Source organism: Actinosynnema sp. NPDC059797, from assembly GCF_042732085.1.
Lineage (GTDB): Bacteria > Actinomycetota > Actinomycetes > Mycobacteriales > Pseudonocardiaceae > Actinosynnema.
Genome location: NZ_JBHWIE010000008.1, coordinates 1 through 98,005, shown reverse-complemented (window position 1 = coordinate 98,005; position 98,005 = coordinate 1). Strand labels below are relative to the sequence as shown.

General features: G+C 72.3%; 93 protein-coding genes, 2 tRNA genes, 3 pseudogenes and 1 riboswitch. Of the genes and pseudogenes, 64 read left to right on the top strand and 34 right to left on the bottom strand.

Annotated elements, in window-relative coordinates; all coding sequences use genetic code 11:
- The 4 genes from ACFV4N_RS04925 to ACFV4N_RS04910 form a co-directional block, all read left to right on the top strand.
- The coding region (locus ACFV4N_RS04925) for a substrate-binding domain-containing protein (RefSeq protein WP_499671169.1) at positions 1-314 on the top strand (314 nt) is incomplete at its 5' end.
- The gene (locus ACFV4N_RS04920) at positions 311-1,228 is read left to right on the top strand and encodes a DNA glycosylase AlkZ-like family protein (RefSeq protein WP_499671168.1); all 918 of its coding nucleotides are present in this window, start codon (positions 311-313) and stop codon (positions 1,226-1,228) included. The genes ACFV4N_RS04925 and ACFV4N_RS04920, both read left to right, overlap by 4 nt.
- Positions 1,229-1,279: 51 nt before the next feature.
- On the top strand, positions 1,280-1,711 hold the full coding sequence (locus ACFV4N_RS04915; protein ID WP_499671167.1) for an acyl-CoA thioesterase: 432 nt from the start codon (positions 1,280-1,282) through the stop codon (positions 1,709-1,711).
- On the top strand, positions 1,704-2,330 hold the full coding sequence (locus ACFV4N_RS04910) for a DUF8010 domain-containing protein (protein WP_499671166.1): 627 nt from the start codon (positions 1,704-1,706) through the stop codon (positions 2,328-2,330). Before ACFV4N_RS04915 ends, ACFV4N_RS04910 begins: the two co-directional genes overlap by 8 nt.
- Positions 2,331-2,372: 42 nt before the next feature.
- Here the strand turns inward: ACFV4N_RS04910 and ACFV4N_RS04905 are convergent, their stop codons facing one another.
- From ACFV4N_RS04905 to ACFV4N_RS04890, 4 genes are all read right to left on the bottom strand, one after another.
- The gene (locus ACFV4N_RS04905) at positions 2,373-3,968 is read right to left on the bottom strand and encodes a glycoside hydrolase family 13 protein (protein WP_499671165.1); all 1,596 of its coding nucleotides are present in this window, start codon (positions 3,966-3,968) and stop codon (positions 2,373-2,375) included.
- Between the two features lie 85 nt (positions 3,969-4,053).
- Positions 4,054-4,440 (bottom strand): globin, encoded by a 387-nt coding sequence (locus ACFV4N_RS04900; RefSeq protein WP_499671164.1) that lies wholly within the window; start codon positions 4,438-4,440, stop codon positions 4,054-4,056.
- Positions 4,441-4,824: 384 nt separating this feature from the next.
- Entirely contained in the window at positions 4,825-5,709 is an 885-nt protein-coding gene (locus tag ACFV4N_RS04895) for a mechanosensitive ion channel family protein (protein WP_499671174.1), read from the bottom strand.
- 34 nt (positions 5,710-5,743) lie between these two features.
- Positions 5,744-7,888, bottom strand: coding sequence for a prolyl oligopeptidase family serine peptidase (locus tag ACFV4N_RS04890; RefSeq protein ID WP_499671163.1), 2,145 nt, complete (start codon positions 7,886-7,888; stop codon positions 5,744-5,746).
- Between the two features lie 152 nt (positions 7,889-8,040).
- Between ACFV4N_RS04890 and ACFV4N_RS04885 the strand changes: the two genes are divergently transcribed.
- Positions 8,041-8,697, top strand: coding sequence for an HNH endonuclease (locus ACFV4N_RS04885; RefSeq protein ID WP_499671162.1), 657 nt, complete (start codon positions 8,041-8,043; stop codon positions 8,695-8,697).
- A 9-nt stretch (positions 8,698-8,706) separates the two neighbouring features.
- On the opposite strand, the gene ACFV4N_RS04880 is transcribed toward ACFV4N_RS04885, so the two are convergent.
- A complete protein-coding gene (locus tag ACFV4N_RS04880; protein ID WP_499671161.1) occupies positions 8,707-8,991 on the bottom strand; it encodes a hypothetical protein in 285 nt (94 codons plus the stop codon).
- Positions 8,992-9,585: 594 nt separating this feature from the next.
- Between ACFV4N_RS04880 and ctaJ the strand changes: the two genes are divergently transcribed.
- Positions 9,586-9,831, top strand: coding sequence for an aa3-type cytochrome oxidase subunit CtaJ (ctaJ, locus tag ACFV4N_RS04875; protein WP_499671160.1), 246 nt, complete (start codon positions 9,586-9,588; stop codon positions 9,829-9,831).
- Complete coding sequence (locus ACFV4N_RS04870) at positions 9,818-10,303, top strand: DUF5130 family protein (RefSeq protein ID WP_499671159.1); 486 nt, start codon at positions 9,818-9,820, stop codon at positions 10,301-10,303. Before ctaJ ends, ACFV4N_RS04870 begins: the two co-directional genes overlap by 14 nt.
- A gap of 124 nt (positions 10,304-10,427) precedes the next feature.
- Here ACFV4N_RS04870 and pepN read toward each other — a convergent pair whose 3' ends face one another.
- Positions 10,428-12,986 carry an aminopeptidase N gene (gene pepN / locus ACFV4N_RS04865; RefSeq protein WP_499671158.1) on the bottom strand — a complete coding sequence of 853 codons (2,559 nt, stop codon included), beginning with the start codon at positions 12,984-12,986 and terminating at the stop codon, positions 10,428-10,430.
- 205 nt (positions 12,987-13,191) lie between these two features.
- Between pepN and ACFV4N_RS04860 the strand changes: the two genes are divergently transcribed.
- Together ACFV4N_RS04860 and ACFV4N_RS04855 are read left to right on the top strand one after the other, a co-directional pair.
- Complete coding sequence (locus ACFV4N_RS04860) at positions 13,192-13,806, top strand: mycothiol-dependent nitroreductase Rv2466c family protein (protein ID WP_499671157.1); 615 nt, start codon at positions 13,192-13,194, stop codon at positions 13,804-13,806.
- A 68-nt stretch (positions 13,807-13,874) separates the two neighbouring features.
- Positions 13,875-15,230 (top strand): aldehyde dehydrogenase family protein, encoded by a 1,356-nt coding sequence (locus ACFV4N_RS04855; protein ID WP_499671156.1) that lies wholly within the window; start codon positions 13,875-13,877, stop codon positions 15,228-15,230.
- Positions 15,231-15,400: 170 nt separating this feature from the next.
- Here ACFV4N_RS04855 and ACFV4N_RS04850 read toward each other — a convergent pair whose 3' ends face one another.
- The gene (locus ACFV4N_RS04850; RefSeq protein WP_499671155.1) at positions 15,401-16,126 is read right to left on the bottom strand and encodes a 2-phosphosulfolactate phosphatase; all 726 of its coding nucleotides are present in this window, start codon (positions 16,124-16,126) and stop codon (positions 15,401-15,403) included.
- A gap of 27 nt (positions 16,127-16,153) precedes the next feature.
- Between ACFV4N_RS04850 and ACFV4N_RS04845 the strand changes: the two genes are divergently transcribed.
- Both ACFV4N_RS04845 and ACFV4N_RS04840 read left to right on the top strand, forming a co-directional pair.
- On the top strand, positions 16,154-16,621 hold the full coding sequence (locus tag ACFV4N_RS04845) for a ribose-5-phosphate isomerase (protein ID WP_499671154.1): 468 nt from the start codon (positions 16,154-16,156) through the stop codon (positions 16,619-16,621).
- A gap of 41 nt (positions 16,622-16,662) precedes the next feature.
- Positions 16,663-17,466, top strand: a complete 804-nt coding sequence (locus tag ACFV4N_RS04840; RefSeq protein WP_499671153.1) for an Fpg/Nei family DNA glycosylase — start codon at positions 16,663-16,665, stop codon at positions 17,464-17,466.
- Here ACFV4N_RS04840 and ACFV4N_RS04835 read toward each other — a convergent pair.
- A complete protein-coding gene (locus ACFV4N_RS04835; protein WP_499671152.1) occupies positions 17,463-18,224 on the bottom strand; it encodes a hypothetical protein in 762 nt (253 codons plus the stop codon). The genes ACFV4N_RS04840 and ACFV4N_RS04835 overlap by 4 nt on opposite strands.
- Positions 18,225-18,267: 43 nt before the next feature.
- Entirely contained in the window at positions 18,268-19,476 is a 1,209-nt protein-coding gene (locus tag ACFV4N_RS04830) for a GNAT family N-acetyltransferase (RefSeq protein ID WP_499671151.1), read from the bottom strand.
- Positions 19,477-19,561: 85 nt separating this feature from the next.
- On the opposite strand from ACFV4N_RS04830, the gene ACFV4N_RS04825 reads away from it, so the two are divergent.
- From ACFV4N_RS04825 to ACFV4N_RS04815, 3 genes are all read left to right on the top strand, one after another.
- Complete coding sequence (locus ACFV4N_RS04825; RefSeq protein ID WP_499671150.1) at positions 19,562-20,281, top strand: maleylpyruvate isomerase family mycothiol-dependent enzyme; 720 nt, start codon at positions 19,562-19,564, stop codon at positions 20,279-20,281.
- Positions 20,282-20,331: 50 nt separating this feature from the next.
- Positions 20,332-20,454, top strand: a complete 123-nt coding sequence (locus ACFV4N_RS04820) for a hypothetical protein (protein WP_499671149.1) — start codon at positions 20,332-20,334, stop codon at positions 20,452-20,454.
- A 94-nt stretch (positions 20,455-20,548) separates the two neighbouring features.
- Complete coding sequence (locus tag ACFV4N_RS04815) at positions 20,549-21,172, top strand: hypothetical protein (protein ID WP_499671148.1); 624 nt, start codon at positions 20,549-20,551, stop codon at positions 21,170-21,172.
- Positions 21,173-21,983: 811 nt separating this feature from the next.
- Here the strand turns inward: ACFV4N_RS04815 and ACFV4N_RS04810 are convergent.
- Entirely contained in the window at positions 21,984-22,964 is a 981-nt protein-coding gene (locus ACFV4N_RS04810; RefSeq protein ID WP_499671147.1) for a hypothetical protein, read from the bottom strand.
- A gap of 489 nt (positions 22,965-23,453) precedes the next feature.
- Between ACFV4N_RS04810 and ACFV4N_RS04805 the strand changes: the two genes are divergently transcribed.
- The gene (locus tag ACFV4N_RS04805; protein ID WP_499671146.1) at positions 23,454-24,014 is read left to right on the top strand and encodes an HD domain-containing protein; all 561 of its coding nucleotides are present in this window, start codon (positions 23,454-23,456) and stop codon (positions 24,012-24,014) included.
- Here ACFV4N_RS04805 and ACFV4N_RS04800 read toward each other — a convergent pair.
- Together ACFV4N_RS04800 and ACFV4N_RS04795 are read right to left on the bottom strand one after the other, a co-directional pair.
- Positions 24,007-24,477 (bottom strand): NUDIX hydrolase, encoded by a 471-nt coding sequence (locus ACFV4N_RS04800; protein ID WP_499671145.1) that lies wholly within the window; start codon positions 24,475-24,477, stop codon positions 24,007-24,009. The genes ACFV4N_RS04805 and ACFV4N_RS04800 overlap by 8 nt on opposite strands.
- A 12-nt stretch (positions 24,478-24,489) precedes the next feature.
- Positions 24,490-25,233 carry a DUF5919 domain-containing protein gene (locus tag ACFV4N_RS04795; protein WP_499671144.1) on the bottom strand — a complete coding sequence of 248 codons (744 nt, stop codon included), beginning with the start codon at positions 25,231-25,233 and terminating at the stop codon, positions 24,490-24,492.
- A 160-nt stretch (positions 25,234-25,393) separates the two neighbouring features.
- Here ACFV4N_RS04795 and ACFV4N_RS04790 point away from each other — a divergent pair, with 160 nt between their 5' ends.
- The 8 genes from ACFV4N_RS04790 to ACFV4N_RS04755 all read left to right on the top strand — a co-directional run bounded on the left by ACFV4N_RS04790 (position 25,394) and on the right by ACFV4N_RS04755 (position 32,395).
- Positions 25,394-25,846 (top strand): hypothetical protein, encoded by a 453-nt coding sequence (locus ACFV4N_RS04790; RefSeq protein ID WP_499671143.1) that lies wholly within the window; start codon positions 25,394-25,396, stop codon positions 25,844-25,846.
- 3 nt (positions 25,847-25,849) lie between these two features.
- Complete coding sequence (locus tag ACFV4N_RS04785) at positions 25,850-26,053, top strand: hypothetical protein (protein ID WP_499671142.1); 204 nt, start codon at positions 25,850-25,852, stop codon at positions 26,051-26,053.
- Positions 26,053-26,337 (top strand): AMED_5909 family protein, encoded by a 285-nt coding sequence (locus tag ACFV4N_RS04780; protein ID WP_499671141.1) that lies wholly within the window; start codon positions 26,053-26,055, stop codon positions 26,335-26,337. Before ACFV4N_RS04785 ends, ACFV4N_RS04780 begins: the two co-directional genes overlap by 1 nt.
- A gap of 350 nt (positions 26,338-26,687) precedes the next feature.
- The gene (locus ACFV4N_RS04775) at positions 26,688-27,566 is read left to right on the top strand and encodes a helix-turn-helix domain-containing protein (protein ID WP_499671140.1); all 879 of its coding nucleotides are present in this window, start codon (positions 26,688-26,690) and stop codon (positions 27,564-27,566) included.
- A gap of 308 nt (positions 27,567-27,874) precedes the next feature.
- Positions 27,875-29,344, top strand: a complete 1,470-nt coding sequence (locus ACFV4N_RS04770; RefSeq protein WP_499671139.1) for an FtsK/SpoIIIE domain-containing protein — start codon at positions 27,875-27,877, stop codon at positions 29,342-29,344.
- Between the two features lie 26 nt (positions 29,345-29,370).
- Positions 29,371-30,933: a replication initiator gene (locus tag ACFV4N_RS04765; RefSeq protein WP_499671173.1), complete on the top strand. Its 1,563-nt coding sequence runs from the start codon at positions 29,371-29,373 to the stop codon at positions 30,931-30,933.
- Between the two features lie 14 nt (positions 30,934-30,947).
- Positions 30,948-31,169 carry a helix-turn-helix domain-containing protein gene (locus ACFV4N_RS04760; RefSeq protein WP_499671138.1) on the top strand — a complete coding sequence of 74 codons (222 nt, stop codon included), beginning with the start codon at positions 30,948-30,950 and terminating at the stop codon, positions 31,167-31,169.
- Complete coding sequence (locus ACFV4N_RS04755; RefSeq protein WP_499671137.1) at positions 31,166-32,395, top strand: tyrosine-type recombinase/integrase; 1,230 nt, start codon at positions 31,166-31,168, stop codon at positions 32,393-32,395. The genes ACFV4N_RS04760 and ACFV4N_RS04755 overlap by 4 nt, the downstream gene beginning before the upstream one ends.
- Here the strand turns inward: ACFV4N_RS04755 and ACFV4N_RS04750 are convergent.
- Positions 32,367-32,437 (bottom strand) — tRNA-Gly (locus ACFV4N_RS04750). The two genes, ACFV4N_RS04755 and ACFV4N_RS04750, sit on opposite strands and share 29 nt — an antisense overlap.
- A gap of 60 nt (positions 32,438-32,497) precedes the next feature.
- Between ACFV4N_RS04750 and ACFV4N_RS04745 the strand changes: the two genes are divergently transcribed.
- Positions 32,498-32,571: transfer RNA gene (locus ACFV4N_RS04745), tRNA-Pro, on the top strand.
- A gap of 58 nt (positions 32,572-32,629) precedes the next feature.
- Entirely contained in the window at positions 32,630-32,785 is a 156-nt protein-coding gene (locus tag ACFV4N_RS04740) for a hypothetical protein (protein ID WP_499671136.1), read from the top strand.
- Here the strand turns inward: ACFV4N_RS04740 and ACFV4N_RS04735 are convergent.
- The 3 genes and pseudogenes from ACFV4N_RS04735 to ACFV4N_RS04725 all read right to left on the bottom strand — a co-directional run.
- Complete coding sequence (locus tag ACFV4N_RS04735) at positions 32,782-33,033, bottom strand: hypothetical protein (RefSeq protein WP_499671135.1); 252 nt, start codon at positions 33,031-33,033, stop codon at positions 32,782-32,784. The two genes, ACFV4N_RS04740 and ACFV4N_RS04735, sit on opposite strands and share 4 nt — an antisense overlap.
- A 99-nt stretch (positions 33,034-33,132) precedes the next feature.
- Positions 33,133-33,789: a substrate-binding domain-containing protein gene (locus tag ACFV4N_RS04730; protein WP_499671172.1), complete on the bottom strand. Its 657-nt coding sequence runs from the start codon at positions 33,787-33,789 to the stop codon at positions 33,133-33,135.
- A 78-nt stretch (positions 33,790-33,867) separates the two neighbouring features.
- Positions 33,868-34,038, bottom strand: a pseudogene (locus ACFV4N_RS04725) (LysR family transcriptional regulator); the annotation flags it as partial.
- Between the two features lie 1,140 nt (positions 34,039-35,178).
- Between ACFV4N_RS04725 and tig the strand changes: the two are divergent.
- From tig to ACFV4N_RS04700, 5 genes are all read left to right on the top strand, one after another.
- Entirely contained in the window at positions 35,179-36,555 is a 1,377-nt protein-coding gene (tig, locus tag ACFV4N_RS04720; protein ID WP_499671134.1) for a trigger factor, read from the top strand.
- Positions 36,556-36,668: 113 nt separating this feature from the next.
- On the top strand, positions 36,669-37,277 hold the full coding sequence (locus ACFV4N_RS04715; RefSeq protein WP_499671133.1) for an ATP-dependent Clp protease proteolytic subunit: 609 nt from the start codon (positions 36,669-36,671) through the stop codon (positions 37,275-37,277).
- Positions 37,278-37,301: 24 nt separating this feature from the next.
- A complete protein-coding gene (locus ACFV4N_RS04710) occupies positions 37,302-37,931 on the top strand; it encodes an ATP-dependent Clp protease proteolytic subunit (RefSeq protein WP_033427645.1) in 630 nt (209 codons plus the stop codon).
- Between the two features lie 201 nt (positions 37,932-38,132).
- On the top strand, positions 38,133-39,413 hold the full coding sequence (gene clpX / locus ACFV4N_RS04705) for an ATP-dependent Clp protease ATP-binding subunit ClpX (protein WP_499671132.1): 1,281 nt from the start codon (positions 38,133-38,135) through the stop codon (positions 39,411-39,413).
- Between the two features lies 1 nt (position 39,414).
- On the top strand, positions 39,415-40,008 hold the full coding sequence (locus ACFV4N_RS04700; RefSeq protein WP_499671131.1) for an RBBP9/YdeN family alpha/beta hydrolase: 594 nt from the start codon (positions 39,415-39,417) through the stop codon (positions 40,006-40,008).
- Here the strand turns inward: ACFV4N_RS04700 and ACFV4N_RS04695 are convergent.
- The 4 genes from ACFV4N_RS04695 to fdhD all read right to left on the bottom strand — a co-directional run bounded on the left by ACFV4N_RS04695 (position 39,995) and on the right by fdhD (position 43,726).
- Positions 39,995-40,735, bottom strand: a complete 741-nt coding sequence (locus tag ACFV4N_RS04695) for a methyltransferase domain-containing protein (RefSeq protein ID WP_499671130.1) — start codon at positions 40,733-40,735, stop codon at positions 39,995-39,997. The two genes, ACFV4N_RS04700 and ACFV4N_RS04695, sit on opposite strands and share 14 nt — an antisense overlap.
- A gap of 82 nt (positions 40,736-40,817) precedes the next feature.
- Positions 40,818-41,684 (bottom strand): alpha/beta hydrolase, encoded by an 867-nt coding sequence (locus ACFV4N_RS04690; protein WP_499671129.1) that lies wholly within the window; start codon positions 41,682-41,684, stop codon positions 40,818-40,820.
- A gap of 54 nt (positions 41,685-41,738) precedes the next feature.
- Entirely contained in the window at positions 41,739-42,905 is a 1,167-nt protein-coding gene (locus ACFV4N_RS04685; protein WP_499671128.1) for a CaiB/BaiF CoA transferase family protein, read from the bottom strand.
- Positions 42,902-43,726, bottom strand: a complete 825-nt coding sequence (gene fdhD / locus ACFV4N_RS04680; protein WP_499671127.1) for a formate dehydrogenase accessory sulfurtransferase FdhD — start codon at positions 43,724-43,726, stop codon at positions 42,902-42,904. Before fdhD ends, ACFV4N_RS04685 begins: the two co-directional genes overlap by 4 nt.
- A gap of 164 nt (positions 43,727-43,890) precedes the next feature.
- Here fdhD and ACFV4N_RS04675 point away from each other — a divergent pair, with 164 nt between their 5' ends.
- Positions 43,891-45,408 (top strand): phytoene desaturase family protein, encoded by a 1,518-nt coding sequence (locus tag ACFV4N_RS04675; protein ID WP_499671126.1) that lies wholly within the window; start codon positions 43,891-43,893, stop codon positions 45,406-45,408.
- On the opposite strand, the gene ACFV4N_RS04670 is transcribed toward ACFV4N_RS04675, so the two are convergent.
- A complete protein-coding gene (locus tag ACFV4N_RS04670; protein ID WP_499671125.1) occupies positions 45,405-45,890 on the bottom strand; it encodes a hypothetical protein in 486 nt (161 codons plus the stop codon). The genes ACFV4N_RS04675 and ACFV4N_RS04670 overlap by 4 nt on opposite strands.
- A gap of 91 nt (positions 45,891-45,981) precedes the next feature.
- On the opposite strand from ACFV4N_RS04670, the gene ACFV4N_RS04665 reads away from it, so the two are divergent.
- A complete protein-coding gene (locus ACFV4N_RS04665; RefSeq protein WP_499671124.1) occupies positions 45,982-46,560 on the top strand; it encodes an ArsR/SmtB family transcription factor in 579 nt (192 codons plus the stop codon).
- A 10-nt stretch (positions 46,561-46,570) separates the two neighbouring features.
- Positions 46,571-46,771, top strand: a complete 201-nt coding sequence (locus tag ACFV4N_RS04660) for a hypothetical protein (RefSeq protein ID WP_499671123.1) — start codon at positions 46,571-46,573, stop codon at positions 46,769-46,771.
- Here the strand turns inward: ACFV4N_RS04660 and ACFV4N_RS04655 are convergent.
- Both ACFV4N_RS04655 and ACFV4N_RS04650 read right to left on the bottom strand, forming a co-directional pair.
- Positions 46,768-49,059, bottom strand: coding sequence for an FdhF/YdeP family oxidoreductase (locus ACFV4N_RS04655; protein WP_499671122.1), 2,292 nt, complete (start codon positions 49,057-49,059; stop codon positions 46,768-46,770). The genes ACFV4N_RS04660 and ACFV4N_RS04655 overlap by 4 nt on opposite strands.
- A 283-nt stretch (positions 49,060-49,342) precedes the next feature.
- Positions 49,343-50,257, bottom strand: a complete 915-nt coding sequence (locus ACFV4N_RS04650; protein ID WP_499671121.1) for a hypothetical protein — start codon at positions 50,255-50,257, stop codon at positions 49,343-49,345.
- A gap of 130 nt (positions 50,258-50,387) precedes the next feature.
- Between ACFV4N_RS04650 and ACFV4N_RS04645 the strand changes: the two genes are divergently transcribed.
- Genes ACFV4N_RS04645 through ACFV4N_RS04635 form a run of 3 tightly spaced genes read left to right on the top strand, consistent with a single transcriptional unit; the run spans position 50,388 to position 54,774 of the window.
- Positions 50,388-53,036 carry a valine--tRNA ligase gene (locus ACFV4N_RS04645; RefSeq protein WP_499671120.1) on the top strand — a complete coding sequence of 883 codons (2,649 nt, stop codon included), beginning with the start codon at positions 50,388-50,390 and terminating at the stop codon, positions 53,034-53,036.
- Complete coding sequence (gene folC / locus ACFV4N_RS04640; protein ID WP_499671119.1) at positions 53,033-54,397, top strand: bifunctional tetrahydrofolate synthase/dihydrofolate synthase; 1,365 nt, start codon at positions 53,033-53,035, stop codon at positions 54,395-54,397. The genes ACFV4N_RS04645 and folC overlap by 4 nt, the downstream gene beginning before the upstream one ends.
- The gene (locus ACFV4N_RS04635; RefSeq protein WP_499671118.1) at positions 54,394-54,774 is read left to right on the top strand and encodes a DUF4233 domain-containing protein; all 381 of its coding nucleotides are present in this window, start codon (positions 54,394-54,396) and stop codon (positions 54,772-54,774) included. Before folC ends, ACFV4N_RS04635 begins: the two co-directional genes overlap by 4 nt.
- A 72-nt stretch (positions 54,775-54,846) precedes the next feature.
- Here ACFV4N_RS04635 and ACFV4N_RS04630 read toward each other — a convergent pair whose 3' ends face one another.
- Positions 54,847-55,677, bottom strand: a complete 831-nt coding sequence (locus ACFV4N_RS04630; protein WP_499671117.1) for a S1 family peptidase — start codon at positions 55,675-55,677, stop codon at positions 54,847-54,849.
- A 173-nt stretch (positions 55,678-55,850) separates the two neighbouring features.
- Between ACFV4N_RS04630 and ACFV4N_RS04625 the strand changes: the two are divergent.
- A pseudogene (locus tag ACFV4N_RS04625) lies at positions 55,851-56,272 on the top strand (PhoD-like phosphatase N-terminal domain-containing protein); the annotation flags it as partial.
- Positions 56,273-56,300: 28 nt separating this feature from the next.
- Here the strand turns inward: ACFV4N_RS04625 and ACFV4N_RS04620 are convergent.
- From ACFV4N_RS04620 to ACFV4N_RS04605, 4 genes are read right to left on the bottom strand one after another with little or no spacing between them, the layout of a single operon-like run.
- Positions 56,301-56,531, bottom strand: a complete 231-nt coding sequence (locus ACFV4N_RS04620; protein WP_499671116.1) for a hypothetical protein — start codon at positions 56,529-56,531, stop codon at positions 56,301-56,303.
- A 5-nt stretch (positions 56,532-56,536) separates the two neighbouring features.
- Positions 56,537-57,814 (bottom strand): WXG100 family type VII secretion target, encoded by a 1,278-nt coding sequence (locus tag ACFV4N_RS04615; RefSeq protein WP_499671115.1) that lies wholly within the window; start codon positions 57,812-57,814, stop codon positions 56,537-56,539.
- Positions 57,811-58,113, bottom strand: a complete 303-nt coding sequence (locus ACFV4N_RS04610) for a type VII secretion target (protein WP_499671114.1) — start codon at positions 58,111-58,113, stop codon at positions 57,811-57,813. Before ACFV4N_RS04610 ends, ACFV4N_RS04615 begins: the two co-directional genes overlap by 4 nt.
- 11 nt (positions 58,114-58,124) lie before the next feature.
- Positions 58,125-58,622: a YbaB/EbfC family nucleoid-associated protein gene (locus ACFV4N_RS04605; protein ID WP_499671113.1), complete on the bottom strand. Its 498-nt coding sequence runs from the start codon at positions 58,620-58,622 to the stop codon at positions 58,125-58,127.
- 71 nt (positions 58,623-58,693) lie between these two features.
- Here ACFV4N_RS04605 and ACFV4N_RS04600 point away from each other — a divergent pair.
- Positions 58,694-59,142, top strand: a pseudogene (locus tag ACFV4N_RS04600) (alkaline phosphatase D family protein); the annotation flags it as partial.
- Positions 59,143-59,267: 125 nt separating this feature from the next.
- Positions 59,268-64,793, top strand: coding sequence for a pullulanase-type alpha-1,6-glucosidase (gene pulA, locus ACFV4N_RS04595; protein ID WP_499671112.1), 5,526 nt, complete (start codon positions 59,268-59,270; stop codon positions 64,791-64,793).
- Here pulA and ACFV4N_RS04590 read toward each other — a convergent pair.
- Complete coding sequence (locus ACFV4N_RS04590) at positions 64,790-65,410, bottom strand: hypothetical protein (RefSeq protein WP_499671111.1); 621 nt, start codon at positions 65,408-65,410, stop codon at positions 64,790-64,792. The genes pulA and ACFV4N_RS04590 overlap by 4 nt on opposite strands.
- Positions 65,411-65,483: 73 nt before the next feature.
- Here ACFV4N_RS04590 and ndk point away from each other — a divergent pair, with 73 nt between their 5' ends.
- The 5 genes from ndk (at position 65,484) to ACFV4N_RS04565 (ending at position 70,568) form a co-directional block, all read left to right on the top strand.
- On the top strand, positions 65,484-65,894 hold the full coding sequence (gene ndk / locus ACFV4N_RS04585) for a nucleoside-diphosphate kinase (RefSeq protein ID WP_499671110.1): 411 nt from the start codon (positions 65,484-65,486) through the stop codon (positions 65,892-65,894).
- Between the two features lie 118 nt (positions 65,895-66,012).
- Positions 66,013-66,933: an ABC transporter ATP-binding protein gene (locus ACFV4N_RS04580; protein WP_499671109.1), complete on the top strand. Its 921-nt coding sequence runs from the start codon at positions 66,013-66,015 to the stop codon at positions 66,931-66,933.
- A gap of 3 nt (positions 66,934-66,936) precedes the next feature.
- Entirely contained in the window at positions 66,937-67,725 is a 789-nt protein-coding gene (locus ACFV4N_RS04575) for an ABC transporter permease (protein WP_499671108.1), read from the top strand.
- A complete protein-coding gene (locus ACFV4N_RS04570) occupies positions 67,722-68,558 on the top strand; it encodes an ABC transporter permease (protein ID WP_499671107.1) in 837 nt (278 codons plus the stop codon). The genes ACFV4N_RS04575 and ACFV4N_RS04570 overlap by 4 nt, the downstream gene beginning before the upstream one ends.
- A gap of 45 nt (positions 68,559-68,603) precedes the next feature.
- Positions 68,604-70,568 carry a TIGR03960 family B12-binding radical SAM protein gene (locus ACFV4N_RS04565; protein ID WP_499671106.1) on the top strand — a complete coding sequence of 655 codons (1,965 nt, stop codon included), beginning with the start codon at positions 68,604-68,606 and terminating at the stop codon, positions 70,566-70,568.
- A gap of 42 nt (positions 70,569-70,610) precedes the next feature.
- Here ACFV4N_RS04565 and ACFV4N_RS04560 read toward each other — a convergent pair whose 3' ends face one another.
- The gene (locus tag ACFV4N_RS04560) at positions 70,611-72,089 is read right to left on the bottom strand and encodes a S8 family peptidase (RefSeq protein WP_499671105.1); all 1,479 of its coding nucleotides are present in this window, start codon (positions 72,087-72,089) and stop codon (positions 70,611-70,613) included.
- Positions 72,090-72,331: 242 nt separating this feature from the next.
- On the opposite strand from ACFV4N_RS04560, the gene ACFV4N_RS04555 reads away from it, so the two are divergent.
- From ACFV4N_RS04555 to proB, 6 genes are all read left to right on the top strand, one after another.
- Positions 72,332-73,063 carry a TIGR03936 family radical SAM-associated protein gene (locus ACFV4N_RS04555; protein WP_499671171.1) on the top strand — a complete coding sequence of 244 codons (732 nt, stop codon included), beginning with the start codon at positions 72,332-72,334 and terminating at the stop codon, positions 73,061-73,063.
- 190 nt (positions 73,064-73,253) lie between these two features.
- Positions 73,254-76,205, top strand: a complete 2,952-nt coding sequence (locus ACFV4N_RS04550; protein WP_499671104.1) for a translation initiation factor IF-2 N-terminal domain-containing protein — start codon at positions 73,254-73,256, stop codon at positions 76,203-76,205.
- A 548-nt stretch (positions 76,206-76,753) separates the two neighbouring features.
- Positions 76,754-77,068 carry a 50S ribosomal protein L21 gene (gene rplU, locus ACFV4N_RS04545; RefSeq protein WP_344036671.1) on the top strand — a complete coding sequence of 105 codons (315 nt, stop codon included), beginning with the start codon at positions 76,754-76,756 and terminating at the stop codon, positions 77,066-77,068.
- A gap of 14 nt (positions 77,069-77,082) precedes the next feature.
- On the top strand, positions 77,083-77,343 hold the full coding sequence (gene rpmA, locus ACFV4N_RS04540; protein WP_499671103.1) for a 50S ribosomal protein L27: 261 nt from the start codon (positions 77,083-77,085) through the stop codon (positions 77,341-77,343).
- Positions 77,344-77,436: 93 nt separating this feature from the next.
- Entirely contained in the window at positions 77,437-78,897 is a 1,461-nt protein-coding gene (gene obgE, locus ACFV4N_RS04535; RefSeq protein WP_499671102.1) for a GTPase ObgE, read from the top strand.
- Between the two features lie 14 nt (positions 78,898-78,911).
- Positions 78,912-80,024: a glutamate 5-kinase gene (gene proB / locus ACFV4N_RS04530; protein ID WP_499671170.1), complete on the top strand. Its 1,113-nt coding sequence runs from the start codon at positions 78,912-78,914 to the stop codon at positions 80,022-80,024.
- Between the two features lie 6 nt (positions 80,025-80,030).
- Here proB and ACFV4N_RS04525 read toward each other — a convergent pair whose 3' ends face one another.
- The 3 genes from ACFV4N_RS04525 to ACFV4N_RS04515 form a co-directional block, all read right to left on the bottom strand.
- On the bottom strand, positions 80,031-81,293 hold the full coding sequence (locus tag ACFV4N_RS04525) for an MFS transporter (protein ID WP_499671101.1): 1,263 nt from the start codon (positions 81,291-81,293) through the stop codon (positions 80,031-80,033).
- Between the two features lie 81 nt (positions 81,294-81,374).
- Positions 81,375-81,902: a GNAT family N-acetyltransferase gene (locus tag ACFV4N_RS04520; RefSeq protein WP_499671100.1), complete on the bottom strand. Its 528-nt coding sequence runs from the start codon at positions 81,900-81,902 to the stop codon at positions 81,375-81,377.
- A 194-nt stretch (positions 81,903-82,096) separates the two neighbouring features.
- The gene (locus tag ACFV4N_RS04515; protein ID WP_499671099.1) at positions 82,097-84,175 is read right to left on the bottom strand and encodes a RecQ family ATP-dependent DNA helicase; all 2,079 of its coding nucleotides are present in this window, start codon (positions 84,173-84,175) and stop codon (positions 82,097-82,099) included.
- 88 nt (positions 84,176-84,263) lie between these two features.
- On the opposite strand from ACFV4N_RS04515, the gene ACFV4N_RS04510 reads away from it, so the two are divergent.
- The 13 genes from ACFV4N_RS04510 (at position 84,264) to ACFV4N_RS04450 (ending at position 95,397) form a co-directional block, all read left to right on the top strand.
- The gene (locus tag ACFV4N_RS04510; protein WP_499671098.1) at positions 84,264-85,529 is read left to right on the top strand and encodes a glutamate-5-semialdehyde dehydrogenase; all 1,266 of its coding nucleotides are present in this window, start codon (positions 84,264-84,266) and stop codon (positions 85,527-85,529) included.
- The gene (locus ACFV4N_RS04505; protein ID WP_499671097.1) at positions 85,526-86,086 is read left to right on the top strand and encodes a TetR/AcrR family transcriptional regulator; all 561 of its coding nucleotides are present in this window, start codon (positions 85,526-85,528) and stop codon (positions 86,084-86,086) included. The genes ACFV4N_RS04510 and ACFV4N_RS04505 overlap by 4 nt, the downstream gene beginning before the upstream one ends.
- 58 nt (positions 86,087-86,144) lie before the next feature.
- Positions 86,145-87,329: a cytochrome P450 gene (locus ACFV4N_RS04500; RefSeq protein WP_499671096.1), complete on the top strand. Its 1,185-nt coding sequence runs from the start codon at positions 86,145-86,147 to the stop codon at positions 87,327-87,329.
- A 4-nt stretch (positions 87,330-87,333) separates the two neighbouring features.
- Positions 87,334-87,555: a ferredoxin gene (locus ACFV4N_RS04495; RefSeq protein ID WP_499671095.1), complete on the top strand. Its 222-nt coding sequence runs from the start codon at positions 87,334-87,336 to the stop codon at positions 87,553-87,555.
- A 200-nt stretch (positions 87,556-87,755) separates the two neighbouring features.
- Positions 87,756-88,349, top strand: coding sequence for a nicotinate-nucleotide adenylyltransferase (gene nadD / locus ACFV4N_RS04490; protein WP_499671094.1), 594 nt, complete (start codon positions 87,756-87,758; stop codon positions 88,347-88,349).
- Positions 88,350-88,418: 69 nt separating this feature from the next.
- Entirely contained in the window at positions 88,419-88,805 is a 387-nt protein-coding gene (rsfS, locus tag ACFV4N_RS04485; RefSeq protein WP_344036655.1) for a ribosome silencing factor, read from the top strand.
- Positions 88,802-89,416, top strand: coding sequence for a histidine phosphatase family protein (locus tag ACFV4N_RS04480; protein ID WP_499671093.1), 615 nt, complete (start codon positions 88,802-88,804; stop codon positions 89,414-89,416). Before rsfS ends, ACFV4N_RS04480 begins: the two co-directional genes overlap by 4 nt.
- Positions 89,413-90,144 (top strand): diglucosylglycerate octanoyltransferase, encoded by a 732-nt coding sequence (gene octT / locus ACFV4N_RS04475; RefSeq protein ID WP_499671092.1) that lies wholly within the window; start codon positions 89,413-89,415, stop codon positions 90,142-90,144. The genes ACFV4N_RS04480 and octT overlap by 4 nt, the downstream gene beginning before the upstream one ends.
- Positions 90,145-90,155: 11 nt before the next feature.
- The gene (locus tag ACFV4N_RS04470; protein WP_499671091.1) at positions 90,156-91,007 is read left to right on the top strand and encodes a DegV family protein; all 852 of its coding nucleotides are present in this window, start codon (positions 90,156-90,158) and stop codon (positions 91,005-91,007) included.
- 85 nt (positions 91,008-91,092) lie between these two features.
- Positions 91,093-91,824: a ComEA family DNA-binding protein gene (locus ACFV4N_RS04465; protein ID WP_499671090.1), complete on the top strand. Its 732-nt coding sequence runs from the start codon at positions 91,093-91,095 to the stop codon at positions 91,822-91,824.
- A gap of 98 nt (positions 91,825-91,922) precedes the next feature.
- Positions 91,923-92,636, top strand: coding sequence for a hypothetical protein (locus tag ACFV4N_RS04460; RefSeq protein WP_499671089.1), 714 nt, complete (start codon positions 91,923-91,925; stop codon positions 92,634-92,636).
- The gene (locus tag ACFV4N_RS04455) at positions 92,633-94,939 is read left to right on the top strand and encodes a DNA internalization-related competence protein ComEC/Rec2 (RefSeq protein WP_499671088.1); all 2,307 of its coding nucleotides are present in this window, start codon (positions 92,633-92,635) and stop codon (positions 94,937-94,939) included. The genes ACFV4N_RS04460 and ACFV4N_RS04455 overlap by 4 nt, the downstream gene beginning before the upstream one ends.
- A complete protein-coding gene (locus ACFV4N_RS04450) occupies positions 94,936-95,397 on the top strand; it encodes a hypothetical protein (RefSeq protein ID WP_499671087.1) in 462 nt (153 codons plus the stop codon). Before ACFV4N_RS04455 ends, ACFV4N_RS04450 begins: the two co-directional genes overlap by 4 nt.
- Positions 95,398-95,604: 207 nt before the next feature.
- Here ACFV4N_RS04450 and thrC read toward each other — a convergent pair whose 3' ends face one another.
- Positions 95,605-96,870 (bottom strand): threonine synthase, encoded by a 1,266-nt coding sequence (gene thrC / locus ACFV4N_RS04445; RefSeq protein ID WP_499671086.1) that lies wholly within the window; start codon positions 96,868-96,870, stop codon positions 95,605-95,607.
- Between the two features lie 11 nt (positions 96,871-96,881).
- Positions 96,882-96,996, bottom strand: a riboswitch (SAM riboswitch).
- A gap of 98 nt (positions 96,997-97,094) precedes the next feature.
- Between thrC and holA the strand changes: the two genes are divergently transcribed.
- Positions 97,095-98,005 (top strand): DNA polymerase III subunit delta (holA, locus tag ACFV4N_RS04440; RefSeq protein ID WP_499671085.1); only part of this gene is annotated, 911 nt, incomplete at its 3' end.

The window sequence follows — 98,005 nt, the reverse complement described above, 5'->3', positions numbered from 1 at the left end:
ACGCCCTGCTCGACCGCGGCTGCACCGCCGTGGTCTGCGGCAGCGACCTCATGGCCTTCGGCGCGATCCGCGCGGCCCGGCAGCGCGGCCTGGACGTGCCGCGCGACGTCTCCGTGGTCGGCTTCGACGACTCCCCGCTGATCGTGTTCGCCGACCCGCCCCTGACCACCATCCGCCAGCCCGTGGAGGCCATGGGGCAGGCGGCCGTGCACGCCCTGCTGGAGGAGGTCGGCGGCACGCCCGCGCCCCACGCCGAGTTCGTGTTCCAGCCCGAGCTGGTGGTGCGCGGCTCGACCGGCGCCCGGCCCCGGTGACCGTCCCGGCCCGGCGGATGCGGGCCCAGCGGCTGTCCGCGCCCGCCTCGGGCGTGGACGACCTGCTCGACTCCGTCTTCGCGCTCCAGGCCCAGGACGTGCCCGCCGCCCGCCTGGCCGCCCGCGCCCGGGGCGTGCGGTCGCTGGACGGGCCGGTCGTGCGCACCTGGGCCATGCGCGGCACCCTGCACCTGCTGCACGAGCGCGACCTGTGGGTCGTGGGGCTGCTGGGACCGGTGTTCATCGCCGCGGGCGGGCGGCGGCGGGCGCAGCTGGGGCTGACCGACGAGCTGTGCGCGCGGGCGCTGCCGGCGCTGCGCGAGGTGCTGACCGAACCGCTCGCCCGCGACGCCCTGGTCGGGCGGCTGGCGGAGGTCGGCGTCGCCCTGGACCCGAGGTCGCAGGCGCCGGCGCACCTGCTGGCGTTCGCCGCCCACTCGGGGGTGCTGCGGCGCGGCCTGGACGACAGGTACGGGTTGTTGCGCGTCGAGTGCGAGCCGCGCGGCGTGGACGAGCTGTGGCGCCGCTACCGCCGCGCCTACGGCCCCGCCACGCCGGACGACTTCGCCGCGTGGAGCGGCCTGCCCAAGCGGGCCGTCCGGGACCTGCCCGAAGTCGCGGACGAGCCGGGCGAGCCCACCGGCGCGGTGCGGCTGCTCGGCCACTTCGACCCCTACCTGCTGGGCTACCGCGACCGGTCCGCGCTGCTGGACCCGGCGCACGCCCGGCTCGTCCAGACCGGCGGCGGGTTCCTCACCCCGCACGTCGTGGTCGACGGGCGCGTGGTCGCCACCTGGCGGCGGGTCGGCGCGCGGTTCGAGGTCCACCCGTTCGCCGAACGGCCGGACCTCGCCGAGGACCTCGCCGACCTGGGGCGATTCCTCGACGTGGATGCCGCCTTAACCTGGGTGTAGCACGTGGATAAGGTCACTGCCACCTATGTCGACCGCGGGAGGCGCGTCAAGTTGGGTGTGTTCGTCACGGGGGTTCGTCCGCGCTGGTCGGACATGGACGCGTTCGGCCACGTCAACCACGCCAACACGGTGACCCTGCTGGAGGAGGCGCGGATCGACCTGCTGTTCACCGAGGCCGCCCGGCACGGCGTGCCGGAGATGGCGGAGGGCATGGTCGTGGCGCGGCTCGTGGTGGACTACCTGGCGCCGCTGACGTTCACCGGTGACGAAATCCGGGTGGAGCTGTCGGTGCGGGAGCTGAAGTCGGCGTCGTTCACGCTCGACTACGCGGTCCGCGGCGACCGCCGGGAGGACGGCGCCGTGGTGACCAGGGCTGAGACACTGATGGTGCCCTACAACCTGACGGCCGGGCGTCCGCGCCGTCTCCTCGAAGCCGAGCGCGACTTCCTCGCCGGCTGGCGTGCCGGAGGTAATGGTGCCTGAGCTGGTCCTCGTCGATCGCGCCGAGCGGGACGACCTCGGCGCTTTCGTCGCCCGCGCGGTGCGGCTCGACGCCCAGGCGGTGGTGCGGCTGCGCAACCGCCCGTCCGGCGACCTGGTCGACGCGTGGGTGGCGACCCCGTTCGACGCCCTGGCCACCCGGACCGTGGCCGGGCAGGTGACGCCCGGCGACGTGACCGTGTCGGCGACCGACCTGCTCACCGGCCTGGCGGTGGTGCGCAGCGAGGTCGTGGACCCCGGTCCGGCGCGGGACATGATGTGGCGCTCGGCGCTGCCGCCGACGGCGGGCTGGCTGCCGGTGGACCGGCTGCCCGGCAGCGTGGTGTCCGAGCTGGCGGAGAAGGGCGTCGCCGTGGCGCGGGAGAACGCGGGCCCGCGCGGCACCCCGCCCGCGTCGCTGCTGGACCAGACCGTGCTCACGGTCAGCGGCTCGGGGCTGGACGTGAAGGTGCCGATGCGGTGCCTGTTCGCGCTGTCCGGGATGGGCTTCCTGGGCGGCGACGACGTGCGCGTGACGGCCACCGACTCGTGGCTGCGCATCGACGCCCGGTTCGGCGCGGTCGTCCGCCGCCGCCACTCGATGCTGCCGCTGCTGGTGTGAGCGGAACCGGGCGGCGCGCCTCCCGCGCGCCGCCCGGACCCCTCAGACCAGCCAGACGGCCGTGTCGGGCGGCAGCTGGTTGCCGTCCATCGGGCCGCTGGAGAGCAGCACCTCGCCGGGCGGCAGCGGGACCGGGCCGCCCGAGGTGTTGAGCGCGCAGATCAGCCCGCCGCCCTTGCGGCGGAACGCGAAGCAGCCCGCCGGCGCGCCGTACCACTCCAGCTCCTCGCCGGAGAACGCCGGGTTCGACTTCCGCAGCTCGATCGCGTGCCGGTAGAAGGACAGCATCGAGTCCGGGTCCTCGAGCTGGGACTCGGCGGTCAGGCCCGCCCACTCGTTCGGCTGCGGCAGCCAGGTGCCCACGCCCTGCGTGAACCCGAACGGCGGGGTGTCGCCCTCCCAGGGCAGCGGGACGCGGCAGCCGTCGCGGCCGCGCCGGGTGTGCCGGGACCGGGTCCAGATCGGGTCCTGGAGGGCCCAGTCGGGCAGCTCCACGTTCGGCAGGCCCAGCTCCTCGCCGTTGTAGAGGTAGACCACGCCGGGCAGGGCCAGCTCGACCAGGGTCATGGCGCGGGCGCGCTGGAGGCCGATCGCGCCGTCGCCGTAGCGGGTCACGTGCCGCACCACGTCGTGGTTCGACAGGGTCCAGGTGGGCGGGGCGTCGGTGCCGTGCACGGCCGCCAGGGAGTGCTCGATGGCCGACCGCACGCCGTCCGCGTCGAAGGGGGACTCGACCAGGCGGAAGTTGAAGCCGAGGTGCAGCTCGTCGGGGCGGACGTAGCGGGCCCACCGCTCGTCGTCCTTGACCCAGATCTCACCGACGGTCATGCGGCCCGGGTACTCGTCGACGACCTTGCGGATCATCCGGTGCACGTCGTGCACCCCGTCGTTGTCGAAGCGGGGGTCCAGGGCGTTGTCGTGCCGCACGCCGGAACCCAGCTCGGCGCGCGGGTCGATGTTGCGCAGGTCCTCCGGCTTGGCCATGCCGTGCGCCACGTCGATGCGGAACCCGTCGACGCCCCGGTCCAGCCAGAAGCGCAGGGTCCGGGCCAGGTCGGCGGCCACCTCCGGGTTGGCCCAGTTCAGGTCCGGCTGCTCGGGCGCGAACAGGTGCAGGTACCACTGGCCGTCCGGCAGGCGCGTCCACGCGGGCCCGCCGAACTGGCTCGGCCAGTTGTTGGGCGGCACGGAACCGTCGAAGCCGCCGCCGTCGCGGAAGACGTAGCGGGCGCGCTCCGGCGAGCCGGGGGCGGCGCGCAGGGCGGCCTGGAACCACGGGTGCCGGTCGCTGGTGTGGTTGGGCACGAGGTCGACCGTGACGCGGATGTTGTGCGCGTGCGCCTCGGTGACCAGCCGGTCGAACGCGTCCAGGTCGCCGAAGAGGGGGTCGACGTTCCGGGGGTCGGCCACGTCGTAGCCGTGGTCCGCCATGGGCGAGGTGAAGAACGGCGTCAGCCACAGCGCGTCCACCCCGAGCAGCTCGAGGTACCCGAGCCGGGAGCGGATGCCGTCCAGGTCGCCGACGCCGTCGCCGTTTGCGTCGGCGAACGACCGGACGTAGACCTGGTAGAAGACGGCGTCACGCCACCAGGCGGACTCGTCGGCGATCTCTGGTTGAAGGTCGGAGGATCGTCGCACGAGGTGTCATCCTGCCATTCGCGGCCTGGGGCACGAGCCCGTTCGGTGGGGCAACGCACGGTGACCGAGCGTGTTCCGGGCGATGTCAGGCCCAGGCGTTCATCAAGCTGTTGGCGGCCATGTCCAGGTAAGCCCACAGCTGCTTGCGGTGCTCGGGGTCCAGCTCGACCGAGTCGACGGCGACCTCCATGCAGCGCAACCAGGCGTCCCGCTCCACGGGCCCGATGACGAACGGGGCGTGCCGCATCCGCAACCGGGGGTGCCCCCGGGTGTCGGAGTAGGTGTGCGGGCCGCCCCAGTACTGCATCAGGAACAACCGGAAGCGCTCCTCGGCGGGGCCGAGGTCTTCTTCCGGGTAGAGGGGCCGGAGGATCGGGTCGGTCGCCACCTCTTCGTAGAAGCGCTTGACGATCCGGTGGAACGTGTCGTACCCGCCCACCGCTTCGTAGAAGTTCTCCGGAGGAGTGGTCACCTCTCCATCCTGCCTCAGCCGACCGGGAGAAGCGCACAACCACCTCCCAGCCCACGAGGTGGGGACCCCGTCCTGTGGCAGAGGTCTCACCGATCAAGAGCAACCCTCACCACAACACCCGAACCACGACGGACAAAAGGGACAAACAGAACCCCAACAAACCGGGCGCCCTCGTGTTCCCCCGTATGGCCTGGGCGCAGCCCGACCGCGCTTGTCAAGGGGTGTCGCACGCCCTTCGCGACACCCCTTGACGAGTGTGGTTGCCTCAGTCAGGCCATGCGGGGGAACACGAGCCCACGCCCTTCCCCCGGAGGCCTGCCCAGCGGCGAGCGCCCGCTCTTGATCTTTGATCTTTGATCTTTGAATCTCTACGGCCCGTGAACCTCACGAAGCCTTGAGCGAAATCCCCGCGTCCTCCAGCGCAGGCATCAGCGTCGCCCGCAGCGCGCGCTGGACGGCCCACTGCCGCCCCGGCCGCACCTTGACCGTCACGCGCATGGTGATGCCCTCCGGCGTCACCTTCTCCACGCCCAGGACCTGCGGCTTGTCCGTCACGTCCTTGGACAGCGGCTCCGCCTCCGTGGCCTTCTCGGCCGCCGCCGTCAGCACCTCCGTGGCCGAGGCCAGGTTGGCGCCGTAGGCCAGCGGGAGGTCCACCACCGCCACGGCGAACCCCTGCGACGAGTTGCCCACGCGCAGGATCTCGCCGTTGCGGACGTACCAGACCGTGCCGTTGGTGTCGCGGATCGTGGTGGTGCGCAACGCCACCGACTCGACCGTGCCGGTGGCGGGCCCGAGGTCGACCACGTCACCCACGCCGTACTGGTCCTCCAGCATCATGAACATGCCGGCCAGGAAGTCCTTGACCAGGTTCTGCGCGCCGAAGCCGATGGCCACGCCGAGGATGCCCGCCGAGGTCAGGATCGGGGCGACGTTCATGCCCAGCTCGGTCAGGACCTGGATGAACGCCACGCCGAACACGATGATCGTGACGAACGACTTCAGCACCGAGCCGATGGTCTTGGCCCGCTGCTCCCGCCGCTCCGAGGCGAACGCGCCCAGCGCCTGGGGCGCGCGCTCCCGCAGCGGCTTGAGCAGCTTGGGCTTGCGGCCCCCGTTGCCCCGCGTCATGCCGTCGATCAGCCGCCGCAGGACCGCCCGGATGACCACCGCCACGATCACGATCAGCACGATCCGCAGTGCGCCGCCCGCCATCTTCGGGCCGTTGACGACCCACCAGTCGACAGCGAGCGTCGGCTCCACGTTCAGCACGTAGCAGTCCTCCAGATCTCCACCAGCCGGTCTACAACACGGCGCCGGTCCCGGACCCGGTCCCGGCGCCCGCCTCACTGCCCGTCGCCAACTCGAGCCCGGTGGCCCAGGCCAAGAAGGTCAACTGGTCCACGGCCAGCCCGACCGTCCGGCTCACCGACCGCCCCGCGTGCCCGACCTCGGTCTCCCGGCGGATCAGCACCGGGTGCTTGGTCGGATCGCTCGCCGTCGCGTGCTGCAGCGCGGCGCACATCTTGCGGGCGTGGTTCGGGTCCACGCGGCTGTCCGACTCGAAGACCGTGAACAGCACCGAAGGGTACTCAACCCCGTCGCGCACCCGGTGGTACGGGGAGTAGGCCAGCAGCCACCCCAGCTCCTCGGGCACGGAGGCGGAACCGTACTCCTCCGCCCACAGCCGCCCGAGCAGGAAGTTCTCGTACCGCACCATGTCCAGCAGTGGCGCCGAGCACACCACGGCCGCGTAGAGCTCCGGGCGCTGCGTCAGCGCCGCCCCGACCAGCAGGCCGCCGTTGGAGCCGCCCATGATCGACAGCTGCTCCGGCGTGGTCCACCCGTCGGCGATCAGCCGCTCCGCCGCCGCGTGGAAGTCGTCGAACACGTTCTGCTTCCGCGACCGCATCCCGGCCTTGTGCCATTCCTCTCCCTCCTCGTCGCCGCCCCGCAGCGACGCGTGCGCCCACACACCGCCCGCCTCGACCCACGCCAACGTCGTCGCGCTGTACCCCGGGCCGCGCCCGACCGCGAACCCGCCGTACCCGGTCAGCAGCGTCGGCCTGGGCAGGTCCGGGTGCCGCGCCCCGGACACCACGAACATTCGCACGGTCGTGCCGTCCGCCGACAGGTAGGAAACCTGACTTGTGGACAACTCCGGCAGGACCACCGCCCCGGGCGGCGCGGTGTCGAGCGTGACGGCGCCCGTGGAGAGGGAGAAGCGGTAGACGGACGTGGGGGTCACGAAGTCCGACCAGCCGAACCACAGCACGTCGCGATCGGCAAGGGTCAACTCGTCCGCTGTGGACAACCCGTGCAGCGACCCGGTGCCGGGCAGGTCGATCCGGCGCACGTGGGCCCCGTCGGGGCCGTGCAGGTGCAGCTCGGACACCGCGTGCCGGGTGCGCATGACGACCAGCGACCCGTCGAGGGGCACCACCGCGTCCAGGACGGAGTCGGGCTCCTCGGCGATCAGCTCGGTCCACTCCTCCGGGGCGGCCGGGTCGGCGACGCACAGGCGGAAGCGGGGCGCGCCCAGGCTGGTCAGCAGGTAGAGGCGGCCGTCGGCCTCGACCCACGCGGAGCACTGGGCGCCGTCCTCGGCGGAGAGCACCCGTCGCAGCCCGGCGGACCCGTGCAGGTCCGCGATCCACACGGAGTCGCGGCGGACGGTGCCCGGCGCGCCGCTGACCACCAGCCAACGGCCGTCCTCGGACACCGACAGGCCGTAGTAGTAGGTGTGGTCGAGGCCGTCGCCGTGCACGTTCACGTCCTCGTCGGCGGGCGTGCCGACCCGGTGCCGCCAGACCCGGCGGTGGAACTGGCGCTCGTCCTCGGGCACCAGGGCCGGGTCGAGCCGCCGCACGTAGAAGAACTCCTCGCCGCCGGGCAGCCAGCCCACGGGCGAGTAGCGGCAGCGGTCGATCGGGCCGTCGAGCAGCTCGCCGGAGTCGACGTCGATGACGTGCAGCAACGAGTGCTCGTCGCCGCCCACGGACACCTGGTAGGCCAGGCGCGTGCCCTCCCGGGAGGGCGACCAGCGGTCGAGGGTCGTGCGGCCGGTCGGGTCGAGGGCGGTGGGGTCGAGCAGCACGCGCTCCACGCCGTCCACGCGCACGTAGAGCACGGGGAGGTCCTGGTCGGGGTCGCGCCGGGTGTAGAACGCGCGGCCCGCCCGCCACACGGGGACGCCGACGGAACCGGTCCGCATCAGCTCGGAGACGCGGGCGCCGAGGGCGTCGCGGCCGGGCATCGCGTCCAACCACGAACGGGTGAGTTCGTCCTGGGCGGCCGACCAGGCGGCGGTGCGGGGGTCGGCCGGGTCCTCCAGCCAGCGGTAGGGGTCGGCCACGGCGTGCCCGTGCAGGTCCTCGACGAGGTCGAGCCGTTCGGCGGCCGGGTAGGTGGTCGTCGCAGGCAGCGCTGCGCGGGGAGGCTCGGTCACCTCGCCGAGCGTAGCGCGCGAGTTGAAAACGATCGTCAACAGGGCTGGGTTCACCGAAGTTTCAGGCACGACTCCGTGACACGTCACATATCACAGGTGATTTTTGTCGGTGATCTGTGGTCTCCTAGGGCTGAACCGGTGGAGGTGGTCGCGTGCCAGACCGACAACCCACCCCGATCGGCGCCCTGGTGAACGCCGGGATCGCGTCGTCGGTCCCGTCCGGCCAAAAACAGCTCGGCGTGCACGCCGTGGTCGGCGGGGAGGGAGCCGGTCCGGCCCCCTTGGTGCTGCCCTGGGGGAGGCGCAAGGTCCTCCTGCTCAACGCCACGTTCGAGCCCCTGACCGCCCTGCCGCTGCGGCGCGCCGTGGTGCTGGTGGTGTGCGGGAAGGCGGAGGTGGTGCACGGCGACCCGCAGGGGGCCGTGGTCCACTCCTCGACGGCCGAGGTGGTCGTGCCGTCGGTGATCAGGCTGGCGAACTACGTGCGGGTGCCCTACCGCGGCCGGGTCCCGCTGACCCGCGCCGGGCTGATGCACCGCGACCGGTACCGCTGCGCCTACTGCGGCGGGCGGGCCGAGACGATCGACCACGTCGTGCCGCGCAGCCGGGGCGGCGCGCACTCGTGGACCAACTGCGTCGCCTGCTGCGCCAAGTGCAACCACCGCAAGGCCGACAAGCTGCTGTCGGAGCTGGGGTGGAGGTTGCGCGTGGTGCCCGCGGCGCCTCGCGGGCCCCATTGGCGGCTGCTGGCCGGCGTCACCGAGGCCGACCCGCTGTGGCTGCCCTACCTGGGCGAACCCGCCGCCTGACGCCCCTGGTCACGCCGCCGGGGCGAGGTCCTCGCGGCGCGCCGTGATGCGCACGGAGTCGGACGCGGTGATCCGCACGGACTCCCGCGAGGTGATGCGCACCGAGTCCCGCGCGGTGATCCGGACCGAGTCCCGGCCCGTGATCCGGACCGAGTCGGAGGCCGTGATGCGCACGGAGTCGGAGGCCGTGATGCGCACCGAGTCCCGCGAGGTGATCCGCACCGAGTCGGAGGCCGTGATCCGGACGGAGTCGGACGCGGTGATCCGAACGGAGTCCGAAGCGGTGATGCGCACCGAGTCGGAGAACGCCGGCGGAGCCTGAACAGTCGTAACGCTCTGCTCCGATCGGGTGTACGGCGAAAGGGTGAGGGCGGCGACCTGAGCGTGGTTCACGGTGTACATGTCGTGGCCTCCGAGACGTATGGGACGGGATTTTTGATCCCTGAAGGGGTGCGCAAGAGCCGTACAGGTGAAAAGTTAGAAGCCGAGTGGGCTCGGGACAAGACGCCAAACCGGCCGCCATTCACCTCCTTCCGGGCGAAGTCCTTCCGGGTGCACGCGCTGCGACGATCGAGCGGTCGGACTGCTGCATCCGGCGTCCACGACCACCGCGGGTGACATCTCTCCTGGTAGGGGTGGCCCCGATCGGGCCTCCCCATGCCACGTGCCCTCGCACACCGGGTGTGATGGGGCGCGGGTCGGGGGCCGTCACCGGCGTCCCAAGGGCTGGGCGGCGCGCGGAGCGTGACGGGGCCTCACATCACCGGCGCGGCGTTCACAGATAGCGCGCCCGCCGGCGGGCCGGCGCGGACCGGGCCCGACCCGCCCAGTGCGGATACGGGTGACCTCGCCCTGAGCGGACCGGGGCGATCGGTTACCGTAACCGCCGTGACCATCGTGGAGACCGTGCTCGTCTTCGCGCTGATCCCGCTGGCCATCTACGGCGTGATCACGCTACTGACGCTGAGGCCGAAGGCCACCCGCATCCAGCGGTACCGGCCGGGCCAGGAATGGGATTACGCGCCCGTGTGGTGGACCGCCAACCCCGCCGGCCTGCCCGGTGGCGCCCACCAGGTCGCCACCGCGCCGGTCGAGGGCCGCACCGCCAAGGGAGGCGCTCGTGGCAACTGGTGAGCTGACCCGTGCCGAGGTCGACCCGTCGACCCTGCCGCTCGGTGCGGCCGTGACCAACAGCGGTCGCGTGTCCGCGGCGAAGATGTACGAGCCGCACGCGCCGAGCCTGCCGTTCACCGCCGTGCAGCTGTCGACGCTGGACGAGGCGCTGACGCTGGCGAGCCGCACCACCGGCCTGGACTTCAGCGTCTACCTCGGCGCGCTGGGCGCGGAGACCCGCGCGCGGGCCGAGGAGCTGCACGCCTCCACCGGGCGCCCCGCGCACGCCGTGCTGATCGCGGTGTCGCCGGGCGAGCGCGTGGTCGAGGTGGTGACCGGCGAGGAGTCCCACCGGCGGCTGCCGGACCGCGCCGCGAAGCTCGCCGTCATGAGCATGATCGCCTCCTTCAAGGAGGGCGACCTGGCCGGCGGCCTGATCAGCGGCCTGCGGATGCTGACCGACCAGGCTGGTCACGCCCCCAAGCAGCACTGACGCACCCGCACGCCCGAGAAGGCCCCGGCCCCGCGGTCGGGGCCTTTGCGCGTCCTGGACCTCGCGTCCCCTGACGACGACGGGGGTGGCACCCGCGAGTGCCACCCCCGTCGTCGTCAGGTCCTCAGGACCGGTCGAACTCCTGGGCCGCCAGGGCGCGGACGATGCCCGCCCGGCCCTCCGACACCAGCCGCCGCAGGGCGGGTGGGCGCTCCTCGGCCAGCCAGGCGTCCGCCGCCGCCACCGTCTCCTGGTGGATCGACCACGACGGGAACAGCCCGACCACCACCGACTGGGCGCGCTCGCTCGACCGGCGGTCCCACACGTCGGCCACGTCCGCGAAGTACCGCTCCACGAACGGCTGGAGCAGGGTCTTCTGCCCGGCGTGCTGGATGCCTGCCACGATGGCCTCGGACACCGCGTTCGGCAGCTCGTCGTCGTGCACGGCCCGGTCCCACGCCTCGGTCTTGGCCTCGATCGTGGGCCGCAGGGCGCGGGCCGACTCGGCGCGGCGCCGGCCGGTCGCGGTCGGGTCGCGCTCCTCCTCGGCGCGGATCTCGTCCAGGCCCGCCGCGCCGTGGGCGACCAGCGCGTGCAGCAGCCGCCACCGCAGGTCGGTGTCCACGTCCAGGCCCTCCAGCACGTCCGTGCCGTCGTACCAGCCGCGCAGCACGGCCAGCGAGGGCTCGTCCAGCACGGAGCCGGCCAGCGAGTTCACGAACGCCAGCTGGTGGTCCGAACCGGGCTCCGCGGCCCGCGCCAGCTCCAGCACCCGCGTGGTGAACCGCCGCCAGCCCTCGTCGCGCCACGAGGCGTCGGCGTAGGAGGACAGCGCGGTCTGCGCCTGGAGCAGCAGCCGCTGCACCACGCCGACCTCGGTCTCCGCCGCCAGCCCGCCCAGCACCAGGTTGACGAAGTCGCGGGCCTTCAGCTCGGCCTCGCGGGTCATCTCCCACGCCGCCGACCAGCACAGGGTGCGCGGCAGCGGCTCGGCGATGTCGGAGATGTGGTCGATCAGCGACGCCAGCGAGTCCGGGTCCAGCCGCATCGTGCAGTAGGTCAGGTCGTCGTCGTTGACCAGCACCAGCTTGCCCCGGTGCACGCCGACCAGCTCCGGCACCTCGGTCCGCTCGCCCGACACGTCCAGCTCGACGCGGTGCTTGCGCACCAGCTTGCCGTTCTCGTCGTCGTAGACGCCGATGGCCAGCCGGTGCGTGCGCAGCTCGCCCGCGCCCGGCCGGGCCCCGCCCTGGAGGACGGCGAACTCGGTGAAGCGGCCCTCCGCGTCGACGGTGAACTTCGGGCGCAGCAGGTTCAGGCCGGTGGTCTCCAGCCACTGGGCGCTCCACCACGACAGGTCGCGGCCGGACGCCTCCTCCAGCGCGCCGAGCAGGTCGGCCAGCGTGGCGTTGCCCCACTCGTGCTTGGCGAAGTACACCCGCAGGCCGGCCAGGAAGTTCTCCAGCCCCACGTACGCCACGAGCTGCTTGAGGACGCTGGCGCCCTTGGCGTAGGTGATGCCGTCGAAGTTGACCTCGACCGCCTGGAGGTCCGGGATGTCCGAGGCCACGGGGTGCGTGGACGGCAGCTGGTCCTGCCGGTACGCCCAGGACTTCTCGATCTTGGCGAACGTGGTCCACGCCTGCCGGTACTCGGTCGCCTCGGCCTGCGCCAGCACCGACGCCCAGGTGGCGAACGACTCGTTCAGCCACAGGTCGTCCCACCAGCGCATGGTGACCAGGTCGCCGAACCACATGTGCGCCATCTCGTGCAGCACGGTCTCGGCGCGCCGCTCGTACAGGTAGCGGGTCACCCGGCTGCGGAAGACGTAGTCCTCCAGGAAGGTGACGCAGCCCGCGTTCTCCATCGCGCCCGCGTTGAACTCCGGCACGAAGCACTGGTCGTACTTGCCGAACGGGTACTCGACGCCGAACGCGCCGTGGAAGAAGCCGAAACCCTGCTTGGTCTCGGTGAACAGGCGCTCGTGGTCCATGTGCGGGGCCAGCGAGGCGCGGCAGTAGATGCCCAGCGGGATGGTGGTCCCACCGTCGGTGAACTCGTCGCGCCACTCCGCGTACGGGCCCGCGACCAGCGCCACCAGGTAGGTGGAGATGGGCTTCGTGGTCCCGAAGCGGTGCACGTCCGCGCCGCCCGGCCCGTCCTCAGTGGACTCGATCGCGGCGTTGGAGATGACCTTCCAGTGGTGCGGCGCGGTCACCGTCAGGGTGTAGACGGCCTTCAGGTCGGGCTGGTCGAAGCAGGCGAACATGCGCTTGGCGTCCGCCGTCTCGAACTGCGAGTACAGGTAGACCTCGCCGTCGACCGGGTCGACGAACCGGTGCAGGCCCTCGCCGGTGTTCATGTACCGGCAGTCGGCCTCGACGACCAGCTCGTTGACGTCGGCCAGGTCGGGCAGGTGGAGGCCGTCCTCCTCCCGGTAGGAGGACACGTCGACCTCGCGGCCGTTGAGCACGGCGCGGTGGACGTTGGCGGCGACGATGTCGATCCACGAGGACTCGCCCGGCGTGCGGCTGCGGAACGTGACCACCGTGGTGGAGCGGAACGTGTCCGAGCCGGGCTTGCCGCCGCCGTCGGTCAGGTCCAGCTCGATCCGGTAGGAGTCGACCTCCAGCAGCGCAGCCCGTTGCTGCGCCTGGTCGCGGGTGAGGTTGGGTGCCGCCACTGGTCACCTCGTCTGCCGGCGCACTTGGCGCTGACCTCGTCGGAACGGGATAGGTGTCGCATGGGTGAACACGACAGTCGCATCCAATCACGACGCGTGCCGAGAAGTGGACAGGCGTCCGAGGGAAGACTGCGTCACATCGCTTCGTTGTGAAGGGGTGAACGCCGCACCCGCGGCACGCACCGGCACGGATGGAGAGCACCGCATGTCGACCGAGGGACGCACGGCCGTCGACTTCTACTTCGACCCGATCTGCCCGTTCGCGTGGATCTCGTCCCGGTGGATCCTGGAGGTCGAGAAGCAGCGGGACATCGACCTGAACTTCCGGGTCATGAGCCTGTCCGTGCTGAACGAGGGCCGTGACGTGTCGGCCGAGTACCGGGAGATGCTCGACCGCGGGTGGGGCCCGGTGCGGGTGGCCATCGCGGCGGCGAAGCTGAAGGGCGACGGCGTGCTGCGCGACCTCTACACCGCGTTCGGCACCCGCATCCACAACCAGGGCAACAAGGACTGGGACCAGGTCATCACGGAGGCGCTGGACGAGCTGGGCCTGCCCGCGGAGCTGGCCGAGGCGGCGCACACCGACGAGCACGACGAGGACCTGCGGGCCAGCCACCACCGGGGCATGGACCCGGTGGGCACGGACGTGGGCACGCCGACCATCCACATCGACGGGGTGGCGTTCTTCGGGCCGGTGCTCAGCAAGATCCCGCGCGGCGAGGACGCGGTGAAGGTGTTCGACGGCGCGCGGCTGCTGGCGGGCTTCCCGCAGTTCTTCGAGCTGAAGCGCACCCGGACCGGTGGCCTGGACTTCTCCTGACGCGCGCGGTGTGACACCCTTGGGCGCGATCCGTCCAAGAGTGTCACATCACGTTCGGGGAGCCTGTCGTGATCGAGGTCGTCAACCCGACCACCGAGGAGGTCCTCGGCACCGTCCGCGCCGGCACCGCCGGTGACGTGGACGCCGCCGTGACCAGGGCCGCCGCCGCGTTCCCGGGGTGGTCGGCGACCCCGGTGGAGGAGCGGCTGGCCGTCGTGCGGGCCGTGGCGGACGGGCTCTCGGCGCGGGCGGGCGAGTTCGCCTCGACCATGACCGCCGAGATGGGCACGCCCATCACGTTCGCGTCGAGGGTGCAGGTGCCCAACCCGATCGGCATCGCCCGCGGTATCGAGACCACACTTTCGGGTGGATATTTCGACGGCGAGGAGATCGGCAACTCGCTGGTGCTGCGGGAGCCGGTCGGCGTGGTCGCGGCCATCACGCCGTGGAACTTCCCGCTCCAGCAGATGGTCGCCAAGGTGGTGCCCGCGCTGGCCGCCGGGTGCACCGTGGTGCTGAAGCCGAGCGAGCTGGCGCCGTTCACCGCCGACCTGCTGGCGTCGGTGCTGTCGGGCGCGGGGGTGCCCGAAGGGGTGTTCTCGCTGGTCCACGGCACGGGACCGGTGGTCGGCGAGGCCCTGGCGGCTCACCCGATGGTGGACATGGTGTCGTTCACCGGCTCGACGCGCGCCGGGCGGCGGGTGTCCGCGCTGGCCGCCGGGACGGTCAAGCGGGTGGCGCTGGAGCTGGGCGGCAAGTCCGCGAACGTCGTGCTGGACGACGCCGACCTCGCGCGGGCGGTGAAGATCGGCGTGGCCAACGCGTTCATGAACAACGGGCAGGCGTGCAGCGCGTGGACCCGGCTGCTGGTGCCGTCCTCCCGGCACGACGAGGCGCTGGAGGTCGCCGTCGCGGCGGCGGCGAAGTATGTGCCGGGCGACCCGACCGCGCCCACCACCCGGCTGGGCCCCGCCGTGTCGGCCGCCCAGCGCGACCGCGTCGTCGGCTACATCCGGCAGGGCGTGGCCGAGGGCGCGAAGCAGGCCCTGGGCGGGCCGGACGCGCCCACGTCCCGCGGCTTCCACGTCGCGCCCACGGTGTTCGGGCAGGTCACAGCCGACATGACCATCGCGCAGGAGGAGATCTTCGGCCCGGTCCTGTCGGTCATGCCCTACACCGACGAGGACGACGCCGTCCGCATCGCCAACTCGACCATCTACGGCCTGGGCGGCGCGGTCTTCTCGGCCGACCCCGCCCGCGCCCTGGCCGTGGCCAAGCGCCTGCGCACGGGCCAGGTGGACATCAACGGCGCGGCGTTCAACACGAGCGCCCCGTTCGGCGGCTACCGCCAGTCGGGCAACGGCCGCGAGTTCGGCCGCCACGGCCTCGACGAGTTCACCGAACTGAAGTCGATCCAACGCTGACCCCGCGTGTCCTCCACTCAGACATCGCGTGTCCTCCACTCCGGCACCGCGAGTCGCACGGTCAGGCTTCCACCTGACACCTCCGGGCCTCGGCCTCACGTGCCGCGAACGCGCGACTCGCGGTGTCCGACCGGAGGACACGCGATACCGGAGTGGAGGACACGCGCGGTTCAGGTGGGGCGCAGGGTGCCGTTGGTCAGGCGGGGGACGGCGGTGCTCACGTTGACCCGGGAGGCCAGGGCCACGTCGGGGGCGTGGCCGGCGGCGATCAGCTCCCGGCCCGAGACGCAGGCGGTCAGGGCCTCGGCGACCGGGGTCCGGTCGTAGGTCTCGGCCGCGATCTTGGCCTCGACGGAGGCGGGGCCCAGGCCCTGGGCCAGGAGGGCGGAGAGCACGGCGCCCGCGCCCAGGAGGTCTTCCACGGCCGGGCGCAGCGGGCCGAACGTCGCGGTGTCGCGGGGCGTGGTGACGTCGACGCCCCAGCGCTCGCCGGCCGGGATCACGCCGATCGGGCCCCCGCCCGCCAGGTCGGCCGCCGCCGCGGCCACCGCACCCGCGTTGCGCAGGCACCCCGCCAGCACGATCGCCCCGGTCCCCGCCGCCGCGTCGCACAGCGTGGCCCCGTTCGGCGACGGCAGCTCCAGCTCCACCCCGGCGGGCACCCCCACCAGCGACGACGGCCGCAGCGACCACGACGGGTCCGCCGGCGCCGCCGCGCTCGCGCGGTCCGCCCACCGGACCGGCCGCACCGAGCCGCCCCGCGCCACCACGACGTCCACCGCCGTCGAGAACGACAGCACGTCCACGACCACGAGCACCGCGCACGAACCCCCGAGCGCGGACACCCCCTCGCCGCCCCACTCCAGCCTCAGCCGGCAGCCCTCTTGTCCGAACACCGGGCCAAGGATGGCAGACTGCCTGACGTGCGCGTTTATCTGGGATCGGACCACGCGGGCTTCGAGCTGAAGAACGCCCTCGCCAAGCACCTGTCCGACGCGGGCCACGACGTGGTCGACGTCGGCCCCGCCGTGTACGACGCGGAGGACGACTACCCGCCGTTCTGCATCGAGGCGGCCCGCCGGGTCGTCGGGGAACCCGGCAGCCTGGGGGTGGTGATCGGCGGCTCCGGCAACGGGGAGCAGATCGCGGCCAACAAGGTGCCCGGCGCCCGCGCCGCGCTCGCCTACAGCGTGGAGACCGCGAAGCTGGCGCGCGAGCACAACGACGCCCAGCTGATCGGCCTCGGCGCGCGGATGCACACCACCGAGGAGGCGTTCGCGATCGTGGAGGCCTTCCTCGCCACCCCGTTCTCCGGGCAGGAGCGGCACGCCCGCCGCATCGACATCCTCCGCGAGTACGAGCGCACCGGCGAGGCACCGCCCCTCCCGTGAGCCGGACCCGACCGTGAGCCGGACCTACCGGGGGACCGCCAGTGCCTGAGGGCCACACGCTGCACCGCCTGGCGCGGCTGCACCAGCGCCGCTACGCGGGCTCGACCGTGCGCGTGTCGAGCCCGCAGGGCAAGTTCCCCGCCGGGCTCGTGGACGGCCGCCTGTTCGAGCGGGCCGAGGCCCACGGCAAGCACCTGTTCCACGTCTACGGGCCGGACGCGACCGTGCACGTCCACCTGGGCCTCTACGGCTCGTTCACCGAGTCGCCGCACCCGGTGACCGAGCCGGTGGGGCAGGTCCGGATGCGCCTGGTCGGCGCCACGCACTGGACCGACCTGCGCGGCCCGACCCGGTGCGAGGTGCTGACCGACGCCGAGGTCGCCGCCCTGCACGCTCGCCTGGGCCCGGACCCGCTGCGCCGCGACGGCAGGCCCGAACCGGTGTACGCGCGGGTGTCGAGGTCGCGGCAGTCCATCGCGGTGCTGCTGATGGACCAGAGCGTGCTGGCGGGCGTCGGCAACGTCTACCGCGCCGAGATCCTGTTCCGGCACGGGGTCCACCCGTACACGCCGGGCAACCGGATCGACCGGGCCCTGTGGGACGACATGTGGTTCGACCTCGTCGTGCTCATGCGGGCGGGCGTGAAGGTCGGGCGCATCGACACCGTGCGGCCGGAGCACCTGCCCGAGGTCACCGGCCGCGCGCCGCGCCAGGACCGGCACGGCGGCGAGGTGTACGTGTACCGCCGCACCGGGCTGCCGTGCCTGGTCTGCGGCACGCCCGTGGCCGCCGCCGAGCTGGCCGGGCGCAACCTCTACTGGTGCCCGACCTGCCAGGCGCCCTAGAAGTCGAACCCGCCGCCGAAGTCCCCGCCGAAGTCGCCCCCGAAATCACCGCCGAAGTCGCCGCCGGCGTCACCCGCGTCCCCAGGATCGCCGGCGTCACCCGCGTCGTCGCCCGCGTCCACGCCGTCGGCGAACCCGTCGGCGTAGGCGACGCCCGCCATGCCCGAGAACATGGCGCTGAACAGCAGCATCGAACCCAGGCCCCAGGCGCCCGCCACCAGCGCGGGCTTCCACCACGGCTCGGAGTACCAGCCCTGCGGCACGGGCCGCCCGGCCACCACGCCGCCCGGGTAGTAGTGCGGCGTGCGCGAACCCGGCCGCGGCGAGGCCGCGTAGCGGTGGCCCTCCACCGTGACGTCGCGGTCCTCCGACACCGCGCCCGCGCGGCCCTGACCGGCGAGGCCCGGCAGCTCGGGACCCGGGTCGAGGCCCATCGCGGTGCGCGCGGCCCGCACGTAGTACAGGCCCTCCATGGCGGTCTGGGTGACCAGCCGGCACTGCTCGGTCGTGCGCGCCTGCTCCATCTGCGACCCGGCCGCGGTGAACCGCTCGGACGCGTCCGCCAGCGCCTGCTGGGAGGCGGTGTCGGTGCCGGTCAGGTTCATCACCTGGCCGCCGAGCCGCTCCACCCAGCGCCGGGCCTCGGCCTGGGCGTCCTCCAGCTCGCGCCGGCGCTTCCCGGCGGCGTTCCGCGCGAGCAGCCAGCCCGCGCCCACGACGAGGACCAGCAGGACGACCAGCACGATCCCGGTGCTCATGACCGGTCAACGTCCCCGTGCCGGTGCGGGTTCCCGCAGTGGGTCAGAACACCTCGGGGCAGTGCGGCTCGTGCTCGCCCAGGAACGCGTGCGACAGGGCGGCCACCGCGCCGGGCGCCACCTCGCGCACCCGCTGCGCCCGCGCCAGCGTGGCCAGCCGCGTGCCGCCCAGGTAGGCCGCGCCCAGCGCCTGCACGTCCAGCTCGACGTCCGGGGCGTCGTCCACCCGCTGCGCGGTCGCCTCGCCGCCCTTCACGGTCAGCCGCACGCGGCCCGCGTTCCACGGGCAGAAGTCGTCGGCGACCTCCAGCACGAGGTCCACGTCCGAGCCGTAGCGGCGCTGGGCGAGCGCGCGGTCCACGTCCACCAGGCGCACCCACAGCGAGTCGGACCTGCCGCGCAGCGCCAGCCGCGGGTCGTCCAGCAGGTGCGTGATCGGGTCGTCGGAGGCGGTGAAGAACTTCAGCTCGCCGATCAGGTCCACGTCCAGCAGGTAGCGGTAGAGCGCCGCGTACGCCTCGGGGGTGCGCGCCGCGATCTCCCGCACGTGCAGCTCGTTGCGCGGGCCGCGGTCCTGCCAGTCCTGCTTCACCCGGTACACCGCGTACCCGTCGGGGTGCTTCACCCAGCGGTAGGAGCTCAGGCCGCCGCGGTCGCGCTCCTCGTCGGCGAACTGGTGCGCCCAGAACGGCTCCGTGCGGCTCAACCAGCCCGTGCGGGTCGGGCGCAGCTCCTCGTAGAGGGCCTTCAGGTGCGGCATCGCCTCGTCGCGGGTCACTTCGAGGACCCGGGCGTCGCCGGTCGCCGTGCCGCGCCGGAACGCGGCGTTCTTCGGCACGGACAGGCGGGTGAACTCGGCCGCGAGCCCGTAGCCGAAGCGGCCGTAGATCCCCGCTTCCGACGCCCACAGCGCGGCCACCGCCTCGCGACCGCCGTCGTGCAGGCCCTCCAGCTGGGCGCGCATGAGCCGGGTGAGCACGCCCCGCCTGCGGTGACCGGGTTTCACGCCGACCGACGAGACGGCGGCGACCGGCCGCGGGCCGCTGCCGGGCAGGGTCATCTCGCGGGTCTGGACGACGCCGCCGCCGATCAGCTCGTCACCGTCGAACACGCCCAGCGAGCGCTCCGGCTCGAACAGCTCGCGGTAGCGCTCGGCGTCCTCGTCACGGGTCTCGCCGAGGAACGCCGCATCGACCACGCGCTGGAACTCGGGCAGGTCGTCGTGGGTCAGGGTGCGGTGGGTGAGGGCCATGGGCTGTTCTATACGCCGATCGCGGGTTCGGCGCGATCCAATTCAGGGGTCGCCCGATCTTGTGACGTTCCGGGATGCTGCGCTGGTGGACCCCCATGCGCTCGCGAGCGCGCTCCGCACCGACGCGACGGCGTTGGCGATCGCGGCCGACCTGGCCCCGCGCGACCGGCCCGTGCCGGGGTGCCCGGGGATGACGGTCGAGGACCTGGTCGTGCACGTCGGCACCGTCCACCGGCGGGTGACGCGGTGGATCACGCGCGGCGCGCGGCCGGACGGGTGGTCGTGCGCGCCGGGGGACGCCGACCCGGTCGACTGGTACCGCGTCGGCGCGGCGTCGCTGATCGGCGCGCTGGACCCGGCGCGTGCCGCCGCACCCGCGCCGACGTGGTGCCCGTGGGACGGCACGCTGGGGTTCTGGCTGCGGCGGATGGCGCATGAGACGGCCGTGCACCGGGTGGACGCGCAGGCGGCGGTGGGCGTGGCGGCGCCGCTGGACCCCGTGCTGGCGGTGGACGGCATCGACGAGGTGCTGCGGCTGTGGCTGGGCTGCCACCAGCCGCCGGCCGCGCACACCTCCGGGCGGGCGTTGGCGTTGCGGGTGCCGGGGAGGGAGTGGACCGTGGCGCTGCGCGAGGGGGTCGTCGACTACTGCCCGGGCGCGCCGGCGGACGCGGTGGTCAGCGGGTCGCCGTCCGCGGTCGACCTGTGGCTGTGGGGGCGGGTGGGCGAGTCGCAGCTGTCGGTCGAGGGTGATCCCGGGGTGGTCAGGGCCTTCCGGGCGGCGGTCGCCGGTGCGACGGGGTAGTTCACCGCGAAGTGCGGTGAACGGGTTCGCCCGGGGAGCACACTGTGCCGATGGACAAGCTGCGCGTGATCCTGAGGTGCCTGGTGTCGTTCACCATCGGCTTCCTCATGGTGCTGCTGGCGATCCGCTTCGGCGAGGCGCTGTGGCGCGCGGTCACGTCGTACGGGAGGTAGGCCGTTCGGAGCCGTCCCCTCGGGCCCGTCGGACTTCGCGCGGCAGCCCCCGAAAACGGCCCGGCCGGAACCGGGTGCGTGGTTGCATGGGGGTGTGACCTGGGACCCGTTCGGCACTTTGGCGCAGACGCTCTGGATCACCGGCGGTCAGTGGGCGGGCAAGAGCACCGTCGCGAGGATCCTCGCGGTCCGATGTGGACTGACCGCGTACCACTACGACTACCACGACGCGCGCGGGCACCTGGACCGGCGCGTCGCCGCGGGCATCGAGCTGATCGACGCGGAGCAGGCGTACGTCCGCAACACGCCGCGGCAGACGGCGGAGCACGTGCTCGCCGGTTTCCCCCGGCGCTTCGAGTGGGCGCTGGACGACCTGCGCGGCCTGGTGTCGGGTCGGCCGATCATCGCGGAGGGGTGGGGCCTGAGGCCGGAGCTGGTGGCGCCCCTGGTGCGCTCGCCGAGGCAGGTGATCGTGATGGTGCCGACCGACGAGTTCCGCCTGCACCAGGCGGCGACCCTGGAGCGGGCCCGGGCGCTGTCGCAGCCGGTGAGCGACCCGGAACTGGGGCAGCGCAACCGCCTCGAACGGGACCGGCTGGTGGCCGCGGACGCGGTGGCGAAGGCGAGGGGGCTGGGCATCCGGGTGCTGGAGGTGGACGGTTCGCTGGACGCCGAAGCCGTGGCCGACGTGGTGGCCGAGCACTTCGGGTTGAGCTGATCTCGGTGGGGGAGTCGGGGGAGTCGCGGGGAGCGGCCGGGGAGTCCTGGCGGGCTTGAACCGTTCCCCGCGACCCGGTTGACCGGTTCTTCGTGGGTATTGTGGGTACTCCGGCGGGAACTGGTCGGGGCCGAGCGTAGGGGTTCGCGGGGGCCGCGCGTCAAGCCGAGGAATTGCCACGTTCGTGTGGATCTTTTTGTCGGCCGCCCCGGCGGCACCGGTTTCCGATTGCGATAGCAAGCCTGTGAGCTGGGGTTTTGCCGAGGCGCAGTTGTTTCCCCGCAACCCATTCCCGTGCCGGTGGGGTATGGCCGGACGGTTTGTCGGACCAGGCTGCACTGGGGCCTTCGTCGTTTTCGCCCGATACCCGGTTAACGGCACTCCGGTCAATCCGCCGACGGCGGTGCCGTACCGATCGGGGTGAGGTGCGACGTCGTCCCTGAGGATCAGAGGATCCGAGTGGGTCCCGTTGTCGGCCCGAGGGCGGCGGGGTGGAGGGCCGGCCGACCGCGAGACCGTCCACAAGGGACGGTCCGCGAGGCTGTCACCAGCGAGGAAAGGGGAGAGCGGGTGACGGGAATCGAACCCGCATGACCAGCTTGGAAGGTCTGGCAGCGATCAAGCCCCTGACCAGGTAACCCTCTGACCAGTGCCTTTGTTCGCCATCTGACCGCCCGCGCCCCTAACTGGCCGCTGTTGACCCTGGGATGGGGCATGCGAGGGGCACGGGCGGGAGGCTTGTTGGTGGCAGCATCTGGTGGCAGGTAGCCAGTCGAAGTTCCGCCTATAAGGCTTAGTCAAATAATAAGCCTTAACTTTTCGTACTGTCTTCCTCTTCGTCTGCATCCTCATATGGCGGATACGCTGCAAGGAATTCGGCGTCATCCCACCACTGTTCGGCGTGATCCCGGAATGCGTCAGCGGCTACCTGAGGAAGTGGTGTCAAAACGGTTGGGTGCTGCATTCCGATGGTATTTATAGAAGTTCCAATCGTTAGAACGGCATCTCGTCCCGCTACGATCCTGTCATGCAGCACTCCGTTGGCGGCTACTCGTATTTCGATCTCGTGGTCAGAGCCGCTGTTGATAAGTACTGCCATTGCTGCGCGCTCCTCCTGTTTTACTCTTGCGGATATGAGGATTCGAGAAACTGTGGTATAGGCTTTGATTGTCAACAATTGTTCAAGGCGTAGATATGGGTCAATGACTAGCGCATCGCCCATTTCTGCCAACCTTCTGACGAACGTCGGATATGCCAACTCATTGTGCGAGTCCAGAACTACGACTTCAAGGGCCTCATCTTCATTTTCGTTACTATATTCCGCGCTGCGAAGCAAGGCGCGTCCAAGTGGTGTAACGCCGATCCCGCCGCGTTCGTCTTTGTCGATCCATTCGAGTCGGAGGAGGTGTTCAATGAAAGTTTCAGGCGGTGTTGGAGGTCCGTATTCGGCTGGAACTTCTGGTTCGATCAGTTCCGAAGTAAAGACACCCGATTTAATGAATGGAATCAATGTGTTTCTTAGTAGACTGCTATTAACTCCGCTTAGTGCGCTAATCATTTCACTATTGCCTAGCGGTCCGAATGAAGCCCCCCTCATGGCTTCTACAATGGGGGACGTATGGCGATAGCGAGCTGGTCTTCCCGCTTTAATTAGGGTCCCTGGTTTCCCTGGCTTCGGTTTTGGTGCAGACATCCATTGGTTGATATGGTTTTCATGAGGCCGGCTACCTCCTCTATTTGCGGCGGATATGAATGACAGGGCCTTGTATTGATCATCGTCTAGGATTTGCATCGCGCTCCTTGTTCCACGACTGGCCTAGTAGTGTGACAGAGTGGGGGTGCGCTTCCAAGGAGTCGAGTTGGCGAGTCGCACCATGGTTAGGCTTTCCTTCGTTGACGCATGTCTTGATGCCCGGTCAGTGTGTATAGCTTCGTCGGCAAGGCGGCGAAGCCGTCGCGGCAGTCGATCGCCGTGACCAGCGCTGACAACTGTGTGATCGCGCGATCGTCCCGACCTGGTGGTTGGAATGGCTTGGTGGCGGCTCAGGTCTGCGTGGCGCGCCGCCTACTGCCACGTGCACTGACTCCGCGGGCGGCCGACGGGCAGAGCGGAGCGGGAGCCCGGCGTGCCGCGATGCGGAGTCGGTGCAAACGTGAGTTGGGACTGGCCGCGCGTAGCCGCAGGTGGCGCGACTTGATCCCGTAGAGCGGAATTCGGCAACGCAGCAGGTTGGCTGTGGTGGTGTGGTCATGGCGCGAGGTGGCTGCTTAGGTTGAACATGTGGACTTGATCGCGCGGGCCTGCGCGGTGGCGGAGAGGTGGCTTGCCGACTCGTTGCCTCGGCGGTGGGCGCATGTGCAAGGCGTGGCCAAGCGGACTGGGCTGGTGAGTGCGGGCTTCAGTGCGGAGGACCGGGAGCTGCTGACGGCGGCGGCTGTTCTTCACGATGTGGGGTACGCGCCGGAGTTGGCTAGGACTGGGTTTCATCCGCTTGATGGAGCCCGGTATCTCGAAGAGCAGAACTTTCCTGGCCGATTGTGTGCGCTTGTCGCGCACCACTCCTGCGCCTGGTTGGAGGCGGAGTTGAGAGGGTGCTCGGCTGAGCTGGCTTACTGGGTGGATGAGCGGACGCCGTTGCGGGATGCGCTGTGGTGGGCGGACATGACCACTGGGCCGGACGGGGATGTCGTCGACGTCCATGAGCGGATAGCGGAGATCCGGGAGCGATATGGGCCGGAAGACCTGGTGTCTCTCTTCATCCGCCAGGCGGAGCCTGAGTTGGTGGCTGCGGTGGAGCGCACGGAAGCTCGGTTGCGGGCGGCGGGAATCGAGGTCACGTGAAGTAGGGCTCGGCGCGATCGCTGAGGCCGTGCTGGATGCGTAGTTGGATGGATGGGTGGATGTCCAGGTTGCTTAGGTGGCTCGGCTCTACCCAGTGGACCTCCTTGGACTCACTGCTTGTGCGCAGCTCGCCTCCGATCGGCTGAGCGCGGAAGCAGATGGAGAACTCCTGGCGAACCTCGCCATCGTCGTAGGCCATCACGTGGTTGGGGTTCGAGTAGAGGCCGACCAGGCTGGTGACGTGCACCGTGATGCCGGTTTCCTCTTCGACCTCGCGGACGACGGCTTGGGCGAGGGTTTCGCCTACGTCTTGGCCTCCGCCGGGGATGGCGTACTTGTCGTTGTCGGTGCGGCGGATCATCAGGAGGCGGCCGGTGGGGTCTTGGACGATGGCGCTGACGGCTACGCGGATGCTGTTCGCCTTGGGGGCGTTCGGGTCGTTGAGGTAGTCGGTGCGCGTCATGGGTCGACCTTGTCAGAAGGTGGTGCGCTTCGCGCTGGCCCAGACGGTCTCCAGGCTCTCCGAGTAGGTCTCGAAGAGGTCGCCTGCGGAGAGGCGGCGTAGGTGGAGGGCTGGGGCGTGGGCTCCGGGGAAGCCGTAGACGTGGGTGTTGACGATCATCTCGTCGTCGAAGCGGAAGACTGAGTTGTAGAGGGTCGTCTTGTGGAGGCGGACCTCGATGCCCGGGACGTCTGCCAGGGGGCGGACGAACGCCAGGGCGTTGCGGATGCGGGCGGCGACCGTGCCCTTGCCCAGGTGCTCCTCCTCGCTGCGGCGGGCTGCTTCGCGGCCTGCCGGGTCACCGAAGAGGAGTCGGATTTTGGCGCCCTCCTCGGCCTTGCGGCGCAGCTCCTTGGCGAAGGTGGGACGTTCGACCAGGAAGAGGGCTGCCAGGGACAAGACCTCGATGTGGCTGGTGGCGTCGTTGAGGAGGCGGTCCCACAGGTCCGCGGGGATGTTGTTGCGGTGGGGGTAGACCTTGACGACCTCTGACTCCGCGATCTCGGCCTTGCGGTCTGCGGCTACCGCGTCGGGCCAGAGGTAGTTCTCCGTCTCGCGGACCATCGAGGCGATGGCGTGGCGGTGGCGTGGGTAGGGGAGTCGTCCCTTGGTGATCCAGCGCTCCACTGTCTTGGGGTCTACGCCGGTGGCTCGGGCTACGTGATCGAGGTCCAGGCCGTTGCGGAGCAAGGCTTCTCGTAGCCGTTCGTTGGCCATCGGTACCCCCGTGCTGACGTCTTGGGACGTCTTCAATGTAGCAAGGACGTCCTGAGAAGTCCCGCTATGCGGTGCTTGCGTCCCGCCGATCAGCGGAAAGTGGTTGGTGTCGAGGTGCTGGACAGGCGGTCCAGCCGACAGCGGCGACAGGAGAACGGCTGTGGCGATCACGGGTGGGAGCAGGCTCCCCACGACGCACGATTTCGTCTTTCCGCGTGGGGCGTTGGTGATGGGTGTGGAGCCGGTGTTGCGGTTCCAGTCGGCGGAGGAGCGGGCGAAGGGGTTGCCGCCGCAGCAGGAGACGGACAAGGAGTCCGGGTTGTTGGTGTGGTCGGTCTTGGTGATCGATCAGGCGGCGGAGCGGAAGTCCGATGCGGTGGTGACGGTGAAGATCGCCGCTCCGCACCAGCCGGTGCCGCCGGAGGCGATTCCGGGGACGGATGTGCGGCCGGTGGTGTTCGAAGGGCTGACGGTGACGCCGTGGATCGATGACAAGGCGTGCCGGGGCGCTCATGGGGGTGAGCGGCACCGGTGCCGGGCCAAGCTCGGGTACAGCCTGCGGGCCTCGGGCATGTCACCGGTTGTGGTGAAGTCCGCGTCCAAGGCCGCGTGAGTCGTGGGCGGGGAGCTGGTCCGGGTGCACGTGACGGCGGAGTTGCCCGTGCGGGGTTCGGCGTTGCCGTTCGCGGATCGGGTGGAGATCCGCTTCGGCAAGGCGTTCCCGGTGGTCCTGGTGATCGACCGCGCCGCACTCGACGGAGTGCGCGCGGCGCTGGAGGCGGGTGCTGCTGCGCTTGGTGCCTCGGGTGGTGAGCGGTGATGACGCAGCCGAAGCGGTCTGACCTGTGGTTGGTGGCCCAGGCCGTGACGACCTTGAAGGACGCGCACGAGGCGTTGGGGGCGTTGATGCCCGCGCCGGATGCGGCGCTGTCGCGCTGGCAGGTGTTCTACCTGCGGTCGGCTCAGGTGTACGAGCGGGTGGCGGAGGTCGACCGGGGGCATCACCACGAGGCGTTGTACTGGGCGAAGCGTGAGCGGGAGAAGGGTGAGGAGATCGCTCGTGCTCTTGCGCTGGAGTCGTCGGGGGATGGTGAGGGCGGGTGAGCGGGCGGGGGTCGAAGGCGTCTGTTCGGCGCTCCGCTGTCCGTCGCGATCCGTCCCGGTACTCGGTTCGCCTTCGTGATGAGCCGTTCGACAAGGCTGTGAGGTTGGCGGGGTTCCGGTCTGACTTCGCGTTGGCGCAGTCGATGGGTGTCAACCGGTCGACGGTGATGCGAGTGCGGGCCGGTTCTCTTCAGCCCGGTCCGGCGTTCATCGGTGGTGCGTTGACGGTGTTGGCTCCGATGACGTTCGCGGATCTGTTCGAGGTCGTTGATTCCTGCGCATAGGGCGCGGTCGTTCTTTTCGCTTTCCGGGCGCGGGAGAGGTGTGCCCGGATGAGGTGGGGATTCGTTGTGGCTGATGGTGATTATGTGCGCTTGGGTTCGACTGTTCGCAGTCGGGCGTTGGGTGCGGAGTTGCGGGCGGCTCGGCGTGAGTCGCCGCTGAAGTTCGGTGCCCTGGTGGAGAGGTTGGGTGTTTCGCCCGGTTGGTTGTCGAAGCTGGAGTTGGGGACCAGGCGGACCGACGCGCGCAACATCGCCCGATTGTTGGGCTTCTACCAGGTGGACCTGAAGACCTTTGACCGGGTGATGGGTCTATACCGGGATACCGATGACGGGATTCTGGTGTGGGAGCACGGCCCGGGTGGCGTGGACGAGGTGCCGGTGCTGCTCGATCACGAGGCAGCGGCGCACGAGTTGTTCTGCTACGAGCTGGCGTCGATCCCGGACTTGGTGCAGTCCGAGGACCACATGCGGCAGGTCTTCGGCTACGACGTACAGGCGACGGGAGAGGTCGAGCGGTACGTGGCCGCTCGCAGCAAGCGCCAGGGTGTTTTGGGTGCCCGGCTGCCGGTCAAGTGCACCTTCGTGGTGCGGGAGCTGGTGTTGCGGCACCTGGGGCCGGACCCGGAGGTTGCTTGGGGTCAGTTGATGAACCTGGTCTGGTTGTGCGACACGGGAAAGGTCGACGTGCGCGTGATCGCCTGTGATGCCCAGGCCGGGTTCTGGGAGGACTATCCGTTCACGCTGATGCGGTCGCCGGAATTCCGTTCGGTCGTCCACATCGGTGTCATGACGTGCAGCGTGTTCCTCGATAATCCTCGGGAGACCGGGGAGTACGAGAAGGTGGCGAAGCTGCTGTTGGACAACGCGTTGAACGCGGAGCAGTCGCGGGAGCTGATCGTTCGCCTTGCCGACGAGGCGGGCCGGCGGAACGGCTCCGAGAACTGAAGCATTCCTTGTCGCTGGTGGCGTGAGTCGCCGGAAACAGTCCTACAGTCTTGGTGGGCCTGGGACCGTTTCACGGCGACTCACGTGACCGTTCCATATCTCAGCCCAAGAGGTTCGGTCATGTCGAGCGTATCTGTTGACGGGGGACGTGCGTCAAGCCGCGTGGTTACCCCGAATGTGTGGAAGCTTTCCAACGGTCGCCCCTGCGGGGCCTGCAAGAGGTTCGGCATTTATGCGCCCAACCAGCTTGTTTGCTGCGCGTGCCTGGGGTGGCTGCCGCTGATCTTCGCCCCCGTGGGGCGTGTGCGATGAGCGGCGGCGGCAAGTGGGTGGACCCGGCACCGTTCGAGGGTGCCCGGCCTCGTCTGCCGTGGTGGGCGTTGGTGCCGGGCAAGGCGAAGTGGCTGGCCGCATCAGTGGCGCTGGTGTGGGTCGCAGTCGTCGGTGTCGTGCGCCTGGCGCTCGTTGTCATTCGCTATCCGGTGGTCGTGTTGGTGCCCGGGGCGGCGGCCTGGTGCTGGTGGCGATTCGGCCTATCGCCGCTGGTGCTGGCGTTGTTGTCGCTGGTGGCGGCGCTGTTGCTGTGGTTCGGCTATGACCGGGTTTCGTTCTTGCGGCACTGCTGGTACCGGCTGGTCACCGAGTGGCGGCGGGCGACCGTCTACGTGCCCCGGTGGCGGTCGGTGATGCGGCTGGCGGACCTGGTCAAGCGCCACCGGGGCCGTGAGTACCGGCCTCGGCTGCGGCGGGTCCGGTCGGAGGGATGGCGGGACCGGGTTCGGGTGCGGATGATCCCGGCCCAGTCCCCGGAAGCCTGGGAGCTGCGGCGGGACGGCCTGGCCCACTCCTTCAACGCCCAGTCCTGCCGGGTTCGGGTGCTCAAGCCTCGGGTGCTCGAACTCGACTTCGTCCACCGCGACCCGCTCAACCGCCCGCTGCCGGTCCCCCTGCTGGTTGACGCTGAGGTTGACCTCAAGCGGGTGGTCGTCGGGCGGACGGAGACCGGTAAGCCGTGGCGGCTGCGGTTGCTGGGGTCTCAGGTGCTCGTGGTCGGTGTGCCTGGGGCGGGCAAGGGCTCGGTGTTGTGGTCGATCGTGTGGCAGCTCGCCCCGGCCATCCGCGCCGGACTGGTCCGCCTGGTCGGGATCGACCCCAAGGGCGGGATGGAACTCGGACAGTGCCCAGTCGCCTTCGATCGCGTGGTGTACGACAACGGGCCGGAAGCTGTTGCCCTGCTTGAGGAAATCGCCACCGAGGTCAAGGAACGCGCCACCCGCTACCGGGGCATCCGACGCCTGTGGGCACGTTCCACCGGCGAGCCGTTCACCGTGCTCGTGGTAGACGAACTGGCGGACCTGATCGCCTACCAGCCGGACAAGCAGCTCCGGGAGCGGGCGGCGCGAGCCATCCAGACGATCACCTCCCAGGGACGCGCACCGGGCTATGCCGTCGTCGGCTTGGTCCAGGACCCGCGCAAGGAGGTCGTCTCCTTCCGGCACCTGTTCACCACCCGCGTTGCCCTGAGGCTGGACGAGCCACAGCAGGTGGACATGGTCCTTGGAGACGGCGTGCGGCAGCGCGGCGCGGCGGCCCACGAGATCAGCGAAAACACCCCCGGCGTCGCCTGGATCAAACAGGACGGGCAGCGGGAGTCGGAGCGGGCTCGGGCCTTCCACGTGACGGACGCGGACCTGGTGGAGCTGGGGGCCTTCCTGGCTGACGCCACCGTGCACGACTTCCCGACTCGGCCGGATGGTTCGGGGGAGGTGGCGGCGTGAGCGAGTACCTGACCCGCGCTGACCGGATGAAGCAGCCGGCGGCGTTGGACGTGGCGCGGGCGGTGGCGGAGGAGCACGGCGTGTGCGTCCGGCCGCTGGCCAAGGAGCGGATCGACCTGGACACCGGGCGCGTGGAGATCGTCCCGGTGCCGTGCGACTCGACCGTGGCCAGTGTGTGCCCGACGTGCGCGGAGAAGAACCGGCGACTGCGCATGGCCCAGTGCCGCGAGGGCTGGCACCTGACCGAAGAACCCGACTTCACGCCCAATGCCCCGAGCGACGACCAGCGGGCGCTGACCGCCTACCGGGCCGACCTGGTCAAGACCTATCGGCAGGCCGTTGAGGAGGGTGACGAGATCGGGGCGGAGGAGGTGCGTGAGGAAGTCGCCGGGGTTGATGCAGAGCTGCGACAGCTCGGAGTCCGCGGCACGCTCCCAGCCCTGGAGGCTCGGCCTCGGGCCGCGCGGAAACGGTCGACCAGGCGGCGGCAGGACGCTCCGAACCTGCCTCGACGTCCGGTCAGCAAGCGCACGGTCGGACGCGTCTTCGGCGGCAAGTATCAGCCCTCGACGTTCCTGACGCTGACCCTGGACAGCTACGGCAAGGTGCGGAGCGACGGAACCCCGGTCGATCCGGCGACGTACGACTACCGGCGGGCGGCCCGGGACGCGATGCACTTCGCGGCCCTGCTGGACCGGTTCGTGCAGAACCTGCGCCGCTGCGTCGGCTGGGACGTGCAGTACTTCTCCACCGTCGAACCCCAGCGTCGCCTGGCGCCGCACTGGCACGCCGCGATTCGCGGTTCGGTCTCGCGGACGGAGCTACGGGCGGTCGCTGAAGCCACGTACCACCAGGTGTGGTGGCCCGCCCACGACGAGATCAAGTACAGCGGCGACCACCGGCCGGTGTGGGACACGCGGGCCAAGGGGTTCGTCGACCCTGTCACCCGTGAACCGCTGCCCACCTGGGAGCAGGCTCTCGACCAGGTGGAAGCGCCCGCGCACGTCGCCCGGTTCGGCGTCCAGGTCCACGCGAAAGGCATCCTCGGCGGCACCAAAGAGGCCGGACGCCACATCGGCTACCTGACGAAGTACCTCACCAAGAGCATCGGGGAGTGCTTCGAGGCGAAGACCACCCGCCAGGAGCAGCACGCGGAACGGCTGTGCGCGGAGCTGGCCGTCACCCCGTGCTCACCGCAGTGCCCGGTGTGGCTGCTCTACGGCGTCCAGCCGCGCGGTGCTCGTCTGTCGATGGAACCGGGCAAGTGCAAGGGCAAGGCGCACAAGCGCTCTACCCTCGGCGTCGCCGGGCGGCGGGTGCTGGTGTCGCGGAAGTGGTCCGGCAAGTCGCTCGCCGACCACAAGCACGACCGGGTGAAGTTCGTTCGGCAGCTGCTGGCCGACGTCGGGATCGAGCAGGAGGAGCGGCCCGTCCGGGTCGTCTGGAACAACGTTCAGCCCGGTGATCCGAACGTGCCCCCACGACCTCACCTCCTCCTGCGGGCCGTCGCGGAGCGGCGCAGGTGGAAAGCGGAGTACACGGCGGCGCTGCTGGCGTCCGCCGGTTCGGCAACACCGGACGCGGCTTGATCGGGGGATCACCGATGCACGAGAAAGAGCACTTCAGCGTGCCCGAAGCGGCCGAGTACATGAGCACCACGGAGCGGTTCGTCCGCCGGTTGGTCGCGGAGCGGCGCATCCCGTTCCACCGGCTCGGGCGGTTGATCAGGTTCAAGCGGGCGGACCTCGACGCCTTCATCGAGGCCGGTCGGGTCGAGGCGTTCGACCCCGCAGCCGTTCGGCAACACCTGCGGAGGGCGTCGTGAGCAGGAAGCGGAGGAGGTTCGGGAGGGTTCGTCAGCTGCCCTCGGGGCGGTTCCAGGCGCGGTACCAGGGGCCGGACGGCAGGCAGCACGCCGCGCCTCACACGTTCGAGCGGGAGAAGGACGCCGAGCAGTGGCTGTCGGTGGTGGAGACGGACATCCTCCGGAACGACTGGACCAACCCCGACGCGGGCAAGATCAAGCTGCGGGTCTACGCCGAGGCGTGGATCAAGGAGCGGGACCTGGCCGTGCGGACGGTCGAGCTGTACGACGGGCTGCTCCGCAACCACGTGGGGCCGAAGCTCGGTGACGTGATGCTCTCCGACCTCACCCCGTCGCGGGTTCGACGGTGGCGGAAGGAGCTGCTGGAGGAGGGCACGGGGGAGGTGACCGTGGCCAAGGCGTACCGGTTCCTGCGGGCGGTGCTCAACACGGCGTCGGCTCCCGAGGAACGCCTCCTCAAGCACAACCCGTGCACGATCAAGGGTGGTGGCAAGGAGGAGAGCCCGGAGCGGCCCACGGCGAGTCTGCCCCAGGTGTTCGCGGCGGCTGATGCCATTGAGGAGCGGTACCGCCTGGTGGTGCTGCTGGCGACGTTCGGCAGTCTGCGGTTCGCGGAGATGGTCGGCCTGAGGCGGCGCGACTTCTCGGTTGTTCACGAGGGTGAACAGGCGTTCTGCGTGGTGAGGGTCGAGCGGCAGACGGTGCAGCCGGACTCGGGGGAGCTGTTCGAGGACGACCCGAAGGCCAGGAGCAAGCGGCCGGTCACCCTGCCGCCGTTCCTGGCGGAGGAGATCGAGGGGCACCTCAGCCGGTTCGTCGACGACGATCCGGACGCCTGGGTGTTCCTCGGGCCGAAGGGCGGTCGACCCAAGCGGAGCAACTTCTGGCACATCTGGGACGCCGCCCGGAAAGCGGCGGGGATGCCGGACGTCCACCTGCACGACCTGCGGCACACCGGCAACACCTTGGCGGCGGAGACCGGGGCGACGCTTCGGGAGCTGATGGACCGAATGGGGCACAGTTCGACTCGGGCGGCCCTGATCTACCTCCACGCGAGGGAGGAGCGGGGTCGGACGATCGCGGCGGGTATCGAGGCCATGGTCAAGGGGCACGCGAGGGGCACGGAAGATCCGCAGAAAGTGAAAGACCGCCCACAAGGGACGGTCTGCAAGCTTTCTACCAGGAAGAAGAGTGGAGAGCGGGTGACGGGAATCGAACCCGCATGACCAGCTTGGAAGGCTGGGGCTCTACCATTGAGCTACACCCGCACGCGCTCACCGGGGTGGGCGCGGGGTTAGCTTAGCCGGTCGCGATAGGCTTGGGTGGACCGGGGCGTGGCGCAGCTTGGTAGCGCACCCGCTTTGGGAGCGGGGGGTCGCAGGTTCAAATCCTGTCGCCCCGACGGTCGCCCTGGCCGGCCCGATCGGGTTGGCCAGGGCACTTCCGGGTAGCCCCGGCCCATGACCACTTCACCGTTCGAGCCCCACCCCGAGTTCGGCGAGCCCCGCATCGCCGCCGCCGACCCCGGACCGGGCGCACCCGAGCAGGCCGAGGGCTTCGGGGTCGAGACCGAGGACTCCGATCACGAGCAGGAGACCGGGCGGGACGAGGGTTAGCCGCCCATCTGGGCCACGGCCGTCGAGACCGCGGCCGCCTGCTGCTCCAGCACCTCGTCGGGGGAGTCCTCGCCGACGCCCCGGGACAGGAGCTCCTGCCGGGACACCAGCAGCAGCGCGCCGCGGTAGGCGTCGGTGTCCAGGTCGTCGACTTGGACTATGTGGAGGCGGCCTTCCAGGAGGACCAGGGTGGGGTCCGGGACGCTGGAGGCCAGCAGCTCGCGCAGGTCACTGCCCTTGACGGTCATGCGTCGGGCCTACCCCTCGGGCGGCCCGCGAAACGTAGCCGCCGTTCTTGAGCACACCCGCGCCCGGGTGCTCAAGAACGGCTCAACCACTCCCCAGGGTCAGGCCGGCGCCGCGACCTGTTCGCTCACCACCTGCGCCGCGGCCGACACGAGCGCCGTGACGGACGGGTTGGTGGAGTTGTCCTGCCGCCAGGCGAACTGGGTGTAGACCCGGAACGGCGGCACCCACGGCAACCTGCACAGCCTGCCGTCGGCGAGTTCCGCGGCGACCGTCACCTCGGGGACCAGCGAGATGCCCAGGCCCGAGGCGACCGCTCGTTTCGCGGCGTCGATCGAGTCGAGCGCCAGCACCGGCGACCTCGACTCGTTGTCCTGCAACCCGAGCGCCTGCTCGAACTGCTCGTAGTAGCTCGCGCCGTTCTCGGCGCGGATGAGCGTGCTCCCGCGCAGCTCGTCCTCGGTGATCACCGAACGCCGGGTGAGGGCGTGGGTGGGACCGGCCACCATGACCAGCGGCTCGGGGCACAGCACGGTCGTCTCCAACCCCTCGCGGGGCTCGATGGAACCGATGAAGAACGTGCAGTCCAGCCGGCCCTCGCGCACCGAGGCCAGGTTGGCCTGGGTGTTCCGGGAGTGGAGGGAGATCTGGACGCTCGGGTACCGCCAGCACATGTACTCGATCAGTGGTAGCAGACGGTAGTCGGTCAGACTCTGTGCGCTGCCGATGACCAGCTTGCCGTGCGGCTCGCCGTTCATCGTGATCGCTTTCCTGGCTTTGTCGGTGAGAGTGATGATGTTCCGTGCGAACGGCAGTAGCTCGACACCCGCGGAGGTCATTTGTATGCCACGCGGGAGTCGCCGGAAGAGCGGCACGCCGAGGGTCTCTTCGAGTGCCTTGATCCGGGTCGTTATGGTTGGCTGCGAGCAATTCAGGGTAGCGGCTGCCTTGGTGAAGCTGCCCGTCTGAACCACAGTTGTGAACGCCAACAGCTGACGCGTCTCCATGGAGCTCCCCAACGGTGCGTGAAAGTGGTCCCCGGTAGACCGGTGCGGGACGGCACCGTGATCCCCGGTTTCGTGGCGATGGCTGATCTGGCTGCACCTTCCGGCCCACGCGGCCGGAGGGTGATCAACATCGCCGTGCTACCGCCAGGGGTCTCACCCGGGGTGCGGGTGGGGTGCCCGGAATCTGTCCGACACCGAGGTGACGGTCTGCGTCCGAAGGTGGTCCTGGGCTGATGTTCGGCAGCGGCGGAATGGATCTCATCGGGTCATCGGCACCTTGTCTGGTAGGTGGTTAAAGAGCTCGATGACATTGTCTCGCTCGTTTCTGTCGGTCCCTGTTGTCGGCACGTCCGCTGCTGACCCCTGAGAACGTTCCGACAACCCTGGAAACATTCCTTCCCACGTGCGGGTCCGGGCGCCACGGTACCTGAAACCCACACTAATGGACTACGGCGAGTGGAGTCATCTCGACAAGTGAAAGTTTTCCATCGCCCACTACTCCGAACGGCCCTGCTTCACCCCTTGCGACGAACGTCCCTCACCCCTGGTAGCAGTAGGTACCTCGCTGTTGCGTCATCCGTGTTACACGGCGAACTTGCGCCTCCTGTCACGTCCTGACGCGCCTTCCTGGGCGGATGGCTCCCGAGGTCACTCGAACGGTCTAATCGGCGGGGTCTCTTTACACCCGATCGGGGTAGGGGGCGGGGCCGTGCGGCTCTCTGTTGAGACGCCCGGGGCCTCCCGTCCGGGCGGCGACGCGGCGTGTCCTGGAGGTCCCGCGCCTGGTGGGCGGTGCCCGTCCCGGGAATTTGGAGCCAGCGTGGTGATTCGACCCCGGGGGGTTCCGCGCCGACCCGCGGGCGCGCCCCGCGGGACCCGGCGGGCGGGGCGGGCGAAGGGCCCGGAGCGCGCCGCGCCGGCGAATCACGGGACGATCACCGCAATTCGATCCCGACCCGGCTTTTAATGCCCCGACAATGCGCGCCCGACCGCCGTCGCCCGGCCGCGCCGCCCGGTTGCGGACCCCGGATCCGGGGTGGTAGCGCCCCCGCGACCACCGACCGCCTAGACTCAAGCGGAATCCCGGCGCGGTCAACCGCGTCCCGGGGTGCCCGCACGTCCCGTTACGAGGAGACCACGTTGAAGAGCACCGTCGAGCACCTGAGCCCGACGCGGGTCCGGATCAACGTCGAGGTGCCGTTCGACGAGCTCAAGTCGGACTTCGACCGCGCCTACCGCAAGCTGGCCAAGCAGGTCCGCATCCCCGGCTTCCGCCCCGGCAAGGCCCCGGCCCGCGTGCTGGAGAGCCGCATCGGCCGCGCGCCCGTCCTGGACGAGGTCGTCCAGGAGGCCATCCCGGCCAAGTACCTGGAGGCCGTCACCAGCGGTGAGATCCGCACCCTGGGCCGCCCGGACTTCGAGGTGACCAAGATCGAGGACGGCGAGTCGCTCGCGTTCACCGCCGAGGTCGACGTCCGCCCGGAGATCACGGTCCCCGCCTTCGGCGAGCTGTCCGTCACCGTCGACGACCAGGAGGTCACCGACGAGGACGTGGACACCCAGCTGGACGACCTGCGCGCCCGCTTCGCCACGCTGACCGGCGTCAAGCGCCCGGCCGAGACCGGCGACTTCGTCGTGGTCGACCTGTCGGCGACCGTGGACGGCGAGGAGGTCGAGGAGGCCAAGACCTCCGGCCTGTCCTACGAGATCGGCTCCGGCCAGCTCGTCGAGGGCATCGACGAGGCCCTGGTCGGCGCCTCCGAGGGCGAGACCAAGACCTTCACCACCACCCTGGTGGCCGGCGAGCACTCCGGCCGCGAGGCCGAGGTGGCCGTCACGCTGAACTCCGTCAAGGAGCGCCAGCTCCCCGAGCTGGACGACGAGTTCGCCCAGCTCGCCAGCGAGTTCGACACCCTGGACGAGCTCAAGGACGACCTGCGCACCCGCCTGGGCCGCGTGAAGAAGATGCAGCAGGGCGTCCAGGCCCGCGACAAGGTGCTGGAGGCGCTGCTGGCCAGCGTCGAGGTGCCGCTGCCCGAGGCCGTCGTGAAGAGCGAGATCGAGGCCCGCGAGCACGACGCGGTCCACGCCCTCGACCACGACGAGGCGCGCTTCGCCCAGTGGCTGGAGGAGCAGGGCCAGACCCGCGAGCAGTTCGACACCGAGGTGCGCGAGGCCTCCGAGCAGGCGGTCAAGACCCAGCTCGTGCTGGACGCCATCGCCGACGCCGAGCAGCTCAGCGTGACCGACCAGGAGCTGACCGAGCGGATCATCTACCAGGCCCAGCGGTTCGGCATCAGCCCCGACGAGTACGTCAAGCGCGCCCAGCAGTCGGGCCAGCTCGGCGCGATCTTCGCCGACGTGCGCCGGGGCAAGGCGCTGGCCTCGGTCGTGCGCCAGGCCACCGTGACCGACTCCTCCGGCAACGCCCTGGACCTCGACGAGCTGTTCGGCGAGCCCCGGGCCGAGGCCAAGGGCGAGGAGAAGTCCACTGAGGAGCCCGCGAACGCGGAGTGAAGCCCTGAGCGAACGCGGGCGGTGTCGGGAAGTCGACGCCGCCCGCCTTCGTTAAGGTCGTTGACACGAGACTCTTTTCGGCACAGCTAGTCGGCAAAGATAGGCAGGCAGACGTGACGCAGCACTCTCTCCCGGCCCCTGTGATGCGAGCGGCCTCGGGGATGAACCTCAACGACTCGGTCTACGAGCGCCTGCTCCGCGAGCGGATCATCGTGCTGGGCACGCAGGTCGAAGAGGGCATCGCCAACCAGATCGTGGCCCAGCTCCTCCTCCTGGCCGCGGAGGACCCGGAGAAGGACATCACCTTCTACATCAACTCGCCCGGCGGCTCGGTGACCGCGGGCATGGCGATCTACGACACGATGCAGCTCATCGAGCCCGACGTGGCGACTTACGCGATGGGCCTCGCCGCCTCGATGGGCCAGTTCCTGCTCTCCGCGGGCGCGCGGGGCAAGCGGCACGCCCTCCCGCACGCGCGCATCCTCATGCACCAGCCCTCGGCCGGTGTCGGTGGCACGGCGGCCGACATCGCGATCCAGGCGGACATGCTCGTCCGGACCAAGCACGAGATGGCCGAGCTGATCGCGGAGCACACCGGTCAGCCCGTCGAGCGCATCGTCGCGGACTCGGACCGCGACCGCTGGTTCACCGCCCAGGAAGCCCTGGAGTACGGCTTCGTGGACAAGGTGATCAGCCGGGCCAGCCAGGCCTCGACCAACTGACCGCGAGCATCAGGAGACACCGAAGTGAGCCAGTTCCACGCGCCGCAGTCCCGGTACGTGCTCCCGTCGTTCGTCGAGCGCACCAGCTACGGCATCAAGGAGTCCAACCCGTACAACAAGCTGTTCGAGGAGCGCATCATCTTCCTCGGCGTGCAGGTGGACGACGCGTCGGCCAACGACGTGATGGCCCAGCTGCTCGTGCTGGAGTCGGAGGACCCCGACCGCGACATCCTGATGTACATCAACTCGCCGGGTGGCTCGTTCACCTCGCTGATGGCCATCTACGACACCATGCAGTTCGTCCGCCCGGACATCCAGACCTACTGCCTGGGCCAGGCGGCCTCGGCGGCGGCGGTCCTGCTCGCGGCGGGCACCCCGGGCAAGCGGCACGCGCTGCCCAACTCCCGGATCCTGATCCACCAGCCGGCGACCGAGGGCGTCTACGGCCAGGTCTCCGACCTGGAGATCCAGTCGAACGAGATCCAGCGCGTCCGTCGCCTGATGGAGACCACGCTGGCCAGGCACACCAGCCGCTCGCCGGAGCAGGTGCGCCTGGACATCGAGCGCGACAAGATCCTCACGGCCGAGGAGGCCAAGGACTACGGCATCGTGGACAGCGTCCTGCCGTACCGGAAGCTCTCGGCCTCGAAGTAGCCGCGTGACCCCCGACACGCCGAGCTGACCAGGGGTCCTGGTCGGTTCGGCGCGACGGGGGCACGCTGGTCCTCCCGCACAGGCGGGTGGGACGGGTACCGTCGAGGGGAACGGGCGGTCCCGCACCCAGCGGAATCGTCACACCAGCAGTCAGGCGCACCCGATCAGGTGGCGCGCCGGAGGGGACAGAGGTCAGCGGTCATGGCACGTATCGGTGACGGCGGCGACCTGCTGAAGTGCTCTTTCTGCGGCAAGAGCCAGAAGCAGGTGAAAAAACTCATCGCCGGACCGGGTGTCTACATCTGCGATGAGTGCATCGACCTCTGCAACGAGATCATCGAAGAAGAACTCGCGGAGGCCGGCGACGTCAAGCTCGACGAGCTGCCCAAGCCCGCCGAGATCCACGAGTTCCTCGACCAGTACGTGATCGGGCAGAGCGAGGCCAAGCGCACGCTCTCGGTGGCGGTGTACAACCACTACAAGCGCATCCAGGCGGGCGACCGCGGGCGCGAGGGGCGCGACGACGGCGTTGAGCTGGCCAAGTCGAACATCCTCATGCTCGGCCCGACGGGGTGCGGCAAGACCTACCTGGCCCAGACGCTCGCCAAGATGCTCAACGTGCCGTTCGCCATCGCGGACGCCACGGCGCTGACCGAGGCGGGCTACGTGGGCGAGGACGTCGAGAACATCCTGCTCAAGCTCATCCAGGCGGCGGATTACGACGTCAAGCGCGCCGAGACCGGCATCATCTACATCGACGAGGTCGACAAGATCGCTCGGAAGAGTGAAAACCCGTCGATCACGCGCGACGTGTCGGGCGAGGGCGTCCAGCAGGCGCTGCTGAAGATCCTGGAGGGCACCACCGCGTCGGTGCCGCCCCAGGGCGGGCGCAAGCACCCGCACCAGGAGTTCATCCAGATCGACACCACGAACGTGCTGTTCATCGTGGCGGGGGCGTTCGCGGGCCTGGAGAAGATCATCCAGGACCGGATCGGCAAGCGCGGGCTCGGCTTCGGCGCCGAGGTGCGCACCAAGGCCGAGGTCGACGCGGCGGACTACTTCGCCGAGTCGATGCCCGAGGATCTGATCAAGTTCGGGCTCATCCCGGAGTTCATCGGCCGGTTGCCGATGGTCGCCAGCGTGACGAACCTGGACAAGGAGTCCCTGGTCCGCATCCTCACCGAGCCGAAGAACGCGCTGGTCAAGCAGTACCAGAAGCTCTTCGAGATGGACGGCGTGGAGCTGGAGTTCACCCGGACCGCCATGGAGGCCGTCGCCGACCAGGCGATCCTGCGCGGCACCGGCGCCCGCGGCCTGCGGGCGATCATGGAAGAGGTCCTGCTGCCGGTGATGTACGACATCCCGAGCCGCACGGACGTCGCCAAGGTCGTCATCACCGAGCAGACCGTGAAGGAGAACGTCAACCCGACCATCGTGGCCCGGCAGCCGTCGCGCCGGGAGCGCCGCGAGAAGTCGGCCTGAGTTGTCCCTGCCCCACGCGCTGATCCTGCCCGGCCTGGGCGGCTCCGGACCCGGGCACTGGCAGAACTGGCTGGCGGGCGAGCTGGCCCGCCACGGCGGGTCGGTGGACGTGCCGGAGTTCACCGCGCCGGACGAGCCGAGGCTGGACGTGTGGCTCGACGAGCTGCGCGGCCACCTCGCCGCCGTGCCGGCGTCCTCCGCGCACGAGCGGGTGGTGGTCGCGCACTCGCTGGCCTGCCTGTTGTGGCTGCACCACGCGGCGGGCGAGTTCGACGAGGCGTCGCGGGTCGACCGGGTGCTCCTGGTCGCCCCGCCCGCCCCGGACTTCGACGGCGAACCCCTCATCCGCGAGTTCCTGCACCCGGTGCTGGACCCGACCACCGTGCGGCGGGCGGCGGTGTCCACGCGGGTCGTGGCGGGCGAGGGCGACCCGTACTGCTCCCTGGCGAAGGCCAAGGAGCTGGCCGAGGCGCTGCGGGTGGACCTGGACGTCGTGGTCGGCGGCGGTCACCTCAACGTGGACGCGGGCTACGGGTCGTGGCCCGCGGTGCTCAAGTGGGTGCGCAGCGGTCGCACCCCGCTCACCCCGCGCTGACCACCACGCTGAACAGCGTGAAGGTGGCCAGGAACGGCCCCGCCGCGAGGTCGGCCAGCCACTCCTCGGCCGCGGCGCGGCTCAACCGGCCCGCCCGCGCGGCGCGGTGGGCGTTGCGCGTCAGCCCCAGCACCTCGTCGGCCACCGCGAAGTCCCGCAGCACGGGCGCCTCGGCCTCCACCGAGACCGGGGTCAGCCCCGCCTCCCGGGCCAACCGGGCCAGTCTGCGGCCGACCGAGGGGTGCCGCACCACGCGGTCGCACACGAACCGGTTGAACGCCAGGTTCACCGCCACCGGCCCGGGGTCCACGGCCAGGGTCTCCCAGTCGGGTTGGGCCAGGACCGCCAGGCCGCCGGGGCGCAGCACCCGCTCCAGTTCGGCCAGCACCCGGGCCGGCGAGTCGACCTGGTGCAGGACGCGGTCCACGCGGGCCCGGTCCACCGACGAGTCGGCGAGCGGGAGCGCCTGGGCGTCGCCCTCGACCACCTCGACCGCCGTGCCCGCGGTGCGGCGGCGGGCCTCGGCGACCATCGCCGGGTCGAGGTCGACGCCGATGACGGCGCCCGCCCGGTCGGCCAGTGACGGCAGGTCCGCGCCGGGGCCGCAGCCGACGTCGAGGGCGGTGTGCCCGGGGCGGAGGTCGAGGGCGTCCAGCAGGCGCCGCTTGTAGTCGCGGCCCGTGTCGGCCACGAGGTCCAGGTAGGCGATGGGGTCGGGAGTGGTCACGCCGCCAGGCAAGCACGGCGGTGTGCGGGTTCGGTGGAGGTCCGGGGGAGGTTCCGTGAGCGCGGGGATCGGGCGCCGGGGATCAGCGCGGCACGCGCCGGCCGAGGAACCGGATGACGTCGGGGACGATCCCCCGGTAGTACGCGTCGTCGTGGCCGCCGGGGGTGATCGAGGCCACCGCGGGCCGCGCGCCGGCGATGAACCGGCGGGTGCCCTCGATGAAGTGGTCGCGGTCGCCCGCCCACACGCCGATCGGCGCGTCGCCGAGCTCGTCGAGGTTGCGCAGCGGGTCGAGCGACGCCCACTGGGCCTCGTCGCGGAACGCCTTCCGCTTGGACATCTCGCGCCACGAGGTGAGCAGGGCGGGCGCGATGGCGGCGATCGCGGCGACCGGTTCGCGCCGCTCGTGCTTGCGGCGGGAGTACAGCAGCGCGCCGAAGCCGCCCATGGACACGCCCGTGCAGGCGAACGGCGCGCCGAAGCCGCGTTCGGCCAGCCACGCCGGCACCTCCTCCAGCAGCATCGCCATGGGGTCGTCGCCGGGGACGTTCTCGTGCCAGTAGTGGTCGCCGCCGTCCACCGCGACGAACCCGAACGGGGGAACCGAGCCGCGGTGCACGGCCGTGACCAGGACTTCCTGCATGCGGCCGACCGCCGCGGTGCGCGCCGTGCCGAAGCGGCCGTGCAGGAGCAGCGACATGGGCAGGCCCTCGGTGGGCACGCCGGGCGGGACCATGGTGAGCAGGTCGACGCCCCGGCCGCGGCGGTGAGAGTGGACGCGGTCCACCCGGACCACGGCCCGCTGCACGGCGGGCACCCGGCCCGCCACGCCCAGCGCGTACCGGAGACCTTCGCCGAAGGGCGCGTTCGTCCGCAGGCCTGCGGTCACGCCGACCGCGGCCAGCGCGCCGCCGCCCAGGGCGGTGAGCACCGCGCGCCTGCTGACCATGTGCCCTCCAGCCGTTCTCCTGACGCATCGCCTGAGATGAGGGCGTCGTTTCACTCAACGGGCCGTCGCGGCCGAAAGTGCCCTCACCTCTTCCTCTCGGTAGCCGAGTTCGCGCAGCACGCGTTCGGTGTGCTCGCCGGGTGACGGCACGGGCGCGGGCTGCCACCCCCACGCGGTGGAGTCGACCGGCGGTCGCAACAGGGGTACCCCGCCGCCGGGGACCGTCACCCGGGTCAGCCGGTCGCGGGCGGTGAGCTGGGGATGTTCGGGCAGCTCGGCCACGGTGCGGGTGCGGGCGGCGGGCACGTCGGCCTCGTCGAGCGCGGCCAGCAGGTCGGCGGCGGCCCACGCGGAGAAGTCCAGGGCGGCGTGCAGGTCGGCGCGGTGGGCAACGCGGGAGCTGACCGTGCCGAAGCGCGGGTCGTCGGCCAGCTCGGGCCTGCCCAGGACGCGGCACAGCCGCCGCCACTGCGGGTCGTTCTGCACGGCCAGGTGCACGGCGCCGTCGGCGCACCGGAACGGCCCGTAGGGCGCGATGCTGGGGTGGTGCGCCCCGGTGCGCGGCGCGGCGGCGCCGGTGCCCGCCGCGTACAGCATGGGCTGGTGCATCCACTCGGCCATCGCCTCGAACAGCGACAGGCGCAGGGTCGCGCCCTCGCCGGTGCGGGCGCGGTGCAGGAGGGCGGCCAGCACGGCGGAGTGCAGCTGCACGCCGGCGGCGATGTCGGCCACCGAGATGCCGGCGCGGGCGGTGACCTCGCCGTCCCCGGTCAGCTCGACCAGGCCCGCCTCGGACTGGACCAGGGCGTCGAACGCCTTGCGCCCCGCGTACGGGCCGTCCGTGCCGTACGCGGACAGCTCACCCACCACCAGTTCGGGTTTCCCCCGGCGGAGGGAGTCGGCGTCCAGGCCCAGGCGGCGCGCGGCGTCCGGGGACAGGTTGCACAGGACCACGTCGGCGCGGGCGACCAGGCGGTCGAGCACCTCGCGGCCCGCCAGGTCCTTGAGGTCGAGCGCCACCGACTCCTTGCCGACGTTGGTCCAGGCGAAGTACGAGGACACCGAGCCGCACGCGGTGTCGTAGTCGCGGGCGAAGTCGCCCGCGCCCGGCCGTTCGACCTTGATCACCCGCGCGCCCAGGTCGGCCAGCAGCCGGGAGGCGTACGGGACGGCCACGGCCTGTTCGAGGCTGACCACCGTCACACCGTCGAGGGGTCTCACGCTGTCACCCGTTCGTGGTGGGTGTAGACGTTCATCGACTCGCCGCGCAGGAACCCGACCAGCGTCACGCCCTGCTCGTCGGCCAGCTCGACGGCCAGCGACGACGGCGCGGACACCGCCGCCAGCACCGGCACGCCCGCCATCGCGGCCTTCTGGACCAGCTCGAACGACGCCCGCCCGGACACCACCAGCACGGTCCCGGCCAGCGGCACCCGGTCGCCCAGCACGGCCCAGCCCAGCACCTTGTCCACGGCGTTGTGCCTGCCCACGTCCTCGCGCACGACCAGCGCCTCGCCCGAGGTGGTGAACAGCCCGGCGGCGTGCAGCCCGCCGGTCGCGGCGAACACCTTCTGCCGCTCGCGCAGCGCGTCCGGCAGGCCGGCGAGCACGTCCACGTCGACCGACGCGGGGTCGCCGGCGGGGGAGTGGCGGGTCTTGAGCTTGACCGCGTCCAGCGCCGCCTTGCCGCACACCCCGCACGACGAGGTCGTGTAGAAGTTCCGCTCGACCCCCGTCTCGGGCGGCGCCACGCCCTCGGCCAGGTCGAGGTCCAGGACGTTGTAGGTGTTCACCCCGTCCGGCCCGGCGCCCGCGCAGTACCGCGCCACGGCCACGTCGGCCAGGCCGGTGATCACGCCCTCGGAGAGCAGGAACCCGTGCGCCAGCTCCACGTCGTGGCCGGGGGTGCGCATGGTCACGGCCAGTGCCCGGCCGCCGACGCGCAGCTCCAGCGGTTCCTCGGCGGCCAGCGAGTCGACCCGCTTGCGGGGCGTCCGTCGCACGTAGCTGACCACCGGACGACGCACGGTCACTCGGCCCATCGCGCAACTCCTCCTCCGGGCCCGGTTCCCCCGGGGCCTGGTCACCAGGCTACGTCGGCGGTCGACGGGGGCCCGGCGCCGCTCCGGGGCGCCCGGTCCGGTCCACAGAGGACGGTCGCGCGCGGGTCTCCTCGGCGGGCCGTCCACCGGCTAGGGTCTTCCCGGTGGGCAACTACGACGTGGTGGTGGTCGGCGGCGGGCACAACGCGCTGGTGGCGGCGGCCTACCTGGCGCGCGCCGGGCTCGGCGTGCTGGTGCTGGAGAAGCTGGGGCACGTGGGCGGCGCGGCCGTGAGCGAGCGGGCGTTCCCCGGTGTGGAGGCGCGGCTGTCGCGGTACTCCTACCTGGTCAGCCTGCTGCCCGACCGGGTCGTGGCCGACCTGGGGCTGCGCGTGCGGCTGCGGTCGCGGGCCGCGTCGTCCTACACGCCGGCGGGCGACCTGCTGGTCGAGCGGGACCCGGGTCCGGCGACCGCGGCCTCGTTCCGGGCGCTCACCGGGTCGGACGCCGAGTACGGGCGCTGGCGGCGCTGGTACGGGGAGCTGGAGGGGTTCGCGAGGGCGCTCGCGCCGACCGCGCTGGAGCCGCTGGTCTCCCGGGAGCGCGCCCGCGCGCTGGTCGACCCGGCCGTGTGGGACCGGGTGGTGGAGCGCCCGCTCGGGGAGGGCCTGGAGGAGCTGTTCGCCGACGACGTGGTGCGCGGCGTGGTGGCCACGGACGGGCTGATCGGCACGCACGCGTCGCTGCGCGACCTCGCGGCCAACCGGTGCTTCCTGTACCACGTGATCGGCAACGGCTCGGGGGAGTGGCTGGTGCCGGTGGGCGGCATGGGCGCGGTGACCGCCGAGCTGGAGCGGGTGGCGCGGGAGGCGGGCGCGGAGGTCGTGACCGGGGCGGAGGTGACCCGGGTGGACGCCGACGGCGTCGCCGCCGAGGTCGAGCACGACGGTCGCGCGGTGGGCGCGCGGTACGTGCTGTCCGGCGTCGCGCCGTCCACTTTGGACGTCCTGCGCGGCGGGCCGCGGCGCGCGGTGGCCGAGGGCTGCCAGCTCAAGGTGAACATGCTGCTGGAGCGGCTGCCCCGGTTCCGGTCCGGGGTGGACCCGGGGCTGGCGTTCGCGGGCACGCTGCACCTGGACGAGTCCTACGAGCAGTTGGAGACCGCCTACCGGGAGAGCGCCGCCGGCCGCGTGCCGTCGGTGCTGCCCGCGGAGATGTACTGCCACACCCTGACCGACCCGTCGATCCTCGCGCCGGAGCTGGTCGAGCGCGGGTGGCACACGCTGACGCTGTTCGGCCTGCACACGCCCGCGTCGCTGTTCGAGGGGCGCGAAGGGCTGCGGGACGAGCTGGTCGGCCGCTACCTGGCCGCGCTGGACGAGCACCTGGTGGAGCCGATCGAGTCCTGCCTGGCCACCGACGCCGAGGGCCGGCCGTGCCTGGAGGCCCGCTCGCCGCTGGACCTGGAGGCGGAGCTGGGCCTGCCGCGCGGCAACATCTTCCACGGCGAGCTGGCGTGGCCGTTCGCCGAGGACGAGGCCGAGGTCGGCCGCTGGGGCGTGGAGACCGACGTGGCCAACCTGTTCGTGTGCGGGGCGGGCGCGCGGCGCGGCGGCGGGGTCAGCGGCATCGGCGGGCACAACGCGGCGATGGCCGTGCTGGAGCGGTGGTCGTCCCGCTAGAGGCGGGCGAACAGCTCCGAGACCAGTTGCTCGGCGTGGCGGGTGTTGGCGCCGGAGGACACCTCGATCTCGACCGTGCCGCGCCGGGCGACCACGACCGTCCGCACGACCTCGCCGGAGGTGGTCGTGGCGCGGTACGCCTCGTCCTGGAGGCCGGGCACGTCGACGACGTCGCGGCGCCCGGCGCGGCGCCGCGCGAACGCCTCGGCGTCCGTGCCGGTGGTGAACCGGACCTGCGCGCCGCCGCCGTCGTAGGTGCAGGTCACGACGTTGTCGGCGATGGACTGGCGCGAGTGGTTGAGGCGCAGCCGCAGCGTCGCCGCGACCACGTCCTGCGGCGCGTCCGCGCAGTTCACGCCCGCCGACTCGGTGGGGGCTGGCGGTGGCGGCGTCGCGGAGGTGGTCGGCGCGGCCCGGGGTTCGGGGGCGCACGCGGCCAGCGCGAGCGCCGCCGCGACGGCCAGCGCGGTACGGGCGGTCACACCGGTGTGTTCGCCCGGGTGGCGGCGGCCGTTACGACACTATCTAAAGGTTCCTTGCTAAAGGGAGATTGATAAAGGTACCTTGAGGTACATGGCCGACGACGAGCTGATCCGCGATCCCAAGGCGCTGCGGGCCCTGGCCCACCCGTTCCGCTGGAAGCTCATCGAGGTGCTGTCCAGCGAAGGGCCGTGCACGGCCACCCGGTGCGCCGAGCTGACCGGCGAGAGCGTGGCCAGCTGCTCGTACCACCTGAACATGCTGGCCAAGTACGGCTTCGTGGAGGAGGTGACCGGCAAGGGCAGGCAGAAGCCGTGGCGGCTGACGCGCAAGGAGCAGAGCTGGTCGAGCCTCGAACTGGACCAGGAGGGGGTGCTCGCGGCCGAGGCGGCGAGCGACGCGCTCCTGGAGCACGAGTTCGCCACCATGCGCCGCTACTTCCGCCGCAAGCAGCTGGAACCGGTGGAGTGGCGCGAGGTCGTGGGCATCGACGCCACGATGAACTTCCTCACCGCCGAGGAGGCCGCCGAGGCGCTGGCGGAGATCCGCGCCGTGCTGCACCGCCACGCCGACCGCCGGGACACCGACAACCGGCCCGAGGGCTCCCGCGCCATCCGCTTCTTCCTGTCCACCACCGTGTTGCCCGACAACGGCCGGCCCGACAACTCCTAGGGGGAGAGCCATGCCGCACGACCACCTGCTGCTGAGCGTCGCGAAACAGCACATGCGCGAGGAGCAAGGCGCCGCCGAACGCCATCGCTCGACCGGCGGCAAGCGCTTGCGCGCGCTGTCCGGCTGGGTCCGGTTCGACTGGCGCGTGGTGCGCGACCACCGCGAGCTGGTGGCCGGGTTCGGCGTCTCCTGGCGGCGCGCCCCGGGCTAGTCCACCGCCTCCAGCCGCACCACGACCGACTTCGACGTGGGCGTGCCCGACACCTCGGCGGTCGAGTCGAGCGGCACCAGGGCGTTCGCCTCGGGGAAGTACGCCGCCGCGCAGCCCCGCGCCGTGGGGTAGGCCACCACGCGGAAGCGGGGCGCGCGCCGCTCGGTCACCCCCGTCGGGTCGTCCGGCCACTCGCTCACCAGGTCCACGTGCTGCCCGTCGCGCAGGCCCAGGTCGGCCAGGTCGTCAGGGCTGACGAACACCACCCGCCGGCCGTCCTTCACGCCCCGGTAGCGGTCGTCCAGGCCGTAGATCGTGGTGTTGTACTGGTCGTGGCTGCGCAGGGTCTGCAACAGCAGCCGCCCGGGCGGCACCTCCAGCACGGTCAGCGCGTTGGCCGAGAACTGCGCCTTGCCGGTGCGGGTCCCGGTGAACTCGCGGGCGTCGCGCGGGGCGTGCGGCAGCACGAAGCCGTCCGGGCGGCGCACCCTCTCGTTGTAGTCCGCGCAGCCCGGCACCACCCGCGCGATCCGGTCCCGGATCCGGTCGTAGTCCTTCTCGAACTCCTCCCACGGCACCGGGTGCGCCGGCCCGAGCACGGCGCGCGCCAGCCGGCACACGATCGACACCTCCGACAGCAGCCGGTCGCCCGCCGGCTCCAGCCGGCCCCGCGAGCGGTGCACCACCGACATCGAGTCCTCGACCGTGACGAACTGCTCGCCGCCGTGCTGGAGGTCGCTCTCGGTGCGCCCCAGGGTGGGCAGGATCAGGGCGGTGCGCCCGTGCACCACGTGCGAGCGGTTGAGCTTGGTCGACACGTGCACGGTCAGGTCCAGGCCCCGCAGCGCGGCCTCGGTCACCGGCGTGTCCGGCGTGGCGGAGGCGAAGTTGCCGCCCACGGCGAAGAACACCTTCACCCGGCCGTCGCGCATGGCGCGGATCGAGGCCACCGTGTCGAGGCCGTGGGCGCGCGGCACCTCGATGCCGAACTCCGCCTCCAGGTTGGCCAGGAACTTCTCCGGCATCTTCTCCCAGATGCCCATGGTCCGGTCGCCCTGCACGTTGGAGTGGCCGCGCACCGGGCACAGGCCCGCGCCCCTCTTGCCGATCATGCCGCGCAGCAGCGCCACGTTCGCGATCTCGCGGATCGTCGGCACGGCGTGCCGGTGCTGGGTCAGGCCCATGGCCCAGCAGAAGATCGTGCGCTCCGAACCGGCCAGCAGCCGGGCGAACCCCTCCACCTGCGCGCGCGGCAGGCCCGTGGCGCGGTCGACCGCCGCCCAGTCCAGCTCCCGCACGTGGTCGGCGTACTCGGCGAAACCGTGGGTGCTGCGCTCGACGAACCCCTCGTCCACCGCGCCCCACCGCAGCAGCAGGTGGCCCGCCGCCTGGAACAGCGCCTGGTCGCCGCCCAGCCGGATCTGGAGGAACTCGTCGGCCAGCGGCGTGCCGGCGCCGACCAGGCCGCGCGCGTTCTGCGGGTTCTTGAACCGCAGCAACCCGGCCTCCGGCAACGGGTTCACCGCCACGACGCGCGCGCCCGCCCGCTTGGCCTCCTCCAGCGCCGACAGCATCCGCGGGTGGTTGGTGCCGGGGTTCTGGCCCACCACCACGACCAGGTCGGCGTGGGCGAAGTCGTCGATGCCGACCGAGCCCTTGCCGATGCCGGTGGTCTCCGCCAGCGCCGCGCCCGACGACTCGTGGCACATGTTGGAGCAGTCCGGCAGGTTGTTCGTGCCGAACGAGCGGACCAGCAGCTGGTAGAGGAACGCGGCCTCGTTGCTGGTGCGGCCGGAGGTGTAGAACACGGCCTCGTCCGGGCTCGCCAGGCCGTTCAGCTCCGCCGCGACCAGGTCGAAGGCGTCCTGCCAGGAGATGGGCTCGTAGTGCGCCGAGCCCTCGCGCAGCACCACCGGCTCGGTGATCCGGCCCTGCTGCCCCAGCCAGTAGTCGGTCTTGCCGGCCAGCTCGGCCACGGGGTGCCGCCAGAAGAACTCCGGGCCCACGCGCCGCCTGGTCGCCTCCTCGGCCACCGCCTTGGCGCCGTTCTCGCAGAACTCGGCGAGCCTGCGGTGCCCCTGCGGCTCCGGCCACGCGCACCCCGGGCAGTCGAAGCCCTCGCGCTGGTTGAGCAGCCGCAGCGTGGTCGCCGTCCGCGCCACGCCCATCTGCTCCACGCCGCGCTTGAGCGACACCGCCACCCCGGGCAGCCCCGCCGCCCAGCGCTTGGGCTCGTGCACGTCCAGCCGCGACTCGTCGACGTCCTGCTCCGGTGGCCTGCGCTCCATGCCGCTCATTCTGCCTTCGCCGGGCGCCCGCGCGGCCTTCGTGCCGCCGGCGCACCCCGCGCGAGCACGCCGGCGGTCTCCCCGATCGACCGCCCCGGTGCAGGCCGGCGCACGGCCGCTGCCCACGGGCCCCAAGGGGTTGTCCGGCCCGTGGATCCGACGCCCTCACCTGCGACGAAACCGGTGATCAACGTCAATTGTGAGCGGCGCCACTACTCGGCGAATCGGCTGAACGGGTGACCTCGCCGGTTCCGCGCCGCCGGCGGGTCAGTCGGGACGGCCGTCAGTCGGGGCAGCCGTCGGTCGGCGACGCGGGCACGGCGACGTCGAAGTCCAACCCGGCCGGGAGGCCCGGCTCGGCCAGGGCCGGCGCGAGGTAGCCGCGCTTCGCGGCCGAGCACGCGATCGAGTGCAGCGTGCCGACCGACTCGTCGGCCCACAGGCCCTCGACGCCGGGCGAACCCGAGCGCACCGCGTACCGCACCTGGAACCGGGCCACGGCCACCGCGTCCAGCGGCCCGCGCACCGCCTCGGGCCGGTCGGGGTCGAACGCGTAGGCGATCGTGTAGTCCGTGCGCACCACCAACTCGCCCGCCGGACCGGCCTCGGCGACCATCTCGCCGCGCACCTTCGGCTCCGCCTCCGCGAGCCGCGAACCCGGGTCCGCGCGCGTGGCCACCAGCGCCGCCTCGCCGTCGTTGCGCCCGTCGAACAGGGTGCGCAGCGAGTCCCGCAGGTCCGGGGCGAACAGCGCGAACAGCGGCTCCAGGTCGTGGTCGGCCACCACCCGCCGGTCCAGCCGCGCCGTCACCACGGCCTGCCGCACCCGCGCGTAGGCGTCGGCGACCTGCTCGGCGGTGAACCCGCCGACCGGGCCGGCCTCCGGCGCCACCACCCCGTCCGCGCCGTCCGCCCAGTCCGCCGCGGTCGTGCGCGCGAACGGCTCGTCCGGGTCGAACGCGTCCGGCTCGCCCGGCCGGGTGGCGAACACCGCCCACGCCAGCAGCACCGCCGCCACCGCGATCGCCAGGCCGCCCAGGACCTGCCCGCGCGGCCGCCACGAGCGCAGCCGCCGCACCCTGGCCTGCCGCTCCGCCCTCCGCACGGCCTCCCGCGCCCACCCGTCGCCCCTCAGGTCCGGGTGGTCCTCGATGCGGTACTCGTCCACTACGCCGGTCTCCCGATCACCTCGACGCACGCCCCCTCACCGGGACCGCCGGACCCGGGAACCCGGCGCCGGCCTCCTGCCGCGCGACAGCATCACACGTCAGGGGCGCTACCAGGTATCTGGTTAGAAGTCGATACCCGCGCCTCCGTAGACTTCGACCGTGACCGAGACGCCCACCGCACCACCACAGCGCACAGGACTCCCGCCGGCGTGGAACCCGGCCGAGGTAGAGGCCGGCCTGTACGAGCGGTGGGTCGAGCGCGGCTACTTCACGGCGGACGCGACCAGCGACAAGCCGCCGTTCACCATCGTGCTGCCCCCGCCGAACGTCAACGGCAGCCTGCACATGGGCCACGCCCTCAACCACAGCGTCATGGACGCGCTGACCCGCCGCCGCCGGATGCAGGGCTACGAGGTGCTCTGGCTGCCCGGCACCGACCACGCGGGCATCGCCACCCAGACCGCGGTCGAGCGCGCCCTGGCGGGCGAGGGCAAGTCCCGCCACGACCTGGGCCGCGAGAAGTTCGTCGAGCGCGTCTGGGAGTGGCGCGAGGAGGTCGGCGGCACGATCCTGGGCCAGATGCGCCGCCTCGGCGACGGCGTGGACTGGTCCCGGCTGCGCTTCACCATGGACGACGTGCTGTCCCGGGCCGTCCAGACGATCTTCAAGAAGCTGTTCGACGACGACCTGATCTACCGCGCCGAGCGCATCATCAACTGGTGCCCGCGGTGCCAGACCGCGCTGTCGGACATCGAGGTCGACCACTCCGAGGACGACGGCGAGCTGGTCTCCATCCGCTACGGCTCGGGCGACCGCTCGATCGTGGTGGCCACCACCCGCGCCGAGACCATGCTGGGCGACACCGCGGTCGCGGTGCACCCGGAGGACGAGCGCTACCGGCACCTGATCGGCACCGACGTCGAGGTGCCGCTGACGGGCCGGTTCGTGCCGGTCGTCGCCGACGAGCACGTGGACCCGGCGTTCGGCACCGGCGCGGTCAAGGTGACCCCGGCGCACGACCCGAACGACTTCGAGATCGGCCGGCGCCACGACCTGCCGACGCTGACCGTCATGGACGGCCGCGGCGTGATCACGGCCAAGGGCCCGTTCGAGGGCCTGGACCGGTTCGAGGCGCGCCCCGCGGTCGTCGCCGCGCTGCGCGAGCAGGGCCGGATCGTGGCCGAGAAGCGCCCCTACCGGCACGCCGTCGGCCACTGCTCCCGGTGCGACACGGTCATCGAGCCGCGCCTGTCCCTGCAGTGGTGGGTGAAGGTCGCGCCGCTGGCCGAGGCGGCGTCCGCCGCCGTGCGCGACGGCCGCACCGCCATCCACCCGCCGGAGCTGGCCAAGCGCTACTTCGACTGGGTCGACAACCTCAACGACTGGTGCATCTCGCGCCAGCTGTGGTGGGGCCACCGCATCCCGGTCTGGTACGGCCCGGACGGCGAGGTGGTGTGCGTCGGACCGGACGAGGAGCCGCCCGGCGAGGGCTGGGTGCAGGACGAGGACGTGCTGGACACGTGGTTCTCGTCCGGCCTGTGGCCGTTCTCCACGCTGGGCTGGCCCGAGCGGACCGGGGACCTGGCGAAGTTCTACTCGACCTCGGTGCTGTCCACCGGCTACGACATCCTGTTCTTCTGGGTCGTCCGGATGATGATGTTCGGCCTGTACGCGATGGACGGCGTGCAGCCGTTCGACCACGTGTACCTGCACGGCCTCATCCGCGACCAGCACGGCAAGAAGATGTCCAAGTCGCGCGGCAACGGCATCGACCCGATCGACTGGATGGACGCCTACGGCGCCGACGCCACCCGGTTCACGCTGCTGCGCGGCGCGAACCCCGGCTCGGACATGGCCATCGCCGAGGAGTGGGCCGCGGGCTCGCGCAACTTCACCACGAAGCTGTGGAACGCCGCCCGGTTCGCGCTGGGCAACGGCGCGACGGTGGAGCGCCCGCTGCCGGCGCGCGAGGAGCTGACCGACGCCGACCGCTGGATCCTCGACCTGCTCGACCGGCTCACCTCCGACGTGGACCGGCACTTCGAGGGCTTCCAGTTCGCCAAGCTCAGCGAGGCGCTGTACCACTTCACGTGGGACGAGTTCTGCGACTGGTACCTGGAGCTGGCCAAGGTCCAGCTGGGCGAGGGCGGCGAGCGCGCCGAGCACACCCGGGCCGTGCTCGGCCACGTGCTCGACGTGGTGCTGCGGCTGCTGCACCCGCTGACGCCGTTCATCACCGAGGTGCTGTGGACCACGCTCACCGGCCGCGAGTCGGTCGTGGTCGCGGAGTGGCCGGCGCCGACCGGCGCCGCGCCCGACGAGGTGGCGGCGCAGCGGGTCGAGGGCCTGAAGAAGCTGGTCACCGAGATCCGCCGGTTCCGCTCCGACCAGGGCCTCAAGCCCGGCCAGAAGGTCGCGGGCGCGGTGCGCGGCGCGTGCTGCGTCGACCTGCTCGACCAGGTGCCGGCGGTGCGGGCGCTGACCAGGATGACCGAGCCCGACGAGGGGTTCTCGGCGTCGGTGTCGCTGGACGTGGGCCTGCCCAAGGGCACGGTGAAGGTCGAGCTGGACCTGTCCGGCGCGATCGACGTGGTGGCCGAGCGCAAGCGCCTGGCCAAGGACCTCGCGGTGGCCGAGAAGGAACGCGCCCAGTGCGAGGGCAAGCTGGGCAACGCGGCGTTCCTGGCCAAGGCGCCCGCCGACGTGGTGGCGAAGATCCAGGCGCGGCTCGACGCGGCCAACGCCGAGGTCGACCGCATCCACGCCCGCCTCGAGACGCTGCCCCAGGACCCGGGCGCGCGGTCGTGACCGGGTTCGAGGCGGGCGGGCTGGAGGACCTGCGCCAGGTCGAGGCGGAGCTGAACACCCGCTGGCCGGAGACCAAGCTGGAACCGAGCCTGACCAGGATCCGGCAGCTCGTCGACCTGCTCGGCGACCCCCAGCGCTCCTACCCGGTGCTGCACGTCGGCGGCACGAACGGCAAGACGTCGACCTCGCGCATGGTCGACGCGCTGCTCACGCGCGTCGGCCTGCGCACCGGCCGGTACACCAGCCCGCACCTCCAGCTGGCCACCGAGCGGATCAGCGTGGACGGCGCGCCGATCAGCCCAGAGCGCTACGTCGAGGTCTACCGGGACGTCGAGCCGTACGTGGCGATCGTGGACGGGCGCAACGAGGTGCCCATGAGCAAGTTCGAGGTGCTCACCGGCATGGCGTTCGCCGCGTTCGCGGACGCGCCGGTGGACGCCGCCGTGGTCGAGGTCGGCATGGGCGGCTCGTGGGACGCCACGAACGTCGCGGACGGCCGGATCGCGGTGGTCACCCCGATCGGGCTCGACCACGTCGAGTACCTGGGCAGCGACCTCGCGGGCATCGCGGAGGAGAAGGCCGGGATCATCAAGCCCGGCGCGGTCGCCGTGCTCGCGCAGCAGGAGGCCGCGGTCGAGCAGGTGCTGCTGCGGCGGTGCGCCGAGGTGGACGCCGCGATCGCGCGGCTGGGCTCGGAGTTCGGCGTGCTCCAGCGCGACGTCGCGGTGGGCGGCCAGGTGCTGCGACTCCAGGGCCTCGGCGGCGTGTACGAGGACGTCTTCCTGCCGCTGCACGGCGCCCACCAGGCGGCGAACGCGGTGCTGGCGCTGGCCGCCCTGGAGGCGTTCTTCGGCGCGGGCGCGGACCGGCAGCTCGACGTGGAGGCGGTGCGCGAGGCGTTCGCCGGCGTGGCCTCGCCGGGCCGGCTGGAGCGGGTGCGCTCGGCGCCGACCGTGCTGGTCGACGCGGCGCACAACCCGCACGGCGCGCAGGCGCTGGCGAAGGCGCTGGACGAGGAGTTCGGCTTCCGCAAGCTGGTCGCCGTGGTCGGTGTGATGGACGACAAGGACGCCGTCGGCATCCTGTCCGCGCTGGAGCCGGTGGTGCAGGAGGTCGTGCTGACCGCGAACTCCTCGCCCCGGGCCATGGACCCCGACCTGCTCGCCGGCGTGGCCATCCCGATCTTCGGGGAGGACCGGATGCTCGTGCAGCCGCACCTGCCCGACGCGCTGGAGGAGGCGATCCGGCTCGCCGAGGAGAACGACGACGGCGACGTGGTCTCCGGCGGCGGCGTGGTGGTGACCGGTTCGGTGGTGACCGCCGGCGAGGCGCGCGCCCTGTTCGGCAAGGAGCCCTCATGACCGCGCCCGCTCCCAAGAAGGACCCGATGAAGGGCTTCCGGGGGATCATGGCGGGCACGCTGATCCTGGAGGCCGTCGTCGTCGCCCTGGCGCTGCCGGTGGTGGCGAACCTGGGCGGCGGCATCGGCAGCGGCACCGGGTACCTGGTGCTCGGCCTGATCGTCGCGTTCCTCGGCACGTGCGCCCTGCTGAAGCACTCGTGGAGCGCGTACGTGATCGTCGCGCTGCACGTGGTGATGATCGCGGGGTGGTTCGCGATGGTCGCGCTGGGCATCATCGGCGTGGTGTTCAGCCTGGTGTGGGCGTACCTGTTCTGGCTGCGGCGGGACGTGGCGAAGCGGATGGCCGAGGGGCGGCTGCCCAGCCAGCAGCGGTGAGGCGCGTGGTGGGTGCCGCCGCGCGAGGTGATCGCGACGGCACCCGGTCGCGCCGGACGACCCGGCGCGGGCTCAGCGGTCGGTGCTGATCGTCTTGCGGATCCAGCCGGTGTACGCGGTCGCGTTGGTGTAGAGACCCGGGCCGTTCGCGCAGGGCACGTCCTCGTCACCGGGGCCGGAGGTGACGCCGATCAGCTCCCACCGCCCCCACTTCCCGCGCTGGACCTGCGGCCCGCCGGAGTCGCCGGAGCACGCCATGGCACCGGCCGTCCGGCTGACCGTGCACAGCCGGGTCCGGTCCGCGAAGCCGGGCGCGCACTCGGACTCGGCGCCGCGACGGGTGTCGAGCTGCTGGAGCCGCTCGGGGAACTCCCACTCGTCCGGGCCGGCCCCCTCGACCGTGGTGCCGAACCCCAGCAGCCGGGTCGGGGTGCCGGGCGAGCCCGCCCGGTCGGCGATCCGGATCGGCCGCTGGGCGACCGGGCGGTCCAGGCGCACCAGCGCGATGTCGTTGCGGTTGGGCTGCGTCCCCGGCGCCACCTCGTAGGCCGGGTGGCGCACCACGCGGTCGATGGTCCGGACGGCGCCGCCGGAAGTCCGCCGGTCGCTGCCGACGCGCACGGTCCCGTCCAGCACCGCCCCGCCCGCCCCCTGGTCGACGCAGTGCGCCGCCGTCACCACCCACCGCGGGTGGATCAGCGACGCCCCGCAGACGCCCTTGGCGTCGCCCGCGGCGGGCACGGTCAGCGGGATCGAGGCCATGAACTGGTAGCGCTCGGTGGAGTCCTGCCCGTTGATGACGGCGCCGGCGGTGCCGGTCGTCGCCGCGGCGGCGAACGCGCCCACCAGCAGGACGCCGGCCACCCGGACCGCTCCACGGCGCACGGACTTCAGTCTCGACATGCTCTTCCTTCGCACTGGGGATCTGGCACTGGGGATGACGAACGAGACCGATCCTTTCCGTCCACGGCGGACGAAACCATGCAGCCAACAGGCCGGTCGGCGGGGGTGGCAGCCCGACCGTCCGCGGTAGCCCCTGCACCACCGGAGGAGGGCCGGTCGTCCAGCCGGCAGCGGTGGGGCGCGCGGCGTTCGTGCCCGGTGGGGTGGCTTTCGCGCACGGCCGCAGCCGCCCGGTGCTCACGCACGGCGTGCAGTCCGGTGACGTGACCGTCGACGGCGGCCTGGTGTGGACGCGGGCCGACCGGCCGGCGCGGATGCTGGTCGAGGTGTCCGGCGACCCGTCGTTCCGGAGGTCCCGGGTGGTGCGCGGCCCGCTGCTCACGCCGGAGACCGGCGGCACGGGCCGGGTGCGGCTGCGCAGGCTGCCCGCCGGTCGGACTTCTTCGTCAACAGCGGCGACACCGCGTACGCGGACGGCCCGCTCCGGGAGTCGATGGTGCTGCCGGACGGGCGGGTGTGGCGCAACCTGGTCATCCCGGAGAAGCTGAAGGTCGCCGAGACCCTGGACGAGTGCCGGGGCCAGTTCGCCTACAACCCCCGGTGACAGCGCTTCGCCAACATGGTCAGCTCTGGTGCACCAATCGATCCGGCGCGGCCTTCGTGTCGAGCCAGGTCCTGGCCAGCTTGCCCGCCGCGGCGCGGAACACGCCGTCGCGGTTGCCATCGTCGGGCGTGATGGTCTCCGACCGCTTGTCCAGGACGAGGTACCGCTGCGTTCCGCCGTCGGTGTGGAACCGGTAGCGCGCCTCGGCTTCGGTCTCGTCCTCCTTGTGCAAGTACACGAGCATCGCCATCGCGATCACCTCCAAGGCTCGCTGTAGTCCTCGTTGGACGCGGGTGGGATCTGGGTTTCCCACCGCGACACCTCGTTGGCCGCCGCGTGAGCTTCCCGGTACGAGGCGCTCGGGTTCTGCTGCCAGTATCGCGCCTCGGCGAGTTCGTGTTCGAGCAGGGCGATGTCCGAGGGCTGCGCCCGTCCCGACCGCAGCCTCAGCCACGCCTCCGCCATGTCCGGGTTGGGGTCGAAGCGGGCCATGACCGTGCCCCCGTCGACGCCCTCCAACGGGTGCAGGTCCTCGAACACGTGGTTCTTGATCTGCTCGATCTCGGCACGGCTGAAGCCGGTGCCACCTCCGACCCGGGGCACGTCGGCGACGTGGCCCGCGACGTCGCCGACGTCGTCGGACCCGCGGATCGACTGGTACGCGTTCTCCGACCAGCGGTCGATGCGGTCGTAGGCGCGCAACGACCCGTCGTCCACCGGCCGCGCGCCGCCGGTCTGACCGGGACGCGGCAGTTCATCACCCGATCGAGCGGGGGCCTTGAGGTCGTCCAGCACCTTGCGGACCTGGCCGAACACGTCACCGAGCCGGCGGAGCAGCGGGACGAGCTTCCCGATCGTCCGCACCAGTTTCTTGAGGATGTCGCCGATCTTCGCGGCCCACCGCGCCACGGCCGCCGACGCCTGCGCGACCACGACCGGCGTGGCCAGCCCGAGCGTGAACGCCACCTCGGCCGCCCAGGAGATCAACCGGCCCACCAGGTCGGCGATCAGGTCCCGCACGACCTCGCGCACGGCGGCGACCACGACACCGGCCATCTCCACGGCCGAGCCGAACCCGTCGGCGGCGGTGGACGCGCCGCCGAGCACCTCGGCGGTGTTCTTGGCGGCGGCCCGGTAGGCGTCCCCCGCCTGCCCCTGCCACCCGGCGGTGTCGGCGGCCACGTCGCGCGTGTAGTCGTCACGGACGCCGGCCACGGCTTCGGCAACGTTCTTCCAGGTGGCCGCGTGGGAGGCGACGAGGTCGGCGTTGCCCGCGAGCCAGTCCAACGCGTCGGACAGCGGCTTGACGTGCTCGATCAACCACGAGACACCGGCCGAGATCAACGAGCCCAGCGGGTCGATGACGACGCTCAGCGCCTCCAGGCCGACACCCGCGACACCCAAGCCGACGTCGACCCAGCTACCGCTCTCGATACCGGACTTGACGTCGGCGGCTGACTCGGCGACCCCGATGCCGGAGTACCACCGCGTGCTGTCCTGAACAGGGGCGATGAGCGGGTTGGTGTCGGTCAACGCAGGCTCCCGAAGGTGACCGCGGCATCGTCCTCGCGCTGCTCGTACTCGTCGGCCGTGTACTTCACCTGGGTGGCGATGTCGGCGATGCCCTTGGTGCCGGCCGTCAACGCGTCATTGGCCTGGTCCTCGACGCCGCGCATGACCGAGGGCAGGAACTGGCACAGCTGTCCGTACGCGCCGTCGGCCATGCTCACCGCGCGGGCGGCGTGCACCGCCTCGCCCAGCCGCTCGGCCAGTGCTTCCAGCTTGGCGGCGTGCGCGCGCAGTTCACCGGGCAGGACGTCGTAACCGCTCACCACGGCCTCCTTCACCTGAGGTAGGACTCGTCGCCGAAGTCGTCGTCATCCCCGCGAGTGCGCGGTGCGGGTGGCGGGGCGTCCCCGAAGCGGTCGCGGTAGGCGTCCACGACCATCCGGCGGGTGTCCGGCAGGTCGTCGCCCACCTGTGCTTCCGTCGCGGCCCGGACCTCACCGGCGATCCGCGCGCGAGCGGCATTCAGGGTGTTCATGAACAGCGGACCGAGGTCGTCGGGGCGCACCGAGACCGCCCGATCGGTGAACCGCACGTCCACCGGTGAGCCGGTGGAGTCGACGGTCACGACAACCGCGCCGTTGGGACTGGTTTCCGTCACCCGGATCCGCTCCACCTGGTCGCGCAACGCCTGCAAGCGATCGGCCCGGTTGCGCATCCCCTCGACCCAGTTGTCGATGCTGCGCTCCGCCTGCTCCGGATCCCCGCTCAACAGGCCGTCCCACCGTGGCTCCGCCATACGACGGTTATAGCCGGACGCCGCCGGAGTGATCACACGATCGGAAAAATTCCACTCGATACGTCCTCCCCTCGGGGGCGTACCGCCGAGGAGCCAGGCCATATGCATACCCGGAAGTGATCCTGGACTCCCCGCTCTACACCGAGAAGCGGGTGGACGTGCTGGCCCGGAGGGCGTTCCGGGCGTTCCACGAGTGACAGCCGATCGACCCGCTGCGCGCGGTGGACGGGCGGGTCTACCGCGGCGCGCACGTCGAGGTGTTCGTGCTGGACATGCGCTCCTACAAGGACGCCAACACCTCGCCGCGCGACGGCGCCGGGCACGTGCTGGGCGAGGAGCAGACGCGCTGGCTGATCGACTCGCTGGCGTGCTGGACCCGACGTTCGGGCCCGAGGCGGTGTTCGTCAACGCCCCGCCGGCGGCGAACACGACGCCGTTGGACGGGTTCCAGCACTTCGGCGAGGTCGAGGTGTCGCGGGACGGCGAGCTGATGGTGTGGCTGCGCGACATCGCCGGGCGGTCGCTGTGGAGCAAGACCCTCCAGCCGCGGCGTTGACGCAAGATCCTGCAAGGAGTTGCAGCCTTCTGGGCCTTGTCCGACCTCCTCCGTCGTGATTTGGTGCACCCCGTCCCGCGTTCCGCCGGGGCGGGGTTGCAAGATCTTGCGACAAGGAGGTCGCGATGCGTCGGGCCGTCGCCGCGCTCATCGCACTGGCCGTAGTGCCGCTCACACCACCACCCGTGACGTCCGCCGCGCCCGCCGAACAGCGGCTCGCCGTGGGCGCGGTCACCGACCTCGCGCCGGGCGTGCGGGGTGAGGACCGGCGGCTGGCCAAGGACGCCCTGCGCGACGACCTGACCGGTGAGCGGTTCTACTTCGTGATGCCCGACCGGTTCGCCAACGGCGACCGGTCCAACGACCGGGGCGGCACCACCGAGGCCGACCGGCTCAAGAGCGGCTTCGACCCCGCAGACAAGGGCTTCTACCACGGCGGCGACCTCAAGGGCCTGCGCGACCGGCTCGACTACCTCGACGGCCTGGGCGTCACCGCGATCTGGATGACCCCGATGTTCCGCAACCGGTGGGTGCAGGGCTCCGGCGACGACGTCTCGGCCGGCTACCACGGCTACTGGACCACCGACTTCACCCAGCTCGACCCGCACTTCGGCACCACCGACGACATGCGGCGGCTGATCCGCGACGCGCACCGGCGCGGCATCAAGGTCTTCTTCGACATCGTCGCCAACCACACCGCCGACCTGATCGACCACGCCGAGGGCGAGTACGGCTACGTCAGCACGGGCGCGGAGCCCTACCTGGACGAGCGGGGCAACCCGGTCGACATCGCCGAGATCGCCGGGCAGGCGGACTTCCCGAGGCTCACCGTGCCGTACACGCCGGTGGTCAAGGGCGAGAAGACCCCGGCCTGGCTCAACGACCCGCAGCTCTACCACAACCGGGGCGACTCGACGTTCAGCGGCGAGTCCGCCGAGTACGGCGACTTCCACGGCCTGGACGACCTCATGACCGAGCACCCTAGGGTGGTCGAGGGCATGAAGCGGATCTTCACCAGCTGGATCGACACCCTGGGCATCGACGGCTACCGCGTGGACACCGTCAAGCACGTCAACGTGGAGTTCTGGCAGGCGCTCGCCCCGCACGTGAAGCGGTACGCGGAGCAGCGCGGCAAGCGCGACTTCTTCGTGTTCGGCGAGGTCTTCGACGCCGACCCCGCGGTCACCTCGCGCTACACCACCGAGGGGAAGATGCAGGCCGCGCTGGACTTCCCGTTCCAGAGCGGCGCGGCGACGTTCCTGTCCGGCGGCGGCGCGGACCGCCTCGGCCAGGTGCTGGTGGACGACGACCGGTACACCGACGCCGACTCCAACGCCTCCTCGCTGCCGACGTTCCTGGGCAACCACGACATGGGCCGCATCGCCTGGATGGTGCGGCAGAACCGGCCCGGCGTGCCCGAGGCCGAGCTGCTGGAGCGGCTCAAGCTCGGCAACGCCCTGATGTACCTGTGGCGCGGCAACCCGGTCGTCTACTACGGCGACGAGCAGGGCTTCGCGGGCGGCGGCGGCGACAAGCTGGCCCGCCAGGACATGTTCGCCTCCACGACCCCCGAGTACGCCGCCGAGGACCTGGTCGGCAGCGACCGGACCGGCGCGGTCGACAACTTCCGCACCGACCACCCGCTGTACCGGCAGCTCCGCGACCTGGCGCGGTTCGTGGACCGCGACCCCGTGTGGAAGGACGGCAACCAGACCCTCAAGCTCGCCCGTGGCGACGTGATCGCGTTCAGCCGCACCGGTCGCTCCCAGCAGGTCGAGCACCTGGTGGTGGCCAACGCGGGCACCGCGCCCGCCACCGTCGAGGTGCCGGTCTCGGGCACCGGCTACCGACCGGTCTGGCCGGCCGCCGGCTCGCAGGTCGACGCGGTGAACGGCAGGGTGCGGGTGACCGTGCCCGCGCTGTCCGCACTGGTCCTCAAGGGCACGGGCGCGCTGCGCGCCGCCACGCCCGCCCCCGCGCTGGTCGTCCCGCCGACCGGCACCGTGCTGGACGACCGGGTCGAGCTGCGCGCCGACGGCATCTCCTCGCCGTACGCGCAGGCCACGTTCGCCGCGCGCGTGCGGGGGCAGCGCGACTGGCAGGTGCTGGGCACCGACGACGCCGCGCCGTACCGCGTGTTCGCCGACCTGGCGTCGCTGCCCGGCGCGGCGGTGGGCGGGGAGGTCGAGGTCCGGGTCGTCGCGAAGGACGCCAGGGGCAACCTCGGCGCGGACGGCGCGAAGCTCGGCCTGGTCGCCGCGCCGCCGGTGGAGCCGCCGACCGCCGCCTCCTCGGACTGGCTGGTCGTGCACTACAACCGCCCGAACGGCGACTACGACGGGTGGGGCCTGCACGTGTGGGGCGACGTGGAGGGCGCGCCGACGTGGGACGCGCCGCTGCCGTTCGCCGGCGAGACCCCGTACGGGCGGTTCGCCTGGGTGAAGCTGAAGCCGGGCGCGCGTTCGGTGGGGCTCATCGCGCACAAGGGCGACGAGAAGGACACCAACGGCGACCGGTTCGTCGACCCGAGCGCCACACCTCAGGTGTGGCTGAAGCAGGGCGATGCCGCCGTGCACGCCAACGAGGTCGCGGCCACCGGCCAGGCCGTGGTGACGCACCTGGGCGACGCGACCGGCGCGATGGTCCGCGTCGGCACGACCGACCACCCGTTCACCGGCGGCGTGGCGGTCGTCCCGACCACCTCGCCGGTCGAGTTCTCGGTGGTGCGCGACGGGACCGTCGAGGCCACCGGGCGCACGGCCGGGCGCGCGTGGGTGAACGGCGGCGCGGTGCACGCGAGCCGGGCCGCGGCGGAGAACCGCGCGGTCATCCACTACCACCGCCCCGACGGCGACTACGCCGACTGGACGCTCTACCACTGGACCGGCTCGCTGGAGCCGAGCCCCGGCTGGAACCAGTCGCGCGTGCCGGACGGCTCGGACGGGTTCGGCGTGTACTGGTCGGTGGCGCTGGAGCCCGGCGCGGCGGGGCTGAGCAACATCATCCACCGCGGTGACGCCAAGGACCCCGGCGCGGACCAGTTCCTGGACGTCGCCGGCACCGGCCACGAGGTCTGGCACGTCTCCGGCTCGGCCAAGCCGGACGGCTCGATCTCCTACGTGCTGCCGCCGTCCGGCGGCGAGGGCGTGGAGGACGACCTGACCAAGGCGAAGGCCCACTGGGTGACCAGGGACCTGGTGGTGTGGGACGTGCCGGTGGTGGCCTCCGACGGCTACCGCCTGGAGTACGACGGCAGGGTGCTGCGGCTGGAGCCGTCGGCGGAGCCGGTGCCGGAGCGGTTCCCGCACCTGCGCGGGAAGCCGGTGTTCCGGGTGCGCGACACCGCGCGGGTCGACGAGGCGCTGCGCGGCAGGCTGTCCGCCGTGCACGTCGACGCCGGCGGCGGCCTGCGGCACCGCACGGGCGTGCAGCTCGCCGGCGTGCTGGACGACCGGTACGCCGCCGAGGCCGCGGGGCTGACCTACGGGCCCGCGTTCGAGGGCGACCGGGTCACCGCGCGGCTGTGGGCGCCCACCGCGTCGTCGGTGCGGCTCCAGCTGTTCGACCGGCCGTCCGGCGACCCGGTGCGGGTCGTCGACCTCGCCCGGGACGACGCGTCGGGCTCGTGGTCGGCGAGCGGGGACTGGAAGGACCGCTACTACCGGTACGAGGTGACCGTCGCCGGGCGCGCGGTGACCGTCACCGACCCGTACTCGGTGGCGCTGTCGGTGGACTCCACGCACTCGCAGTTCGCCGACCTCGCCGACCCCCGCACCATGCCCGACGGCTGGGCCGGCGAGGTGGCGCGCGGCCTCGGCGCCGACCCCACCGAGCACGGCATCACCGAGCTGCACGTGCGGGACTTCTCCATCGGCGACGAGTCGGTGCCCGCCGCCGACCGCGGCACGTACAAGGCGTTCACGCACCGGTCGTCGACCGGGATGACGCACCTGCGGCAGCTCGCCGAGGCCGGGCTGGACACCGTGCACCTGCTGCCGACGTTCGACATCGCGACCATCCCCGAGAAGCGCGCCGACCAGCGGCGGCCGGACTGCGACCTGGCCGCGCTGCCGCCGGACTCCCCGGCGCAGCAGGGGTGCGTGGCCGCCTCGGCCGCGAAGGACGGCTTCAACTGGGGCTACGACCCGTTCCACTACGACGTGCCCGAGGGCTCTTACGCCACCGACGACGCCCAGGACGGCTGGGCCCGCTCCCGGCAGTACCGCGAGATGGTGAAGTCGTTGCACGCCAACGGCAACCGCGTGGTCGTGGACGTGGTCTACAACCACACGGCCGCCCACGGCGACGCGCCGACCTCCGTGCTGGACAAGGTGGTGCCCGGCTACTACCAGCGGCTCGACCTCGACGGCGCCGTGGCCAACTCGACGTGCTGCTCCAACACCGCGCCCGAGAACGCCATGATGGGCAAGCTCGTGGTGGACTCGGTGGTGCGCTGGGCCCGGACCTACAAGGTGGACGGCTTCCGGTTCGACCTGATGGGCCACCACCCGAAGGCGAACGTCCTCGCGGTGCGGGCGGCGCTGGACGCGCTGACCGTCGAGCGCGACGGCGTGGACGGCAAGGCGATCCGCGTCTACGGCGAGGGCTGGGACTTCGGCGAGGTCGCCGGCAACGCCCGGTTCGAGCAGGCCACCCAGGCGAACCTGGCGGGCACCGGCATCGGCACGTTCAGCGACCGGCTGCGCGACGCGGTGCGCGGCGGCGGCCCGTTCGACGCCGACCCGCGGGTCCAGGGCCTGGCCTCGGGCCTGGCGGGCGACCTGAACGGCTCGCCGGCCAACGGCGACGTGGCCGCGCGGCTGGCCAACTACACCGACCTGGTGAAGCTCGGCATGGCGGGCAACATGGCGTCCTACCGGTTCGAGTCCACCTCCGGCGGCGTGGTCGACGGCCGGGGCGTGCCGTACAACGGCTCGCCCGCCGGGTACACCGGCGGACCCGCCGACGTGATCACCTACGCGGACGCGCACGACAACGAGACGCTGTTCGACTCGCAGGTGTTCAAGCTGCCGGTCGGCACGTCGATGGCGGACCGGGTGCGGATGCAGAAGGTCGCGCTGGCGCCGGTGCTGCTGGGCCAGGGGCAGCCGTTCCTGCACGCGGGCGCGGAGTTCCTGCGCTCGAAGTCGCTGGACCGCAACAGCTACGACTCCGGCGACTGGTTCAACCGCTACGACCCGTCGCTGCGGGACAACGGGTTCGGGCGCGGCCTGCCGCCGGCGGCGGACAACGAGGACAAGTGGCCCTACGCGGCCCCGCTGCTGGCGGACGCCGCGCTGAAGCCGTCGCCGGCGGACATGCGGGCGGCCGTGGACAACACGTTGGAGCTGCTGCGGATCCGCCGGTCCTCGCCGCTGTTCACGCTCGGTGACGCCGCGCTCGTGCAGCAGAAGCTGTCGTTCCCGGCCGCCGAGCCGGGCGTGGTGGCGGCGCTGCTCGACGACACGGCGGGTCCGGACGCGGACCCGGCCCTCGACGGGATCCTCGTGGTGGTGAACCCGTACCCGGTGGAGAAGTCGGTGGCCGTCGCCGGCGACTGGCGCAACCACGGGCTGAGCGGCGACGAGGCCGCGGTGGGCGGCGGCTCGGTGCGCGTGCCCGCCCGCTCGGTGGTGGTGCTGACCCGCTAGTGGTCGGCGAGTTCGACGCGTGACCGGACGTCCTCGGCGCGCAGGATGCGGAACCCCCGCTCCTGCGCGCCGAGCACTTTCAGGAACCCGGGGCTGGTCTCCATCACGTAGGCCTCGAAGGTGCCTCCGGTGGTCTCCACGCGCTCGCGCGGCACCCACGGCGTGGCCACCACGGCGGCCACGACCAGCGCCACCGCCCCCACCACCCAGCCGAACCGCCGCAGCACGAACACCGCGCCCGACCACCGCCTGACCAGGACCAGCGCGGCGGTCAGCACCACCGCGGCCACCGGCACCCACCAGCGGTGGTAGGTCAGCGCGTGCGCGACCAGGAACGCCACCAGCACCACCACCGCCGGCACCGCCGCGCGCGACCTCGTGCCGATGGCGTAGAGGACCGTCAACGGCACCATCAGCACCAGCAGCGCGCTGCTGATGCGCGAGTCGGCCATGAACGTGCCCAGGAACAGCCCCGGCGCGTCCTCCAGGTCCAGGGTGTGCAGCAGCGCGAACGCCACGTGCCAGTCGTAGTGGGACACCGCGAGCAGGCGCAGCAGCACGAACATCACGGCGACACCCGTGACGGCGGGCGCCAGGTGGGGCTTCTCGGTGGTCACGGCGGACACTGTGGCAGCCCCGGCTACCCTTGGCCCCAGTTGCACGAATCCGCACGAAGGAGTATCGACCGCCGTGAGCGAGCGCACCCTGGTCCTGGTCAAGCCCGACGGCGTCAGCCGCGGCCTGGTCGGCGAGGTCATCTCCCGCATCGAGCGCAAGGGCCTCAAGCTGGCCGCCCTGGAACTGCGCGTCGTGGACCGCGCGACGGCCGAGCAGCACTACGCCGAGCACGACGGCAAGCCGTTCTACAACGACCTGGTGGAGTTCATCACCGGTGGTCCGCTGGTCGCGCTGGTCGTGGAGGGTCCCCGGGCCATCTCCGCGTTCCGCCAGCTGGCGGGCGGCACGGACCCGGTGGAGAAGGCCACCCCGGGCACCATCCGCGGCGACTTCGGCCTGGAGGTCCAGTTCAACTTGGTCCACGGCTCGGACTCGCCGGAGTCGGCGGAGCGCGAGGTCAAGCTCTGGTTCCCGAACCTCTGAGCCGCTCTTCCCGAACGGCCCGGACCGCCGAGCGGTCCGGGCCGTTCGCGCGTCCGGGGCGCCGCGGGCGCGGGAAAACCACGCCCTGCTTGTCGTACCCCGCCGATACCGTGATCACGTGACCACCACCCTCGTCGAAGCCAAGGCGCTGACCAAGCACTTCGGGGCGTTCGAAGCCGTCCGCGGCATCGACGTCGAGGTGCGGGCGGGCGAGGCGTTCGGCTTCCTCGGCCCCAACGGCGCCGGCAAGTCCTCCACCATGCGCATGGTCTCCTGCGTCTCCCCGCGCACCGGCGGCGAGCTGAGGGTCCTGGGCCTGGACCCGGACACCGACGGACCGCGGATCCGCGCCCGCCTGGGCGTCGTGCCCCAGCAGGACAACCTCGACACCGAGCTGACCGTCCGGCAGAACCTGGAGGTCTACGGCCGCTACTTCGGCCTCAGCCGGAGCGCGGTGCGGGAGAAGGCCGGGGAGCTGATGCGGTTCGCCCAGCTGGAGGACCGCGCCGACGCCGAGGTGGAGCCGCTGTCCGGCGGCATGAAGCGGCGGCTGACGATCGCCCGCTCCCTGGTCAACGACCCGGAGCTGCTGCTGCTCGACGAACCCACCACGGGCCTCGACCCGCAGGCCCGCCACCTGCTGTGGGACCGGCTGTTCCGGCTCAAGCAGTCCGGGGTCACGCTGATCATCACCACCCACTACATGGACGAGGCCGAGCAGCTGTGCGACCGGCTGGTGGTGATGGACGGCGGCCGGATCGCGGCCGAGGGGTCGCCCGCCGAGCTGATCCGGCGTTACTCCACCCGCGAGGTGCTGGAGCTGCGCTTCCCGCCGGGCGAGCAGAGCGCCGCCGAGGTGCGCGACCTGGCCGAGCGGGTGGAGGTGCTGCCCGACCGCGTGCTGCTCTACACCGCCGACGGCGAGGCGGCGCTGGCCGCGGCCCACGCGCGGGGAGTGCGGCCGGTGTCGAGCCTGGTGCGCCGCAGCAGCCTGGAGGACGTGTTCCTCCGCCTCACCGGCCGGACCCTGGTGGACTGACCGGTGGAACCACGCGTCCTGGGCCCGTTCCGCGCCGCGCTGGTCGCGGTGGAGAACCACTGGACCTGGTACCGCCGCAACTGGCGCGCCACGGTCATCTCGAACTTCCTCCAGCCGGTGCTGATGCTGCTCGCCATGGGCCTGGGCTTCGGCTCGCAGGTCCAGGCGGGCGAGGCCACCGGCGGTCACCCGTACGTGGTGTTCCTCGCGCCGGCGCTGCTCGTGCTGACCGCCGCGCAGAACGCCATGTTCGAGTCGACCTACGCGATCCTGTCCTCGTTCAAGTGGCAGAAGACCTACTTCGGCGTGGTGTCCACCCCGGTCACGCCCGCGCAGGTGCTGTACGGCCAACTGCTGTGGATCGCGCTGCGCCTGGCCGCCTGCACGGCGGTGTTCCTCGCCGTCGCCGCCGCGCTGGGCGCGGTCACGAGCCCGTCGGCCGTGCTGGCGGTGCCGTTCGCGGTGCTGGCCGGCATGGCGTTCAGCGCGCCCGTGGTCGCATTCACCGCGACCCGGGAGAAACCGGACTCGTTCAACGCCCTGTTCCGGTTCGTGCTGATGCCGATGACCCTGTTCACCGGCGCGTTCTTCCCGCTGGACCAGCTGCCCGCCTGGCTGCACCCGCTGGCCTGGGCCACCCCGGTGTGGCACGGCATCGAGCTGGCCCGCGGCGCCGCGTTCGGCACCCTCGGCGCGCTGCCCGCGCTCGGCCACGTCGCCTACCTGTGCGCGATGGTCGCCGCGGGCGTGGCGCTGGGCCGCCGCCACTTCCACCGGAGGCTGACCGCATGACCCGCACCCTCGACCCCGTCGAGCCGCGGAGCCGCGGCGGCCTGCTGTTCCGCGTCGTGCCGCCCGGCCTGTACGCGGGCCGCCCGCACGCCCTGGTCGAGCGCTCCTACCTGGTCAACCGGCGGGCGTGGATGGCGGTGGTCTCCGGGTTCTTCGAGCCGCTGTTCTTCCTGCTGTCCCTCGGGTTCGGCTTCGGGCAGCTCGTCGCCACCGTCCAGGGCCCGGCCGGGCCGGTCGACTACGCCGCGTTCGTCGCACCGGCCCTGCTCGCGGCGTCGGCGATGAACGGCGCGGTGTACGACGCGACGTTCGGCCTGTTCTTCAAGTTCAAGTACGCCAAGGTCTACGACGCGGTGCTGGCCACCCCGATGGGGCCGGTCGACATCGCGGTCGGCGAGGCCGCGTGGTGCCTGCTCCGCGGCGGCCTGTACTCGGCGGGCTTCCTCGGCGTGATGCTCGCGTTCGGCCTGGTCGACTCGCCGTGGGCGCTGCTCGCGCTGCCGGTGTGCCTGCTGGTCGCGCTGGCGTTCGCCGCCGTGGGCATGGCGGCGGCCACCTGCATGCGCTCGTGGCAGGACTTCGACCTGGTCCAGCTGGCCGTGCTGCCGCTGTTCCTGTTCTCGACCACGTTCTACCCCCTGTCGGTGTACCCGGACTGGTTGCAGGCCGTGGTCCGGTGCACGCCGCTGTACCACGCGATCGAGCTGCTCAGGGGCCTGACCACCGGTTACGTCGGCTGGGGCGACCTGGGCCACGCCGCCTACTTCGTGGTGATGGCGGCGGTCGGGGTGGTCGTGGCGTCGCGCCGGCTGGGCAAGCTGCTGCTCACCTGAACGGGGCGGGCGGACGGCGCGGGCCCACCGGTTACCCTGGTCGGTGTGAGTGTCGAGTCAGTCTTCCCCGCCCTGGAGCCGCTGCTGCCCAGGGTGTCCAAGCCGGTGCAGTACGTCGGCGGGGAGCTCAACGCGACCGTCAAGGACTGGGACGCCGCGGCGGTGCGGTGGGCCCTGATGTACCCCGACGCCTACGAGGTCGGGCTGCCCAACCAGGGCGTCATGATCCTGTACGAGGTCCTCAACGAGCAGCCGGACGTGCTGGCCGAGCGGACCTACGCGGTGTGGCCCGACCTGGAAGCGCTCATGCGCGAGCACGGCGTGCCGCAGTTCACCGTGGACGGGCACCGCCCGGTCGGCGCGTTCGACCTGTTCGGCGTCAGCTTCGCCACCGAGCTGGGCTACACGAACCTGCTCAACGCCCTCGACCTCGCGGGCATCCCGGTCCACGCCGCCGACCGCACCGAAGACCACCCGATCGTGGTAGCCGGCGGGCACGCCGCGTTCAACCCGGAGCCCATCGCCGCGTTCGTGGACGCGGCCGTGCTCGGCGACGGCGAGGAAGCCGTCCTGGAGATCACCGACATCGTCCGGCAGTGGAAGGCCGAGGGCCGCCCCGGTGGCCGCGACGAGGTGCTGACCAGGCTCGCCGAGACCGGCGGCGTGTACGTGCCGCGGTTCTACGACGTGGAGTACCTGCCCGACGGCCGCATCCAGCGCGTGGTGCCCAACCGCGAGCGCGTGCCCTACCGGGTGTTCAAGCGCACCACGATGGACCTCGACGCCTGGCCGTACCCGAAGCAGCCGCTGGTGCCGCTCGCCGAGAGCGTCCACGAGCGGATGAGCGTGGAGATCTTCCGCGGCTGCACCCGGGGCTGCCGGTTCTGCCAGGCGGGCATGATCACCCGCCCGGTGCGCGAGCGCTCCATCGAGGGCATCGGCGCGATGGTGCAGCGCGGCCTGGAGGCGACCGGTTTCGAGGAGGTCGGCCTGCTGTCGCTGTCCAGCGCGGACCACTCGGAGATCGCCGAGGTCACCAAGGGCCTGGCCGACCGCTACGAGGGCACCAACACCAGCCTGTCGCTGCCGTCGACGCGCGTGGACGCGTTCAACATCGACCTGGCCAACGAGCTGTCCCGCAACGGCCGCCGCTCGGGCCTGACGTTCGCCCCGGAGGGCGGCAGCGAGCGCATCCGGCGCGTGATCAACAAGATGGTGTCGGAGGAGGACCTGATCCGCACGGTCAGCGCCGCGTTCGCGGCCGGCTGGCGGCAGGTGAAGCTGTACTTCATGTGCGGCCTGCCCACCGAGACCGACGACGACGTGCTCCAGATCGCGGAGATGGCGAAGAACGTCATCCGCGCCGGTCGCGAGGTGTCCGGCCGCAAGGACATCCGCTGCACGATCTCCATCGGCGGGTTCGTGCCCAAGCCGCACACCCCGTTCCAGTGGGCGCCGCAGTGCGACCCCGACACGGTCGACGACCGCCTGCGCAAGCTGCGCGAGGCGGTGAACTCGGACCGCTCGCTCGGCCGCAACATCGGCATGCGCTACCACGACGGCAAGCCGTCGCTCATCGAGGGCCTGCTCTCGCGCGGCGACCGGCGGATCGGGCACGTCATCGAGCGGGTGTGGCGCGAGGGCGGCCGCTTCGACGGCTGGTCGGAGCACTTCTCCTACCAGCGGTGGGTGGACGCGGCGGCGGCCGAGCTGGAGCCGCTGGGCGTGGACCTGGCCTGGTTCACCACCCGGGAGCGCGAGGAGCTGGAGGTCCTGCCCTGGGACCACCTCGACTCGGGGCTGGACAAGGAGTGGCTCTGGGCCGACTGGCAGGACGCGCTGGACGAGCGGGAGCAGGACGACTGCCGCTGGACGCCGTGCTTCGACTGCGGCGTGTGCCCGGCGATGGGCACCGACATCGAGGTGGGCCCGTCCGGCCGCGCGCTGCTGCCGATCTCGCCGGTGGGCAAGGGCTCGCCGGTGCGCAACCCGGCGCTGGCCAAGCACTGACCGGGCGCCGGTCGGCCCCGCGCGGGCGCCGACCGGCCGCCCTCACTCCCGGACGGCCGCCAGCGCGTCCACCAGGCCGTGGCCGTAGAAGCCGTTGTACTCGGAGTAGCCGGTGCAGTAGGCGTCCTGCGCGCCGGTGCCGTTGAGGTCGTAGTCCGCCGGGCACGGCAGCGTCTCCGCCCGCTGGTTGAGCATCCGGTTCAGCTCCGGCGCGTCGGCCTGCGGGTGCGTGGACGCGAGCAGCGCGGCCACCCCCGACACGTGCGGCGCGGCCATCGACGTGCCGCAGGAGTAGTCGTAGCCCGCGGGCACGGTCGACAGCACGCACCCGTTCCGGCCGTCGTCGGGCTGCTGCTTGCGGTCGCCGCCCGGCGCGGTCAGGTCCACCGCGCCCAGGCCGTACGAGCTGTACCCGGCCTTGACCTGGTCCGCGCCCACCGACGACACCGCCACCACGTTGCGCAGCTGCGCGGGCAGCACCAGGCACGAGCTGTCCACCGGTCGGGGCTTGACGTCCTCCGGCGCGGCGTTGGTCGGGCTCTGCGGGTCCAGCGAGGGCTTGGTCAGGTCGGCCGCCGAGTTGCCCGCCGCCGCCACGGTGAGCACGCCGCGCGCGGTGGCGTGCTCGACCGCGCGCCGCACCGCCTCGTAGACCACGGCCTGGCCCGCCTTGTCCTGGCAGGTGAACACCCAGGGGTCGATGAAGTAGCTGTTGTTGGTGATGGTCATGCCCCGCTCGGCGGCCCACATGAACCCGCACACCGCGTACTCGGGGTAGATGAACCCGTCGTCGTCCACGACCTTCACCGACGCGATCCGCACGCCCGGCGCCACGCCCGTGGTGCCCAGGCCGTCGTCGGCCGCCGCGATGACGCCCGCCACGTGCGTGCCGTGCGCGGACGTCGTGGGGGACCAGGAGGCCGGCTCCGGGTTCGCCACACCCGTGGTGCAGCCCGCGGACAGCGCCGGGTCCAGGGCGCCGACCAGGTCCGGGTGCGTCGGGTCGATGCCCGAGTCGAGCACGCCGACCACCACGTCCCGGCTGCCGGTGCTCACCGCGTGCGCCTCGGCGGCCCGGATGAGGTCCATGTCCCACTGCTCGGCGGTGCGGTCCACCGCGCCCTCGACCGTGCGGGCGCCGGCGACCTCGTCGCCGCCCTTCTTGCGGGCGGGCGCGCCGGTCCGCTTGGACAGGCCGTCGAGCTGGGCGCTGTAGGCCCGGTCCGGCCCGATCCGGGCGCCGAAACCGGGGTCGGCCGAGACCGCCACCGCGACCGCGATCTGCGGGTGGTAGGCCGTCGTGGCGCCGCACGCGGCGGCGATCCTCGCCTCGGCCAGCGGCGCGGTCGTGCCGGGGTCGAAGACGACCAGGTAGCGGTAGGCGGAGCCGTGCTCGACGCAGTCGGCGGGTGGCGGCGCCTCCTCGGGGGCGGCCTGGGCGTTCGCGCTCACCGCGAAGCTGCCCGTCGCGAGCAGCGCCGCGCTGACCGCGACCGCTCGGACGCGGCGGAGCAGAGGCACGGCGGACCTCCATGACTCGGACCGGCTCGGCCGGCCGGCCCTCGATGTGACCACTGTTGCCGGACGGTAGTCAGGCCGCGCGGTGCGGACAAGCTCAACGGTGTCGATCGGGTCCAAGGTACCGTCCTCGTGGAGCAGGAACGTGGACCGTTGGGGTGCTCACCCCCGAACGGGCACCACCCGGGTACCCAGGAGGAGTAGCACTGAGCCGCCAGCAGCAGCCCAACCCGTCGGCCGCGCCCGTGCAGAGGCTCCGGCTGCGCTACGCCAAGCGCGGCCGGTTGAGGTTCACCTCGCACCGCGACATCGCCCGGACCTTCGAGCGAGCCCTGCGCAGGGCCGGTGTGCCCATGGCCTACTCCCAGGGCTTCAGCCCTCACCCGAAGGTGTCATGGGTCGGCGCGGCGCCGACCGGCGTGGCGAGCGAGGCCGAGTACGTCGAGGTCCAGGTCGTGGAGCCGGTGGACCCCGAAGCGCTGCGCGCCGCGCTGGACGCCGTGCTGCCGCCGGGGCTGGACGTGCTGGAGGTCGTCGAGTCGGCGGGCGGCAACCTGCCCGAGCGCATCGACGCCGGCGCGTGGCGGCTGGAACTGCCCGGCGTGTCCCCCGAACGGTTGACCGAAGCGGTGGCCGCGCTGCTCGCCGCGCCGTCCGTCGAGGTGGAGCGGCTGACCAAGGACGGCCGCAAGGTCCTCGACGTCCGACCCGCCCTCGTGTCGGCCCAGGTAGAGGCGCATTCGAGCGATGCGGGACACGATGCCGGGGATTTGTCACAACCGTGTGGGATACTCATGACGGTCGTACGGCAGACAACGCCTACCGTTCGACCCGACGACGTGCTGAGCGCGCTCAGAGTCGTCGCCGACCTGGTTCCGCCGGTGCCCGCGAAGGCGACCCGGATGGCGCAGGGGCGGCTCGACGACGAAGGCGGCCTGGTCGACCCGCTGGCCCCGGACAGGGCGGCGGAGGTCTGACCGAGCAGCCGGAGCGGCGCTGACGGCGTCGTCGAGGAACAGCTGCAACCGACCTGCTGTGCCGCACGCCCCCCGGCGGGCGCCACAGCGCGAGGCAAGGATTCCCGCCGCCAGCCGCGGCGGAGAGTGACGAGAGAGGCCCCTGCGCGGCCGCGTCGGTCGAGACGCGCCCGGGGGCGGAGGAGCTGCTTTGTCGAACACGGAAAAGCCCGCCGGCGGCGCCGGCGGGGGTAACGCCACACCTGTGCACCCCGACCTGTCGGAGTTGCCGGCCAAGCTGAGGGTGCACGCGCTGGCGAAGCTGCTCAACGCGAGCAGCAAGGACGTCCTGGCCGCCCTCGCCGACCTCGGCGAGTCGGTGCGCAGCGCGCAGTCGAGCGTGAGCCGGGACCTCGCGCTCAAGGTCGCCGAGAGCCTGCTGAACTGGGACGACATCGTCACCGGTGAAGTGGACGAGCAGACCGAGGAACCCGTGGTGGTGGCCCGCGACGTGGCGCCGCTCACCCCGCTGTTCGCGCCGCCGTCGGCGGTGTTCCTGCCGCCGTCACCCCCGGTGGTCGTCGAGCCCCCGGTCGTCGAGGAGGACGACGAGGTCGACGAGCACGAGGCCGACGAGCACGGCGTCGACGACGCCGGCGACGAGGGCGAAGGCCGCCGCCGCCGCCGCCGTGGCCGGCGTGGCCGGGGCCGCGGCAAGGGCGTGGGCGACGAGCACGGCGAGGACGAGCAGGTCGCGGAGGAGGCCGCCGAGGCCCCGGAGGTCGAGGCCGAGGCGCCCGAGGAGCCCGCCGCCGACGAGGACGAGGGCGGTTCCAGCCGTCGCCGTCGCCGCCGTCGCCGCCGCAAGACCGGCGCGGAGGACGAGGCCGCCCCGACCGAGGACGACCCGCCGAACACGGTCGTGCACGTCCGCGAGACGCGCGACGCCCGCGACGACAAGGCCGATTCCGAGGCCGCGCAGAACGAGGTCCGCAGCGTCCGCGGCTCGACCCGGCTGGAGGCCAAGCGCCAGCGCCGCCGGGACGGCCGCGAGGCGGGCCGCCGCCGCGCCCCGGTGCTGTCCGAGGCCGAGTTCCTGGCCCGCCGCGAGGCCGTGGAGCGCACGATGGTGGTGCGCGAGCGCGGCGACCGCACGCAGATCGGCGTGCTGGAGGACGGCGTCCTGGTCGAGCACTTCGTGACCTCGGCCGGCTCGGGCTCGCTGGTCGGCAACGTCTACCTCGGCCGGGTGCAGAACGTGCTGCCCTCGATGGAGGCGGCGTTCATCGACATCGGCCGCGGCCGCAACGCGGTGCTCTACGCGGGCGAGGTGGACTGGGACGCGGCCGGCCTGGAGGGCAAGGCCCGCAAGATCGAGCAGGCCCTGTCGACCGGCGACAGCGTGCTGGTGCAGGTCACCAAGGACCCGGTCGGCCACAAGGGCGCCCGGCTGACCACGCAGATCAGCCTGCCCGGCCGCTTCCTGGTGTACGTGCCGGGCGGCGGCGCGACCGGCATCAGCCGCAAGCTGCCCGACAACGAGCGCAAGCGCCTCAAGGACATCCTCAAGCGGGTCGTCCCCGAGGACGCCGGCGTCATCATCCGCACCGCCTCGGAGGGCATCGCCGAGGAGGAGCTGGCCCGCGACGTCACCCGCCTGCAGGCGCAGTGGCAGGTCATCAAGGACAAGGCGGCCACGCCCAAGGCGCAGGCGCCCCAGCTCCTCTACGAAGAGCCGGACCTGCTGGTCAAGGTCGTGCGCGACCTGTTCACCGAGGACTTCTCCACGCTCGTCGTCCAGGGCTCGGACGCCTGGGACACCATCGACGGCTACGTCCGCCACGTCGCCCCGGACCTGCAGGAGAGGCTGCGCAGGCACGTGGGCAACAGCGACGCGTTCGTCGAGTACCGCATCGACGAGCAGCTGCTCAAGGCGCTGGACCGCAAGGTGTGGCTGCCCTCGGGCGGTTACCTGGTCATCGACCGCACCGAGGCGATGACGGTCATCGACGTCAACACCGGCAAGTTCACCGGATCGGGTGGAAACCTCGAAGAGACGGTGACGCGCAACAACCTGGAGGCGGCCGAGGAGATCGTCCGCCAGCTCCGGCTGCGCGACGTCGGCGGCATCATCGTGATCGACTTCATCGACATGGTGCTGGAGTCGAACCGCGACCTGGTGCTGCGCCGGCTGACCGAGTGCCTGGGCCGCGACCGCACCCGCCACCAGGTGGCCGAGGTCACGTCCCTGGGCCTGGTGCAGATGACCCGCAAGCGGGTCGGCACGGGCCTGCTGGAGGCGTTCTCGACGACCTGCGAGCACTGCCGCGGGCGGGGTCTGATCGTGTCCACGGAGCCGGTCCACACCCACGGCGGTGGTGGCGGCGGCGGCAACGGCGGTGGCCAGGCCCAGCAGCAGCAACAGCAGGGCGGCGGCCGCAAGGCGCGCCGGGGCAAGCACGCCGAGGTCGTCGAGCCGGTGGCCGAGCCCGTCGCCGAGGCCCCGCGCCCGGCGGCCGGCCCGACCCCGGCTCCCGCCGAGGAGCCGCAGGCGGTGGCCGAGCAGCCCACCTCGGACGAGCCCCTGGCCGCCGTGGTCGAGGAGGAGGCCGCGCCGGAGGCGCCCAAGCGCGAGCGCCGCCAGCGCCGCCGGGCCCGCCGCGAGGCGGGAGCCGTCGTCAAGCACGGTTCGGAGCACCCGGCCGAGACCGGCCAGGCTCCCGCTGGACAGGCCCCGGCCGCCCAGGTCCCGGCTGCCCAGGCTCCGGCTGCCCAGGCACCTGTCGCCCAGGCTCCTGCCACCGAGGCCCCGGCCGCCCAGGCCCCGACTGCCGAGGCTCCGGCCGCTCAGCCCCCGGCCGCTCAGCCCGCCACGGACCAGGCGCGCACGGACCAGGCCCGACCGGCGACCGAGCAGCCGAAGGCCCCCGAGGCCCCGGCCGCCGAGCAGCCCAAGGCCGCCGAGCAGCCGAAGGCCGCCGAGCAGCCGAAGGCGGCGGAGCAGCCCGCCGAGGCCACCCCGGAGGTCCAGGTCCCGGAGCAGCCGCTCAACGGCCACGCCCCGGACGCCGCGCCCCCCGTGGTGACCACCCGCCGCCGCGCCCCCCGGCGCGCCGCCTCCCGCCCGGCCGGCCCGCCGCTGGGCGGGGTCAAGGAAGCCTGACCCGAACGACCGGACGGCCGCCCTGTGGACAACTCGGAGTTGTCCACAGGGCGGCCGTTCCGCATCCGCACTGTCGGCACCTCGTGGTTGGCTGAGTGCGAGGGGGCCCACCCGCGGGGGGACCTCTTCGTTGCGTGCGGACCTCACCCGCGGGGGACCTCTTCGTTGCGTGCGGACCTCACCCGCGGGGGACCTCTTCGTCGTGCGCGGGCCTCACCCGCCGAAAGCCCTTCGTGCGAGGCCCCGTCCACGGGCGGCCCCTCCGCGGTGTGAAGGCCACACCTGCGGGCGGCCGTTCCGCTGTGCGAGGAAGCCCGCCCGTGTGGCCCCCTCGTGCGCGGCGCGGGCGCCGGGCGTTCGCGGCAGTGGTGTTGAGCAGGGCTTTCCCGGTGAACCCACCCCGGTTTGACCCCGCCGTCCACCGCCACGTAACCTGATACGCGGCCCGCCATCCGGTGGGCCCTGTCGCGTGAAGCCCAGCCCGCTCTTCCAGTGCGGCTCAGGCGCGCGCGTCCCGTCCCGTCGAGTAGCAGGAGACTTCCGTCCCGATGTACGCGATCGTCAAGACCGGCGGCAAGCAGTACAAGGTGGCTGTCGGCGACGTCATCGAGGTCGAGAAGCTCGAAGGCGAGCCCGACTCCGAGATCACCTTCGCGGCGCCGCTCCTCGTGGTGGACGGTTCCGACGTCACTTCCGACGCCGACGCCCTGGCGAAGTTCTCGGTGACCGGCAAGGTCGTCGAGCAGACCAAGGGTCCCAAGATCCGCATCCACAAGTTCAAGAACAAGACCGGCTACCACAAGCGCCAGGGTCACCGCCAGAAGCTGACCCGCGTCGAGGTCACCGGCATCACCGGTAAGTGAGGATCTGACTAGCCATGGCACACAAGAAGGGCGCCTCCAGCTCCCGCAACGGCCGTGACTCGAACCCCCAGTACCTCGGGGTCAAGCGGTTCGGTGGTCAGGTCGTCAAGGCCGGCGAGATCCTGATCCGCCAGCGCGGCACCAAGTTCCACCCCGGCGTGAACGTCGGCCGCGGCAAGGACGACACCCTGTTCGCCCTGGCCCCCGGTGCGGTCGAGTTCGGCGTCAAGCGCGGTCGCAAGACCGTCAACATCGTTCCGGCCGAGGTCGCCTGACCCGCAGGGCCGCGCACGAGCCTCGACGAGGGGCGGGACCGGTGCACTCCGGCTCCCGCCCCTCGTTTGCTTCTGTCGAAAGGAAACACCCCCGTGTCCCGCTTCGTCGACCGGGTCGTCATCCACGCCGCCGCAGGTGACGGGGGCAACGGCGTCGCCTCCGTGCACCGCGAGAAGTTCAAGCCGCTGGGCGGCCCGGACGGCGGCAACGGCGGCAAGGGCGGCGACGTCGTGCTGGTCGTCGACTCGCAGGTGCACACGCTGCTCGACTTCCACTTCCGCCCCCACGCCTCGGCGGGCAGCGGCAAGGGCGGTCAGGGCGGCAACCGCGACGGCGCGAACGGCGCCGACCTCGAACTGCGCGTGCCGGACGGCACGGTCGTGCTCACGCCCGAGGGCGAGGTGGTCGCGGACCTCGTCGGCGAGGGCACCCGGCTGATCGCCGCCCAGGGCGGCCGGGGCGGTCTCGGCAACGCCGCGCTGGCGTCCAAGGCGCGCAAGGCCCCCGGGTTCGCCCTGCTGGGTGAACCGGGTGAGGCGCGCGACCTGGTGCTGGAGCTGAAGTCCGTCGCGGACGTGGGCCTGCTGGGCTTCCCGTCGGCGGGCAAGTCGTCGCTGATCTCGGTGCTGTCCGCGGCCAAGCCGAAGATCGCCGACTACCCGTTCACCACGCTGGTGCCGAACCTGGGCGTGATCACCGCCGGCGAGACCGTGTTCACCATGGCCGACGTGCCCGGCCTGATCCCCGGCGCGGCCGAGGGCAAGGGCCTGGGCCTGGACTTCCTGCGCCACATCGAGCGCTGCGCCGTGCTGGTGCACGTGGTCGACTGCGCGACCTACGAGCCGGGCCGCGACCCGCTGTCGGACATCGACGCGCTGGAGGCCGAGCTGGCCCAGTACACGCCGTCGCTGGCCGACGACCTGGCCGACCGGCCGCGCGTGGTGGTGCTGAACAAGGTCGACATCCCGGAGGCGAAGGACCTGGCCGAGCTGGTGCGGCCGGACGTCGAGGCGCGCGGCCTGCCGGTGTTCGAGGTGTCCACGGCCAGCCGCGAGGGCCTGCGCGAGCTGACGTTCGCGCTGGCGCGGATCGTGGAGGAGTACCGGGCGTCGCGGCCCAAGCAGGAGGCGACGCGGATCGTGCTGCGGCCCAGGGCCGTGGACGACCAGGGCTTCACGGTCGTGGAGGACCCGAACGCGCCGGGCGGCTTCATCGTGCGCGGCGAGCGGCCCGAGCGGTGGATCCGGCAGACCGACTTCAACAACGACGAGGCCGTCGGCTACCTCGCCGACCGGCTGGCCCGCCTCGGCGTGGAAGAGGTGCTGGTCAAGATGGGCGCCGAGCCCGGCTGCCAGGTCACCATCGGCGACCTGGTGTTCGACTGGGAGCCGACCACGCCCGCCGGCATCGCCATGACCATGACCGGTCGCGGCACCGACGCGCGGCTGGAGCAGAACACCCGCGTCGGCGCGGCCGAGCGGTTGGCGGCGAAGAAGGCCCGCCGCCTGCCCGGCGCGTACGACGAGTACGACGACGAAGAGGACGAAGGGTGACCACCTCGACGGCGTTGTCACCCGCCCGGCAGGCCGTGTCGGCGGCGTCCCGGGTCGTGGTGAAGGTCGGGTCGTCGTCGCTGACCACCGCCCAGGGCGGGCTGGACCGGTCGCGGCTGGACGCGCTGGTGGACGCCGTGGCGGCGCGCCGCGCGGCGGGCAGCCAGGTGGTGCTGGTGTCCTCCGGCGCGATCGCGGCGGGCCTGGCGCCGCTGGGCGTCACCCGGCGTCCCCGCGACCTGGCCACGCAGCAGGCGGCGGCGAGCGTCGGCCAGCTGGCGCTGGCGCACGCGTACGCGAACTCGTTCGGCCGGTACTCGCTGACCGTCGGGCAGGTGCTGCTGACCGCGGACGACGTCGTGCGCCGGTCGCACTACCGCAACGCGCAGCGCACGTTCTCGCGGCTGCTGGCGCTGGGCGCGGTGCCGGTGGTCAACGAGAACGACACCGTGGCCACCGAGGAGATCCGCTTCGGCGACAACGACCGGTTGGCCGCGCTGGTGGCGCACCTGGTGGGCGCGGACGCGCTGTTCCTGCTCTCCGACGTCGACGCCCTGTACGACGGCGACCCGCGCCGCCCCGGCGCCCAGCGCGTCACCGAGGTCGCCGGCCAGTCCGACGTGGACGGCGTGCGGGCGGGTTCGGCCGGCGCGTCCGGCCTGGGCACCGGCGGGATGGCGTCCAAGCTGGCGGCGGCGCGCCTGGCGGCCTCGGCGGGCATCCCGGTGCTGCTGGCGGGCGCGGCGGACGCGACGCGGGCGCTGGGCGCGGCGGACGTCGGCACGGCGTTCGCGGTGACCGGCCCGAGGCTGACGGCGCGCCGCTTCTGGCTGGGGCACGCGGCCGACGCGACGGGCAGGCTCCGGCTGGACGACGGCGCGGTCGCCGCGGTCGTCGGCCGCCGGCGGTCGCTGCTGGCGGCGGGCATCACGGACGTGGAGGGCTCGTTCGAGGCCGGTGACGTGGTGGAGCTGGTCGACCTGGCGGGACGGGTGGTGGCGCGCGGCGTGGTGGCGTTCGACGCCGCGGAGCTGCCGGGCCTGATCGGCCGCAAGAGCGCCGACCTGCCCGCCGAGCAGCGCCGGGAGGTCGTGCACGCGGACGACCTGGTGCCGCTGCGGTCGTAGGCGCCGCTAGCGCAGCTCGACGCCCTTGGTCTCCGGCATGGTGGCGATCACGAGGAACGCCAGGACCGCCGCGATCGCCACGTAGAGGAAGAACGCGCCGCCGATCCACTGGATGACCAGGGGAGCGGTGCCGCCGAACAGCGCGACCGTCAGGTTGTACCAGGAGCCGATGCCCAGGGCCCGCAGCTCGGTCGGGAACAGCTCGCTCATCACCGCGGGCGCGATGGACGTCATCGCGGTGTAGAGGCCGAGGCCGACGCAGAACACCACGAGCAGGTTGCCCACGTCGGGGCCGATCAGCGCGGACAGCGGCACCACGAGCAGCGCCGTCGCCCCCGACCAGCACAGCAGCTGGGGCTTGCGCCCGTAGCGGTCCGCCAGCGCGCCCATCGGGTACTGGAGGGCGATGAACAGGGCGGTCGCGATCGACAGCGCGAGGAACACGTCCACCGCGTCCGCGCCGCGCTGGGCCACCGCGAACGGCGTGAGCGCGCTGAAGAACGTGTAGTAGCACAGCGTCGACAGCATGCTGAACCCGACGAGCCGCCCCACGGCCGCGGGGTGCTCGCGCACCGTCGTCAGCAGCGGCCGCTCGAGCTGCCGCGCCTTCGCCTTGTTGTGCTCGAACTGCTCGGTCTCCTCCAGGCTCCGCCGCATCCACAGCCCCACCAGGCCCAGCACCCCGCCGAGGAGGAACGGCACGCGCCACCCCCACGACGACAGCTGCTCGGCGCTGAGCGTGCGCGCCAGCGCGAAGCCCAGCAGCGACGCCACCAGCACCGCCGTGCCGGTGGAGATGTAGAAGAACGCCGAGTACCGCCCCCGTCGCCCCGGTGGCGCGATCTCCGCCAGGTACGCCGACGCGTTCGACACCTCACCGCCCAGCGACAGCCCCTGCGCGATGCGCGCGAGCAGCAGCAGGACCGGCGCCAGCCACCCGACCTGTGCGTAGGTGGGCAGCAGGCCGATCGCCACCGACCCGCCCGCCATCAGCACGATGGTCAGCAGCATCGCCATCCGCCGCCCGCGCAGGTCGGCGAAGCGTCCCAGCAGGTAGCCGCCCAGCGGGCGGAAGAAGAACGCGATCGCGTACGCCGCCAACGTGTTGATCAGCGCGAGCCGCGCGTTCTCCTTGGGGAAGACCTGCGTGGCGAAGTAGATGCTGAAGGTGGCGTAGATGCTCCAGTCGTACCACTCGATGGCGTTGCCGATGGACGCCGCCACGAGCTTGCGCACGGGCAGGCGGTGCTGGGTGCCGACGACAGCCATGGTTGGACACAACCACAAAGTCGTCGGAGTCGGTAGATCCTTCACCGGACCGCCGGAGCCGGGTCACGCCCCCTTGCCAGGTCAGATCATGTGCTCCCTCCACTCCTCGGCCAACAACCCGAACAGCAGGTCGTCGGTCCACTCGCCCTTCGCCCACGTGCTCCGCACCCGGTGCCCCTCCTGCCGGAACCCGAGCCGGGTCAGCAGCCGTGCGGACCGCTCGTTGCGCGCGTCGCACTCGGCGGCCACCCGGTGCAGCCCGCGTTCGTCGAACAGGTGCTCCAGCAGCCGCCGCACGGCTTCCGTCGCGTACCCGCGCCCCTGGTACGCGGTCGCCAGCGTGTAGCCGATCTCCGCCTGCATCCGGTTGTGGTGCAGGTTCACCCCGACGTCGCCGACCAGCTCGCCGCTCACCTCGACGGCGAACTGGAACCACCCCGGTCCGGTCGGGTCGAGCACCCCGACCTCCCGCACGAACTCCTCGGCCTGCACCAGGGAGAACGGCACGTCCCACCCCTGGTAGCGAGCCACGTGCGGGTCGGACCGGTACGCGGCGAGCACCGGCGCGTCAGTGATCACGAACGGCCGCAGCACCACTCGTTCCGCCATCAACCTCACTCCATCACCACCGGCCCACCCCCTCGCTGTCGATCTCACGCCTGGTCGTCGGCCTCGTGCCCCGGGCCGCGACCTCGCACCACCGCGGTCTCACCCGCGGCCGGGTCTCGTTCTCACCTGCCACCACCGTTCCCGCCTACCTGCCCACCCACCCGCCCACCCGTCGACGCGGTCCTCCGCCGCCCTCACGCCGTCACCGCCAAGGCGAACGGCAGCACCGCCGTCGCCCCCGCCCGTCGCAGTTCCCGCGCCGCCACCGTCATCGTCCAGCCGGTGTCGACCCGGTCGTCCACCAACAGCACCGGTCCGTCCACACCGGACAGGTCGGGCGCGCTCACCTCCCGCACCAGCCCCGCCAACCGCTGCGCGCTGTTCGCCCGGTGCGTCGACTCGCCCAGCCACACCTGCCCCAGCAGCGGCAGGCGCCCCACCGACGCGATCCGCTGCCCGAAGCTGCCCACCAACCCCGGCCTCGTCCGCGACCCGACCGTCACCACGCCCACCGGCCGCTCGTCCCAGCCCCACGCGGCCAGCACCTTCACGCACGCGGCGAACACGTCCTCCGGGATCTCCCGGTCCTCCTCGGCGAACAGCGACCGCAACCGGTTGCCCCAGCCGATGTCGGTCAACCGACCCAGCGCCCGGCCCGTCGTCGCCGCCTCGCCCGCCGGGATCTTCCCGGACAGCGCCACCCCGGCCGCCGCCATCCCCGTAGGCCACATCTTGCGCGGCTCCACCTCCACGCCCGGTCGAAGCAGCCGCTCCCGCGCCGCCGACGCCGCCGTCTCCGACACCTCCGCCGAGGGCCGCACCCCCGTGCAGTTGTCACACCGCCCGCACGGCGCCGCGTGCGGGTCGTCCAACTGCCGCAACAGGAACTCCATGCGGCAGCCGTCGGTGGCCAGGTAGTCGAGCACCGCCCGCTGCTCGACCCGCCGGGCCTCCTCGATCCGCCCGTACCGCTCGGCGTCGTAGGACCACGGCCGACCCGTCGACACCCACCCGCCGCGAACCCGCCGCACCGCCCCGTCCACGTCGAGCACCTTCAGCACCACCTCGAGGCGGGTGCGCGACAACTCCACTATGGGCTCCAGGGCGGCTGTTGACATCGCTCGATCCGGTGAGAGTGCGTCGAGCACCTGCCGCACCACTCGTTCGGGTGGAAAGGCGAGCGACGCGAAGTAGGCCCAGATGTCCCGGTCCTCCGGGCCGGGCAGCAGCAGCACCTCGGCCCGCTCCACGCCGCGCCCCGCCCGGCCGATCTGCTGGTAGTAGGCGATGGGCGAGGCCGGCGCGCCGAGGTGCACCACGAAGCCCAGGTCCGGCTTGTCGAACCCCATGCCCAGCGCCGAGGTCGCCACCAGCGCCTTGACCCGGTTGGCCAGCAGGTCGGCCTCGGCCCGCTGCCGCTCGGCCGGGTCGGTGCGCCCCGAGTACGCCACCACCTCGTACCCGCGCGAGCGCAGGAACGCCGCCACGTCGTCCGCCGCCGCCACGGTCAGCGCGTAGACGATCCCCGAGCCGGGCAGCTCGGCCAACCGCTCGGCCAGCCACCCCAGCCGGGCCTCGGCGGTCGGCAGCCGCACCACCGACAGCCGCAGGCTCTCGCGGTCCAGGGGCCCGCGCAGCACCAGCGCATCCGCGTCCGCGCCGAGCCCGAGCTGCTCGGTCACGTCCCGCACCACCCGGTCGTTGGCGGTGGCCGTGGTGGCGAGCACCGGCACCCCCGCGGGCAGCTCGGTGAGCAGCGTCCGCAGCCGCCGGTAGTCCGGCCGGAAGTCGTGGCCCCAGTCGGAGATGCAGTGCGCCTCGTCCACCACCAGCAGCCCCGCCGACGCGGTCAGCGCGGGCAGCACCGAGTCCCGGAAGTCCGGGTTGTTCAACCGTTCGGGCGACACCAGCAGCACGTCGACCTCGCCGGCCGCCACCCGGTCCTGCACGTCCTGCCACTCGTCGGTGTTGGCCGAGTTGATCGTCGCCGCGTGCACGCCCGCCCGCGCCGCGGCCTCGACCTGGTTGCGCATCAGCGCCAGCAGCGGCGACACGATCACCGTCGGCCCCTCGCCCAGGGACCGCAGCAGCGCCGTGGCGATGAAGTACACGGCGGACTTGCCCCACCCGGTCCGCTGCACCACCAGCGCCCGCCGCCGGTCGGCCACCAGGGCGCGGATCGCCGTCCACTGGTCGTCGCGCAGCACGGCCGAGGGGCCGGCCAGGGCCCTCAGCCGTTCCTCTGCCAGTTCGCGGAGCGCACCGTCGTCCATGCCGAACACCTTGGCAGACGTCCCCGACAGTTCCGATCCGCGAGAACCTCGCAGACAGCCACGTCCGGGTGACCGTAGGCTGGTTCGCGTGACTGACGACCTGCGCGAACAGGTGCACGCCGCGGCCCGGCGCGCCCGCGTCGCCGCCAACGAACTCGCCCTTGCCACCCGGGAGCGCAAGGACGCCGCCCTGCACGAGATGGCCGCCGCGCTGCGCACCCGGGCCGCCGAGGTGCTGGAGGCCAACGCCAAGGACCTCGAAGCGGGTCGCGCCGCCGGCCTGAACCAGGGCCTGCTGGACCGCCTCGCGCTCAACGAGGCGCGCGTCGACGGCGTGGCCGTCGGCCTGGAGACGGTGGCGGGCCTGGCGGACCCGGTGGGCGAGGTGCTGCGCGGCTCGACCCTGCCCAACGGCCTGGAGCTGCGGCAGGTCCGCGTCCCGATGGGCGTGGTCGGCATGGTCTACGAGGCCCGCCCGAACGTCACCGTGGACGCCGCCGGCCTGGCGCTGAAGTCCGGCAACGCGGCCCTGCTGCGCGGCTCCTCCACCGCGGAGCACTCCAACGCCGCGCTGGTCGCGATCCTGCGCGACGCACTGGAGTCGGCCGGCCTGCCCGCGGACGCCGTGCAGCTGCTGCCGTGCCACGACCGCGCGTCGGTCACCCACCTGATCACCGCGCGCGGCCTGGTGGACCTGGTGATCCCGCGCGGCGGCGCGGGCCTGATCAACGCGGTCGTGGAGCAGGCCACCGTGCCGACCATCGAGACCGGCGTGGGCAACGTGCACGTGTACGTGGACGCGTCCGCCGACCTCGACATGGCCGAGCGCATCGTGCTCAACTCCAAGACCCGCCGCCCGAGCGTGTGCAACTCGGCCGAGTCGCTGCTGGTGCACGCCGCCGTGGCGGACGAGTTCGTGCCCCGCATCACCGAGGCCCTGCTGTCCCGGGACGTCGTGGTGCACGGCGACGAGCGGTTCGCCCGCGACGGGCGCGTGGTGGCCGCCACCGACGAGGACTGGGGCACCGAGTACCTGTCGCTGGACATCGCCGCCCGCGTGGTCGACTCGCTGGACGAGGCCGTCGAGCACATCGCCGAGCACGGCTCCGGCCACACCGAGGCCATCGTGACGAGCGACTTCAACGCGGCCCGCCGGTTCACCGCCCGGGTCGACGCCGCCGCGGTCATGGTCAACGCCTCCACCGGGTTCACCGACGGCGGCGAGTTCGGCATGGGCGCGGAGATCGGCATCTCCACGCAGAAGCTGCACGCCCGCGGCCCGATGGGCCTGGTCGAGCTGACCTCGTCCAAGTGGGTCGTCTGGGGCGAGGGACAGGTCCGGCCGACGTCGTGAGCCGACCCCGGGACGCCGCCGCGACCAGGGCGGCGTTGCTGGAGGCCGCCGCGGAGCTGTTCGCCGAGCGCGGGTTCGACCGCACGACGGTGCGCGACATCGCGAGCCTGGCGGGCGTGAACCAGGCCCTGCTGTTCCGCTACTACGGCAGCAAGGACGCCCTGTTCGCGGCCGTGCTGGCGTCGAGGAGCCGTGAGCTGCTGCAGGACTCGCCCGCCGAGCACCTGCTGCGCAACACGCTGTCGCGGATGCTGGCCGAGGAGCAGGGCCCCGGGTCCCACCCGCTGCACGCCGTGCTGCGGTCCTGGCAGCACGACACGGCGGCCGAGGCGGTGCGGCGGGAGCTGGGGGAGGAGTACGCGCGCGCCCTGGCGTCGCTCACCGGGGCCGAGGACGCGGAGCTGCGCGCGGACCTGGTGCTGGCGTGGCTGGTGGGCATCGGGGTGCTGCGCACCGTGTTCGCCAAGCAGCCGCTGGCGGGCGCGGACCCCGCCCGCGTCGCGGCCCTGGTGACCAGGGCGGCCTCCGTGCTGCTGGAGCGCACCGAAAGCGGTTGACGGTCCGTAGCGGTCTGCCTACTGTCGGGTGTAAGCGAATGCTTACATGGGGGTACCGATGGAAATCAGGTCCTACCCGTTCACCGAGCCCGACGACCTGGTGCTCGACCCCACCCTCCTGGAACTCCAGCGCGACGAGCCGGTGGCCAGGGTGCGCCTGCCGTTCGGCGGCGAGGCGTGGCTGGTCACCCGGTACGAGGACGTCAAGGCGGTGCTCGCCGACCCGGTGTTCAGCCGCGCCGCGGTGATGGAGCCGGGCGCCGACGTGCCGCGGACGCTGCCGAGCATGCCGACCGAGACCAACATCCTGAGCATGGACCCGCCGGACCACACGCGGCTGCGCAAGCTGGTGGCCAAGGGGTTCACCGCGCGCCGCACCGAGCAGTTGCGCGACCGCGCCCAGGAGATCGTGGATGGCCTGCTGGACGCGGTGGAGGAGCAGGGACCGCCCGCCGACCTCGTCGAGGCGCTGGCGATGCCGCTGCCGATCGCGATCATCTGCGAGATGCTGGGCGTGCCGTTCGAGGACCGGGCCCGGTTCCGGGCCTGGTCGGACGCCGCCATGGCGATCACCGCGTTCCGGCCCGAGGAGATCGTCGCGGCGAACGAGGCGCTGCGCGGGTACATCGCCGGGCTGGTGGAGGCCAAGCGCGCCGACCCCGCCGACGACGTGCTGTCCGTGCTGGTCGCGGCGCACGACAACGAGGACCGGCTCACCGCGCGGGAGCTGGTGTCGTTCGGGGCGGCGCTGCTGGCCGCGGGCCACGAGACCACCGCCAACCAGATCGGCAACTTCGCCTACCTGCTGCTGCGCGACCCGGACCGGCTCGCGGAGCTGCGCGACGACCCGTCGCTGGTGCCCGCCGCGGTGGAGGAGCTGCTGAGGGTCACCCCGCTGGGTGGTTCCGCGGGCTTCCCCCGCATCGCCACGGCCGAGGTGGAGCTGTCCGGCGTTACCATCGCCCCCGGTGAGGCGGTGTTCGTCAACAACCTCGCGGCCAACCGGGACCCGTCGGTGTTCGAGCGGCCGAACGAGGTGGACTTCCACCGCGAGCACAACCCGCACATCACGTTCGGCCACGGCGCGCACCACTGCATCGGCGCGTCCCTGGCCAGGATGGAGCTGCAGGTGGCCATCGGCACCCTGCTCAAGCGGTTCCCGTCGCTCCGGCTGGACGGTGGTGTCACGTTCAAGAAGGGCAGGCTGGTGCGAGGCCCGCAGGCCCTTCCCGTCAGGTGGTGAGGTCATGGCGAACTGGACCGTGGAGGTGGACCGGGGCGCGTGCCTGGGCACGGGCATGTGCACGTCCCTGGCGCCGGAGCACTTCCGCCTCGAAGGCGGCACGTCGGTCCCGGTCAGCTCGTCCGTCGAGCCCGACGACGCGGTGACGGACGCGGCCGAGTCGTGCCCGATGGAGGCGATCCTGGTGCGCGACGCCGACGGCACGGTGCTCGCGCCGCAGGAGTAGCCCGCGGGAAAAACCCGGCCCGATCGCGTCACGGCGGCGTGGCGGCCGCGTCCCACCGTCGCGCGACCCCGATTCGGGACGGGGCGCGCGACCGCGGACGCGACCCACTCCCCCGGGGCGCGACCGGGGTCGGTGCGCGGGCGCGGCCTTTCGGGGAGCGACCGGCCGCCCGCGCGCCACCCGAACTAGGCTCACGTCCCATGTCCAACCGCCGGATCGGCGTCATGGGTGGCACCTTCGACCCGGTGCACCACGGCCACTTGGTGGCGGCCAGCGAGGTGCAGGCCCGCTTCGACCTCGACGAGGTCGTCTTCGTGCCCACCGGGCAGCCCTGGCAGAAGAGCGAGCGCCAGGTCAGCCCGGCCGAGGACCGCTACCTGATGACCGTCGTCGCCACGGCGTCCAACCCGAGGTTCTCGGTCTCCAGGGTCGACATCGACCGGGAAGGCCCCACCTACACGGTCGACACGCTCACCGACCTGCGCGCCGCGCACCCCGGCGCGGACCTGTTCTTCATCACCGGCGCGGACGCGCTGGAGCAGATCCTGTCCTGGCGGCGCGCGGACGACGTGTTCGGCCTCGCGCACTTCATCGGCGTCACGCGGCCCGGCTACGAGCTGGACGACACCCACCTGCCGCCCGGCGCGGTGTCCCTGGTCGAGGTGCCCGCGATGGCCATCTCGTCCACCGACGTGAGGGCCCGCACGGCCGCCGGCCTGCCGGTTTGGTACCTGGTGCCCGATGGTGTCGTTCAGTACATCTCGAAGCGCCGGCTCTACTCGGTGCCGGACTGACGCCCGACGCCGGTACCCTCAGTAACTCGTGCGGGCGTATCGGCGTCCGCCGAGGTGATGAGGAGAGAAGTGGCAGCCACCGACGAGGCACGACGGTTGGCGCTGGTCGCCGCGAACGCGGCGGCCGACAAGAAGGCGCACGACGTGATCGTGCTCGACGTGTCCGACCAGCTGGTGATCACCGACGTGTTCGTGATCGCCTCCGCGCCCAACGAGCGGCAGGTCGGCGCGATCGTGGACAACGTCGAGGAGAAGCTGCGCGAGGCCGGTCGCAAGCCGGTCCGGCGCGAGGGCGCGCGCGAGGGTCGCTGGGTCCTGCTGGACTTCGTGGACGTCGTCGTGCACGTCCAGCACGTGGAGGAGCGCTCCTTCTACGGCCTGGAAAGGCTGTGGAAGGACTGCCCGCGCATCGAGTTCGACGCCGGGCCGGTGACCGACGAGGTCGCGGAGGCATGACCCTCAACCGGCTCGTGCTGTGGCGGCACGGTGAGACCGACTACAACGCGACCAGCCGCATGCAGGGCCACTTGGACTCGGCGTTGACCGAGACCGGGTGGAACCAGGCTCGGTTCGCGGTGCCGGTGCTCGCCGGGTTCGCGCCCGAGCTGGTGGTCGCCTCGGACCTGCACCGCGCGCGGGACACCGCGTCGGTGTTCACCGAGGTGACGGGGGTCCCGCTCCGCATCGACGAGCGGTTGCGCGAGACGCACCTGGGCAAGTGGCAGGGCCTGACCACCGCGGAGATCGAGGTGGAGTGGCCCGGCATGCTGGAGCGCTGGCGCGCCGACGGCACCCTGGCCCCGCCCGAGGGCGAGACGCGCGTGGAGGTCTCCGAGCGCGCCCTCGCCGTGGTCGACGAGGTGGACGCGGAGTTCTCCGGGACGGTCATGCTGTGCGCGCACGGCGGGCTGATCAGCGCGTTGACCGGGCGGCTGCTGGAGCTGCCGGTGGACCGCTGGGGACTGCTCGGCGGCATCGGCAACTGCCACTGGACGGTGTTCACGCGGCGTCCGGGCGGTGACGGCCGGTGGCGGCTGTCGTCGTACAACGCCGGAACCACCAGGTGAGGCTGCTCGTCCTCGGCGACTCGCTGACGTTCCACGGCCCTCGGGGGCCGCTGCCCGCGGACCACCCGCGGCTGTGGCCGAACGTGTGCGCGGCGGCGTTGGGCGGGCACGCGGAGCTGGCGGCCGGGTTCGGCTGGACGGCCAGGGACGCCTGGTGGTCGCTGACCGGCGACCCGAGGGTGTGGTCGCTGCTGCCGCGCACGGACGTGCTGGTGCTGGCCGTGGGCCACATGGACACGCTGCCGTCGCCGCTGCCCACGTTCTGGCGGCAGGGACTGCGCTACCTGCGGCCGGACCGGGTGCGACGGCGGGCGAGGTCGGCCTACCGGGCGCTCCAGCCGGTGCTGTCGCGCCTGCTGGGAGGGCGTCCGGTGGCGTTGCCGCCGCACCTGACCGTGCGGTACCTGGACGACTCGGTGCGCGCGGTGCACGCGCTCGAACCGGGGATCCGGGTCGTGGGCATGACGCCCTCGGTGCACCGTTCGCCGGCGTATGGCGGGGTGCACACCGGGCGTGCGGCGGCGGAGCGCGCCCTGCGCGGGTGGGCCTCGCGGGCGGGCGTGCCGCTGCTGGACGTGCCCGCGCTGGTGGGCGAGCACGTGCGGTCGCGGCGCGGCAACCCGGACGGCATGCACTGGGGCTGGGAGGCGCACGAGCTGGTCGGCGGCGCCATGGCGGAACTGGTCCGCACCGTGGCGGTCGGTCACCCGGGAGGGGCGGAGCCGTAGTCTCGGCACTCGTGTCCACCACGATCGTCACCGACTCCACGGCGTACCTGCCCGAGGGGTTCGCCGAGCGGCACGGCATCCGGGTCGTCCCGCTGCACGTGGCCGTGGACGGTCGCAGCAGGTTGGACGTGGTGGACTTCGGCCCGGCCGAGCTGGCGGCGGCGCTGGGGGAGCACCGCCGCGTGACCACGTCCCGGCCCACGCCGGGCGAGCTGGCCGAGGTGTACCGGTCGGTGCTGGACGGGGGCGCCGAGGCGATCGTGTCCGTGCACCTGTCCCGCGAGCTGTCGGGCACGTGGGAGGCCGCGCGGCTGGCCGCCGAGGAGGTCGACCCGGACCGGGTCAAGGTGGTCGACTCGCGCGCCACCGGCATGGGCCTGGGCTTCGCCGTGCTGGCCGCCTGCGCCGCGGCCGAGGCGGGCGGGGACGGCGCGGACGCCGAGCGGGCGGCGGTCGACGCGGCGGCTCGCGTCCGGATGTTCTTCTGCGTGGAAACCCTCGACCACCTGCGCCGGGGCGGGCGCATCAGCCCCACGGCGGCCCTGCTCGGCACGGCCCTGGCGGTGAAGCCGCTGCTGCACGTCGACGACGGCCGCATCGTGCCGCTGGAGAAGGTCCGCACGATGGGGCGGGCGGTCGGCCGCCTGGTCGACCTCGCCGCGACGGCCGCCGGCTCCGGCCGCGTCGGGCTGGCCGTCCACCACTTGGCCGCGCCGGAACGCGCCGCGGAACTCGCGATGCGGCTCGACGACCGCGTCCCCGGCTCGACCGGCTGCCTGATCTCCGAGGTGGGAGCCGTGATCGGCGCTCACACGGGCCCCGGCGTGCTGGGCGTGGTGGTGTTGCCGGGCGGGGTCTCGTAGCCCTCTTTATCCATCACGCGGGAGTTATCCACAGATCCCGGATCGCCCCTCCCGCGACTGCTCCAACCGGCCTAGCGTCGATCACATGTTCGACGCGAACCCGGAAACCACGAAAGCCCGCCTGCGGGAGCTGATCGCCCAGGAGCGGGGCAGGCACCGAGCGGCCGAGCCCGACGAGAAGCTGGTCTTCGTCGAGACCGAGGGCCAGGCCGCCGGTCCGCCCGGCAGGCTCGGCCACCTGCTGCGCCGCTGGCTGCCCGGCCCCGCGTGCCCGCCCCGCCGCGCGGTCCTGTTCGCCGGCCTCGCGGCGGGGGTGGCGCTCGCGGTCGCGCTGGCCCTGTGGTGGCAGCGGCCGGTGCCCGAGAGCCCGCCCGACCTGCCGGTGGCCGAACCCGCCGCCGTCACGCAGGTCGAGCAGCAGCTCGTCGTCGACGTCATCGGCCAGGTGCCGAGACCGGGCCTGGTGACGGTGCCCAGCGGCGCCAGGGTGGCCGACGCGGTGCAAGCCGCGGGCGGTCCCAACCCCGGCGCCGACCTGACCTCGCTCAACCTGGCCCGCAAGGTCGCCGACGGCGAGCAGCTCGCGGTGGGCGTGCCCGTGCCGCAGCCGGCCGACGCGGCGAGCCAACCGCTGGACCTGAACACCGCGACGGAGGAACAGCTCGACACCCTGCCCGGTGTCGGCCCGGTGACGGCGCAGCGCATCGTCGACCGCCGCCGGAAGCAGGGCCCGTTCACCTCGATCGAGCAGCTGGGCGAGATCGAGGGCATCGGTGACGCGAAGTTGGCCAAGCTCGGCGAACTGGTCCGCCTCTAGCGGGCTGCTGCCGCCGGCCCTGGCGACCACTCGATCCCCGACAACCACTCGACCCTCGACAAGCACTTGATTCCCGACGACCACGAGGAGCCCCTCCCATGAGTCCGGCCTGCCCCTGCCCGAACAAGCCGACCTCGGCCACCGCACGTGCCGAGTCCAAGGCGCCCCTGCCCGACATCGCCACCCGCTCGAAGTTCCCGAGGTGCCGCGCGTCCACCTGGGACGTCGACGGCTCGCCCACCGACCGCTCACCCGGCCACCGCTCGCCCGACCACCACTCGACGGGCCCTCGACCAACCGACCGCCACCAGCGGACCGGGCAGCCCAGGATCCGCCGAACCCCCACCACGCGCAGCCACTTCCACGTCCGCCTCCACCTCCGGCACACGCTTGACCGCCTCGTCCTCCGCCCCGCCCGCTCCACCCATCCCACCGCCCACCCCACCACTCACCTCACCGCCCACCGCCGCGTCCGCCGCCGGGCGCGACGGCTGCTCATCTGCCTGCTCCGACGCCTGATCGCCGGCGACCCCACCGTCGAGCCCACCGGGAGGACCGGCCCGCACCTCGTCGTCCACCGCGTCCGCCGTCGACTCCGGCGGCTGCTCGAACGCCTGCTCCGCCGCGCGTTCGGCAACCGCCGTCCCACCGGGGAGAACCGCTCGCACCTCGCCGTCGCCCTCCGCACGGTCGCCCTACGCACCGCTGTCCTCGGCACGGTTGCCCTCCTCACCATTGCCCTCCGCACCGCTGTTCTCCGCAAGGTTGTTCTCCGCCTGGTTGCCCTCCGCCTCAGGTGGGCGGGGTCGTGAACCCCCGCGCGCACCTCGTCCCGGCCGCGCTCGCCGTCTGGGCCACCGCCCTCGCCGGTCTGCTGTGGACCTGGTGGGCCGCTCCCGCGGTCGGCTTGGCCCTGGCGCTCATCGGTGGTCTGGTGCTGCGGCCGTGGCGCCCGGCGGCGGTCGCCATCGCGGTGGCGGGACCGGTCGCGGCGTGCTGGATCGGCGCGCAAGCCCACGCGTCGGCCCACCACCCGTTGCGCGCGGACGCCGGGCGAGGGGCGCCCGCCACCCTCCAGTTCGAACTCGACGACCGACCGCACGGCCTGCGCACCAGCGGCTTCGGTTCGCGAGCGGGAGGCGTGGACCTGGTCCTGGTCCGCGCGACCCTCGTGGAAGGCGGCCGGGTGGTGGTCCTGGCTCCGGCCGCCGGGTGGCAGGGGTTGCTGCCCGGTCAGCGGGTCACGGCGAAGGGCACGCTCGCCCCGCCCCGGGGTGGTGAGCTGACGGTCGCCGTCCTCCGGGTCCGGGGACCGCCGCAGGCGGCGACCGGGGCGCCGGTGTGGCAGCGGGTGGCCGAGGACCTGCGGGCCGGGCTCCGGGAGGCGAGCACCGCTCTCGACCCGGAACCGGCCGGGCTGCTGCCGGCCCTGGTGGTCGGTGACACCTCGCGCCTCACGCCCAGGGTGGTGGAGGAGTTCCGCACCGCGGGGCTCGCCCACGTCCTGGCGGTCAGCGGGGCGAACCTGGCGATCCTGTGCGGCGCGGTGCTGTTGCTGCTGCGGCTGTTCCGCACCGGTCCGCGCGGGTGCGCGGCGGGCGCGATGGCCGCGCTGGTCGGGTTCGTCGTGCTGGCCGGGCCGGAACCGAGCGTGCTGCGGGCCGCGGTGATGGGCGCGGTGGCGTTGCTGGCGCTGGTGCTGGGACGGGAGCGGTCGGCGTTGCCGGCGCTCGCGGCCGCGGTGGTGGTCCTGGTCCTCTACGACCCGGAGTTGGCCACCGACCCCGGGTTCGGCCTGTCGGTGGTGGCCACCGCGGCACTGGTGCTGCTCGCGCCGAGGTGGTCCGCCGCGATGAGGGAACGCGGTGTGCCGGTCGGGTTCGCGGAGGCGCTGGCGGTGCCGGTGGCCGCGAACCTGGCCACCGCGCCCCTGGTCGCCGGCGTCTCCGGGCAGGTCAGCCTGGTCGCCGTGGTGGCGAACCTGCTGGTCGCCCCGGTGGTGGCGCCGGCCACGGTGCTCGGGGTGTCGGCCGCGGTGGTGGCGCCGGCGCACGAGCCGGTGGCGCGGCTGGTCGTGGAGGTGGCCGGACCGGCGGTGAGCTGGCTGATCACCGTGGGGCGGCACGCGGCGGCGGTGCCGGGCGCGGCGCTCGGGTGGCCCGAGGGCTGGGTCGGCGGGGTGCTGCTGGCCGGGGTGCTGGTGCTCGGCTGGGTGGTCCTCCGGCTGCGGCGGCTGCGGGTGCTGGTCGTGGCGGCGGTGGCCGGGGCGGTGGTGGTCCTCGTGCCGCTGGAGGTGGTCGCGCCGCGCTGGCCCGTGCCGGGCTGGGCGGTGGTGGCCTGCGACGTCGGTCAGGGCGACGCGGTGGTCCTGGCCACCGCCGAGCGCGACCGGGCGGTGCTGGTCGACACCGGGCCCGACCCGGTGCCGGTGCTGTCGTGCCTGCGGCGGTTGGGCGTGCGGCGCATCCCGCTGGTGGTGCTGAGCCACCTGCACGCCGACCACGTCGGCGGGCTGGCCGCGGTGCTGGCGGAACGAGGGGTGGGCGCGGTGGCCGTGGGGCCCGCGCGCCGGCCGGGGTGGGCGTGGGAGGAGGTGCGTGAACAGGCGCGGGCGAAGGGGGTCCGCGTGGTCGAGCTGAGCGCCGGGCAGCGGTTGAGCTGGCCGGGGCTGGGGCTCGACGTGCTGGGTCCGCGCGCGGGCCCGGTGGGCGAGACGAACACGGCGGTCAACGACGCGTCGCTGGTGCTGCGGGCCTCGACCGCGGCGGGGCGGGTGCTGCTGACCGGCGACGTCGAGCTGGCCGGCCAGGCCGACCTGCTCGACGGGCACGTCGACCTGAGGGCCGACGTGCTCAAGGTGCCGCACCACGGGTCGCGGTACTCGTCACCGGCGTTCCTCGCGGCCGTGCGGCCGCGGGTCGCGCTGGTGAGCGTCGGCGCGGGCAACCGCTACGGCCACCCGAGCGGGGTGGTGGTCGACGCCCTGGCGAGGCAGGGCGCGCTGGTGCTGCGCACCGACCGGGACGGCGACACCGCCGTCCTCACCGGTCCGGAAGGGCCGCGGATCGTCCGCCGGGGCGGTCCGCTCGACAACGCGAAGGGGAACCGACCATGACGAAGGACCTGTGGATCAGGCTCAACGCGGGCTGGCAGCGGCCCGGGGACCACCGGGCCCTGGGGTGGGCGCTGTGGCAGCCGGGCTACACGGCGCAGCCCTGGCCGCGCGACGAACTGCGCGCCGCCTTCACCTACTACGTGTGCGAGGAGCGGCTCGGCGGCGAACGCGGCGTCGTCGCGCGGGCCACCACCACCGGGGTGGTCCACACGGCCGAGGTGGCCTCCGCCGATGCCGCGTACCGCCTGGTCGCCGACACCTTGTTCGACGACGACCTCGCGATACCACCGGAGGAGTGGCACGCCGAGCGCTACAACCAGGAGAAGGCGAAACGGCCGTGGCCGCAGCTGCTGACCGCGTGGCGGGTGGTCACCGAACCGGTGGAGCCGCGTGTGCTGCCGGAGCTGTGCGCCTTCCCGCGCACCGGCTGGCTGCGCACCTCGGGAGCCGCCCTGTGAACGGCCCTGTGAACGGCCCTGTGAGCGGTCTGGTGAGCACCGCGCCGAGCGCTCCGGGCACCGCACCCTGCCCGGCTCTACCGGATCGGGTGGCGGGTTCCGATCACACCGGGGCGGGCCTCGGCGGAGGTGGATCCGACGAGGCCCGCGAGTCCGGTGTGGTCGGTGGTTCGGCTGCCGGCCCGGTCGGTGACCGGGGCGGCGGGGTCAGTCCTGGAGGGCCTTCAGCACGGCCTCCGCCGACGGCGGCACGTTGGCGCGGGGGCCGACGCGGTCGCCGAGGGCGTCGAGGGTCTTGAGGCCGTCGCCGGTGATGAGCAGGACGGTTTCGCCGTCCGGGTCGAGCCGGCCGGTCTCGATGAGCTTCTTCGCGGTGGCGACCGTCACGCCGCCGGCGGTCTCGGCGAAGATGCCCTCGGTGCGGGCCAGCAGCCGGATGCCCTCGACGACCTCTTCGTCGGTGACGTCCTCGATCGCGCCGTTGGTGCGGCGCACGGCGTCCAGCACGTAGGGGCCGTCGGCGGGGGCGCCGATCGCCAGGGAGCGGGCGATGGTGTCCGGGCGCACCGGGGTGACCACGTCGTGGCCGGCCTTGTAGGCGGAGGCGACGGGGGAGCAGCCGGTGGCCTGGGCGCCGAACACCCGGTAAGGGGTCTGCTCGACCAGGTCGAGTTCGCCCAGCTCGCGGAAGGCCTTGTCGACCTTGGTCAGCTGGGAGCCGGACGCGATGGGGACGACGATCTGGTCGGGCAGGCGCCAGCCGAGCTGTTCGGCGACCTCGTAGCCCAGCGTCTTGGAGCCCTCGGCGTAGTACGGGCGGACGTTGACGTTGACGAACGCCCAGTCCTCGTGCTCGGCGGCCAGTTCCTGGGCCAGCCGGTTCACGTCGTCGTAGTTGCCGTCGACGGTGATCAGGTTGCCGTCGTAGACGGCGGTCATGAGGATCTTCGCCTGCTCCAGGCTGGAGGGCACCAGGACCACCGAGTTCCAGCCGGCACGGGCCGCGGCGGCGGCGACGGCGTTGGCGAGGTTGCCGGTGGACGGGCAGGCCAGGACCTTGAAGCCCAGTTCGCGGGCCGCGGCGAGGGCGACGCCGACGACGCGGTCCTTGAAGGAGTGGGTGGGGTTGCCGGTGTCGTCCTTGACCCAGACCTTGCGGACGCCCAGGGCCTTGGCGAGGCGGTCGGCCTCGACCAGGCGGGTGCCGCCGGGGTTGGTGTTGGGGTGCGACTCGACGTCGGAGGGCACGGGGAGCAGGCCGCGGTAGCGCCAGATCGACCGGGGGCCGGCCTCGATGTCCTCACGGCGGACCCGGCCGAAGTCGTAGGCCACTTCCAGCGGCCCGAAACACTCGAGACAGGCGTATTCCGGCGCGAGCGGCGTCTCGTGCCCGCACTCGCGGCAGGACAGGGCGCGAGCCGGACCGAGGTCGAAGGAGGTGGTGGTCGCCGAGGGCGCACTGACAGCAGTCATCGCGAGGTATCTCCTCATCTTTCCCGCGTCGCGGGTCGGAATTGGCACCGTGGTCGTTCAGCGGACGCTGAACGACGGGTTGCCGGGGCTTCTTCGGGCCGATCCCTCTGCCCCTCTGGATGAGCGGTATTCACTTGTGGTGACCCAACCTACGACACGATCCCGACGTGTAGCCAGTGACGTCCACCATCCGGACGTCGGATGGGCGTGGGAGGATCGCGCGCGTGAGTGCGCCCGCTGACACGCCCGACGCCGTCCTCCTGGTCATCGGCGAGGAGGAGTTGCTGGTCGAGCGCGCGGTGCGCGGCGCACTGGAGGCCGCGCGGAAGGTCGATCCGCAGGCCGACCTGACGCGCGTTCGGGTGACCGAACTCACCCCTCCGGAGCTGGCCGAGCTGGTGAGCCCGTCGCTGTTCGCGGAGGGGCGGGTGATCGCGCTCGAAGCCGCGCACGAGGTGGGCAAGGAGATCGCCGACGCCGTGATCGCCTACGCCAAGTCGCCCGCCGACGGGGTGACGCTGGTCGTCGTGCACAGCGGCGGTGGGCGCAGCAAGGCGGCCAAGGAGCTGCCCGCCGCGCTGCGCAAGGCGGGCGCCGGGGTGACCGAGTGCCCCAAGATCACCAAGGCGGCGGACCGCGAGGCGTTCGTCCGCAACGAGATCCGCGCGGCGGGGGGCGGCAAGGCCGACCCCGAGGCCGTGGCCGCGTTGATCGAGGCGGTCGGCTCCGACCTGCGGGAACTGGCGGCGGCGGCGTCGCAGCTGGTCGCCGACACCGGCGGGAAGGTCGACGCCGAGGCGGTCCGCCGCTACCACCGCGGGCGGGCCGAGGTGACCGGGTTCGCGGTCGCGGAGAAGGCCGTGATGGGTGACCGGGCCGGTGCGCTTGAGGCGCTGCGCTGGGCGATCCAGCTCGGCGTGCCGCACGTGCTGGTGGCCGACGCGCTGGCGGACGCGGTGCGCACGGTCGCGCGCGTGTCGGCGGTCGGCCGGGGGGACCCGTTCAAGCTGGCGGGCGAGTTGGGCATGCCGCCGTGGAAGGTGAAGAAGGCGCAGGGCCAGTCGCGCGGCTGGGAGGAGCGGGGGCTGGCGGCGGCCATGTCGGTGGTCGCCGACCTCAACGCCGATGCTGTCTC

Excerpts from the sequence above, each read along its gene's own strand:
- ACFV4N_RS04860 (WP_499671157.1), top strand. The coding sequence starts at position 13,192 with ATGTCGACCGAGGGACGCACGGCCGTCGACTTCTACTTCGACCCGATC.
- ACFV4N_RS04835 (WP_499671152.1), bottom strand. The coding sequence starts at position 18,224 with ATGAGCACCGGGATCGTGCTGGTCGTCCTGCTGGTCCTCGTCGTGGGC.
- ACFV4N_RS04830 (WP_499671151.1), bottom strand. The coding sequence starts at position 19,476 with ATGGCCCTCACCCACCGCACCCTGACCCACGACGACCTGCCCGAGTTC.
- ACFV4N_RS04820 (WP_499671149.1), top strand. The coding sequence starts at position 20,332 with ATGGACAAGCTGCGCGTGATCCTGAGGTGCCTGGTGTCGTTCACCATC.
- ACFV4N_RS04810 (WP_499671147.1), bottom strand. The coding sequence starts at position 22,964 with ATGCAAATCCTAGACGATGATCAATACAAGGCCCTGTCATTCATATCC.
- ACFV4N_RS04800 (WP_499671145.1), bottom strand. The coding sequence starts at position 24,477 with ATGACGCGCACCGACTACCTCAACGACCCGAACGCCCCCAAGGCGAAC.
- ACFV4N_RS04795 (WP_499671144.1), bottom strand. The coding sequence starts at position 25,233 with ATGGCCAACGAACGGCTACGAGAAGCCTTGCTCCGCAACGGCCTGGAC.
- ACFV4N_RS04780 (WP_499671141.1), top strand. The coding sequence starts at position 26,053 with ATGACGCAGCCGAAGCGGTCTGACCTGTGGTTGGTGGCCCAGGCCGTG.
- ACFV4N_RS04770 (WP_499671139.1), top strand. The coding sequence starts at position 27,875 with ATGAGCGGCGGCGGCAAGTGGGTGGACCCGGCACCGTTCGAGGGTGCC.
- ACFV4N_RS04765 (WP_499671173.1), top strand. The coding sequence starts at position 29,371 with ATGAAGCAGCCGGCGGCGTTGGACGTGGCGCGGGCGGTGGCGGAGGAG.
- ACFV4N_RS04760 (WP_499671138.1), top strand. The coding sequence starts at position 30,948 with ATGCACGAGAAAGAGCACTTCAGCGTGCCCGAAGCGGCCGAGTACATG.
- ACFV4N_RS04740 (WP_499671136.1), top strand. The coding sequence starts at position 32,630 with ATGACCACTTCACCGTTCGAGCCCCACCCCGAGTTCGGCGAGCCCCGC.
- ACFV4N_RS04735 (WP_499671135.1), bottom strand. The coding sequence starts at position 33,033 with ATGACCGTCAAGGGCAGTGACCTGCGCGAGCTGCTGGCCTCCAGCGTC.
- ACFV4N_RS04730 (WP_499671172.1), bottom strand. The coding sequence starts at position 33,789 with ATGAACGGCGAGCCGCACGGCAAGCTGGTCATCGGCAGCGCACAGAGT.
- clpX (WP_499671132.1), top strand. The coding sequence starts at position 38,133 with ATGGCACGTATCGGTGACGGCGGCGACCTGCTGAAGTGCTCTTTCTGC.
- ACFV4N_RS04690 (WP_499671129.1), bottom strand. The coding sequence starts at position 41,684 with ATGGTCAGCAGGCGCGCGGTGCTCACCGCCCTGGGCGGCGGCGCGCTG.
- fdhD (WP_499671127.1), bottom strand. The coding sequence starts at position 43,726 with ATGGGCCGAGTGACCGTGCGTCGTCCGGTGGTCAGCTACGTGCGACGG.
- ACFV4N_RS04665 (WP_499671124.1), top strand. The coding sequence starts at position 45,982 with ATGGCCGACGACGAGCTGATCCGCGATCCCAAGGCGCTGCGGGCCCTG.
- ACFV4N_RS04660 (WP_499671123.1), top strand. The coding sequence starts at position 46,571 with ATGCCGCACGACCACCTGCTGCTGAGCGTCGCGAAACAGCACATGCGC.
- ACFV4N_RS04655 (WP_499671122.1), bottom strand. The coding sequence starts at position 49,059 with ATGGAGCGCAGGCCACCGGAGCAGGACGTCGACGAGTCGCGGCTGGAC.
- ACFV4N_RS04635 (WP_499671118.1), top strand. The coding sequence starts at position 54,394 with ATGACCGCGCCCGCTCCCAAGAAGGACCCGATGAAGGGCTTCCGGGGG.
- ACFV4N_RS04630 (WP_499671117.1), bottom strand. The coding sequence starts at position 55,677 with ATGTCGAGACTGAAGTCCGTGCGCCGTGGAGCGGTCCGGGTGGCCGGC.
- ACFV4N_RS04620 (WP_499671116.1), bottom strand. The coding sequence starts at position 56,531 with ATGGCGATGCTCGTGTACTTGCACAAGGAGGACGAGACCGAAGCCGAG.
- pulA (WP_499671112.1), top strand. The coding sequence starts at position 59,268 with ATGCGTCGGGCCGTCGCCGCGCTCATCGCACTGGCCGTAGTGCCGCTC.
- ACFV4N_RS04570 (WP_499671107.1), top strand. The coding sequence starts at position 67,722 with ATGACCCGCACCCTCGACCCCGTCGAGCCGCGGAGCCGCGGCGGCCTG.
- rplU (WP_344036671.1), top strand. The coding sequence starts at position 76,754 with ATGTACGCGATCGTCAAGACCGGCGGCAAGCAGTACAAGGTGGCTGTC.
- rpmA (WP_499671103.1), top strand. The coding sequence starts at position 77,083 with ATGGCACACAAGAAGGGCGCCTCCAGCTCCCGCAACGGCCGTGACTCG.
- ACFV4N_RS04525 (WP_499671101.1), bottom strand. The coding sequence starts at position 81,293 with ATGGCTGTCGTCGGCACCCAGCACCGCCTGCCCGTGCGCAAGCTCGTG.
- ACFV4N_RS04520 (WP_499671100.1), bottom strand. The coding sequence starts at position 81,902 with ATGGCGGAACGAGTGGTGCTGCGGCCGTTCGTGATCACTGACGCGCCG.
- ACFV4N_RS04515 (WP_499671099.1), bottom strand. The coding sequence starts at position 84,175 with ATGGACGACGGTGCGCTCCGCGAACTGGCAGAGGAACGGCTGAGGGCC.
- ACFV4N_RS04500 (WP_499671096.1), top strand. The coding sequence starts at position 86,145 with ATGGAAATCAGGTCCTACCCGTTCACCGAGCCCGACGACCTGGTGCTC.
- ACFV4N_RS04495 (WP_499671095.1), top strand. The coding sequence starts at position 87,334 with ATGGCGAACTGGACCGTGGAGGTGGACCGGGGCGCGTGCCTGGGCACG.
- nadD (WP_499671094.1), top strand. The coding sequence starts at position 87,756 with ATGTCCAACCGCCGGATCGGCGTCATGGGTGGCACCTTCGACCCGGTG.
- ACFV4N_RS04480 (WP_499671093.1), top strand. The coding sequence starts at position 88,802 with ATGACCCTCAACCGGCTCGTGCTGTGGCGGCACGGTGAGACCGACTAC.
- ACFV4N_RS04465 (WP_499671090.1), top strand. The coding sequence starts at position 91,093 with ATGTTCGACGCGAACCCGGAAACCACGAAAGCCCGCCTGCGGGAGCTG.
- ACFV4N_RS04460 (WP_499671089.1), top strand. The coding sequence starts at position 91,923 with ATGAGTCCGGCCTGCCCCTGCCCGAACAAGCCGACCTCGGCCACCGCA.
- ACFV4N_RS04450 (WP_499671087.1), top strand. The coding sequence starts at position 94,936 with ATGACGAAGGACCTGTGGATCAGGCTCAACGCGGGCTGGCAGCGGCCC.
- thrC (WP_499671086.1), bottom strand. The coding sequence starts at position 96,870 with ATGACTGCTGTCAGTGCGCCCTCGGCGACCACCACCTCCTTCGACCTC.